Annotated in this window: 100 protein-coding genes and 1 pseudogene (2 of these 101 cut by a window edge); 53 read left to right on the forward strand and 48 right to left on the reverse strand. The window is 68.5% G+C overall.

Annotation, left to right across the window (positions count from 1 at the left end; all coding sequences use genetic code 11):
* The 6 genes from ABN034_RS14705 to ABN034_RS14730 form a co-directional block, all read left to right on the forward strand.
* Nucleotides 1-948, forward strand: partial view of an NAD(P)/FAD-dependent oxidoreductase gene (locus tag ABN034_RS14705; RefSeq protein ID WP_349691564.1) — the 3' portion only. The gene continues 288 nt to the left of window position 1, outside the view; the window shows 948 of its 1236 coding nt (coding positions 289-1236); its start codon lies off the left edge, out of view; it ends in the stop codon at nucleotides 946-948.
* 127 nt (nucleotides 949-1075) lie between these two features.
* Nucleotides 1076-1597: a hypothetical protein gene (locus ABN034_RS14710; protein ID WP_349691565.1), complete on the forward strand. Its 522-nt coding sequence runs from the start codon at nucleotides 1076-1078 to the stop codon at nucleotides 1595-1597.
* 333 nt (nucleotides 1598-1930) lie between these two features.
* Nucleotides 1931-2161: a heavy-metal-associated domain-containing protein gene (locus ABN034_RS14715; protein WP_349691566.1), complete on the forward strand. Its 231-nt coding sequence runs from the start codon at nucleotides 1931-1933 to the stop codon at nucleotides 2159-2161.
* 105 nt (nucleotides 2162-2266) lie between these two features.
* Nucleotides 2267-3715, forward strand: a complete 1449-nt coding sequence (locus ABN034_RS14720; RefSeq protein WP_349691567.1) for an MFS transporter — start codon at nucleotides 2267-2269, stop codon at nucleotides 3713-3715.
* 103 nt (nucleotides 3716-3818) lie between these two features.
* On the forward strand, nucleotides 3819-4031 hold the full coding sequence (locus ABN034_RS14725; RefSeq protein ID WP_349691568.1) for a heavy-metal-associated domain-containing protein: 213 nt from the start codon (nucleotides 3819-3821) through the stop codon (nucleotides 4029-4031).
* A gap of 212 nt (nucleotides 4032-4243) precedes the next feature.
* Nucleotides 4244-7447: a BTAD domain-containing putative transcriptional regulator gene (locus ABN034_RS14730; protein WP_349691569.1), complete on the forward strand. Its 3204-nt coding sequence runs from the start codon at nucleotides 4244-4246 to the stop codon at nucleotides 7445-7447.
* Nucleotides 7448-7681: 234 nt separating this feature from the next.
* Here ABN034_RS14730 and ABN034_RS34420 read toward each other — a convergent pair.
* Nucleotides 7682-7996, reverse strand: a pseudogene (locus tag ABN034_RS34420) (cysteine hydrolase family protein); the annotation flags it as partial.
* On the opposite strand from ABN034_RS34420, the gene ABN034_RS14735 reads away from it, so the two are divergent.
* Nucleotides 7901-8128 carry a hypothetical protein gene (locus ABN034_RS14735; RefSeq protein ID WP_349691570.1) on the forward strand — a complete coding sequence of 76 codons (228 nt, stop codon included), beginning with the start codon at nucleotides 7901-7903 and terminating at the stop codon, nucleotides 8126-8128. The pseudogene ABN034_RS34420 and the gene ABN034_RS14735 overlap by 96 nt on opposite strands.
* A gap of 54 nt (nucleotides 8129-8182) precedes the next feature.
* On the opposite strand, the gene ABN034_RS14740 is transcribed toward ABN034_RS14735, so the two are convergent.
* The 5 genes from ABN034_RS14740 to ABN034_RS14760 form a co-directional block, all read right to left on the reverse strand.
* A complete protein-coding gene (locus tag ABN034_RS14740; protein ID WP_349691571.1) occupies nucleotides 8183-8320 on the reverse strand; it encodes a hypothetical protein in 138 nt (45 codons plus the stop codon).
* A gap of 49 nt (nucleotides 8321-8369) precedes the next feature.
* Nucleotides 8370-10643: a heavy metal translocating P-type ATPase gene (locus tag ABN034_RS14745; RefSeq protein WP_502879052.1), complete on the reverse strand. Its 2274-nt coding sequence runs from the start codon at nucleotides 10641-10643 to the stop codon at nucleotides 8370-8372.
* 344 nt (nucleotides 10644-10987) lie between these two features.
* Nucleotides 10988-11194, reverse strand: coding sequence for a heavy-metal-associated domain-containing protein (locus ABN034_RS14750; RefSeq protein ID WP_349691573.1), 207 nt, complete (start codon nucleotides 11192-11194; stop codon nucleotides 10988-10990).
* Between the two features lie 75 nt (nucleotides 11195-11269).
* The gene (locus tag ABN034_RS14755; RefSeq protein WP_349691574.1) at nucleotides 11270-11563 is read right to left on the reverse strand and encodes a hypothetical protein; all 294 of its coding nucleotides are present in this window, start codon (nucleotides 11561-11563) and stop codon (nucleotides 11270-11272) included.
* A gap of 584 nt (nucleotides 11564-12147) precedes the next feature.
* Entirely contained in the window at nucleotides 12148-12873 is a 726-nt protein-coding gene (locus ABN034_RS14760; protein WP_349691575.1) for a P-loop NTPase family protein, read from the reverse strand.
* A 450-nt stretch (nucleotides 12874-13323) separates the two neighbouring features.
* Between ABN034_RS14760 and ABN034_RS14765 the strand changes: the two genes are divergently transcribed.
* Nucleotides 13324-13698, forward strand: a complete 375-nt coding sequence (locus ABN034_RS14765; RefSeq protein ID WP_349328748.1) for a hypothetical protein — start codon at nucleotides 13324-13326, stop codon at nucleotides 13696-13698.
* A gap of 160 nt (nucleotides 13699-13858) precedes the next feature.
* Here the strand turns inward: ABN034_RS14765 and ABN034_RS14770 are convergent, their stop codons facing one another.
* Together ABN034_RS14770 and ABN034_RS14775 are read right to left on the reverse strand one after the other, a co-directional pair.
* Nucleotides 13859-14638 carry a class I SAM-dependent methyltransferase gene (locus ABN034_RS14770; RefSeq protein ID WP_349691576.1) on the reverse strand — a complete coding sequence of 260 codons (780 nt, stop codon included), beginning with the start codon at nucleotides 14636-14638 and terminating at the stop codon, nucleotides 13859-13861.
* Nucleotides 14639-14754: 116 nt separating this feature from the next.
* Nucleotides 14755-15612 (reverse strand): phosphotransferase enzyme family protein, encoded by an 858-nt coding sequence (locus tag ABN034_RS14775; protein WP_349691577.1) that lies wholly within the window; start codon nucleotides 15610-15612, stop codon nucleotides 14755-14757.
* 243 nt (nucleotides 15613-15855) lie between these two features.
* On the opposite strand from ABN034_RS14775, the gene ABN034_RS14780 reads away from it, so the two are divergent.
* On the forward strand, nucleotides 15856-16833 hold the full coding sequence (locus ABN034_RS14780; RefSeq protein ID WP_349691578.1) for a Gfo/Idh/MocA family protein: 978 nt from the start codon (nucleotides 15856-15858) through the stop codon (nucleotides 16831-16833).
* Nucleotides 16834-16843: 10 nt separating this feature from the next.
* Here ABN034_RS14780 and ABN034_RS14785 read toward each other — a convergent pair whose 3' ends face one another.
* Nucleotides 16844-17734, reverse strand: a complete 891-nt coding sequence (locus ABN034_RS14785) for an ABC transporter substrate-binding protein (protein ID WP_349691579.1) — start codon at nucleotides 17732-17734, stop codon at nucleotides 16844-16846.
* Nucleotides 17731-19332, reverse strand: coding sequence for a glycosyltransferase family 2 protein (locus tag ABN034_RS14790; protein WP_349691580.1), 1602 nt, complete (start codon nucleotides 19330-19332; stop codon nucleotides 17731-17733). The genes ABN034_RS14785 and ABN034_RS14790 overlap by 4 nt, the downstream gene beginning before the upstream one ends.
* Nucleotides 19333-19431: 99 nt before the next feature.
* Here ABN034_RS14790 and ABN034_RS14795 point away from each other — a divergent pair, with 99 nt between their 5' ends.
* Together ABN034_RS14795 and ABN034_RS14800 are read left to right on the forward strand one after the other, a co-directional pair.
* Nucleotides 19432-20481, forward strand: coding sequence for a Gfo/Idh/MocA family protein (locus ABN034_RS14795; RefSeq protein WP_349691581.1), 1050 nt, complete (start codon nucleotides 19432-19434; stop codon nucleotides 20479-20481).
* Nucleotides 20478-21545: a Gfo/Idh/MocA family protein gene (locus ABN034_RS14800; protein WP_349691582.1), complete on the forward strand. Its 1068-nt coding sequence runs from the start codon at nucleotides 20478-20480 to the stop codon at nucleotides 21543-21545. The genes ABN034_RS14795 and ABN034_RS14800 overlap by 4 nt, the downstream gene beginning before the upstream one ends.
* 30 nt (nucleotides 21546-21575) lie before the next feature.
* On the opposite strand, the gene ABN034_RS14805 is transcribed toward ABN034_RS14800, so the two are convergent.
* Both ABN034_RS14805 and ABN034_RS14810 read right to left on the reverse strand, forming a co-directional pair.
* On the reverse strand, nucleotides 21576-22556 hold the full coding sequence (locus ABN034_RS14805) for an NAD(P)-dependent oxidoreductase (protein ID WP_349691583.1): 981 nt from the start codon (nucleotides 22554-22556) through the stop codon (nucleotides 21576-21578).
* Between the two features lie 11 nt (nucleotides 22557-22567).
* Nucleotides 22568-24022 carry an NAD-dependent succinate-semialdehyde dehydrogenase gene (locus ABN034_RS14810; RefSeq protein ID WP_349691584.1) on the reverse strand — a complete coding sequence of 485 codons (1455 nt, stop codon included), beginning with the start codon at nucleotides 24020-24022 and terminating at the stop codon, nucleotides 22568-22570.
* A 159-nt stretch (nucleotides 24023-24181) separates the two neighbouring features.
* Here ABN034_RS14810 and ABN034_RS14815 point away from each other — a divergent pair, with 159 nt between their 5' ends.
* Entirely contained in the window at nucleotides 24182-25195 is a 1014-nt protein-coding gene (locus tag ABN034_RS14815; protein ID WP_349691790.1) for a YeiH family protein, read from the forward strand.
* A gap of 29 nt (nucleotides 25196-25224) precedes the next feature.
* On the opposite strand, the gene dgoD is transcribed toward ABN034_RS14815, so the two are convergent.
* Genes dgoD through ABN034_RS14830 form a run of 3 tightly spaced genes read right to left on the reverse strand, consistent with a single transcriptional unit; the run spans nucleotide 25225 to nucleotide 28071 of the window.
* Nucleotides 25225-26388, reverse strand: coding sequence for a galactonate dehydratase (gene dgoD, locus ABN034_RS14820; RefSeq protein ID WP_349691585.1), 1164 nt, complete (start codon nucleotides 26386-26388; stop codon nucleotides 25225-25227).
* Nucleotides 26388-27344, reverse strand: coding sequence for an SDR family NAD(P)-dependent oxidoreductase (locus tag ABN034_RS14825; protein WP_349691586.1), 957 nt, complete (start codon nucleotides 27342-27344; stop codon nucleotides 26388-26390). Before ABN034_RS14825 ends, dgoD begins: the two co-directional genes overlap by 1 nt.
* 4 nt (nucleotides 27345-27348) lie before the next feature.
* Nucleotides 27349-28071, reverse strand: a complete 723-nt coding sequence (locus tag ABN034_RS14830) for a FadR/GntR family transcriptional regulator (protein WP_349691587.1) — start codon at nucleotides 28069-28071, stop codon at nucleotides 27349-27351.
* Between the two features lie 263 nt (nucleotides 28072-28334).
* Here ABN034_RS14830 and ABN034_RS14835 point away from each other — a divergent pair, with 263 nt between their 5' ends.
* The 4 genes from ABN034_RS14835 to ABN034_RS14850 all read left to right on the forward strand — a co-directional run bounded on the left by ABN034_RS14835 (nucleotide 28335) and on the right by ABN034_RS14850 (nucleotide 32640).
* Entirely contained in the window at nucleotides 28335-29906 is a 1572-nt protein-coding gene (locus tag ABN034_RS14835; RefSeq protein ID WP_349691588.1) for an ABC transporter substrate-binding protein, read from the forward strand.
* Nucleotides 29907-29945: 39 nt separating this feature from the next.
* Nucleotides 29946-30941, forward strand: coding sequence for a carbohydrate ABC transporter permease (locus tag ABN034_RS14840; RefSeq protein ID WP_349691589.1), 996 nt, complete (start codon nucleotides 29946-29948; stop codon nucleotides 30939-30941).
* On the forward strand, nucleotides 30938-31837 hold the full coding sequence (locus ABN034_RS14845; protein WP_349691590.1) for a carbohydrate ABC transporter permease: 900 nt from the start codon (nucleotides 30938-30940) through the stop codon (nucleotides 31835-31837). Before ABN034_RS14840 ends, ABN034_RS14845 begins: the two co-directional genes overlap by 4 nt.
* A gap of 272 nt (nucleotides 31838-32109) precedes the next feature.
* A complete protein-coding gene (locus tag ABN034_RS14850; protein WP_349691591.1) occupies nucleotides 32110-32640 on the forward strand; it encodes a hypothetical protein in 531 nt (176 codons plus the stop codon).
* A gap of 82 nt (nucleotides 32641-32722) precedes the next feature.
* Here the strand turns inward: ABN034_RS14850 and ABN034_RS14855 are convergent, their stop codons facing one another.
* On the reverse strand, nucleotides 32723-33790 hold the full coding sequence (locus tag ABN034_RS14855; RefSeq protein WP_349691592.1) for a LacI family DNA-binding transcriptional regulator: 1068 nt from the start codon (nucleotides 33788-33790) through the stop codon (nucleotides 32723-32725).
* A 214-nt stretch (nucleotides 33791-34004) separates the two neighbouring features.
* Here ABN034_RS14855 and ABN034_RS14860 point away from each other — a divergent pair, with 214 nt between their 5' ends.
* Entirely contained in the window at nucleotides 34005-35171 is a 1167-nt protein-coding gene (locus ABN034_RS14860; protein WP_349691593.1) for a glycoside hydrolase family 53 protein, read from the forward strand.
* 178 nt (nucleotides 35172-35349) lie between these two features.
* Nucleotides 35350-36180 carry a phytanoyl-CoA dioxygenase family protein gene (locus ABN034_RS14865; RefSeq protein WP_349691594.1) on the forward strand — a complete coding sequence of 277 codons (831 nt, stop codon included), beginning with the start codon at nucleotides 35350-35352 and terminating at the stop codon, nucleotides 36178-36180.
* On the opposite strand, the gene ABN034_RS14870 is transcribed toward ABN034_RS14865, so the two are convergent.
* A complete protein-coding gene (locus ABN034_RS14870) occupies nucleotides 36149-37258 on the reverse strand; it encodes an LLM class flavin-dependent oxidoreductase (RefSeq protein WP_349691595.1) in 1110 nt (369 codons plus the stop codon). The two genes, ABN034_RS14865 and ABN034_RS14870, sit on opposite strands and share 32 nt — an antisense overlap.
* Before the next feature lie 5 nt (nucleotides 37259-37263).
* Nucleotides 37264-37422, reverse strand: coding sequence for a hypothetical protein (locus ABN034_RS14875; protein WP_349691596.1), 159 nt, complete (start codon nucleotides 37420-37422; stop codon nucleotides 37264-37266).
* 92 nt (nucleotides 37423-37514) lie between these two features.
* On the opposite strand from ABN034_RS14875, the gene ABN034_RS14880 reads away from it, so the two are divergent.
* Complete coding sequence (locus tag ABN034_RS14880; RefSeq protein ID WP_349691597.1) at nucleotides 37515-38411, forward strand: LysR family transcriptional regulator; 897 nt, start codon at nucleotides 37515-37517, stop codon at nucleotides 38409-38411.
* A gap of 147 nt (nucleotides 38412-38558) precedes the next feature.
* Here the strand turns inward: ABN034_RS14880 and ABN034_RS14885 are convergent, their stop codons facing one another.
* Nucleotides 38559-39401 carry a phosphotransferase family protein gene (locus ABN034_RS14885; protein WP_349691598.1) on the reverse strand — a complete coding sequence of 281 codons (843 nt, stop codon included), beginning with the start codon at nucleotides 39399-39401 and terminating at the stop codon, nucleotides 38559-38561.
* Between the two features lie 94 nt (nucleotides 39402-39495).
* Here ABN034_RS14885 and ABN034_RS14890 point away from each other — a divergent pair, with 94 nt between their 5' ends.
* From ABN034_RS14890 to ABN034_RS14900, 3 genes are all read left to right on the forward strand, one after another.
* A complete protein-coding gene (locus ABN034_RS14890; RefSeq protein ID WP_349691599.1) occupies nucleotides 39496-39636 on the forward strand; it encodes a hypothetical protein in 141 nt (46 codons plus the stop codon).
* A gap of 265 nt (nucleotides 39637-39901) precedes the next feature.
* The gene (locus ABN034_RS14895; RefSeq protein WP_349691600.1) at nucleotides 39902-42442 is read left to right on the forward strand and encodes a wax ester/triacylglycerol synthase domain-containing protein; all 2541 of its coding nucleotides are present in this window, start codon (nucleotides 39902-39904) and stop codon (nucleotides 42440-42442) included.
* A gap of 1 nt (nucleotide 42443) precedes the next feature.
* Nucleotides 42444-43493, forward strand: coding sequence for a DMT family transporter (locus ABN034_RS14900; RefSeq protein ID WP_349691601.1), 1050 nt, complete (start codon nucleotides 42444-42446; stop codon nucleotides 43491-43493).
* A gap of 145 nt (nucleotides 43494-43638) precedes the next feature.
* On the opposite strand, the gene ABN034_RS14905 is transcribed toward ABN034_RS14900, so the two are convergent.
* Together ABN034_RS14905 and ABN034_RS14910 are read right to left on the reverse strand one after the other, a co-directional pair.
* Complete coding sequence (locus tag ABN034_RS14905) at nucleotides 43639-43926, reverse strand: hypothetical protein (protein WP_349691794.1); 288 nt, start codon at nucleotides 43924-43926, stop codon at nucleotides 43639-43641.
* Between the two features lie 56 nt (nucleotides 43927-43982).
* Nucleotides 43983-44186 (reverse strand): hypothetical protein, encoded by a 204-nt coding sequence (locus ABN034_RS14910; protein WP_349691602.1) that lies wholly within the window; start codon nucleotides 44184-44186, stop codon nucleotides 43983-43985.
* Nucleotides 44187-44626: 440 nt separating this feature from the next.
* On the opposite strand from ABN034_RS14910, the gene ABN034_RS14915 reads away from it, so the two are divergent.
* Complete coding sequence (locus ABN034_RS14915) at nucleotides 44627-45448, forward strand: SGNH/GDSL hydrolase family protein (protein WP_349691603.1); 822 nt, start codon at nucleotides 44627-44629, stop codon at nucleotides 45446-45448.
* A gap of 52 nt (nucleotides 45449-45500) precedes the next feature.
* On the forward strand, nucleotides 45501-46022 hold the full coding sequence (locus tag ABN034_RS14920) for a GNAT family N-acetyltransferase (protein ID WP_349691604.1): 522 nt from the start codon (nucleotides 45501-45503) through the stop codon (nucleotides 46020-46022).
* A 1555-nt stretch (nucleotides 46023-47577) separates the two neighbouring features.
* Here ABN034_RS14920 and ABN034_RS14925 read toward each other — a convergent pair.
* Nucleotides 47578-49308 (reverse strand): hypothetical protein, encoded by a 1731-nt coding sequence (locus ABN034_RS14925; protein ID WP_349691605.1) that lies wholly within the window; start codon nucleotides 49306-49308, stop codon nucleotides 47578-47580.
* Nucleotides 49309-49954: 646 nt separating this feature from the next.
* Entirely contained in the window at nucleotides 49955-50512 is a 558-nt protein-coding gene (locus tag ABN034_RS14930; RefSeq protein ID WP_349691606.1) for a hypothetical protein, read from the reverse strand.
* 227 nt (nucleotides 50513-50739) lie between these two features.
* Here ABN034_RS14930 and ABN034_RS14935 point away from each other — a divergent pair, with 227 nt between their 5' ends.
* The 4 genes from ABN034_RS14935 to ABN034_RS14950 all read left to right on the forward strand — a co-directional run bounded on the left by ABN034_RS14935 (nucleotide 50740) and on the right by ABN034_RS14950 (nucleotide 55591).
* Nucleotides 50740-50913, forward strand: a complete 174-nt coding sequence (locus ABN034_RS14935; protein ID WP_349691607.1) for a hypothetical protein — start codon at nucleotides 50740-50742, stop codon at nucleotides 50911-50913.
* A gap of 933 nt (nucleotides 50914-51846) precedes the next feature.
* Entirely contained in the window at nucleotides 51847-52176 is a 330-nt protein-coding gene (locus ABN034_RS14940) for a hypothetical protein (RefSeq protein ID WP_349691608.1), read from the forward strand.
* 171 nt (nucleotides 52177-52347) lie between these two features.
* The gene (locus tag ABN034_RS14945; RefSeq protein ID WP_349691609.1) at nucleotides 52348-54273 is read left to right on the forward strand and encodes a hypothetical protein; all 1926 of its coding nucleotides are present in this window, start codon (nucleotides 52348-52350) and stop codon (nucleotides 54271-54273) included.
* A 211-nt stretch (nucleotides 54274-54484) separates the two neighbouring features.
* On the forward strand, nucleotides 54485-55591 hold the full coding sequence (locus tag ABN034_RS14950) for a LacI family DNA-binding transcriptional regulator (RefSeq protein ID WP_349691610.1): 1107 nt from the start codon (nucleotides 54485-54487) through the stop codon (nucleotides 55589-55591).
* A gap of 43 nt (nucleotides 55592-55634) precedes the next feature.
* On the opposite strand, the gene ABN034_RS14955 is transcribed toward ABN034_RS14950, so the two are convergent.
* Together ABN034_RS14955 and ABN034_RS14960 are read right to left on the reverse strand one after the other, a co-directional pair.
* Complete coding sequence (locus ABN034_RS14955; RefSeq protein WP_349691611.1) at nucleotides 55635-56039, reverse strand: hypothetical protein; 405 nt, start codon at nucleotides 56037-56039, stop codon at nucleotides 55635-55637.
* 9 nt (nucleotides 56040-56048) lie between these two features.
* Nucleotides 56049-56213 carry a hypothetical protein gene (locus ABN034_RS14960; protein ID WP_349691612.1) on the reverse strand — a complete coding sequence of 55 codons (165 nt, stop codon included), beginning with the start codon at nucleotides 56211-56213 and terminating at the stop codon, nucleotides 56049-56051.
* Nucleotides 56214-56262: 49 nt separating this feature from the next.
* Between ABN034_RS14960 and ABN034_RS14965 the strand changes: the two genes are divergently transcribed.
* Both ABN034_RS14965 and ABN034_RS14970 read left to right on the forward strand, forming a co-directional pair.
* Nucleotides 56263-58185 carry an ABC transporter ATP-binding protein gene (locus tag ABN034_RS14965; protein WP_349691613.1) on the forward strand — a complete coding sequence of 641 codons (1923 nt, stop codon included), beginning with the start codon at nucleotides 56263-56265 and terminating at the stop codon, nucleotides 58183-58185.
* Nucleotides 58175-59956, forward strand: coding sequence for an ABC transporter ATP-binding protein (locus ABN034_RS14970; protein ID WP_349691614.1), 1782 nt, complete (start codon nucleotides 58175-58177; stop codon nucleotides 59954-59956). Before ABN034_RS14965 ends, ABN034_RS14970 begins: the two co-directional genes overlap by 11 nt.
* Nucleotides 59957-59990: 34 nt before the next feature.
* Here ABN034_RS14970 and ABN034_RS14975 read toward each other — a convergent pair whose 3' ends face one another.
* Nucleotides 59991-60734: a phytanoyl-CoA dioxygenase family protein gene (locus ABN034_RS14975; RefSeq protein ID WP_349691615.1), complete on the reverse strand. Its 744-nt coding sequence runs from the start codon at nucleotides 60732-60734 to the stop codon at nucleotides 59991-59993.
* A gap of 115 nt (nucleotides 60735-60849) precedes the next feature.
* On the opposite strand from ABN034_RS14975, the gene ABN034_RS14980 reads away from it, so the two are divergent.
* Both ABN034_RS14980 and ABN034_RS14985 read left to right on the forward strand, forming a co-directional pair.
* Nucleotides 60850-62019: an enolase C-terminal domain-like protein gene (locus ABN034_RS14980; protein WP_349691616.1), complete on the forward strand. Its 1170-nt coding sequence runs from the start codon at nucleotides 60850-60852 to the stop codon at nucleotides 62017-62019.
* 124 nt (nucleotides 62020-62143) lie between these two features.
* The gene (locus ABN034_RS14985; protein ID WP_349691617.1) at nucleotides 62144-63244 is read left to right on the forward strand and encodes a CobW family GTP-binding protein; all 1101 of its coding nucleotides are present in this window, start codon (nucleotides 62144-62146) and stop codon (nucleotides 63242-63244) included.
* A gap of 252 nt (nucleotides 63245-63496) precedes the next feature.
* Here ABN034_RS14985 and egtD read toward each other — a convergent pair whose 3' ends face one another.
* The 7 genes from egtD to ABN034_RS15020 form a co-directional block, all read right to left on the reverse strand.
* Nucleotides 63497-64471: an L-histidine N(alpha)-methyltransferase gene (gene egtD, locus ABN034_RS14990; RefSeq protein ID WP_349691618.1), complete on the reverse strand. Its 975-nt coding sequence runs from the start codon at nucleotides 64469-64471 to the stop codon at nucleotides 63497-63499.
* Between the two features lie 92 nt (nucleotides 64472-64563).
* Nucleotides 64564-65295 (reverse strand): ergothioneine biosynthesis protein EgtC, encoded by a 732-nt coding sequence (gene egtC, locus ABN034_RS14995; protein WP_349691619.1) that lies wholly within the window; start codon nucleotides 65293-65295, stop codon nucleotides 64564-64566.
* Between the two features lie 18 nt (nucleotides 65296-65313).
* A complete protein-coding gene (gene egtB, locus ABN034_RS15000; RefSeq protein WP_349691620.1) occupies nucleotides 65314-66681 on the reverse strand; it encodes an ergothioneine biosynthesis protein EgtB in 1368 nt (455 codons plus the stop codon).
* Nucleotides 66678-68006: a glutamate-cysteine ligase family protein gene (locus tag ABN034_RS15005; protein ID WP_349691621.1), complete on the reverse strand. Its 1329-nt coding sequence runs from the start codon at nucleotides 68004-68006 to the stop codon at nucleotides 66678-66680. Before ABN034_RS15005 ends, egtB begins: the two co-directional genes overlap by 4 nt.
* Nucleotides 68007-68355: 349 nt before the next feature.
* The gene (locus ABN034_RS15010) at nucleotides 68356-70956 is read right to left on the reverse strand and encodes an outer membrane protein assembly factor BamB family protein (protein ID WP_349691622.1); all 2601 of its coding nucleotides are present in this window, start codon (nucleotides 70954-70956) and stop codon (nucleotides 68356-68358) included.
* 14 nt (nucleotides 70957-70970) lie between these two features.
* The gene (locus ABN034_RS15015) at nucleotides 70971-72065 is read right to left on the reverse strand and encodes a HupE/UreJ family protein (protein ID WP_349691623.1); all 1095 of its coding nucleotides are present in this window, start codon (nucleotides 72063-72065) and stop codon (nucleotides 70971-70973) included.
* Between the two features lie 146 nt (nucleotides 72066-72211).
* The gene (locus ABN034_RS15020; RefSeq protein ID WP_349691624.1) at nucleotides 72212-72481 is read right to left on the reverse strand and encodes a hypothetical protein; all 270 of its coding nucleotides are present in this window, start codon (nucleotides 72479-72481) and stop codon (nucleotides 72212-72214) included.
* An 814-nt stretch (nucleotides 72482-73295) separates the two neighbouring features.
* Here ABN034_RS15020 and ABN034_RS15025 point away from each other — a divergent pair.
* Both ABN034_RS15025 and ABN034_RS15030 read left to right on the forward strand, forming a co-directional pair.
* Nucleotides 73296-74279 carry an aldo/keto reductase gene (locus tag ABN034_RS15025; RefSeq protein WP_349691625.1) on the forward strand — a complete coding sequence of 328 codons (984 nt, stop codon included), beginning with the start codon at nucleotides 73296-73298 and terminating at the stop codon, nucleotides 74277-74279.
* Between the two features lie 94 nt (nucleotides 74280-74373).
* Entirely contained in the window at nucleotides 74374-74904 is a 531-nt protein-coding gene (locus ABN034_RS15030) for a hypothetical protein (protein ID WP_349691626.1), read from the forward strand.
* 128 nt (nucleotides 74905-75032) lie between these two features.
* On the opposite strand, the gene ABN034_RS15035 is transcribed toward ABN034_RS15030, so the two are convergent.
* Nucleotides 75033-75482, reverse strand: a complete 450-nt coding sequence (locus tag ABN034_RS15035; RefSeq protein ID WP_349328676.1) for an NfeD family protein — start codon at nucleotides 75480-75482, stop codon at nucleotides 75033-75035.
* A 388-nt stretch (nucleotides 75483-75870) separates the two neighbouring features.
* Here ABN034_RS15035 and ABN034_RS15040 point away from each other — a divergent pair, with 388 nt between their 5' ends.
* Entirely contained in the window at nucleotides 75871-77550 is a 1680-nt protein-coding gene (locus ABN034_RS15040) for an ABC transporter substrate-binding protein (protein ID WP_349691627.1), read from the forward strand.
* 132 nt (nucleotides 77551-77682) lie between these two features.
* Here ABN034_RS15040 and ABN034_RS15045 read toward each other — a convergent pair whose 3' ends face one another.
* Genes ABN034_RS15045 through ABN034_RS15065 form a run of 5 tightly spaced genes read right to left on the reverse strand, consistent with a single transcriptional unit; the run spans nucleotide 77683 to nucleotide 83556 of the window.
* Nucleotides 77683-78642 carry an ABC transporter permease gene (locus ABN034_RS15045; protein ID WP_349691628.1) on the reverse strand — a complete coding sequence of 320 codons (960 nt, stop codon included), beginning with the start codon at nucleotides 78640-78642 and terminating at the stop codon, nucleotides 77683-77685.
* Complete coding sequence (locus tag ABN034_RS15050; protein WP_349691629.1) at nucleotides 78642-79571, reverse strand: ABC transporter permease; 930 nt, start codon at nucleotides 79569-79571, stop codon at nucleotides 78642-78644. The genes ABN034_RS15045 and ABN034_RS15050 overlap by 1 nt, the downstream gene beginning before the upstream one ends.
* The gene (locus ABN034_RS15055) at nucleotides 79568-80668 is read right to left on the reverse strand and encodes an ABC transporter ATP-binding protein (RefSeq protein WP_349691630.1); all 1101 of its coding nucleotides are present in this window, start codon (nucleotides 80666-80668) and stop codon (nucleotides 79568-79570) included. Before ABN034_RS15055 ends, ABN034_RS15050 begins: the two co-directional genes overlap by 4 nt.
* Nucleotides 80669-80684: 16 nt before the next feature.
* A complete protein-coding gene (locus tag ABN034_RS15060) occupies nucleotides 80685-81797 on the reverse strand; it encodes an ABC transporter ATP-binding protein (protein WP_349691631.1) in 1113 nt (370 codons plus the stop codon).
* Nucleotides 81790-83556 (reverse strand): ABC transporter substrate-binding protein, encoded by a 1767-nt coding sequence (locus ABN034_RS15065; RefSeq protein WP_349691632.1) that lies wholly within the window; start codon nucleotides 83554-83556, stop codon nucleotides 81790-81792. The genes ABN034_RS15060 and ABN034_RS15065 overlap by 8 nt, the downstream gene beginning before the upstream one ends.
* Nucleotides 83557-83941: 385 nt before the next feature.
* Here ABN034_RS15065 and ABN034_RS15070 point away from each other — a divergent pair, with 385 nt between their 5' ends.
* Complete coding sequence (locus ABN034_RS15070; protein WP_349691633.1) at nucleotides 83942-84421, forward strand: universal stress protein; 480 nt, start codon at nucleotides 83942-83944, stop codon at nucleotides 84419-84421.
* Between the two features lie 58 nt (nucleotides 84422-84479).
* Here ABN034_RS15070 and ABN034_RS15075 read toward each other — a convergent pair whose 3' ends face one another.
* Nucleotides 84480-86243 carry a GAF domain-containing sensor histidine kinase gene (locus ABN034_RS15075; RefSeq protein ID WP_349691634.1) on the reverse strand — a complete coding sequence of 588 codons (1764 nt, stop codon included), beginning with the start codon at nucleotides 86241-86243 and terminating at the stop codon, nucleotides 84480-84482.
* A 444-nt stretch (nucleotides 86244-86687) separates the two neighbouring features.
* Between ABN034_RS15075 and ABN034_RS15080 the strand changes: the two genes are divergently transcribed.
* A complete protein-coding gene (locus ABN034_RS15080; protein WP_349691635.1) occupies nucleotides 86688-87215 on the forward strand; it encodes a DoxX family protein in 528 nt (175 codons plus the stop codon).
* Nucleotides 87216-87256: 41 nt separating this feature from the next.
* On the opposite strand, the gene ABN034_RS15085 is transcribed toward ABN034_RS15080, so the two are convergent.
* Nucleotides 87257-87682, reverse strand: coding sequence for a pyridoxamine 5'-phosphate oxidase family protein (locus ABN034_RS15085; RefSeq protein ID WP_349691636.1), 426 nt, complete (start codon nucleotides 87680-87682; stop codon nucleotides 87257-87259).
* Between the two features lie 422 nt (nucleotides 87683-88104).
* Here ABN034_RS15085 and ABN034_RS15090 point away from each other — a divergent pair, with 422 nt between their 5' ends.
* From ABN034_RS15090 to ABN034_RS15125, 8 genes are all read left to right on the forward strand, one after another.
* Complete coding sequence (locus ABN034_RS15090; protein ID WP_349691637.1) at nucleotides 88105-89148, forward strand: universal stress protein; 1044 nt, start codon at nucleotides 88105-88107, stop codon at nucleotides 89146-89148.
* A gap of 64 nt (nucleotides 89149-89212) precedes the next feature.
* Nucleotides 89213-89878, forward strand: a complete 666-nt coding sequence (locus tag ABN034_RS15095; protein WP_349328661.1) for a response regulator — start codon at nucleotides 89213-89215, stop codon at nucleotides 89876-89878.
* Between the two features lie 162 nt (nucleotides 89879-90040).
* The gene (locus ABN034_RS15100) at nucleotides 90041-90898 is read left to right on the forward strand and encodes a universal stress protein (RefSeq protein ID WP_349691638.1); all 858 of its coding nucleotides are present in this window, start codon (nucleotides 90041-90043) and stop codon (nucleotides 90896-90898) included.
* A gap of 222 nt (nucleotides 90899-91120) precedes the next feature.
* Nucleotides 91121-91630, forward strand: a complete 510-nt coding sequence (locus tag ABN034_RS15105) for a hemerythrin domain-containing protein (protein ID WP_349328659.1) — start codon at nucleotides 91121-91123, stop codon at nucleotides 91628-91630.
* A 126-nt stretch (nucleotides 91631-91756) separates the two neighbouring features.
* Nucleotides 91757-92707 carry a nitroreductase family protein gene (locus ABN034_RS15110; RefSeq protein ID WP_349691639.1) on the forward strand — a complete coding sequence of 317 codons (951 nt, stop codon included), beginning with the start codon at nucleotides 91757-91759 and terminating at the stop codon, nucleotides 92705-92707.
* Entirely contained in the window at nucleotides 92704-93633 is a 930-nt protein-coding gene (locus ABN034_RS15115; protein ID WP_349691640.1) for a universal stress protein, read from the forward strand. Before ABN034_RS15110 ends, ABN034_RS15115 begins: the two co-directional genes overlap by 4 nt.
* Nucleotides 93630-96203, forward strand: a complete 2574-nt coding sequence (locus tag ABN034_RS15120; protein WP_349691641.1) for a Kae1-like domain-containing protein — start codon at nucleotides 93630-93632, stop codon at nucleotides 96201-96203. Before ABN034_RS15115 ends, ABN034_RS15120 begins: the two co-directional genes overlap by 4 nt.
* Nucleotides 96204-96803: 600 nt before the next feature.
* Nucleotides 96804-97070, forward strand: a complete 267-nt coding sequence (locus tag ABN034_RS15125; protein WP_349328655.1) for a DUF1876 domain-containing protein — start codon at nucleotides 96804-96806, stop codon at nucleotides 97068-97070.
* Nucleotides 97071-97111: 41 nt separating this feature from the next.
* Here the strand turns inward: ABN034_RS15125 and ABN034_RS15130 are convergent, their stop codons facing one another.
* Both ABN034_RS15130 and ABN034_RS15135 read right to left on the reverse strand, forming a co-directional pair.
* Nucleotides 97112-97807: a class F sortase gene (locus tag ABN034_RS15130; RefSeq protein WP_349691642.1), complete on the reverse strand. Its 696-nt coding sequence runs from the start codon at nucleotides 97805-97807 to the stop codon at nucleotides 97112-97114.
* On the reverse strand, nucleotides 97791-98486 hold the full coding sequence (locus tag ABN034_RS15135; RefSeq protein WP_349691643.1) for a GVDTG sorting domain-containing protein: 696 nt from the start codon (nucleotides 98484-98486) through the stop codon (nucleotides 97791-97793). Before ABN034_RS15135 ends, ABN034_RS15130 begins: the two co-directional genes overlap by 17 nt.
* A gap of 237 nt (nucleotides 98487-98723) precedes the next feature.
* On the opposite strand from ABN034_RS15135, the gene ABN034_RS15140 reads away from it, so the two are divergent.
* Nucleotides 98724-99446, forward strand: coding sequence for a DUF4389 domain-containing protein (locus ABN034_RS15140; RefSeq protein ID WP_349691644.1), 723 nt, complete (start codon nucleotides 98724-98726; stop codon nucleotides 99444-99446).
* A gap of 82 nt (nucleotides 99447-99528) precedes the next feature.
* On the forward strand, nucleotides 99529-100422 hold the full coding sequence (locus tag ABN034_RS15145) for a class I fructose-bisphosphate aldolase (RefSeq protein ID WP_349691645.1): 894 nt from the start codon (nucleotides 99529-99531) through the stop codon (nucleotides 100420-100422).
* Here the strand turns inward: ABN034_RS15145 and ABN034_RS15150 are convergent.
* On the reverse strand, nucleotides 100356-101387 hold the full coding sequence (locus ABN034_RS15150; RefSeq protein WP_349691646.1) for a universal stress protein: 1032 nt from the start codon (nucleotides 101385-101387) through the stop codon (nucleotides 100356-100358). The genes ABN034_RS15145 and ABN034_RS15150 overlap by 67 nt on opposite strands.
* 197 nt (nucleotides 101388-101584) lie before the next feature.
* On the opposite strand from ABN034_RS15150, the gene ABN034_RS15155 reads away from it, so the two are divergent.
* From ABN034_RS15155 to ABN034_RS15165, 3 genes are all read left to right on the forward strand, one after another.
* On the forward strand, nucleotides 101585-102208 hold the full coding sequence (locus ABN034_RS15155; RefSeq protein ID WP_349691647.1) for an Rv1733c family protein: 624 nt from the start codon (nucleotides 101585-101587) through the stop codon (nucleotides 102206-102208).
* Between the two features lie 163 nt (nucleotides 102209-102371).
* A complete protein-coding gene (locus ABN034_RS15160) occupies nucleotides 102372-104153 on the forward strand; it encodes an AMP-binding protein (protein ID WP_349691648.1) in 1782 nt (593 codons plus the stop codon).
* A 50-nt stretch (nucleotides 104154-104203) separates the two neighbouring features.
* Nucleotides 104204-105205 (forward strand): Acg family FMN-binding oxidoreductase, encoded by a 1002-nt coding sequence (locus ABN034_RS15165; RefSeq protein WP_349691649.1) that lies wholly within the window; start codon nucleotides 104204-104206, stop codon nucleotides 105203-105205.
* A gap of 64 nt (nucleotides 105206-105269) precedes the next feature.
* Here the strand turns inward: ABN034_RS15165 and ABN034_RS15170 are convergent, their stop codons facing one another.
* Together ABN034_RS15170 and ABN034_RS15175 are read right to left on the reverse strand one after the other, a co-directional pair.
* On the reverse strand, nucleotides 105270-106049 hold the full coding sequence (locus tag ABN034_RS15170; protein WP_349691650.1) for an HAD family hydrolase: 780 nt from the start codon (nucleotides 106047-106049) through the stop codon (nucleotides 105270-105272).
* 91 nt (nucleotides 106050-106140) lie between these two features.
* Complete coding sequence (locus ABN034_RS15175; protein WP_349691651.1) at nucleotides 106141-106923, reverse strand: HAD family hydrolase; 783 nt, start codon at nucleotides 106921-106923, stop codon at nucleotides 106141-106143.
* Nucleotides 106924-107351: 428 nt separating this feature from the next.
* Here ABN034_RS15175 and ABN034_RS15180 point away from each other — a divergent pair, with 428 nt between their 5' ends.
* Together ABN034_RS15180 and ABN034_RS15185 are read left to right on the forward strand one after the other, a co-directional pair.
* Entirely contained in the window at nucleotides 107352-108431 is a 1080-nt protein-coding gene (locus ABN034_RS15180; protein ID WP_349691652.1) for an Acg family FMN-binding oxidoreductase, read from the forward strand.
* Nucleotides 108432-108436: 5 nt separating this feature from the next.
* The gene (locus ABN034_RS15185; protein ID WP_349691653.1) at nucleotides 108437-109327 is read left to right on the forward strand and encodes a universal stress protein; all 891 of its coding nucleotides are present in this window, start codon (nucleotides 108437-108439) and stop codon (nucleotides 109325-109327) included.
* A 134-nt stretch (nucleotides 109328-109461) separates the two neighbouring features.
* On the opposite strand, the gene typA is transcribed toward ABN034_RS15185, so the two are convergent.
* Both typA and sppA read right to left on the reverse strand, forming a co-directional pair.
* The gene (gene typA, locus ABN034_RS15190; RefSeq protein ID WP_349691654.1) at nucleotides 109462-111330 is read right to left on the reverse strand and encodes a translational GTPase TypA; all 1869 of its coding nucleotides are present in this window, start codon (nucleotides 111328-111330) and stop codon (nucleotides 109462-109464) included.
* 122 nt (nucleotides 111331-111452) lie between these two features.
* Nucleotides 111453-113114 (reverse strand): signal peptide peptidase SppA, encoded by a 1662-nt coding sequence (gene sppA, locus ABN034_RS15195; protein ID WP_349691655.1) that lies wholly within the window; start codon nucleotides 113112-113114, stop codon nucleotides 111453-111455.
* Between the two features lie 216 nt (nucleotides 113115-113330).
* Between sppA and ABN034_RS15200 the strand changes: the two genes are divergently transcribed.
* Nucleotides 113331-113771: the start of a TerC family protein gene (locus tag ABN034_RS15200; RefSeq protein WP_349691656.1), read on the forward strand. It continues 546 nt past the right edge of the window; the window shows 441 of its 987 coding nt (coding positions 1-441); the start codon lies at nucleotides 113331-113333; the stop codon falls past the right edge of the window.

The raw sequence follows: 113771 nt of genomic DNA on the forward strand, positions 1-113771 counted from the left end.
ACGACCGAGATGTCGTACGACCGGCTCGTGCTCGCGACCGGCAGCAGGCTGGTCCCACCTCCGTCGGTGCCCGGCGCGGACCTCATGCACGACGTCGACACGCGAGATGCCGCTGCCGACCTGGAGCGGCACCTCGACAACAGACACCTCTCGGACGGCCCGGGTCGGTTCAGAGCGGTTGTCGTGGGCTCGGGCTTCGTCGGTCTCGAGGTGGCTACTGAGTTGGTGGATCGCTTGGGTCGCCGCGCGGCTGCGGTGGGCGCGCGGGACGAGCTGCGGGTGTGGCTCGTCGAACGGGCCGAGGTCGTGGCGCCCGAGCTCGGCGAGGGGCCCCGAGACCAGGTCCTGGCGGGACTGGCCGGCGCCGGCGTCGACCTGGTGCTGGGCTCGACAGTCGCGTCGATGAACGCGCAGCAAGTGACACTCGCGGACGGTCGCGAACTGTCGGCAGAAACGGTGGTGTGGACGGGTGGCATGCGGGCGCACGGGCCCATCGAGAGCCTAGCCGGAGACCGCGACGTACTTGGACGCCTTGAGGTGGACGCGCGCATGTTCGTGGTAGGTGTGCCGGACCTGCTCGCCGCGGGAGACGTAGCCTCAGTTGAGGTCGCGCCGGGACGACTGGCGCCCCAGAGCTGTCAGTACGCGCATCAGCACGGGAAGCATGCCGGGCACAACGCGGTGGCGGACCTGCTCGGGCTGCCGCTCCTGGACTTCAACGGGGACCCGTACGTCACGGTTGTCGACCTCGGATCCGCGGGTGCCGTCTACACCGAGGGTTTCGACCGGCAAGTACGCGCCGTCGGGAAGTCGGCGAAGGATGTGAAGCGCATGGTCAACACTCAGCTCATCTATCCTCCGACGAAGGACGCCGACGTCATCCTCACCGCGGCAGACCACCTGAGCGAGTCGCGGCCGGTCAAGCCGGTGCCGGTGGAGGGACCCTGAGGTGGAGGAGCTACCCCAATTGACCGACGGTGCTGTCCCCGGTCCTGAGATCGAGGCGGTGCGGACCACCGTCGCCGCCGAATTCGAACCCGCAGGACGGCCACCGCCTACCCGACTCGTGATCACCGTGGGTGTCCTGGTGGCGGTCTGGTGCGCGGTATTCGCGGCCATAAGCATCTGGTTCGAGCTGACCGACAAGTTCGCTACGGGTCCCCACGCAGCCGATGCCGACGCTCTATCGGTGGTGAACTGGTACGTCGCAGTTGTGAAGCTGGTCGGCGTGGCTGCGGCCGTGCTCGCTCTCCGTCCGCCACCCAAACATGTCGGGCCAAGGGCCGTCGGCATGGTCCTGTGGGCGGCGTTTTCGACGGTGACGATCTACGTTGCGGGCAGCCTGGCCCAAGCGGGGGCCATGCTTGCTGGCGTCGCTGGTGATGGCGACCGCCTCGACGCATCGTCGATTGGTTACGTGATCGCGTTCCTGCTCGCCGCCGTGGGGTTCTTGATTCTCGCTGTGTCGTACTCCCGGCGCATGGGCCTCGGCAGGCGCGAACTCATCCTCGGAGTCTGCGCGGCGCCACTTGTGTTGGGCAGCATCCTCATCGTCCTGCCTTCGCTACTCAGGGCCGCAGGGCTGCTGTCGGCCTGACAGGCTCGGCGATGTGCCACCTGGCGACACCACCTGAAGTAGGGACACGCGATGCCGACGCGAGTCAGCGCAAGGCGTTCGTGGGCTTAGCTACTTCCATAGGGTCGTCCAATGCCGGCCGAGGTTGCCGTCCTCTGTCCGGACGCTGTCCGTGCGCGCCGCCGCTGACAGCGGCCGCCGCGGACATGGCGCCCGCGGCAGCGGTGGGGGAAGCGGTGGGGGAAGCGGAGTCCCTCTCTCGCCCACCGTCCTCCGTCGGTCCGCGGACAGCCGTCGGACAGGGCCGGGGCGCACGCTGGGGCAGAAGCACCCGCACGCGAAGGAGAGGCCGACATGCGGACCATGAGCCTGGTGGTCGGTGGCATGCGCTGCCGACGTTGCGTCCGGGAGGTCACCGCCCGGCTCCGCGACGTCGCCGGTGTCGACACCGTGATCGCCGACACTGCGAGCTCGCGGGTCGAGCTCGCCGGCACAATGACCGAGCGCGACGTCCTCCGGGCGTTCGTCGGTCTCGCGTACCCGGTTCAGCTCCTCCACGGACCCGACGCTGCGGCTGGCGCTTGATCGCGTCACCGCCGACAGGCAGCAGACAGCGACAGGACAGCCGTCCTCGTGAGTCTCCTCCCGACAGCCGACGTCGGCTGGTCCATCACGAGAGAAGGGCACACCATGTCTTCCACATCCTCGCCCGCGAGGACCGCGAGCAGCCGACGCTGGCTGGCTCTCGGCCTGATTGCCGCGGCTCAGTTCATGGTCATCATGGACACCTCGATCATCGGGGTCGCACTGCCCGAGATGCAGGCCGACCTCGGCTTCACCCCTGAGGGCCTCAGTTGGGTCTTCAACGCCTACGTCGTCGCGTTCGGCGGGCTGCTGCTGCTCGGCGGGCGTCTCTCCGACCTCTTCGGCGCCCGCCGGATCTTCAGCATCGGCTGGGGAATCCTGGCCGCGGGCTCGCTGCTGGCCGGCCTGGCCGACGGCGTGGCCCTCGAACTGGCCGGTCGGGCGGTCCAAGGGGTCGGTTCCGCGCTCATCGCGCCGGCCGCGCTGACCCTGCTGTTCACCATCTTCGGGGCCAAGCCCTCGGAGTTGACCAGGGCACTCGCACTGTACGGCGCTGCGGCACCGGCCGGCGGCACCGCCGGGGTGTTCCTCGGTGGGATCCTGACCGAGTACGCGAGTTGGCCCTGGGTCTTCTTCGTCAACCTGCCGCTGGCCGCCTTTGTACTCCTGCTCACGCCCTCGGTGATGCCCGGGGGCATGACCCGACGGGGCTCGCTCGACCTCGCTGGTGCCATCACCGTCACGGCCGGACTGGCGGCGCTCGTCTTCGCCATCGTCCGGGCGCCGCAGGTCGGCTCGACGTCTGCGTCCACCCTGGTCACTGGGGTGACCGGCCTCGCGCTGCTTGCCCTGTTTGTGGTCCTCCAGGCCCGCCGCCAGGAGCCGCTGATGCGGCTGGGCATCTTCAAGGCGCCCAACCTCGCTGCGGCGAACGTCGCGCAGTTCATGCTCGGCGCTGCCTGGATCCCGATGTTCTTCTTCGTCAACCTCTATCTCCAGCAGGTCATCGGGCTCGGTGCCTTCGCCAGCGGCGCGGCGCTGCTGCCACTGACCGTCACGATCATGGTCGGGATGATCGGCGTCGCCCCCCGGTTGATCGCCCGATTCGGTCCGAAGGCCATGACTGTTTCCGGCCTCGCGACCCTGTCGGTCGGCCTGGTGTGGCTCTCGTTCATCCAGCCCCAAGGGAGCTTCGCTGGGGACGTCCTCCCGGCGTCACTCGTGACGGCTGCCGGCATGGCGATGGCGTTCATCCCGTCGCTCGGACTGGCGCTGAGCTCGGCGGCTCCGGAGGAGGGCGGCCTCGCGTCCGGCATCGTCAGCACCAACTACCAGATCGGCTCGGCGCTGGGCCTGGCCCTGATGACCGCCGTCGCGTCAGCTTTCGGCGCCGATCGGGTGGGTGACGCGGTCTCGCAGACCGAGGGCTTCTCGGCCGGCCTGCTGGGCGCCGCGGCGATTGCTGGGCTGGGGGCTCTCCTTGCGATGGCGTGGCTGCGCCCGCAGGCGCCGTCGACCCAGGACGTGCAGGAGACGACCGGAGTAGCTGCTTGACCATGCACGCCCCGATCGACCGATTCCTCGGCGGCCACCCGGTTTGCCGAGCACCAACCGGGCCGGCACGTCACCGCCCGCGACCGCAAAGGAAGGCACCACCATGGGCAGCACTGTCGAGACCTACCCCGTCGCCGGCATGACCTGTGGCCATTGCGCCAGCTCCGTCAGCGCCGGGCTCGAAGCGGTCCCGGGCGTGTGCCAGGTGGACGTCGACCTGCCCTCGGGCAATGTTCGCGTCACCTCGGCCGAGCCCCTCACCACCGACCTGGTCCGCGCGGCCGTCGAAGGGGCAGGTTTCTCGCTGGCCGACTGAGCTCGCGCCCTCAGCGGAGGCCACCCCCTCCGCTGAGGGCGTTTCGGACTGAGATCGATCCGCAATGTCACCGCGGGTCGCTCTTTGCCGGCGAGAGAAGCCACGCCCGGACGGCCGCGCTGACCCGTGGCCGTCCGCCGCGCGCAGCTGGGTGTTTGCTCCAGCGTCGGCGCTGCGACACCATGACGCGACGGGGTGACGAGGAGAGAGCCGTGGACGTCCGCTTCCGGCTGCTGGGTCCGATGGAGATCACGGTCCAGGGGCGCCCGGTGGTGCTGCCCGGTGCGGCCGAGCGCTCGGTCATGGTCCAGCTGCTGCTCTCACCCGGCCGGACGATCCCGGCGACCATGCTCATCGACCGGCTCTGGTCGGAGTCGTCCCTGCCGGTCGACCCGATGAACGCGCTGCAGATCCGGGTTTCGAAACTGCGGCGCAGCCTGAAGGCGATCGGACTGCCGGAGGCGGTCACGCGCGAGGGCGTGGGCTACCGCGCTGACGTCGATCCCCGGTCGGTCGACGCGGTGGACTTCGTGATCCGCGTGCGCGAGGCGAGGGCGCGCGCCGCGGCTGGTCCGGACGGGGCCGACGGCGCAACCCTCGCGGCGTACGACGAGGCTCTGGCCCTGTGGCGCGGCGACCCCCTCAGTGACTTCGTCGCCGAGCACTGGGCGACCGCTGAGGCCGCCAGGTTCGCCGAGGTCAGGCTGGGCGCGGTCACCGAGCGTGCCCAGATCGCGCTGGCGCTTGGTCGCCACCAGGAGGTCGTCGCAGATCTCGAGCCCCTGGTCGCACACGACCCAACCCTCGAGTCGCTCACCGGGCTGCTCATGGTCGCCCTGTACCGCGGCGGACGGCAGGCGGACGCCATCGAGGCATACCGCCGCACCCGCGACGTCCTCGACGAGTCCTTGGGCCTCGAGCCGTCGCTCACGCTACGGTCCCTGCACGAACGGGTCCTGCGGCAGGATGAGGCGCTCGGCGCACAGCCCGACCTGACGCCCGCGCCGGTCGCGGTTTCCAGCACCCGGAGCCGGGTGGAGGCGGGGACCGCCTCGCCGACGAACCTGCCGACGGTGGTGCGTCCGCTGATCGGCCGTGATGCCCAGCTCGACTCCCTGACCGAGCTCGTCCGCGGCTCGCGCCTGCTGTCGCTGATCGGACCCGGCGGTGCGGGCAAGACCTCCCTCGCCCTCGCCGCCGTGGTGCGCACCTCCGGCGCCTTCTCTGACGGGGCCTTCGGGGTCCGCCTCGCCTCGGTCGACACTCCCGACCAGGTGCCACTGGCCGTGGCCGACGCCCTCGGTGTGCCCCTCGACGGGGCAGCGGCGGACCGGGATGTCCGTGAGCGGCTGATCTCGTATCTGATGCGACGCCGGATCCTGCTGCTGGTCGACAATTGCGAGCACGTCATCGACGCCGCGGCCGGCCTCATCGACGACATCCTGGGTCGGTGCCCGGAGGTGACGATCCTGGCGACCAGCCGTGAAGCGCTCGCCGTCCCCGACGAGGTGCAGGTCACCGTAGGCCCCTTGGACACGCCGCCCGCCGGCGTGCCGGCAGGCAGGGTGCTGGAGTACCCGGCCGCCCAGCTCTTCATGGAGCGTGCCCGGTCGGTCCGGCCGGGAACGGTCTTCGGGAACGATGACCTCGTGGCCGTCGGCCGGATCAGCCGTGCGCTCGACGGCATCCCCCTGGCGCTCGAGCTCGCGGGCGTCCGAGTCGCGACGATGTCACCCGCCGAGATCGCTGACCGTCTGGACGAGCGGTTCGCGTTGCTCACGACCGGCGCGCGCACGGCCGAGGCTCGACAGCAGACGCTGCGCGCGACCGTCGACTGGAGCTACGCGTTGCTCACCGAGCGTGAGCAGCGGGTGTTCAATCGGCTCGCCGTCTTCCAGGGCGGGTGGACCCTGACCGCATCCGAGGCGGTCGTCAGTGACGCTGGCCTCCCAGTGGGGGAGGTGCTCGACACCATCGGGCGTCTGGTCGAACGGTCGATGGTCGTGGTCGAACGGGGCGCCACGACCCGCTACCGGATGCTGGAGACCTTGCGGCAGTACGCTGCCGAGCGGCTGCTCTCTGCCGGTGAGCAGGAGGCCGTCGCCCAGCAGCACGCGAGGTACTTCCGCGACTTCGTGCAGGAGGCCGAGCCGCAGCTGCGCGGCCACGGCCAGCGCGACACGTTCAGGCGGCTGCGCGACGAGCAGCCCAACATCACGGCCGCCCTCGCCTGGCTGGCCGGCCCGGGTCGGGACCTCGACTCGGCCCTCGACACAGCTGGGGCCCTCGGCCTCTTCTGGCACCTCGGGCGCCACCTGGAGGGCCGGGAGGTCCTGTCCCGGCTGCTCGCCTCGGGCAACGGAAGCCCTCCCGCGCGGGCGCACGCCCTCCAGGCGGTGTCGCTGGTGGAGCGACCACGCGCCTGTCTCGTCCATCCCAGCCGGCGCTGCGCGGAGGCCGCGCAGGAGAGCCTGACGATCTTCGAGGACCTCGGGGATGCCTCCCGTGCCGCTCTGTCGCGCGTCCTGCTGGCCGTCGAGGGCGTGACCGGTCAGGACCGCGATCGGGCCGAGTCCCTGCTGCAGGAAGCGGTGGAGCAGTTCGAGGAGGACGGTGATTCGTGGGGCGCGGGCGTGATCGGCTTCGTGCGGATGGAGACCGCCCTCAAGACCGGCGACGAGGCAAGGGCGGTCCCGCTCGGGCGCGCGACCGCTGCCGTGTTCCGGCTGCTCGACGATCCGTGGGGCCTGTCGGCGATCCTCTACCACCTCGGCTGGGGCCTGCGGCAGTTCGGACGCTACGACGAGGGCGCGCGTGTGCTCGAGGAGGCAATCGACGTGGCGGCCGGGGCCGGGCTCCAGAACACAGTGCAGTGGGCGTTGGCCGACCTCGCGATCACCCGCCTCCACCTGGGCGATAAGGAGGCCGCACGGGATCTTCTCGAGCGGGCGAGCGCCGCATCCGAACACGTCGGGGACGGAGCCGGAGCGGTTCTCGCGAGCTACGGCTACGGGCTCCTCGCGCAGGTCGGAGGACAGTGGGACCAGGCCCGGGCCCGGTTCATGGAGGCGTACGCCGGCTTCGGCGAGCTCGGCACCCCGGTGTCCCAAGGACTGGCTCTCGCCGGGCTGGCCCGGTGCGACCAGGCTGCGGGGGACGCTGCGGCCGCCGGCGCACGGTACGAGGAGTTGCTCGAGCTCGGCCGGCGGGTGGGGGAACCGGGTCTGACCAGCACCGCATTGGAGGGCCTGTGCCGGCTGGCCGTCGACCGCGGGGACCACACGCTCGCCGCCACCCTGTACGACGAGGCGACCGAGCTGCGCGCGAGCTCGGCCCGGCCGTCGGCGCCGCACGAGCTCCGTGACCTCGAGGGTGTTGTCGGCGGACTCGCGACGGCTCGCGGTCCGCGGAGCTGAGCTCCCGCGGCGGCACGGGTGAACCATCCTGCTGGGACGAGACGGGTCGGGGTCTCCACGGCCGGCTGGTGCAGAAGGGCGCGGGTTTCCACGACCTGGGCGAACTCGCCCTGCAGGTTCGCGGCACTGACCTGTGCCAGCTCGTCGGCCTGGAACTGCCGACCATCGGGACCGAGGCGGTCGAAGGTGCGTCGCGTCGAGTGCGAAGAGGACCCGATGGCCAAGGTTGTCGCCGACTCGGGCTGTCGTCTCGCAGCGGTGGTTCGTGGTGATTCCACACACGACGATGCCAGCCGGCTCGCTTCGGTGCAGCCACGTGTCGAGGTCGGGTGTTCCGTGGAAGGCAGAGTTGACCGACTTGGTCACGACCAGGCTGGGCTTCGGTCGCAGGTAGTCCTTGAACGCGTGGCCGGGCGCGTCCGGGTGGAATCGCGACGATGGAAATCGCGACGTGTGGCGTACGTACACGAGCGGGCGCTGGTGTTCCGCCCAGTACGTGACGAGCGCCTCGATGTTCCCCCGCAGTTCCTCGACCTGCGCGGCGGTAATCGTCGTCGGATTGCTGTAGATGGCCAGGCCGACTGCGATCATCGCGGCCACCTCCGGGTCGGCGGACGTGCCTGCGACTGCATCGGTGATCTCCTCCTCGGCGATGTCGAACCTGCGGCCGCGGCGCGGTGAGCCTCGAGGCAGATCTGTCAGCCCTGCCGGGCCTGGACGGCGATCGAGTCGAGCTCACACTCGGCGCGACAGCTTGGTGCGCCTCATGGCCTTGCTCAGCTGGAGGTGTCCGCCCAGGACGGCGGCGGAGTGGGCCAGCGTGGCGACCATGGAGCCGACCTGCCCGTGGCGGACGACCAGGTCGGTGAGCATCTCTTGAGCGGCGCCTTCGCGGTGGCCGGGGAGAGGGCCTCGATGCGAGTCATCGACCCTCGCCCACGATCTGGTTACCGGCGAGGGGTTTGAAGCCGGTCAGGCGCAGGCTGTTGGCGACCACGAACGCCGAGGAGAACGCCATCGCGGCCCCGGCGAGCATGGGGTTCAGCAGCCCGGCGGCGGCTAGGGGTAGGGCGGCGACGTTGTAGGCGAAGGCCCAGAACAGGTTGCCTTTGATGGTGCCCAGGGTGCGTCTGGCGAGCCGGATGGCGTCGGCTGCGGCGCGCAGGTCGCCACGGACCAGGGTCAGGTCGCTGGCCTCGATGGCAACATCGGTACCGGTCCCCATGGCGAGTCCGAGGTCGGCCTGGGCCAGCGCTGCGGCGTCGTTGACACCGTCGCCAACCATGGCCACGGTCCTGCCCTTGGCCTGGAGCCGCTTGACGACGCCCACCTTGTCGGCCGGCAGCACCTCTGCGATGACGTCGGCGGCGTCGATGCCGACCTCGGCCGCCACCGAGGCAGCCGCCGTGGCATTGTCGCCGGTCAGCAGCACTGGTCGGAGGCCGAGTCCCCGGAGCTGGACGATGGCGTCCGCCGACGTCGCCTTGATCGCGTCGGCGACCACGATGACCCCACGGGCCTTTCCGTCCCAGCCCACGGCCACCGCGGTGCCGCCGCGTGCCTGGGCATCGGTCATGGCGCGTTCGAGCTCGACGGTGAGGTGCTGGGACCATTCCTGGAGCAGGCGCGGTCTACCGACAAGGACAGCGTGGCTGACCGCCCGGCCACCGGATGGCGTGCCGCCGACGATGCCCTGGACGCCGAGGCCTTCGACGTTGGCGAAGTCCTCCAGTGTGGGCAGGGTGCCGACGCGGTTGCGGGCGCCGGTAGCGATGGCCTGGGCGATGGGGTGCTCGGAGGCGTCTTCGAGGGCGCCGGCCAGGGCCAGAACCTGGTCGGGGTCCTCGCCGTTGGCGACGATGACGTCGGTCAGGGTCATCCGGCCGGTGGTGACGGTGCCGGTCTTGTCCAAGACGACGGTGTCGACCTTGCGAGTGGATTCGAGGACCTCGGGGCCTTTGATCAGGATGCCGAGCTGCGCGCCGCGACCGGTGCCCACCATCAGCGCGGTCGGGGTCGCAAGTCCGAGGGCGCAGGGGCAGGCGATGATCAGGACGGCGACAGTGGCGGTGAAGGCCGCAGCGAGGCCGCCGCCGGCGCCGAGCCAGAACCCGAGGGTACCGATGGCGATGGCGATCACGACGGGGACGAAGATCCCCGAGACCCGGTCCGCGAGCCGCTGGACATCGGCCTTGCCGTTCTGGGCGTCTTCGACGAGGCGGGCCATCTGGGAGAGCTGGGTGTCGGCGCCGACCCGGGTGGCGCGGACGACCAGACGGCCGCCGGCGTTGACGGTGGCCCCGACCACTGCGTCGCCGGATCCGACCTCGACGGGCACGGACTCTCCGGTCAGCATCGAGGCGTCGACGGCGGAGGAGCCCTGCTCGATGACGCCGTCGGTGGCGATCTTCTCCCCGGGCCGGACGACGAACCGGTCACCGACGCTGATCTGGTCGGTGGGGATGCGCTCTTCGACGGGTCCCTCCGCCGTGTCGCGTAGGACGGCGACGTCGCGGGCGCCGAGGTGGAGCAGGGCCTGCAGGGCGGCGCCTGCTCGGCGCTTGGACCGGGCCTCGAAGTAGCGACCGGCCAGGATGAACGTGGTGACACCGGCGGCGGCCTCGAGGTAGATGTTGCCGCTGCCGTCGGTCCGTTCGACGGTGAACTCGAAGGGGTGAGTCATCCCGGGGACGCCGGCGGTACCCCAGAACAGCGCGTACAGCGACCAGCCCAGCGCGGCGATGGTGCCGAGCGAGATCAGGGTGTCCATCGTGGTGGTGCCGTGGCGCAGGTTGGCCCAGGCGGCGCGGTGGAAGGGCCAGGCGGCCCAGACCACGACCGGGGCGGCGAGGGTCAGGGAGAACCACTGCCAGTAGGTGAACTGGAACGCCGGCACCATCGCCACAGCGATGACCGGGATGGTCAGCAGAGCCGATGCGATCAGCCGCTGACGCAGGGAGCGGGTCGGGTCGACCGCGTCCCCCTCACCTCCGGCGGACGCCTCCCCCGTGCCCTTCGGCTTTAGCAGGGCGGCCTGGTAGCCAGCCGCCTCGACGGCACCAACGAGATCGTCGGAGGAAACCGAGGGGTCGTAGGTGACCTTTGCCTTCTCGGTGGCGTAGTTGACTGTCGCGGTCACGCCGTCCAGCTTGTTGAGCTTGCGCTCGATCCGGTTGGCGCAGGAGGCGCAGGTCATCCCGCTGATCTCGAGCTCAATGGCGCTGGTGTCAGATGTCGAACTCTGAGGTTCGGTTACGGAACTCACTGTTCCTCCTTCGGTAGGTGACTCTGCAATGACCTGTCGCGAGGTTCTCGCCGGGTGTTGAGCTAGTGGACGTGCTCGCCGTCGTTGCCGGTGTTGGTCTCAGGCGCCGGGGAAGCAGAGTGATCTCCGCGTCGCTTCCCGGCGTCGGGGTCCCGGCCGGGTTGACGGTGTAGCGGGCGGGGAGCCGACGGGTCCGACGGCGTTGCCGATCCCGTAGGTGGCGCCAAAGACTCCGGCGAGCCCGCCGACGAATGCGCCGACAGTGGTCGGGGTGTTCATGCGATCTGGTACCCGGCGTCCTCGACCGCGGCCTTCACGGCTTCGGCAGAGACGGGCTGGTCGCTCGTGACGGCGACGGCGCCGCTGGCCAGGTCGACCTGGACGTCCTCGACGCCCGGGATCTCGGACACTTCTTCGGTGACCGAGGCGACGCAGTGGGCGCAGGTCATGCCGACGACGGTGTAGGTGGTGGTCTCTCTCATAGCTCTGGTCAGCCCTTCTCGGCGTGAGATCCGGGTTTGGAGGTGACGGGGACTTCAATGCGATCCCCGTGGCCTTCAGGCTGCTAACGCGTTCTGTCCGGCCGCTGTCTGCTGCCTTGCCGACCGGACTTTCACCCGCCGAGCTGTCGGCGAAGGTCGACGGCGCCGGCTGGCGCAGGTGGTGGGGTGGGTAGGGGTGGAGTTGATCTGGGTGACGTCGAGGCGGCGTAGTTCGATCTCGAAGCCGTTGCGGGCGGCTGTGCCACGTTTCCCGCCAGAGAGGCGGGTGGTGTAGACCATGCTGTTGTCGGTCAGTGTGGAGGCTGGGACCCCGTGGTGGGCGACGGTCTTGCGGGACTCGGCCAGCACGATCGGGCCGGTGATTCGGTGGTGGGCGGTGACGCGCCGGGCTAGCGGGAGCGGTCATCGAGCCAGGACAGGATCTCGGTGTCGTTGCCCGGTCGGCCGTCAGGTGAGTGAGCCGGTAGTGGGTGACCTCGGACTGCCAGCACTCGTTGGGTTGCTCGGCGGCGAAGGTCAGGAACGCCGACTTGGGTTTCTTCTTCGGTTCGGGTGTGCCAGGCCGCGGTCGTTGAGGTAGCGGCTGAGGGCCGCCGCCGAGATGATGACCTGGTAGTGATGCTCGAGGTGCCAGGCGACGGTGTGCGGGCCGGCATCGAGCCCGGACCCGGCCAGAGTTCCTTGCGTAGCCGCACGATCTGTTCGACGACGTGGTCCGGGATCGCGGTTCGCGGTCGGTGAGGACTTAGGCCGTCGGGACCGAGGCCCGAACGCGGCCTCGCCCTCGACCTTGTAGCGGGTCAGGAGCTTGGAGACCAACCCCTTCGACACCCGACACATGATCAAGGCCCGCCAACCCGGGCAAAAGACCAGGTCAGCGGCCACTTCTGCTAGAGCCAGAGTCGCCCGTTCTCTCTACACCGCTCGGAGCTCTATCTCGTTCCGGGCGTGGACGGTAGCGCTGTCGGCCGGTCGAGCCCCAGAGCATCCAACGCCTGCTCCAGGACCTCGGCGGCCGATGCCATCGCGTCCAGCTCGGTGATCGGCCAGCCTGCCGACCGCATGGCCGTGAGCTCCTGTTCCCTCAATGCGCCCAGCTGATCTCGCGACCACGCCGCGATCCGCTCGGCGATGCTTCCGGTGGTGTGACCCGCGTCGCTGGCGATGCGTGCGTAGCGCTTCGCCCAGGCGTCACCGCGTTGGGCAAGCGCGCGTTCGGTCGCCGTCCGTACGTCACCGACCAGGTCCAGGAGGACGGGATCCATGTCGTCTGCGAGCTCGCGTACGTCCAGGCAGAGTCGCGTGAGCCGACCGTGGTCCCGCATCGCCCACGGAAGGTCGGCCGCCATGCCTGCGCAGTGCCAGTCGAGCACGCCCCAGGCGCTCGTGGCCCGGAAGCCGTCGAAGATCCGCGCATACGTGGGCAGGAATCGCTCGGGTTTCGGAAACTCCCTGCTGCGGAAGGCTTCCGCGACGTCGGCGAAGTCGGCTCGGGTGAAGATCTGGTGCTCGCCGAACAGGTCGACGGTCGCACCTGCTTCCTCAAGTCTGCGTGCGAGCCCTTCGGCGAGGGTCGACTTGCCGATGCCCGCACAGGATCCGGAAAGCATGACCAGGCGCGGCCCCGTCCGGTCGCGGGTGTCGAACTCCGAGTTCATCCGGACACTGTGGCAAGACCAGACTCGATTCGTCACCAGGTTTGCAGCACGGGCGCCTCGTCGACGTAGGCACTGGACTGCAGCCTGCGGTCCAGGCGCTCAACTGGTCGTCGACGCAGTAGTCCTCGACGACATCGGAATCGAGCAGAGCACATGGCAGGCGGAACGTCATCCGGTGTGCCCCAGTTAGTCACGTACAGGTGCGCGTCGTAATAGCGCTCCATCAACTGGTTCGGATCACCGCGGAAGTTGCCCTCCCGATCATGTTCAGATGGTCTCCTCAAGCGTGCTCTCCCAACGGCCGCTGTCGAACCACCGAGTCTGCCCAGCGGCTGACCCGATAGCCCCCATGCCACAGAGGGGTTGATCGGTCGGTTCCTGGCTGGGCCAACCAGGCGAACTGAGCCAACCGGTCCAGCTCACTCCCCACAGCGAGTACTCTCGATCGCGATGGAGGAGAACAAGGCACGCCGCGTCGTCGACGCCCTGCGCGATCGTGGCACAGACGCCGACCTGGCCCGGGTTGGCCTCTACCAGTTCGGGGTCAGCGTCAAGCTCTCCGATGGTCGTGAGGCCACGTGGGACTCCGACGGCACGGCCGCGCTCGAAGCCCAGGTGATGCGCGATGGCGTACTGGTGGGGTACGTCCCGGCTATCGAAGGCTCCGAGACCTACACAGAGCAGCAGATCATCGACGCGATCCTCCGGACCGATTACGACAAGCCGATCGCCTCACAGCGGCCCACCGCGCCCCGGCCCGCCCCGCCCCTGCCCCGAAAAGGCGGGCTCTTCCGCCGGTTCATCGACGGCTTCCGGTACCGCTGAGGGAGAGGCAACTCGCCCTACGACGGTGGACGGTTGAGTGCCCAAGCCTGCAAACGCAGGGCCGCCGCGGAGTCACGAGCGTCACCCGACGTCCACTCACTGTCGGGCTTCGGCAGACCCCGGTCACGCGGCGGAGGGGATCACTCATGCGATCGATCGGTCATCCTGCGTCGATGCGGCGTGCTTTCCAGACCTCTTCGCTTGGCCACTGGTGTGCCCAGTCCAGGTCAACGTAGTCGAAGTCGGTCGGGGCGTTCTGCGCTGGCCGAACCTCTTGCAGGTCTTCGATGACAAAGCCGCACTGGCGTAGCAGCTGGATCATGGGACCGTGCGGCAGGTGAAAGGTAATGGCGCCGTTCGAATGCTCGATCCGGGACAGCCCGAACTGAGGTCGCCGGAGCACTCTGTCGGCTCGTCCCTCGTCGGGCATGCACAGGACGAGCAACTCCGAACTGCGCAGGAAGACCAGCTCACCACCGGGACGGAGAAGGCGAGCGGCCTCGGGAATCCACCTGTAGGGGTCACACCATGCAGCAGCGCCGTGCTCGCTTATGGCTAGGTCGAAGCTTGAGTCCGGATATGGAACCTGCTCAGCATTGCCATGCAGCAGCGGGAAATGGACGTTGAACTCATTCTGCATGGCGCGGGCGGCAGCCAGCTGTCGCTCAGAGTTGTCGATCCCGACGGGTTGCCCACCGGACCGGGCGATCCATGAGGAGACGTACGCCGTGCCGCAGCCGAGCTCGACCACGTCTTTGCCGGCGAGGTCGGAGGGAAGGAGGGGCAGGTCGGTCTGCGGTACCGCCCAGATACCCCAGTGTGGATCGGCGGCCCACTGCTTTCGCGCCCGCGCGGCGAACCCCGCGCTGAGCTCTGAATCCCACACCTCTCGGTTGCGACGCGCGTGCTCCGGCAACTCGTCGGCACCTCGGTCAGCCATACGGTCAACCCCATCGTGGGGACTTGCTGACAGCAACCGGTTTACCTGCTGATCAGCTTTTCGCACGGCCCTGGGACGTCTGCATACCGCCGTGCGGTTGCCGTCGTGAGCGCGAGTTACGTGCAGAACGGATGGAACAACTCGAGGTCGCGCTCGAGTCTGGCGATGCGCTGGAACCCCCAGGTGTCCACGCCTGGCCGATCTGTCTCGCCCAGGACGCGAGCCGCCATGTCGCGCAACGCTCGCGCCAGGAGGGCGTACTCGATGTGATCCAGGTCGAGGTCGCGAGCGCCGTACTCAGCGAGGAACGACTCCGTGTTCGTGCTTTCCGCCGCGATCCACAGGTCGTGTTCCCGAGGACCGAGGACGGCCTGTTCCCAGTCCAGCATGGCCACGACCTCGCCGTCGTCGACGATGAGGTTGGAGCCGCCGAAATCCCGGTGGCAGACAACGCGCTGCACGGCCTTCAGGCTCGCTCGGTCGATCGTTCGTTCCAGTCGGAGGATGCTGTCGGCCACTTCGCTGCGGCGATCCCTGATCCACCGATGATCGAGCCGCTCTCTCAGCTGCCAGACCTCCGGTTCGTCCATCGTGGTTCGCGGCAGGCGGATGCCGTCGACTTCGTGGACACGTCTCAGAGCCCGTGCCGTCTCGCGCCAATCATCACCGTGACACGTCCGCCCCTGGACGAACGGGAAGAGCGCGTACGGCCTCGCACCCAACGTTGCGTAGAGCTCGCCGGTGACGGTTGGAACCGGCGCTGGTACGGGCAGGCCAGCAGCGCCGAGATCGTTCAGTACGTCCAGACGGGCGGGCGGCGCACTGCCTCGCCACATCTTGACGAACCACAAGCCGTCGGCGACCCAGCAGTCGCTCTCGAACCCACCGGGATGCGGGTGGAGTTCAGTGACGAGGAGCCCGTAGTCGCGCGCAAGGTCCGGCGGCTGAGTATGCATCGGCGGCGGGAGGGTCACGACACCATGGTAGGAAGGTGCACCTGTCCGGCCGGAAACCATCTGTCGAGTTCCTGGTGGGTTCGCCCCACCTGTGCTGCACCGATATGCCCCGGTGCGGTGCGTGGTCCTCGCCGCTCTCGGACCACGGGTGCGGCAGGCCGTACGTCGAGAGGCCCTACCTCGGCCTTCGCAACTCCGTTCGGCATCTGAGTCCGCGCGCGGGTTTGCGAGGACGGCGAACCGGCTGGCACGCTGCCCGTCATGGCGACGATTCGATGGGGCATCATCGGCTGCGGCGATGTCACCGAGGTCAAGAGCGGGCCGGCCTTCCAGCGGGCCGACAACTCCTCCCTGGTCGCGGTGATGCGCAGGACCGGCTCACTCGCCGAGGACTACGCCCGGCGGCACGGCGTACCGCGGTGGCATGACGACGCGGACGCGATCATCCACGCCGACGACATCGACGCGGTGTACGTCGCCACCCACCCCAACTCCCATCGCGAGTACGTCCTGCGCTGCGCCGCAGCCGGCAAGCCCGTCTACGTCGAGAAGCCCATGGCCATCGACCACGAGGAATGCGTGGACATGATCGCGGCATGCCGGTCGGCGGGCGTACCGCTGTGGGTGGGCTACTACCGGCGGGAGCTGCCGCGGTTCACCGCGGTCGAGAAACTCCTGGGAGAAGGCGTGATCGGTGAGATCCATGCCGTACGCACCGAACGGTATGCCCGGCCCTCCGGCTCCACCGCAGGTCCGGCGCCGTGGCAGCTGGATCCGACACTGTCCAAGGGCGGGGTGTTCTTCGACAGCGCGTGCCACACGCTGGACTTCCTCGACCTGCTCTTCGGCCCTGTCGTCGAGGTCAGCGGCGAGACCGCCAACCGGCGCCGGGCAAACGACGTGGTGGACACGATCTGCGCGACGTTCCGGTACGAGAGCGGGGTCCTTGGCAGCGGGCTGTGGTGCTACGCCTCCGACGGTGACGAGGACACGACCGTGATCGTCGGTTCGAAGGGTCAGCTGGCCTTCTCGACCTCGAGGCCGGCCCCGGTCCGGCTGACCTGCGACGGCGAGCAGCGGGAGCTACCGATCGGGGACCCTCCGCACGTCCACCAGCCGCTCGTGCAGACGATCGTGGACGAGCTGAACGGTACGGGCCGGTGCCGGAGCACGGGGGAGACCGGCGCGCGCACGGCGTGGGTGATGGACCAGCTGCTCGGCCGCCGGAGTTGCGCCTGAGGATTCCCCGTTAGGCGATTCGGCGGGCCAGGCGGGTGTCCAGCGGCACCCCGGCGTCCGGGTGCAGGATCGCGGCAAGCGCCTCCACCCCGTCGACCAGTCGCGGGCCGGGTCGCGCGAAAGAGGCGTTCGCGTCCACGGCCCACACCGCCAGCCCCGGTGGCAGCCGCCCGCTGGTGACGACGGCCTCCGCCAGCGGTACGGACCCGGCGAGATCGAACCCGCAGGGCGCGCACACGACCACCTCCGGAGCGGACGCCGCGACCTCCTGCCAGGTGATGCGTTCGGACCGCTTCCCTGCCGTCCCGATGACCGGTGTCCCGCCTGCGGTGGTGACCATCTCGGGCACCCAGTGCCCCGGCGCGAACGGCGGATCGGTCCACTCGAGAACCATCGTCGGGACGGGCGGCCGGTCGCGTACGGCTGTCGCTACGGCGTCGAGGCGGGTGCGGAGTCCGGCGAGGAGGCGGACCGCCGCCGCCTCACACCTCACCGCGCGGCCGAGAAGGGTGACCGAGTTGAGCACCTGACCGAGGTCCTGCGGGTCGAGGGTGAGGACGTCGGCGCGGCAGCCGAGGTAGGCCAGGGCGTCGTCGACGACGGAGACGTCGACCGCACACACCGCGCACAGGTCCTGCGTCACCACGAGGTCGGCGTCGAGGTCGCGCAACACTCCCTCGTCGAGGTGGTAGAGGTCCTCGCCGGCCGCCATCCGCGCCGACACCAGGGCGTCGATCTCCGCCGGTGGCAGCCCTTCCGGCAGTGCGCTGGTCGAGACCACCCGGCGGGTCCGGGCCTCCGGCGGGTGGTCGCATTCGAACGTCACACCCACCACGTCGTCGCCGGCGCCGAGGGCGAACAGGATCTCCGTCGCCGACGGCAGCAACGACACGACCCTCATGCCGGACTCTGGGCTCCCCACTCTCTCGACGCTACGCCACGTCGGGCCGGCTTCCGGCTGGTCCTCAGGCTGAGGTTGCCGAGCGCCGTCCAGTACGGCTCGACGGTCCAGACAGGCCCGCTCTCGTCGTCGGCCAGAATGCGCTTCTCCGCGGGCGGGCGGTCCGGCCAGGTGGTCGGCCGGGCCAACCGCCGTTGGGGACCCCATCCGCAGGTCTCGGCGCGGACGAAGCAGTCCCAGACGCCCGCGTCGAGCGGCCGGCCCAGCTTCGCGGTACGCGCGTCGAGCCGCGCTGTGGCCCGCAGCCGGATGCGTTCGACGGCACCATCTCCGTCGGGGACGAGGTGGCTGCGGGTCGGCAGCGGGTAGGCGCCCCTGTCCCCACGGTTCTGTACGTAGACGTCGAGACGGCTGTCCGCGATCACGTCGGTCACGTCGTACGCGTCGTCGGGCAGCATGGTCCGCAGGCGGCACGGCGGGATCCAGAGCAGCCGACCACCAGCCCGCCGGAGGGTCACCGGCCGGCCGTCCGCGTACGCCAGGCGGGCGCTCGCCCGCACGACGAGGTCCGTCCCGTCCCAGTCGAGACCGTCGAGGGCCGCGACGATGGTGAGTCCGCGTTCCGCGGCCGCCAGCCTGGTGATGGCGCCGTACGCACCGGCTCGCAACAACCGCGACCGCACCCGCATCGACACCGGCAGGAACCTGTCGACGCCGACGGCAAAGCGTTCGTCGGCCAGCCGGCGGATCTCGCGATGGTGGACATAGCGGCTCCACCGCAGCGGGAGGTTGGCGAGCGAGGGCCCGGCGACGAGGCGGAGCATCTTGGCGTGGTACCACGACGCGTACATCCGGTCCCGATCGTCGCCCGGCGAGGTGTGCGCGTCGACGATGTCCAGGACCTCGCGCAACGCCTGGTAGTACGCCACCGGGTCGAAGTGGCGCGCGGAGTGGTGGGCACGGCGCGGCAGCTTGACCCAGTGGCAGCACACGTCGTCGGCGAGCACGCTGATCGTCCTCGCCAGGAAGTACGCACGCACGACCATCCGGTGGTCCTCCAACCAGGCCGGACCCTCGGGGAACCGCAGGCCATGCTCGCGCAGGAAGGCCGTTCGGAACAGCTTGTGCGGTGTGAGGAAGCCGAGAAGCCGGTCGGCCAGGATGTCGGCGCGGTCGCGTGAGCGGGTGAACATGCTTGCCGGCACGCCTCTGCCGCCGTGGCCGACGACCTTGCCGATGACGATGTCGGAGCCGCAGCGGACCGCCATGGCGTGCAGTCGTTCGAGGGCATTCGGGGCGAGCCAGTCGTCCTGGTCGAGGAAGTAGACGTACTCCCCGCGGGCGTTGTCGGCGCCGACGTTGCGCGGCCTGCCCGGGCCGCCGCTCCCGCTGAGGTGCAGGACGCGAATGTGGGCGTGCTCGGCAGCGAGACCGTCGAGACGTTGCGACGTTCCGTCGGTCGACCCGTCGTCGACGAACACCACGTCGTACGCATGCGGCGCGAGCGTCTGCCCGAGAACGGACTGCAGGCACGCGTCCAGACAGGTACGCGCGTTGAAGACCGGCACGACAACGGTGACCTTCACATCCCCCGACATGGACGATGAACTACCCCGGGTGGCATCCGGCAACCCACCCTCGACGCTCCGTGTCCCGGCGAGGAAGCCAGGCGGCCGGCGGTACGCCAGACTGAGTGCATGACGAGCACTGACGAGAATGGCACCGCGGTGACGTTCGGAGTCGTGGGCCTCGACCACGGCCACGTGGTCAGCCTGGTCCTCGGACTGCTGGGCGCGGGCGCTGAGTGCGCGGGCTACTGGAGCGAGACCGACACCCCCTGGACCGACGTCGTCGCCCAACAGGCACCGCACCTCCCGCGGGTCTCCGAGTCTGCCGAGCTGCTGGAGAACCCTGACATCGACCTGATCGTCACCGCGGCCGTACCGGCGCGCCGTGCCGAGATCGCCGTCGAAGCGTTGCGGCACGGCAAGGACGTCGTGGCCGACAAGCCGGGAGCGATCACCCTCGACCAGCTGGCGCAGGTCCGCGCCGCCGTCGCCGAGAGCGGTCGGTTCTGGTCGGTGGCCTTCTCCGAACGCACGGCATCGCGGGCCACGCTCCACGCCCGGCGACTGATCGAGGACGGCGCGATCGGGCGGGTCGTCCAGACCCTTGGACTCGGCCCCCACCACCTGCGTCCGCAGACCCGGCCGGCATGGACCTTCGACCCCGCGCTGGCCGGCGGGATCCTCGCCGACCTCGCCTCCCATCAGGTCGACCAGTTCCTGTACCTCACCGGTTCGACGTCGGCGGAGGTCGTCTCGTCGTCGGTCGGCAACTTCGCACATCCCGACCGGCCGGGGTTCGAGGACTTCGGCGAGATGCTCCTGCGCAGTGACCACGCGCAGGGTTACGCCCGCGTCGACTGGTACACGCCGGACGGCCTCGGCGCCTGGGGCGACGTCCGGCTCACGATCCTGGGAACCGAGGGCTACATCGAGATCCGCAAGAACATCGACCTCGGCGGCGCCCGCGAAGGTGGCGACCATCTCTTCCTGGTCGACGGCAAGGGCACGCGTCACCTGGAGAGCTTCGACGTCGAACTGCCCTACTTCCGCGCTGTCGTCGACGATGTCCGGCACCGCCGCACGCCGTTGACCGCGATCCCGCAGGACCTGGTTCTCACGGCGACCGAGCTCGCGCTCACGGCCCAGCGCGACGCCGCCAGGTTGGGGAACCTCCGGTGAAGCGCCGCCTCCGGGTCGCGATCATCGGCGCGGGAGTCGGTGCCGAGCATCTGGTCGGTTACCTGCTGAATCCGCGTGCGTACGACGTCACCACGATCTGCGACCTCGACCGGCAGCGCGGCGAGGGCCTCGCGGGCATGGTGTCGACGGCGCGATCGGCGACGGACGTCGACCAGGTCCTGTCCGATCCCGGGATCGACCTGGTGTCGGTGTGCACCCCGCCCTTCACCCATCTCGACCTTGCCCTGCGCGCGCTCGAGGCGGGCAAGCATGTGGTCGTCGAGAAACCCGTCGCGGCGTCGCCGGCCGAGGTCGACCAGCTCGCGGCCGCGGGGACGGCGGCGGGGCGGGTGGTGGTCCCGGTGTTCCAGTACCGCTTCGCGCGGGGGCCGCGGCTGCTGCGGCGGCTGATCGCCGCTGACCTGGCGGGCCCACCGGTCGCCGCGTCGCTCGAGGTGCACTGGGACCGCGGCGCCGACTACTACGCGGTGCCATGGCGGGGCCGGCGGGAGACCGAGCTCGGTGGAACGGTGATGAGCCACCTGATCCATGCCCATGACCTGCTGACCTACCTCGCGGGCCCGGTCGTCCGCGTCCAGGCCGAGGTCGCGACGCTCGTCCATCAGGTCGAGGTCGAGGACACCGCCGCGGTGACGATGCGCCTCGAAAACGGCGCTCTCGCGTCGTCATCGGCGACGATCGGCGCGGCGGGCAACACCAGTCGCTACCGGTTCGTCTTCGCCGGCCTCACCGCACAGAGCGGTGCGGCACCCTATGCGCCGGGCGAGGACCCCTGGACCTTCACGGCACGCGATCCCGCCCGGCAAGGTGAGCTTGACGCCCTCGTCAAGACAGGTGACCGTCCCCGCCGGAACGGCTTCGCGGGCTTGTTCGAGGCGCTTGCGCCAGCCCTGTCCGGCCATGCGGACCCACCGGTGAGCCTTGTCGACGCGCATGCAGCGATCTCACTTGCCGCGGCGATCTACCACTCCGCGCGGACATCCTCGGGCGTCGATCTGCCGTTGTCGCCGGACCATCCTGCGTACCAGACTCGAGGCGAGTGACACCGGGAAGCCGTGGATCGCCTCGGCCCCTCAGCGGGCGGCCCAGTCCGTGACCCGACGCACGGCGCCGACGGCGTCCGGTGCGCCTTCACCCCGCAGCAGCGCACGCAGGTTCGCGATGAGGGCGTGGGCAATCCGATCCTGGCTCTGCCGGGTGATCCCCGCGACATGGGGTGACAGGACGAGGTTCGGCGCGTCGTCCAGCGGTCCGGGACCTGGTGGCTCGGTGGCGCGGACGTCGAGCGCGGCACCCGCGAGTTGGCGACGGTGAAGCGCCGAGGCGAGCGCTTCCTCGTCGACGGCCTCACCGCGCCCGACGTTGACCAGGAGGCAGGTCGGACGCAGCCGCGCCAGCAGATCCTCACCGACGATCCCGCGGGTGCTGTCATCAGCGGGAAGGTGGACGCTCAGGACGTCGGCGGTCGCGGCGACATCGGCGAGGTCGCAGAGTTCGATGCCGGCCCGCTCCGCCGTAGCGGAGTCGATGAACGGATCGTACGCACGAATGCGCATGTCCAGCCCTCGGGCGAGCCGGGCAACTGCCCGGGCGGTGGCTCCCGCGCCCAGCAGCCCCCAGACGCCGCCGCCGATTTCGCTGCCCGGCGTACGTTCCCACCGTCCGTCCCGGATCGAGGCGTCATGTCGGACGAGGTCACGGGCGAGGCAGAGGGCGAGCGCGAGTGTGTGTTCGGCGACGCTCTGTGCGTTCGCCGAACGGGGCGAGACGACGACGACTCCCCGCGCGTCGGCGGCGTCGAGGTCGATGTTGTCCAGCCCGACACCGGCCCGTAGCAGGACCCGCAGGTGGGGTGCGCTGTCCATCAGGGCGGCGTCGATCCGGGTCCGGTTGCGGATCGCGAGCGCCCGTGCGGCCCTGGACGCGAAGCGGAGCGCGTCTCGGTCGGACCAGGCGTCCGGGCGGCGCAACACCGGATGTTCGGCCGCGAAGGCGTCGAAGGGCTCGCCCCAGACGTCCTCGACGACGGCCAGGGCGTAGTCGGGTGGTGGCATCCTCACCTGCGCTAGATGTTGACCGCGACGTAGCGGGTCTGCTGGAACTCCTCCAGGCCGTGTGGGCCGCCTTCGCGGCCGAGGCCGCTCTGCTTGACGCCGCCCAGGGGTGCGTACGCCACCGAAGGCAAGGGTGTGTTGACGCCGACGATTCCGGCCTCGAGACATTCCGGTATCCGCTCGGCCCGGCCGAGGTCGCGGGTGTAGACGTAGGCCGCGAGGCCCACCTCGGTCGCGTTCGCGCGGGCGAGCAGGTCCTCGTCGCTTTCGAACCCGAAGACCCCTGCCACCGGGCCGAAGACCTCGGAGCGCGCGAGAGCCACGTGGTCGGGTACGTCGACGAGGAGCGCCGGTGGGGCGTAGGTCCCGGACCGGGGGAGCGGGAAGTCGTGCCTGGTCGTGCGCCGCGCACCTGCACTCAGCGCCTCGTCGACGATCCCGTTGACGGCGTTGACGCGGGCCTCGTCGATCAGCGGCCCCAGGGTGGGAGCCGGAGTGCCCAGCGGGTCGCCGACGGTCAGCTCGTCGATCGCGGCGGTGAGCCGGTCGACGAACTCCGCACGGACCCGGTCGTGAACGAAGAACCGGTTGGCCGCGATGCAGGACTGCCCGTTGTTCCTGAACTTCGCCACCATCGCCCCCGCCACCGCCTGGTCGAGGTCGGCGTCGTCGAAGACCACGAACGGCGCGTCCCCACCGAGTTCGAGGGCGGGACGCACGATGCGCTCCGAGGCGAGTCGCATGACCCGGCGCCCGACCTCGGTCGATCCGGTGAAGGAGACCACGCGGACGGCGGGGTGCGCCAGCAGAGCCTCGGTGATCTCCGCCGCCGCACCGTGGACGAGGTTCACCACGCCAGGTGGGAATCCGGCGGCGTCGAGGCAGCGGAACATCTTCGCGACGGCGAGCGGTGCCTTCTCCGACGGGCGCGACACCACTGTGCATCCAGCGGCAAGGGCGGGAGCGACCTTGCGGGCCTGGATGGAGACAGGGAAGTTCCAGGGGGTCAGGCACGCGACGACGCCAGCGGGACGGCGGAATGTGCGCTGCCGACGGTCCGGTGCCTCGGGAGTCAGGACCTCGCCCTGCGGGTCGCGGGCTCGCTCGGCGAAGTAGCGGAAGTACTCCGCGGCGAACCGGATCTCGGCGACCGCCTCGGCCGGCAGCTTGCCGGTCTCGAGGCAGAGCAGCCGCCCGATCGGCTCGGCGTCCGCGTGCAGGAACTCGGCGCACCGGGCGAGGACCTCGGCCCGTTCGCGTCCCGTCGTACGACTCCATGATCCGAACGCATCGGCGGCGGCGTCGCCGGCGGCACGGGCTTCGCGTGCGCCGCCGTAGCCGATCGTGGCCACCACCGATCCGTCGGCGGGGTTGCGCACCTCACGCGGGTCGGGTGAGTCGGTCCACCTGCCCGCGATCAGGGTCTTCTCGGCATCGCGTGCCGGAGTGGTCGCTGCCGTCACCATGGCTCGGACTCCTGACCCCAGAGGTCTGACCTAACTGCGAAGGGAGCGTAGGTGATCGGGTCCGCTCCGGTCAAAGTGCTCAGATCATGGATTGACGCGCGCCAGCCCACGCGACCATAGTGTCCAGAGGACTGACCACTGATCGAGGAAGAGGTTCTCATCGATTCCGGCGAGCGGACGGTCCGCACAGGCCCTGCCCGGGTTGTTCCCGGTCTCGCGGTCACCGCGCTCGCGATCGCCGTCGCCGCGGCGGTGAACCGGTTGCTTCCTGCGGTGAGTGCACTCATCATCGCCTTGGCGCTCGGCGTCCTCCTGGCGAACAGTCCATGGAACCGACCGGCCCTCCACCCCGGCACCCGGCTCGCGTCACGGCGACTCCTGCGCGCGGGTGTCGTCCTGCTCGGACTCCAGCTCTCGATCGTCGACCTCGCGCGGCTCGGCGGCCCTGTGCTGGTCGTCGTGGTGGCGACCGTGGGTGCCACGTTCGCGTTCACCTGGTGGGCGGGCGTCCGCCTGGGAGTCGGTGAAGGCCAGTCACTCCTCGTGGCGGCCGGATTCGCGGTCTGCGGGGCCTCAGCCGTGGCCGCCATGGACCGCGTGGCCGACAACGACGACGAGGATGTCGCCGCGGCCGTCGCCCTCGTCACGATCTTCGGGACGGTGTGCATCGTCGCGCTGCCTCTCCTGCGCGAACCGCTGGGCCTCGCCGCCGTGGCGTACGGCCAGTGGGTGGGCGTGAGTGTCCACGAGGTCGCCCAGGTGGTGGCGGCTGCGGCTCCGGCTGGGCCTGCGGCGGGCACCGCCGCGCTCGTCGTCAAGCTCACCCGGGTCGCGATGTTGGCCCCACTTGTCGCCGGAACCTCGCTCCTGCTCCGCAGGAGGCGGCGTACCCACGGGGCCACGGCTCGGCGGCATGAGCACGTTGTCCCGTTGTTCGTGATCGGCTTCCTGGCGATGGCGGCGCTCCGGAGCACGGGAGTGGTACCGACGGAGGTGTTGAACGCGGCCCGTCCCGCCTCGATGCTGCTGCTCACGGCGGCACTGTTCGGTCTGGGGACAGGCGTCAAGTTCGGCAACCTACGAGCGGCTGCACCGATCTCACTCGCCCTCGGGGCGGTGTCCACCACGTTCGCCGCGGTGGTGGGCCTGGTCGGGATCCTGCTGGTCACCTGAGTCGGACGGCTGCGGCGGAGCTCCGCCGGTCACCACTCGGCGATGCGGCCGTCGGGATGGCGCCAGTCGGGATCAGCGACCCGCCAGTCGTTTTCCCGCGTACGCACGAGATCGGCGTCGAGCTCGATCCCGAGCCCCGGTGCCGCCGGCACTGTCAAGGCACCGTTGACGGGGGTCAGCGCGCTTGCGTCGACGAGATAGTCACCGAGCTCACCGGCCGGCCTCCCGGCCGCGTCGCGGTGGTAGTGGAGTCCGAGGCTCTGCTCGTGCATCGGTACGTTGAGACAGGCGCTCGCCACCTGGAGGGAGGCCGCCAACGAGACGGGCCCGTTGGGGCAGTGCGGTACCACCGGCAGGTCGTACGCCTCCGCCATCCGGCAGATCTTCTCCAGCTCGAAGAGTCCGGTGAGTGACACGTCCGCCTGCAGGATGTCGACACCGCCGATGTCGAGGAGCTTGCGGAAGTCCCACCGGGACAGCAGCCGTTCACCGGTGGCGATCCTGGTGCGGCCCGCCACCCGCGCGAGGTCGGGCAGCAGGTCCTCGTGGCCCGGCGCGAGCGGTTCCTCGACCCAGAGCACCCGGAACTGTTCGAGCTCGAGCAGCAGGGGGCGGGCCATCGCCCGGTGTACCCGACCGTGGAAGTCGAGCGCGATGTCGAGTTGGTCGCCGAACGTGTCCCGCAGCGCCGCCACGCGGGCGACCACGGCATCGACGTCCGCCGTGCTCGCCACATGGTCCAGCTCCTCGGTGGCGTTCAGCTTCACGACCCGAAAGCCCTGCTCCAGCCGCGACCTCGCACCCTCCACGACGTCGCGCGGCCGGTCGCCGCCGATCCATGCGTACACCGGGATGTGGTCGCGGACGCGGCCGCCGAGGAGCTCGTGGACGGGAACGCCGAGCCGGCGTGCCTTGACGTCCCACAGTGCCTGCTCGACGGCCGCGGTCGCGGTCGCGAGCACCGGCCCGCCGCGGAAGAACCCGCCGCGGCGCATGCGGTGCCAGAGTTCCTCGATTCGGTTGGCATCGGCGCCGTCGAGGTTCGCGGCGAGGTCGGCCAGCGCGCCGAGCACGGCGTTCCGGCGTTTGGGGACGATCGCCTCCCCCCATCCGACGCCGCCGTCGTCGGTCGTGAGCCGTACGAAGATCCACCGCGGTGGTACGCAGAACGGCCGGACCTCGGTGACGCGCATCAGGTCTCCGAAGCGGTCGCGCCGGGAGACACGACGTGCCGGGTGGACACGGGTGCCGTCGCCGTGCGGGGATCGGTGGGAAGCACCTTCTCGACCTGTATGTCCCGCCGTCGGCTCAGCCGGCGACCACCGTCGACCGCGAGTACCGCGCCGGTGATGAACGACGCGGCGTCGGAGGCGAGGTAGGCGATCGCGTCGGCTACTTCGTCGACGGTGCCGGAACGCCCGAGCAGGCTGGGAGGCGGAGGGCCGTCCGCCCAGCCCGTGCCACCCAGCTTCGTTCGTGCCGACGGGCTGTCCACCACGCCGGGCGCGACCTCGTTGACCCTGATCTGATGGTCACCGAGTTCGACGGCCAGTGCGTACGTCAGCGCGGTGAGCGCCCCCTTGGACGCGACATAGGCCGCGTGGCCGGGCAGGGGCAACCCTTCCTGGACGCTTCCGACGTTGACGATCGACGCCGTACGACGAGGGTCGTTCGTACGCCCGAGGTCGATGAGGCGCCGCGCCATCGCCCGACAGAGCGCCGACGCGGCCACCACGTTGACAGCCAGGACACGCACCCAGTCAGCGTCCTGGCTGTCGAGCAGACCGCCCGGGGGATACGCCGCGGCGCAGTTGACGAGTGTGTCGACGGCGTCGTACGGCGCCCGGTCGGCGATGTCACGGGCGAGCCGGTCGACTTCGGTGCTGTCAGCGAGGTCGACGATGCGAGGCTCGATCCGCGCGCGGACCGGTTCGGGGAGATCGTCGGAGAGGCGCATCACCTCGGGCGAGACGTCGACGGCCCACACGCGGGCGCCACGCAGAGCGAACAGTCGCGCGGTCGCCCGGCCGATGCCGATGCCCGCGCCGGTGACCACGGCGCGCCGCCCGGCGAGGTCGAGATCCGCGGACGGACGGCCGGCTCCCTCGCCCGGCTGGTCCGGCTGGTCCGGCTGGTCCGGTGGGCCCACGTCGTCAGGACTCGGCGCGGGCCTGGTCGGTGGCCATCCGGGCCAGTGCGGCCCCACGAGCACTGCGGACGTGTGCCCGTGCCGCGCGCCCGGCCGCTGTCGCGTTGCCGGTCGTCAGGGATTCGAGAATCTTCTGATGTTCGCGCCGTGACTTCTCCCGTCGGCCGGGAATGAGCAGCGTGGTCTCCATGCCCGACAGCAGGATGTCGTGGAGGACGTTGCTGGTCTGCTGCAGGAACTGGTTGCCCGCCGAGCGCGCAATGCCGAGATGAAACGCCGCGTCGAGGTTGGCGAGACGTTCGAAGTCCGGTGTCTCCTCGCCGAAAGCCGCGTCCAGCTCGTCGAGGGTGGTCCGCAGGTCGCTGAGCTCTTCGGGCGTGATCCGCTCCGCGGCCCAGCTCGCCGCCGGAACCTCGAGGACCTCCCGCATGGCGAAGAGTTCGTGGAGGTTGACCTCTGCACGGTGGAGCGCGGCCCGCAGATCCTTGCCGGACTGGGGCTCGGCCACGAACACGCCCTGGCCATGCTTGACCACGAGCCGGCCGCGGGCCTGCAGGATCCGGACCGCCTCGCGCAGTGAGGGCCGACTCACTCCGAGCAGTTGGGCCATCTCGCGTTCGGGGGGTAACCGGTCGCCGACCTTGAGTCGCTCGTCGCGCAGCAGCAGTTCGACCTGGGCGACGATGCGTTCAGAAAGGCTGCCTTGTTGTGCAACAGGTTGCCACATCCGCTGGCCCTCCTCGCTTCGAGCACCGTCCCGGGCACTGCCGACGCGTCAACCGCGGCGACCGCCCGATCGCGATGCTATGGCTCAGCCCATCCTACAAATGCGCAGACCACTGTGGACTGACCTTCCATTCCGTTGACCGTGCGAAGTCCAGTCGTCTAACCTCTTACCACTTCTGGACCACCTGTGCCGAAAGCCGAGCCGGTCTGAAGTCCGACTGAGCCCTGGTGAGACCTGATTCCTGGTGTGAGAAGGGAAGCCGGATGGCGAGGGGTTCGTTCACGTCCACCACTGCAGGACTGAGCCGGCGCCGACTGCTGGCGGGAACTGGCGGCATCGTGGCGGGAGCCGCGGTCGGCGCTCTGGCGGGGTGTGGTGACGCTGGAGGCGGCGGCGCCGGCTCTGGCGATGGTGGCGTGCCCGAGGCGGGAATGAAGATTCCGGATTCGAAGGTCGCCTTGCCGAAGGACGACGTGCAGTTCCGGTTGATGGACTCCAACGACACCAAGGCTCCCTTCTGGGAGGAGTTCTTCACCGCCTACCAGGAGAAGCACTCCAACATCGAGTGCACCTACGACGGACTTCCCTGGAACCGGATCGAGGAGGTCGCCCCTCTCGGTATCCGCAACGGCACCGCACACGACGTGCTGCAGCTTCCGCCGACGATTCCGCTGACCCAGGCGGTGGCCGAGGGCTGGGTGTCGCCGGTCGACGACCTGATCCCGGACTTCGACGCCTGGAAGGCGTCCTTTCCCGAAGGCACCTTCGTCGAAGGCGTCCAGGTCTTCGACGACAAGCTCTACTCCGTGCCGCTCGCGAGCGACCGCCGCTACATCTCGGCGCTCCACTACAGCACCGAGCTCATGGGCGACGCTGGGTACGACCCCCAGGCCAAACCGCTCACGTGGGACGACTACAGAGACGCGGCCAAGAAGATCACCAAGAATGGCAGGGGTCGTGCGTACGGACTCGTCCTCGAGATCGGGCAGCCGCCCCGCCTGACCGGCATCGTGCGCTACCTGGCGGTTTCGGCAGGGCTCGCGGCGGTCGGTGACTTCGACCCGAAGACGGGGGAGTACATCTACGACGCCGACGAGATCGCCGGGGCGATCGAGCTCCTGATGGCACTGCAGAGTGACGGCAGCATCTTCCCCGGATCGGCCACGCTGACCGCGCCCGAGTCATGGCCGCGGGTGGTACGGGGCAACGCCGGAACGGTTTTCGCGGGGCCGTGGGTCACCGTGGCGTGGAACACGCAGGAACCCGACTTCGAGTTCGGCGTCGCCGAGGTGCCGATGGACGGCTCGGATCCGAAACCGCAGGGCTACGCCCTCACCGGGACCGACGGCGTGGTCGTCTTCTCGAAGAGCAAGGTCAAGGAGGTCGCGGGCGACGTCCTGTCCTACGTCACGAGCATGGCCGGTCAGACGGCGTGGGGCAAGATCGTCGGTGTGGGAAACCCACCCATTCTCGAAGAGGCGAACAGGGCCATCGAGTCCGGTCTCAGCCGAGAGGCCACGATGTGCCAGAAGCTGGCAGCGGGCATGGTCGCCGCGCCCAACCTGCTGGTCGGCAACCCCGACATCGAGCTCGTCAACCGCGAGCTCAAGCCGCTGTCGCCGGACTTCGGTCAGATCATCCAGTCGGCGCTGGTCGGCAAGACACCCGACGTCAAGAAGGCCTTGCGCGACCTCAAGGACAGGGCAATGCGTACGCGGGACCAGGCGATCGCCGCAGCGGTGAAGAAGGGCGCGAAGGTCTCCACCGACGACTGGGCATTCCCCAACTGGGATCCGTTCAAGGACTACACGTCGGCGGACTACCAGGCGCGCTGACGCGGGGAGGCCAGGCGGCAGCGAAAGCGGAGGTTGACGTTGGCGGCACTCGGCCAGAGCCCGCGGCTCGGTCGGCTCGGGCCCGATCGAAGTGACGGTCCGCACGCTGGAACGCTGCGCGAACGCATCTGGGCGGCGCGCTGGTGCTACCTGTTCATGGCGCCGACCCTGCTGCTTGCCCTGCTCTTCACGTTCTATCCGCTGGTCGCGTCGTGGTACATCTCCTTCCTCGACTGGTCAGGTCTGGACTCGGACCGGGAATGGGTCGGCTTCGCCAACTACGTCGAGGCGGTTCGGGATCCCTACTTCTGGCAGGCGTTCGGCCGGACCTTCGCGTTCGCGGCGGTGACGGTTCCCGGCACGATCATCCTCGCGCTCTTCGCCGCGCTGTTGCTCAACGACCAGTCGCTGCGGATGCGGGCGGTGTTCCGGACGATGTTCTTCCTGCCGGTCGTGACGACGACGGCCATCGTCGGCATCGTCATGTCGCTCGTGCTGAATCCGTTCGACGGTCCGCTCAACGCCGCCCTGTTGACGCTCGGGCTCATCGACGCTCCCGTCGACTTCCTCGGTGACCCGGACCTGTCGTTGTGGGCGGTCGCGGGTGTCTATGTCTGGAAGTGGATGGGGATCTCGATGATCTACTGGTTGGTCGCGTTGCAGACCGTGCCACCGGAGTTGTACGAAGCCGCCCAGGTCGACGGTGCCTCGCGGTCGAAGGTCCATCGGCACATCACCATTCCGCTGATCATGCCGTTCGCGATCATCATCACACTGATCGGATTCGTCGGTGCGTTACAGACCTTCCCGCTGGTGCAGGCGATGACCGGAGGTGGGCCGGCGTTCTCGACCGAGCTCGTCGAGGTCTACATCTTCCGCCTGGCGTTCGCCGCGGAACACCAACCCCGCCTGGGATACGCGTCGGCGGTCGCGGTCTTCTTCGGCCTCACGGTCCTTGCGCTCACGCTCGCCCAGGCATGGGGGCTGCGCCGGGCAGCGGCGACCCAACGCGAGTTGAGGAGTGGGCGCCGGTGACCGCTGTCCCGCAGGTCGCGACCCGTGCGCTCGACGCGCCCGAGCCGGGGCCGACATCACCACGACGGAGACGACGGGGCTACGTCCGCGAGGTCGTCGTCACCCTCGTCCTCCTGCCGGTGTGCCTGGTCTGGATCTATCCGTTCCTGTGGATGGTCAGCGCCTCGCTGAAGACCGACAACGAGATCTTCGGGACCGTCGGCCTGATCCCGGAGGAGATCCAGTGGGACAACTACACGCGGGCGTGGTACGAAGCCAACATCGGGCCGTACTTCTGGAACACGGTCGTCATCACGGTCGCCTCCATCGCCATCGTGACCGTGACGACGGCGATGATCGGCTACGTACTCGGCCGCTACAGCTTTCCTGGCAAGAAGGTCCTGGTCATCGCATTCGTCGCGACGCTGTTCCTGCCGGAGGGCTACACCATCATCCCGGTGTTCGAGCTGATCAACCGGCTCGGACTGTCCGGCTCGATCTGGGGAATCATCCTGGCTGAGTCCGGCGGCGCCCACGTCATCATGGTCTTCCTTTTCGCCGGCTACTTCCGCCAGCTGCCGAAGGAGCTGGAGGAGGCCGCACGGATCGACGGCGCGGGATTCTTCCGGATCTTCTGGCAGGTCATGCTTCCGCTCGCCAAGCCGGCGATCGCCACCGCCATCATCCTGTCGCTGATGCGGGTCTGGAACAGCTTCCTCATCCCGCTTGTCCTCACACTGGCCAGGCCGGAGCTGCGGACCCTCGCCGTCGGCGTCTATTCGTTCCAGGGGGAGAACATGACCGACTGGTCGGGAATGGCGGCGGCGTCGACGATCAGCCTGCTGCCCATCGTCGTCATCTTCCTACTCCTGCAGCGCTACTTCGTCGAAGGAGTCGCCGGCGCCGTGCGCGGTTGACGTAGGAGTGTCGAGAGGATCGAGGGAGCCGCGACATGGCGCCGATGCCGCAAAGCCCACCAAATAACGAAAAATCATCGGTTGTTGGCTGGCAGGAAATGTCGGGACCTCATTAGGGACTGACACGCCTTGACGCTCACCTGCGCTGCGGCGTTGACTTCTAGACGCGCCGTAGGTCCGCGGCGACGTGACACGGTGGCACTGGCATCCGTTGCCTCGCTTGCAGCAGGCCTACGGGTAAAGGGTTTTCCCGTACGTGTGGAGGCGAAGCCATGTTCGTCATCGGTTTGGTTCTTCTCGTCGTTGCTGCCATCGTCGCGGTGGTCGGTGTCGTGACGAATCTCGGTTCCGCGGCAGCGATGACCGGCGATTTCACCATCTTTGGCTTTTCCGTGGGCGCTTACACCGGCTGGCTGTTCCTGTTCGGTGTCGTCGTGGGTGCGGTGGGGCTGATCGGGCTCGGGATCATGGTCCGCAGCCTCGCCAGGCAGCGGACGCGGCGTCGCGAACTCCGGGGCAGGCGTCGCGAGGCGAAGGAGTTCCGGGAGCGGGAGGAGAAGCTCTCCGGTGAGCTCGAGAAAGAACGCGCCGAGCGCGAACGGCTCGAGGCCGCATCCGGCACGGCTGGCGCCGCCGGCGCGGACACGGGCCGTGGCACCGGTGAAGGGGCGGAGAGAGGCGACACCGGGGAAGCGGGCGCAGACAGGCCCGCCGCCGAGGGTCCGCCGAGGCAGCGGACCGCGGGCGAGGAGGCCGGCGGTCTGCGTGAACGGCTCGGCTTCGGACACCGGACGAAGAAGTAGCTCCGGGCCAGCTGCCACCCGGCGAGCATGGTCGCGGTAGGCCCCGACGGCTCCGTCGGCATCGCCGCTCGTCGGCGGCCACTCATGCCGAGGATCGTACGACCAGTTGCGTCGGCAGGACCCGTGACGACGCAGGCTCGTGGCGGATGAGTGCGAGAAGGACCTCGACCATCTCCTTCGCCACCTGTTCCAGCGGCTGCCGGATCGTCGTCAACGGCGGATCCGAAGTGGCCGCGATGCTCGAGTCGTCGAACCCGCCGACCGCCACGTCGTCTGGCACCCGGCGACCCGACCGCCGCAGGGTCGTGAGGGCGCCCGAGGCAAGCAGGTCGGACGCCGCGAACACCGCGTCGATGTCCGGATTGGCACCGATCAGCTCACGCATCGCGCGCTTGCCGGCCTCGTAGCCGAAGTCGGGAGCGCAGACCGTCAACCGTTTCAGCGCCCTGCGCCCGAGGATGTCGCGGTAACCCTGGAGCCGGTCGTAGCCGCCAGCGGTGTCCTGTGGGCCGCCGATGATGGCGATGTGCTGGTGCCCGCGTTCACGGAGGTAGCGGGTCATCTGCCGGCCGCCTTCCCGGTCGTCGGCTGAGACGAAGGGAATCGTCACCTCATGGTCGAGCGGACGGCCACAGGCCACGGCCGGGATCTGACTCCGCTGGAGTGCGCCGAAGACCGGGTCGCCGCCGTGGGTGGAGACCAGCAGGACTCCGTCGACATGGCGGCTGTGGACATAGTGGAGGACGCGGTTCCGCTCCTCCTCGTCGGCCGCGACCATGAGGATGAGGCTGAGGCCCTCCTCGGCGAGTGCCTGGGTGCACGCCGGGAGCAGGACGCTGAAGTTCGGATCGGTGAACAGCCGCTCCTGCGGTTCGGAGAGTACGAAGGCGACCGCGTTCGACCGCTTGGTCACGAGGCTCCGAGCGCTGGCGTTGACCATGTAGCCGGAGTCGCGGACCGCCCGCTGGACCGCGGCGAGCGCGCCCGGACTCACGTAATGCCCGCCGTTGAGTACCCGCGACACGGTGCCCCTGGAGACCCCGGCAAGCTTCGCCACGTCGTCGATCGTCGGCATCCTGCGGTGCGTCGGCGTGGGGCCCGCGGCGCCCAACGCCTCGTTCGGGCCGCGCCGAAGGTCGGGTCCGGTCACGGAGGTCTCCAGTGGGAAGGATGGACGGTCGGTATCCGCGGTCTGTGAGCGATCACAGGGTCGCCGGCCTGCGTCCTTCCTGTCAATTCCCGCGAAGCTCCGCCAGTGGTGGCCACTTTGGCCGCCGGTTGCGTGAAGAGCTGCCTCGCGACTCTGCGGACAGTTAGTGTGACCGCTCACAGATTCCTGGTCCGGATGAGGATGAGGTGTGACCATGCGGGCGTTGTTTTCACGGCGGTTCCTGCTTGCCTCGGCGGTCACCGCCCCTGCTGTCGGTGCACTCGGAGTGCCAGTGGCCCATGCCCATGGAGGAATGGGACGTGCGCTGAGCGTGCGCGGCGCCGACATCGGGTTCACCCTGCAGGAGGAGGCGATCGGCAACCAGCTTCGCGACCCGCGGGGGAAGGTGCGTCCGATCGAGAAGATCCTCGAGGGCCAGGGCGCGACGCACGTCCGGTTGCGGGTGTGGACGAACCCGCCAGCCGGTTACAGCACCCTGGACTCGGCGCTGGAGCTTGGGCGACGCGCCCATCGGGCGGATCTGAAGATCCTGCTCAACCTGCACTACTCCGACTTCTGGGCCGACCCGGGAAAGCAGCCGACCCCCGAGGCTTGGCAGGGACAGGATCTGCCCACGCTTGCTGACACGGTCCGGCGTTACACCGCCCATGCGGTCGCGGCGTTCGCGGCGCAGGGTTCACCGGTCGACATGGTGCAGATCGGCAACGAGGTCACCTCCGGCATGCTCCATCCCATCGGGGAGCTGTATCCGACCGACGGGCGACCGCAGCAGTGGGAGGCGTTCACCACCCTGCTCAAGGCGGGAGCCACCGGCGCGCGGCAGGGTGCGCACCGTGTCCGACAGCCGAAGATCATGCTGCACATCGACCGTGGAGGCGACAACGGCGGCTCGGTGTGGTTCTTCGACCACATGCTCGAGTTCGAGGTGCCCTTCGACCTGATCGGCGAGTCGTACTACCCGATCTGGCACGGATCGCTCGCCGACCTCCAGGCAAACCTGGGCGATCTCGCCCCCCGCTACGACAAGGACATCGTGGTCGTCGAGACCGCCTACCCGTGGACCGCGGACAACGGCGACGACCTACCGAACTTCTACCCATCTGCCGAGCCTCTGCCGGACGAGGACACCTACCCCGCCACGCCGCAAGGGCAGGCCGCGTTCTTCGACGCGCTGCGCGAGATCCTGCTGGGTGTGCCAGGTGGTCACCGCCTTGGCTTCTTCGACTGGGAACCGGGATGGCTCCCGGGAGTGGGCTGGGAACCAGGAGCTGGCACGCCGAACGACAACCTCACCATGTGGGACTTCTCCGGACAGGCGCTGCCGTCCCTGCGGGCGTTCAGGCCCGCTGGCGTTGCCTGAGTGCCGGCACCGGGCGACGGGTGTCCTGCGCCGGCCGTCTCCTTGACGCTGTTTCGGTGTCCGACTACTTTCCGTACAGGCGAACAATGATTCCGCATCTTGGATGAGGATGTCGTCTGTCGAAGGAGCCGGTCGAGGTCCATGCCCCAAGCCGCAACGCCTCAAGGAGAGAACTGACATGGATCCGTCGTGCCTGAAGCACCGGCTTACGGATGAGGAACGGCAGACCTTCGACGAACATGGCCTGTTGCAGATCGAGGACGCGCTGAGCCCGCAGCAGGTCGAACAGCTCACCGCGGCAGCCGACCGCCTGCACGCGGATCATCTCGCGGCCGGCGAGCCCGCGGACAAGGCGATGTTCTACCCGAACTTCATTCCGGAGGACCCGGCGTTCACCGACCTCGTCGACTATGCGCCGATCCTGCCCAAGGTGTGGGGGATTCTCGGCTGGAACATCTCGCTCTACCACGCCCACCTCATCGTGACGCCGCCGTCGGGGCAGGCTCGCACGGACAAGACGTTCGGATGGCACCAGGACTCTGGCCGGGTCAACCGGGACATCGACTCCCATCCACGTCCGCGCCTGTCGATCAAGGTGGCGTACTTCCTTTCCGACACCAGCGCCGAGGGTCGCGGCAACTTCTGGGTGATCCCGGGCAGCCACAAGCACGACGACATGGACATCCCCGATGGGCAGGGCCAGCCCGCGGGCGCGGTTCCCGTTCTGGCCAAGCCAGGGACCGCCGTGTTCTTCGACCGGCGGATGTGGCACGCGGCCAGCCCGAACTGGTCCGACGTCACCCGCAAGGTGCTCTTCTACGGCTACGGCTTCCGGTGGATCCGTACGAAGGACGACATGACCGTCCAGGACCTGTGGCCGACGAGCGGCCCGATCCGCCAGCAGTTGCTTGGTGCCGGTGTCAATGCGAACGGCTACTACTCGCCGACCGACGAGGACGTGCCCCTGCGTGGTTGGCTCAAGGAGCACTGCCCGGAGGACGCCGAGTAGGCGTCGCCGGCGGCGGGACCCGACCCGTCGATGCCTGACGTCGCGTGATCCGTTCGCGTACCGCGGGGAGGAGCCTTGAGTTGATGAGGTGAAGGGACTCCATCGCGCGGGTATGGGAGATCCCGGGGAGACGTACCCAGTGGGCGAAGTGGTCGAAGCCCGTCTCCGCATGAAGGTCGGCCAGCCTGTCGGCCACCTGTTCGGGGGCGCCGACCAGATAGTCCGATGGGTCGAGCGACGTCGTCGACCAGAGGTCGGTCCCGGCGTCCGGCGTGGCGTCGGAGGCGATGCTGCGCTCCATGTAGGCGATTCCCGCTCCGGCCTCTGCCCAGGCCTGCTCGGCATCCTCTGCCACGTGGAGTATCCCGGTGCACACGCGGGCGAGGCGCCGCCGAGCCCCGCGTCGAGTCCCCTCCGGAGTGCTGGTCGGATCGCTCTCGCCCAGCACCTGGTCGAGGACACGACACCGGGCCCGCAGATCGCGGGGAGTCCCGCAGTAGAGGAGAACGCCGTCGCCGAGGCGGACGGCCCGTGCGAGCGCTCGCTGGCTCACTCCGCCGACGAGGATGGGCACAGGGCGCCGCGGGCTCGGCGTGATCGGAACGTCGTCGAGCGACCAACGCCTGCCCCGCATGCGTACGCGCCCGTCGGTGAGGGCCTGCCGGACCACCTCCAGGCCCTCCTCGAGCAGGGACGGTCGAAAGCGACGGTTGACGCCGAACGCGGCGAACTCGTGTTCTGCGTAGCCTTGCCCGACCCCCAGGACCAACCGACCGCCCGAGATCAGATCGACGACGGCGGCATCCTCCGCGACGCGGAGCGGATGATGCAGCGGGAGGACGAGGATGTTGGTTCCGATCTGGATCTTCGTCGTCCGTGCCGCGATGGCGCCGGCCATCACCAGCGGTGACGGAAGGAGTCCGTCCGGGGTGAGGTGATGCTCTGACATCCAGACAGCGTCGAAGCCGAGTCGATCCGCCTCGGCCACTTCTTCCAGGCACTCGGCGAGGTAGGCGGCCGTGGTCTGCCTGTGCGGGAGAGGCTGCCGGAAGTCGTGCAGGATCCCGAACGTCGGCACCGATATCACGCGCTCACGAAGTCCAGCGGTGGGCCGACACGCGTGGCGAACGGTTCGAGCAACCCGTCGAAGTCCACGGCCGGCTGGGCATAGAGGTCCGGGGGTACGCCGATGCAGAAGGGCACGCGGAACTCGTCCGCGACGCGCGAGGGCTCGGTTGTCATGGCGCTGAACGTTCGCAGGCCGCTACTCGGCTGTCGAACATTGTGCATGATGTGGTGGAATCCGATGCACTTCCAGCATCGGAGGGACACGAATGGAGATCGAGAACCTGCGCGGTTTCGTCGCGGTCGTGGAGCACGGGCACCTCGGAATGGCGGCGACCAGCCTCCGGATTCCGCAGTCGACGCTCACTCGCCGGATCCAGCGCCTCGAGGCGGAGCTGGACTGTCAGCTCCTCGACCGTTCCGCCCGTCCGATCGCTCCTTCTGCCGCCGGCCGGATCATCGCCGAGCATGCCCGGACCGTCGTCGGGACCGCCGATCGCGCTACGCGACAGGTGCGGGCGCTCCTCGACGGACAGGGTGGGACGATCCGGATCGGATACGTCCAGTCCGCGACCTTCGGTTGGGTGGCACGCCTGCTGGCTGTGGCACGGCGGCGGAAGGTCGACGTCGAGCTGCAGGCGGCACCCACCATCCGCCAGCTCGAGGCCCTTCACGACCACCGGGTCGACGCCGGTGTGGTGCGCCCGTCCTCCGCTACGGCCAATCCGGTCGGACTACGATCCGCCGTCCTGTCGCGGGACACCCTCCACGCCGTGGTCCCCAGGCGGCACTCGGCAGCGAGGTCGGATGCCGTCGAACCCTCCGACCTTGCCGGTGAACACCTCGTGCTCTATCCGGAGCAGGAAGGGCCCGGGCTTCGGAACCTGTTGGACGGGTGGCTCGCACGAGAGCGTCTCAGCCTTGCCCGCTGGCCGGTCCGCATCTACGACGCCTGGGACGCACCCTCGGCCGCCGCGCTCGCTGGTGCCGGTGCCGGCATCGCGATCCTTCCGGGTCCCTTGCCACCGCTTCCGCGTACCGTCACCGCCGTCCCGCTCCTGGCGGCACCCCGCCTCGAACTCGCCCTCATGTGGCATCCCGTCAACGACTCGATCATCGAACCTTTCGCCACCGCACTCACCAGCGAAGTTGCGACCGGCACCTGACTGGCGACAGCCTCGGACCGAGCCAGGACTGCCTGCGCCACCCGCACGGTGCAGACGGTCCGGCGATCGTCGAGGGGATCGCCGCGGAGCTCGCGTCACGCGCACCGGCAAGGCCGCCACCAAATCGGGCGTCAGGCCACTCGGCGGTTACTCCGCCTCGGACAGCAGGATCCTTGCCTCGCGGAGCACCCAGTCCATCTCGCTCGGCCTGGCGAAGAGCCCATAGCGGAGGTGTTCGACCGCGATCTCGGCCCCGATCGGAAGCCGGACGTCGGACGGCGTCGTGTCGTCAAGCTCCTTACGAAGCAGGGCGACGACCTCCGAGTCGGCCCGCTCCCAGGTCGCGGCGACGGCGTACATCCGGAGCAGGTCTGCGCGCGAGTCGCCCGCCCGCGCCCCTTCCCAGTCGAACACGGCGGCTATCCCACCGTCGCCGACGAGCAGGTTGCCGAGATGGAAGTCGCCATGCACGATGTCGCCGACGCGGAACACCTCGGGATCGGCAGCAGCGGCCACTTCGAGCGCCCGGTCAAGGACCGCGAGCACCTGAGGGTCCTTGGTCGCCGAGCGTAGCTCCTCGCCCCTCTGGACTCGGGCGATCAGTGCCCTGCCCCACTGGTTGTCGGCCGCGGGTGGTGCCGCCCCCTCGTGAGTACGCCAGAGGCGGACCAACTCGCTGGCCGTCGTTGGCGTGAGTCGATCGGGAACGCTCCCGGAGAGGTACTCCTGCACGGTGTAGACGTCGGCATCGACGACTCCCACATCCAGGTAGCGCGGCGCCGGGTAGCCACGCTCTCTCAACAGGGCAACGAGACCCACCGCGCACTGCACCTTGTCCAGAGCCAGTTCGGGCCAGGCAGGAAGCACTTTCAACACCGCACAGGCTCCTGCCGTGGTGTGGATGTGGAAAGCCCCGAAGTATCCACCGGCCAGCTGTTCGACCACCTGCAGGTCGAGGGCGTCTGCGATGTGATTGACCCGCTCGGTCATGGCCGAGGCCTCGGCCAGGACGCGCCGCGCGACGGTGACAGGTATGGCTCCGGCATGCCCGGCCACTATAGGGCCGCCAAAGGCGGATCCCGCGATGTTCCTGGACCACGGACACCTGTTCGAGGCTCTGCTCGGCGTCAGGGGAGTGCGGTTCGTCGTCCTGCACCTGCTGGCGCCGTTGCACACCCAGGTGAGCGCGAACCTCGGAGCTCGGAGTGTACGAATCCGTTGGTGAGGAGAGTGGGAATCCCTTGCCCGTGATGAGAAAACTCTCCTCGAAGGCATCGGTTGGGGGAATCGCGCGCTTTGCCCTTTTGTCAGGGCCGAGGAGGGGTGCGCGGGTAGACTGCAGGCCGGTTGTCGCCGTAGGCGGTTGGTTTCATATGCCGCACATCACGGCAGGAGATCCCCAGGTAGCAGGGCGCCTGCGCGACGTTCCTGGTGCCGCTGCCGCAGGGCAGCCCACGCACGAGGCGTGATCTCGGCTGAGGGGGGCCAACGTGATCGGTGTCGCTCCTGCCCACACCGGCATGGACGTCGGACGGTTCACGCGGCGCCGCGTCATGATCGTGTCGGCGAAGATCGGCGGCGGGCACGATGCCGCCGGCCGGGCGCTTCGTGAAGCGGTGCTCCAGCGCTGGCCGGGCAGCGAGATCCACTGGGTCGACACCCTCGACCGGATGGGGCCGGGCGTCGGCCCGGGCTTCTGCTGGATCTACACCTCCAGCGTCGAGCGCGCACCCTGGCTGTACGACTTCTTCTACGGCGCGAGCTGGCGCCTTCGCTTTCTGGCGCGCGGCTCAAAGCGCTTCACCGGTAGCTGGGCGGGGCGAAGGCTGGCCGGCGAGATCGATGCGTTCGTTCCCGGCATCATCCTCAGCACCTACCCGCTGGGCAGCGCCGGCCTGTCCTGGCTTCGCCAGCATCGCGGGCTCGCGGCGCCCACGGCGGCGTGGGTGAGCGATTTCGCACCACATCCGTTCTGGGTCCACGGCGGGATCGACACGACGTACGTCGTCCACGAGGCGGCGGTCGCGGGTGCTCGCCTCGCCGACGCCTCCGCCCGCGTCGCGGTGTCGGCGCTGCCGGTGGAGAAGGCGTTCCGGCCGGGTGACGCGGCGAGCGCCCGGCAGCATTTCGGGCTGCGCGCGGACGCGTTCGTCATCCTCATCGCCTGTGGCACGTTCGCCTTCGGTATGCGCGACTCGATGCTGCGGACGCTGCTCGCGGCGGACCCACGGGTCCAGGTCGTCGCGGTGTGTGGGCGCAACGACACGGTGTTGGCCCGGCTGCGAAGCCTCGGCTATCCGCACGACCAACTGCTGCCCCTCGGCTGGGTGGACGACATGCCCCGGCTCAACCAGGCGGCCGACGTGGTGGTGACGAACGCCGGAGGCGTGACAGCACTCGAAGCCGTCGCGAGCGGTAGGCCGGTGATCATGGCCGAGCCGATTCCCGCACACGGCATCGCGAACGCGAGCCTGATGACGGTCGCCGGACTCGCCGAACTGTGCATGTCGCAGGAGCAGCTCGCGGCCCGCGTACGTGCGGCTCTCACCGGCTGGAGTGGGCCGCCCGGAGTCGGTCCGGCGGCCGACGCCGGCCGGTCCCACGCCGACCCGCCGACGAACGACATGCCAGCGAACGACCCGCCGACGAACGACATGCCAGCGAACGACATGCCAGCGAACGGTGTACGCGGCACTGCCGTGACCGGTGGGCTGACCGCCGAGTTGATTGATGAGTTGACCGATGAGCCCGCGGCGACGTCCTTCTGCGCGGCACCGTCGCGGCCGTGGCCGATGCGCCCGGCGGACGCATTCTTTGCCCGGGTCGAGGACGGCGGGCCACCCCAGGAGATCGGCGTCGTCGTCGAACTGGACCGCCTCGCCGACGGACGGGCGGTGACGCTCGACCAGATCAGGGCGACGGTCGCGGCGCGGGTCCCGCACCTTCCGCCGCTCCAGTGGCAGCCGATGCGCCGCGGTCATCAGTGGGGTTGGGCGGTACGCAGAGACGTCGACGTCGCCGCACTCATCACCGAGCGGTACGCCCGGTCGGACGAGGACGTCGCGGACGTTCTCGACGAGGTCTTCTCCACGAGGTTGCCCCGCGACCGGCCGGTCTGGCGGATGGTCCTGATCCACCCGCCGACGGGCGGACGGAGCACGCTGGTGATGAAGGTCCATCACAGCCTCGGCGACGGGTTGTCGGCCCTCGGGCTCCTCACCTGGCTGTTCGACACGGAGCCGGGTGCAGGTGCGGGCGCCACACCAGGCGACCGGCACGCAGACCGACCGACCACCAGCGCGGTCGATGCCCTGCGCGGTCTCTGGCACCTCGCGACGCGCGGTCGTGCCCCCCGGCATCCGCTCAACCGGCACCCGTCCCATCGCGCGGTGCTGACTGTCCCACTGCCCGCCGCCGAGCTCCGCAAGGCCGCGCGCCGCCTCGATGTCCGTACGTTCGAACTCGTTCTCGCCCTCGTGGCCGAGACCCTCGACCGCCTTCTGCGTCCGGCGGACCTGCTCGGCAGCGGACCGCTGCGGGCGTTCGTCCCGCTCAGTGGCCGGCCGCGGTCGGACGAACGGATCTTCGGCAACTGGACGACGGCTGTCCCGGTGGAGCTTGCGATGGGTCCGATGCGGCCGGCCGAGCGCCTCGCACGGATCCGGAGCGAACTACGCCTGGGCGTGTCACGCGGCGAAGCCCTCGCCGCCGGACTCGTCATGCGTGCGGTGGGCCTGCTCCCGGGTGCTCTTCACGGATGGTTCGCGCGAACGACGTACTCCGATCGGTATCTCAACCTCGTGGTGTCCTACCTCCCCGGCCCGAGGGGTACGCACCGGATGGCCGGCGCGCGCGTGCACGCCCTCTATCCGGTGGCCCCGCTGACCCGCAGGGTTCCGCTGTCGATCGGGGTGATCACGACCGACGAGACGGCGGGTGTGGGCATCCTCGCCGACCCGGCGCTGGGCCTCGACCGCGCGACCGTGGCCAAGACCTTGGGGCAGGCTTACGCGGAGCTGGTGGAGTCCTGACATGCCGCACACAAGCGTCGCCATCTCTGTGCCTTTGGCGATCTGTGCGGCGGCGTCGTTCGGTGCGGCGGCGGCCCTGCAGCAACGGGCGGCCCGACGGGTCCCCGAAGCCCGCCTGACGAGTACCCGACTCCTGCGGGACCTGCTCCGGCAGGAGGGGTTCGTCCCCAGCATCGGCCTGGCGGCGATGGGTTTCGTCCTGCAGGGCATGGCGTTGGCGTTCGGCCCGCTGACGCTGGTCCAGCCGTTGCTGATCACCGGAACGCTGTTCTTCATCGGGTTCGCCTGCTACCTGAATCGACGCCCGGTGGATGTCGTCCTGGTGCTGGCGGCATCGCTCGCGCTCGCCGGGTTGACGGCGTTCATCCTCGTGGCCCGACCGCAGACCGGTGCGGCCCACTTCGACACCGCCGGCGCCTTGCCGTTCGCGGTGGGCATGGTCGCCGTCGTCGGCGTGTGTCTGGCGTTGGCGACGCGGCTGAGCGGTGACGCGCGGGTCCTTCCCCTCGCCGTCGCGACGGCGGTCTGTTACGGCGTCGCGGCCGGCCTGCTGCGAAGTCTCGCCTCCGAGTTCGACGGCGACCTGTTCGCCCTGGCCGGGAGATGGCAGCTCTACGCCCTTGCTGTTGTCGGTGTGGCGGGGTTCTCACTCAACCAGCAGGCCTACCAGAAGGGCCTCCTCGGCACCCTCGCGGTCGCGACCATCACGGTGGGGGACCCGGCGGTCTCGATCGGGGTCGGTATCGCGTGGTTGGGGGAGTCGATCCGTGGTGGTCCCGCGGCGACCGTCGGCGAGGTGGTCTCGTTGCTCGTCGTCGCCGGCGGAATCCTGTTGATCCACACCCGGTCCCAGTGGCTCACCCAGCGCCTTCGCGGACACGACCTGCCTGACGCGTTGCATGACACGCGGCGACGCTCCGGCGGCTATCTGGAGGCGCCCTGTCCGGACGAGGGTCCAGGCAGGGGCGGCCGGGAACCGCGAGGATCCTGGCCCGTGACGGACCCACGCGAGCCACGCCGGCAGCGCGACGACGGACCCCTAGATCGTTGAATCGGAAATTCGGGCTGGCCGTCGGCTCAGTGATCGTAGGCGATGAGGGATCGCTTGACAGGTGCGTCGATCGTCCAGTCGTGCCGGATCGCGGCGCTGAGGGCGAGGACGGCCTGGCCCCTGCGGCCCGGTGGCTGGTGCCGCTTCAGTCGCTGATTTCCGGGGCGTAGAAACTCGGCAGGGGCTGCGGCCCCGTGTACCTCTGACACTCGCAGGGCTCTTGCACGTTCCCGACCCAACGGCCGCCGTCCCATTTGCTGACCTCTTTGGTCGCTCGGCAGCAGCCGTCCTCGCCGTGGAACGACACGGCGTGTCCACACGCGCAGACAGGCTTGCGCTCGCCAAGTTCGCCGCGGCGTCGCCGATTGGGCAGGAACCGACCAATGGCCACGCCTGCCGCGAAGATGCCGGCGCCAAGGAGCATCTCGAGCATGACCCGAGCGTACGCCAAGGTCCGGGATGATCCGGTCAGACGATCTAGATGGCCATCTAGCGCTTGTTGAGTTTCGACACGATGGCGCGGATCTTTGCCTGGGTACGTGGGTCGCTGGCTGCTGCCTGCAGCCGGTCCTGCGCCTTCGTGACCGCCTGCTGGATTCGCGGGTCCTTTGCGATCTGCTCCACCCTGACCTGCGCGGTATGGAGGTAGCTCTGCGTACGAGGGTGACGCACCAGCCGCTGCGCCTCTGCCATCACCTTCTCGCCCTGGCGACTTCGAACAGCTGCACGATCCGGTCGAGTAGCGATGACGCCACAATGCCTCCTCTGGTTGGTACGACGTCTGGGCAACGCTTGGCGCGGCGGTACGGGTTCCGCGCCCTCCGCGGGGAAGCTGCGGCGGTCGACCTCTCCCTGACACAGTGAGCGGTTGAGCCTCCGTGCGCCCGAGGTTGCGGTAGGTGCGATGGCGTGCGTGGGGCGGTTCTGGCGCTCTGACCGACCCTGGTCACCGGTTTCGCGCGCCGGCGTTGCCCAGCGCGGATAAGTATGACAACTTACTCTGCATTAAGTATGACAATACGCGAAGGGTGTCACGGCGCGAACGGACGGAACGTGCCCATGTATCTGCGAAGAGGACTCACTCGTCCACTCGCGTCTTTGGTGGTCGAGTTGGCAGCTGAGAAGGAGCGAAGGTGACTATCACTGTCTCAAGTCGCACCCTGGCGATCACCATGCTGACGATGCTCGCCGTACTCATCGGCTCGATTGGTGTGGCGGGGGCGCAGGCCCGAGCGGATCACACGACGGCGACGGGAGCAACCGAGCCCGAAGGCGCCCTGCCGGACCACACTGCGGATGTGCGGCGACTCTTCACAGAGCTGACCAAGGAGTGGCCGGCCAACCGGACCATCAATGTCGTTGTTCACGGCCACAGCGTCCCGTCCGGCTATCACCAGACACCGCAGGTCAAGCCCTTCGAGTCCTACCCCTTCATGGTGTACCAGGGCCTGAACGCGCGGTTCCCGACCGCAGTGATGAACACCATCACCACGTCGATCGGTGGCGAAAACTCCGTGCAGGGAGCAGCGCGCTTCCGCCGCGACGTTCTGAGGCACCAGCCGGATCTGCTGCTGATCGACTACGCCATCAACGACACAAACCTCCCTCTCGACGAGGTGGAGAGAGCCTGGCGCGACATGATCACGGTGGCGCGTAGGAACCACGTCCCCATCGTGCTCCTCACCCCGACCGGAACCGTGCCCCATGACCTCAGCAACCCGGACGACCCGCTCAGCATCCGGGCTGAGTTGATTCGGCGCCTGGGCGGGGACTACGACATCCCCGTCGCGGACGTGAGCGCCCGGTGGCAGGAGGCGCTGGACTCGGGGACGCCGAAGGAGTCGCTCCTCAGCCACTACTACCACCCCAACAAGGCGGGGCACGAACTCGCGGCCGCAGAGATTCTGCGCACCATCGACGCGATGCGCGCAGAGGCGGGCCAATCCTCTTCGTGACACCGGCCTTGGGTTTTCGTACACGTGGTTGACCAGAATCGCAAGGAGAGAAGTGTCAGGGATCGAGTTGCGCTACGCGCGTGTGCGTACCCCCAACACCGAGACCGTTGTACGAGATCTTCGCTCAGGGGATTTCAGGGCCTGTGACGACATCGTGCAGAGCCTGCCGTACTTCTTCGGCAGCGACGTGGGCGTGGTTGCCTGTGCGCGGGCAGTCAGGACCCAGCGCGGTTGGGTCGCCGAAGAGTGCGGGCAAGTGAACGCTTTCCTCGTTGTGGACTATCCGCTGCCATCGGCTCCTGAAATCACCTGGATGGCCGTGCGGGCGGGATTCCGTCGGCGCGGTCTCGGCCGAGCGCTGATAGATCGCGTCGTACGGGAGCTACGCGCCGCCGGGGCCCTGGTGCTGTCCGTCCTCACCCTGGCGGCCTCTGTGCCTGAAACCGGGAGCGACACCTACGCCGGAACCCGCGCCTTTTACCTGTCCAACGGGTTCCTTGCTGTCCGCGAGATCCATCCGCCTGGGTGGGACAGCCAGGCCCTCCTCCTGGCTCGCCCGCTCGTACGAAACTGAGTCGTAAAGGCCCGAAGGCTTACGGCGCGTCGAGGGCTTGTATCAGTACTGTCGGTCGCGAATCCGACTCCGATGTGAAGGAGTTTCGTGCCGATGCCGTACACGCCCCGGTCCGGCCCCAGGCCGGTGTCGTGCGGGGGCAAACTCGGTGACCAAAACGGTCGCAAGCGCCTGTTCAAGGGCGCCATCGTGATCTTTCTCGTGGGTTCGGTCCTGTGCGGGCAAGTCCCGGTCGACGCTGGAGTTGATCGGCTTGCGTGCCCTGCAGGGCGTAGGCGGCGTCGGGCTGATGGTGCTGGCGATGGCGATCGAGGGGGGACGTCGTCGGCCCGCGAGAACGGGGCCGCTACCAAGGAAGTCTCGGCGGGCGCGTTCGGGATGGCCAAGCGTCGCTGGTCCGATGCTCGGTGGCTTCTTCGTCGACTACCTCACCTGGCAGTGGGGTCCTCTACGTCAACCTGCCCCTCGGAGTCCTCGCGTTGGTGGTGGTCGGGGCGACGTTGCCAACGCGCATGGAGGTGACGGGCAGGATCGACTTCGCGGGTAGGACGCTATTGGCCGCGGCGGCGGCCGGCCGGGTCCTGGGCACGTCGTGTGGCGGCACGACGTACCCGTGCGGCGCCCAGCATCGGCCTGTTCGCCGGTGCGGTGGCCCTCGGACTGCCCTGGGCGGTCGTGGAGCGGCGAGCAGCCGAGCCGGTCCTGCCACTCTCACTGTTCGGGCTTCGCGTGTTCACTGTCTGCGCGGCGATCGCCGCGCGATCGGCTTCGCGATGTTCGGTACTATCGCATATCTGCCGGCGTTCCTGCAGGTGGTCCACGGCGTGAGACCGACCATGTCCGGTCTGCACATGATCCCGATGGTCCTCGGCATTCTGATCGCCTGGGTGGTGAGCGGGCAGCTCGTGACCCACACCGGGCGGTACAAGGTTTCCGATCGTCGGTACAGCGGTGACCGCGGTCGGTCTCTTCCTGTGCGCACAGCTGGACGAGTTCTCCACGACCATTTCATGAGCATTGCCTTCTGGTGCTGGGCACAGGGCTCGGCCTCGTCATGCAGGTTCTCATCACCGATCATCCAGAACGCTGTCAAGCCGGGCGGACTGGTCGATGTTCGCCGGCACCCCCTCCTGTTCGTGTTGGCTGGACTGCAGCTGATCTGGGGACTCGCCGGTCTGCTCAGAACCACGATGTTCCTGGTGGCGTCGACCGGCTTGGGCATCACCTGGAACTACCGTCTGGAGCTGGATCTTCATCGGAATGGCAGTTCTGACCGGGCTGACCGGTCTGGCAGGTCTCCGCCGTGTGGCTCCGCTCGGTACGCCGGCAACTTCCTGGCGTCGGTTTTGGTGTTTGCGAACTTCCTCACCCCGCGATGCCCATCTGGTCGTTGATCATGATCGGTAGAGGCATCCTCGCGATCTACGCACTTGCGGCACGCGGCAGTGAATTCTGCGCCGGCGACGGTGCCGGCGCTCGCTGGTGCCTGCTGCGACGGCCCCTGCGATGGGGCGAGACATGGGTGTCGGTAATTGTGCGTGGCGTTTTCGCCGACTCATGGTCGAGGCAGCAGTTGTGGGTCCTCGGTGTAGACGTAGCTGAACCGGCCGTCGGGTGCAGCGTCACCGTGCAGGTAGAAGTCCATGACGTCGCCATCGTCCTGCATGTTGTCCGCCCACTTGAACTCGAGCTGCAGCCGTCCGTGGTCGTCTACAGCGTGCCGGAGGAACCGTCGTGGCACTGCGATCTGAATCTCGCTGCCGGAGACGCGGACGTCGACCTTCTCGACCTTCTGCCAGGCCCAGCCGCGACTGGTTCGTTCGAGCCACGTTCGGTGGCGGTCGGCGCCGATGCGGTTGACCGCAACGTCGAAGCCCTTCCATCCGTTGGTTCCGTCGCCATCGACATTGACGAGCAAGGTCATCCAGTTCCGGTTCGCGTCCGTACCGGTGATCGCTTCAGCGGTGCGCGCGTAGAAGTAGACGTATCGGTCGTCGCGGGCAACCTTGAGCTCCGCGAAGTCGTTACGGCCGGTGTCGTTGGTATATGTCGCGCCGCCGAATCCAGGGTGATTACGCTCCACGGTATCTCCGGTGAAGTCGCGGTAGGCGGGCTGCACGTCGTTCCACTGCGAGAACGGACCATCGATGTCGATCGAACGCTCATTGCCTGGTGACGCCTGGGTGCCGAGGCCCTTGTACTGCCGGATGAAGTCGACCAGTTGCAGGTAATAGTTGTCGTTGTAGCCGCCCTTCATCGGTTCGGCGTCGCGGCTGAACTCGACGGTTGCCTGGTCGACGAAGAAGATCGGTCGTTCCGGCGGTCCGTCGAAGCGTTGTGCCACCCACTCGTTCCAGCCGGTGACCATTACCATCCTCGGATCGACCGCGAGGGCGTGCTCCCACTGTTCGGTGAAGTTGTAGCCATGCAGGTAGGCGTTGGGGTCCGGGTCGAGCGCGCCGTCGTGGAAGCTGCGCGACCAGTTGTTGCCATAGCCGTAGAATGGCTGGTCACTGAACGGAAGGTTGTTGTGAATGCCGACGGCGACGTTGACCACGTCCGGCTCGCCGTCGACGTAGAACACCTCCTGCGGTCGGGTGAAGCTGATCCATGGGAAGCCGTACGGCTTCATCGGCTCGATCGGCCACTGGTTGCGCCGGAAGGTAAAGAATTCGCGGACCTCGTCGGACACCTGATCGGGATCACCGATGATCAACGGTTTGCCGTCCAACTCGAACCACAGTTCCGGATAGCGCCGCGGCTCGTACAGGTCCGCGTAGATGTTCTCGATCGTCTCTCCGGAGCGGGCGTTCGTGTAGAAGACGACCTGTGGCACGTCCCAGCCCTGGCGGCGAACGTCGTCGAAGACACCCAACAGCTTGTCGTACACGCCCTTGTAGGTGAATGCGTTCGTCGTGTCGAAGACCAGGAAGTCGACCTGGGCGATGGCCAGCATTTGGGCGTGCTTGCGTAACACCCACGCGTCATCGCTGAAGTAGTAGTCGAACAGTGACTCCCCCCAGTGGTGGAACGCCCCGCGCGGCCCCCACGCCGGGTGGTCGGGGTCGTATACCGCCTCAGGGGTCTCGGCGAGGATCTTTGTGATGTTGTACGGCCCGGTGCGAGTGTGCTGTCCGAGCCAGAGGAAGTAGAAGAGTCCGACGTGCCGATCCTCGCGCGGAGCAGGCACCTCGCCGTGGTGCGACAACTCTCGTCCGAGGTCGTCGGTGCCAGCTAGGTAGCCGAATTCGAAAGGCCCCGGTGTCGTGTCGATGTTCTCGATCACTGGGGCCTCGCTGATACGTCGTTCCGGAGATGTCGACGCCGCGGCGCCAAGACCAGGGCTGGTCATAGCGCTGACGAGTACGCTGACCAGCACCGCTAGACCGAACCGACCGGGCCAGCGGAGCACGCCGCGTCGACTCGGTGACCGGACGGCAGGCGGGAACGTCGATGGTACGGACATGAGAGACCTCCGATAGGTGTTGCCGCACCACGGCGACGGCGGTCAGTGGCTTCACCTGCAGGGCGACGTCGAATGCGCCAGGAAGCTCGCAACCGAAATTGAACGTGGTGATCCTCAGTTCCTCGACACGGGTACGCGGGAGATATCCACGTTGCTGGACGACAGAAAGGGCATGGAGCAGAAACGGCAATAGATCGGTTCGGATCGAGCGCCAACGGCCGTCCTTGATGCTGGGATCCCAGAACTCGCTGCCAGGCATCACTGCGATGAACTGGTTGGTCTGGCCGGTGCGCAAGAATGCCAGCCGCGGCGACACCGGAGAGGAACGTACGGCGCTCCATGAGCCCCCCTTGAAAGGCGCTTCCTCACCCCGATTGACGCGGAGCCTTGATGAGCGGGACCCGGGGGTCAAGGACCTTTCATATCCGTGAACTCCTCAGGGCGAACTAGCCACGACCGTCGAACATCACCCGGTATAGACCTGGCAGCCACGTTCACTGCTCTGCCGTTCTGCGGATGTTGTGCAGGTCCTGCGCGCCGGGTCAGGCGATGTTCTGCCAAGCGGTTTCGAACCACGGCCAGACACTGCTGTTGATGATCCGCTCGGCGGCGGCGCGTGCGGCTTCAACCGTTGCCGGTCGTGCCGCCTGGCATGGCCGACGACATCCGCGACTCCGGCCGCGAGGGCGGGCGTGACCAGGCCGGCGCCGCCGTATACGGCGTCGCGGCTGTCCCAACCGGCGAGTCCGGCGAACTCGGTGGCCAAGGCTTCGTCGTACGCCGGCATCGTGGTGTCGGCGCGACGTGCGGCGGACGCCAGCACGCGCCAACGCTCCTCGAGCTCCCAGCCCAGCCAGATCAGCCAAGGATATGGGTGTACGCCGAGCACACGAGGCCGGAAGATGCCGGGACGTGCAGCGACGGGGAGCTCGAAGGCAAGGGTGCGCCCGATGCGGTAGTAGTGGACGATGAGCTCGGCAGCCGCGAGGTACGCATGAGCCCGCCGGTCGAGCGTGGCCACCACATCGCTGTCGTGCCAGGGCAGCCGATGCCGGGGACTGCTCGGGCGTACTCATGCTCAGCCGGGTCGTAGCGGGCCAGCACGTCTCGACGGGCTGGGGCGTAGCCGTCATAGCCTCAGTCGGCGCCGTGGTCCTCGGGAGGGCGCGACGGCTGTGGCTTCATCCATGGAAACTCCACCGTCGCAGAAACCGATCACGGTGACTAGACACACCCATCAGGGGATCGGCCATGTCAGAGACATGGACTCTCAAGCACGACGGCGTGCTGCCATTCGGAGGCGAGTACGGCGGGTTCGTTCACGTCCGCGCGTACGTGGCAGGCGACGAGGTCGCTCCGATCGTCCTCGTCGGCGAGTTCAGCGACCCCGAGGGCATCCCAACCGCGGCGAGGGCGGTCTTGTGAGGTCGATGGCGAGTCAAGTCAGCCTGTCATCCCGGCCAGGTGTGACTCTGCGGCGGAGCGGGCTCTTGTGCGGCGACCCAGCCAGGTCAGACTCGACGGTGGCGTCTCAGCCGCTGCGGTCGGTATGCACCCATTCTCCGAACGAGATCCGCACGATCTGGTCCCCTCGGCCGATCGCCCAGCCACAGACGGAACATGGCTGCTCGATCGTGGCGATCACGACGTGCTTGTCATCTCTGCGTTGCGTGGTTGCTCTGGCTGTTCGGTCCCATGACCGCCGTTCCCTTCAGTGGCGGCGGTCTAGCCAGATCTTGCTGGCCGTGGGCGACTGAGGCTGAGGCCAAGGCGCATCCACGCCGCCTCCCTTGGTGATCACGCTCAACCTCGAGGGAGGACGCTATCGATGATCATCACAGCAGCGACGAAGGGCCACACGGCAGGACTACCTGTCGGTTCCTGACGGCCTCCTTGCGTGCGAGGGCGTCGTTGCGGGAGAGAGACTGCTCGCGCTCGCTGCCGATTGTCAGCCGCTGAGGCAGCTGACCGGCGTGTTGCCTCGCGTCCGTTGTTGGACGTTGACGCGCCGGCCGTTGACAGTGGCTGAAAGCCCTTCTACGTTCCCTAAACACCAACTACTAAAACGCTTAAGTGAGCTAGTTGTGCGCCGGTGCGGAGCCGTGCTTGAGCCGCCGCCTGCCGCAGCTACCACGGCTAGGAGTTGACGTGGCTTCACCAACAGCAGGCGGACGAGCGCGCACCACGCGACGGACCTTCGTGGCGCGGGCCGGTGCAGCTTCTGCCTTGTTGGCCTTGGGTGGTCTGGCGCGTCCATGGTCCGCCTGGGCGGATGCCGATGCGACGTCTGCGGGTTCACTGTCGAAGCCGCCGCGCAGTGCGGACCTTCGTGAGACGGGCGACCTGCAAAGGCGATGGATGAGCCTTTCCGGCAGCCGCCTGGTGGTCAATCCGTTCGACTTCAACACGAGTCTTCGGCCGGCGGAATACAACAACGGCTCACACCTTCCACTTCATGTGGGCTACTACGCGGCCGCTCATGCGCACCGCCTCCTCGACACGCTGATGTTGTACCGGAAGCCGGAAGGACGCACCGGCGGACTCGACGTGGCCTGGGCGGACGAGTTTGAGAGCCTTAGCGAGGACTGGATCGCCGATCCGGGTCTGGAGGCGACTGTCTCAGACGGTCAGTTGCGCCTCAATCTCAGTTCGGATGCCAGCAACTGGTGGGGCTCAGTTCAGCGCTAGGTCGAGGTTGACCTGGACGAGAGCCCGTATATCGAGGTATCGATCACCGAACTGGCCGACGCTTGGGCGCTGCGTGTCAACGACGGCGGCGCCGACATCACCATCCAAGGCGACACCAACGACCAAGGCCAATTCACCTATGACCTACGTAAGCTCACCGGATGGCAGGGCATGAAACGGTTCCGAGTCCGCCTGGTCGTCGCCGTATGGGAGAAGCCTGCGAAGTTCGACTACGTCCGAATCGTCGGCGTACGCAGTGCCGTTGAGGACGCTCAGTCGTTCGAGACCGCCTGGCTGCCGCATGAGCTTCCCGCCACCGCAGAGTACGAAAGTGGCGCCTCGGTCGAGCTGCACGACTACTTCGCTGAAGAGAACACACTACTTCGGTCACTGTCATTCGATCTCGCAGACCCGACGGATCTGGGTTGGTTGATTGGTGGCCGGTACAAGGGTGATGTGTCCTGGGACGGGAGTGCCCGCGTGCTCACCGTGGCGACCGACGCTTACACCTATGCAGTGGCACTTCCTGACGCGTCGTCTGGGAAGCTCGAGTACTACCCGCGCCTGGTTGACTTTCTCAGCGACACAGGTGCCGTGGATTCCCCAGGCAATGAGGGATACTGGGCGGTAAAGCTGACGGCGGCGTCCGATGGACCGCTTCCCATAGCGCTGGGCTTCGCGACAAGCCAGGAAGGTGCCGACGTGGCGGTACGGCGAGCTACTGCGACAGCTCGCCGCGGTGACTGGACCATCCTGCGCGCTATGCAGGAGCGTTCCTGGACCAGGTACCTCCAGTGCCAGGTGCCTCATCCCGCCGTCTTTGACCTCGTGGCCGCACCTGCGGGCTGCCCACGAGAAGGCTGCCCAGAGGTTACCCCTGATCAGGTCCGAGACACCTACTACAAAGCATGGATCTTCGCCGCAGCCAACGTGCTGCCACCCATGCCAGAGGTCGACTTCCCATACCCCCAGCTCGCAACGGGGAAGCCGTCTATGTGGGCCTTTGGCGCTCCTCAAGCGAGCGCGTCCGCAACCTGGGAGAGCATGCTGCAGATACAGTTCTACGGTTATGCAGACCCTGCAGTGGCGTGGAACGCCTTCCGCGGTTTGATGTCCCTCGTCGACGAAACAGGGGCCCTGGCGGGTGAGGTGCTACCTACTCGCGCCGCGCAGACGGCGATGGTTCTCTACCACCTGAGCGGCGACCAGAACAGGTTGAGGGACATCTACCCCTCACTGAAGCGACACCTTATTTGGAAGAAGGATAACCCCCGCTGGATCCACGGCGACCACGACAACCCACATGAGAAGGACGCCGGTTTCGTCGTTTCCGTTCTCATCGACATGAAGTATGCTCGTGACATCGCTGACATACTGGAAATCGATGAGGACATCGAGTTCTGGGAGAGTCAGCGACGAGAGTACTTCAACGAGTACCTTGCATGGTTCTGGGAGACTCCCGATAGCGAACCGGTCGAGTACTACTACACAGACACCGGGGCGCGGAACCGCGGCGGTACGTTGTGGATCACCAGCGGACTGCATCTGGACCTATGGAACGACAACAGCCAGCGCCAACTCGATGGGCTCAAGCGACGGTTCACCGCCGAGTTCAAACCGCAGGAGCCATTCGGCAACTTCGCCTACCCCAAGTACTCCGACATCAGCTACACCATCTACGGTTTGCTCGACCAAGGCATGCACGATGAGGCTCTTCAGTTGGCCAACGTGGCGGTACGTGACACCACCAGAGCGAACATGTTCGCCGAGGTGTATTTCGAATGGGAGTTCCCCGAACCGCGCGGTGTAAGGCCATCCTTCTTCGGTGCCGGCTTCGCCATGGACATGGTGATGATGAACAACGGCTACCGAATGGACCAAGGCTGGCCGCACCTGGTCCGATTCCACTCCGGTGAAGGTGGCGTGTCGAACCTGCGCCTTCCCGGCCGAACACTGAACCTCCGTGTCGAACCAGAGTCAGGTACGGTGCGGTGCGGCGGCAGCCTCGTACGCGAGATCCCCGATTGTCGGGAAGTTGCAGTCGCAGTCGGCGAAACCGTGCCCCTTCCACTTGACTGTGGCTCCGCAGCGTCTTGAGGGACGATCTCATCGCTTACTCCGACGACCTCACGGATCGGGCGAAAGTGAAGACCACGGCGTCCGGCCAGTGACTTCCCATTCGTCAACCCGGCAATCGAGCCGAGTCTGTCAGCGCGTCGGGTGCCACGCCCGCCAATCTGACCTTGGCCGCCGTCTACGGTGAAAAGGGCTAGACCCTTCAGTGCATCGGGGAAGTGGGTGGGTGGGCATGAACCAGGTCGTCGGACCCGAGGAGTCGGCGCCACAGAAGGCGCACACCGGATCGGCAGTAGTCACCGGCACCCGCGGTCGGCGACCGACCATCGGGGATGTTGCGCGGCGTGCGGGGGTATCGAATGGCGCCGTCTCCCTGGTTTTCGGCGACCGTCCAGGGGTCGGGCGCGCCACCGCGGAACGCATCCGCGCGGCAGCAGCCGAGCTCGGGTGGGTTCCCAACGCTGGTGCCCGGAGCCTGTCCAGTATGCGTTCGTACGCGGTGGGGATCGTCCTCAGTCGGCCAGCCCACCTGCTGGCTGCCGACCCTTTCTTCGCCGGGTTCATCGCCGGAGTGGAGCACGTCCTCGCCCGCCACGACTACGCACTCCTGCTCCGGGTCGTCGAGAGTGCAGAGCAGGAGGATCACGCCTACCGCAGTCTAGTCGGAGGTCGGAGGGTCGACGGATTTATCCTCACCGACACTCGATGGAAGGATCCGCGGATTTCGCTGCTGTCGCAGCTGGGTGTCCCCACTGTCGCCCTGGGTCCGGCCGGCCGCTCCTGCCCTTTCCCCGTCGTAGGCCCCGACGACCGCCGCATGACGACGGAACTCGTCCAACATCTCATCGACCTGGGACACACCCGAATCGCCCACGTATCCGGACCACTGGCCTACATCCACTCCCGCGTCCGGCGCACGGCCTGGCGCGCCGCACTTCGCCAAGCCGGCCTCCAACCGGAGGCGGAATGGGAGGGAGACTTCACTGCCGCTAGTGGTGCGGCCGCCACCGTACGGCTGCTTCGCGCGGACGATCCACCCACCGCCATCTTCTTCGGCAACGACCTGATGGCCATCGGCGGAATGTCAGCCCTCACCGACAACAACCTGGCAGTACCAGGCGACGTCTCGATCACTGGATACAGCGAGATCAACCTCGCCGCCTACTCCTCGCCCGGGCTCACCACCGTCCGACGCGACCTCGAAGTGTGGGGTCAAACCGCCACGCGCGCACTGCTGGAAATCATCGACGGCGGCCAAGTCCCCAACCACACACATGTCGCCAGCGAACTAGTCATCCGCGCATCTACCGGCCCAGCCCCGAAGCTGTCAGGGCTTTGAAGAGTAGGCCACTGGCGCTCTTTCCTATGTCGCGCTTCCCTCGTCAGGTCTGGGTGAAGCCGCCGATCTTGTCCTTGACCGACTCCCACCACGTCCGTTCGTCCGCCGGGAACCGCACCCGCGATCTGGACAGTCGCCTCGAGCCCGCGTGGTACCACTTCCGTGCCCACGGCGAGTGCGGTTTCGCGACGCGAATCGCTCCGACCAGAGCGATCTGCGGTACGACGATGCCGATCAGGCCGGTGCTGATCTTTCCCTTCATGAGGGCAACGAACGAGAACGCGAGGTTGCCGACGATGGTCGTCGTCGCGGCCCAGACGCTCGGGTCGGTCTCGGTTTCGTCGCTCAAGGGGTTGGCGCCGAGGAGCAGCAGGCCACCCACGCATGCGGCGACGAGGACCGCGTCGACAGACGTACGCCCTTCCCGCGCCCAGTAGACGTCCTTCACGTACAGCCACTACGCCAGCTCGTCGAGCGTGAGAGCGGCGCCGCACGCGACGGCGACGGCGAGAACCTGCAGCCACGGCGGCGGTGGCCGGTAGACGAACTCGCCGGCGCCGGCGCCCGGTGACCGGATACGGACGGCTCGGCCGAGGACCAACACTGTCCTGTCATGCCGCAACGCTGAAAGGCTGGCGCGGCGGTTGCCCAGCTGGTGAGGAGGATCGGCGATGCGGCGCCGAATGCAGGACTGGTGGGTTGCGAGACTCGAACGCCGGCGACGCTGGCAGGCGCTGCTCGGTCTGCTGTGGCGGGCTGGACGCGGGCGTACCGTCGCCCTCGGCCTGCTGACGGTCCTGCAGGGCCTGCTGCCCATCGGGGTCATGCTCGCGACTGGCCTGCTCGTCGACGCCGTGCCCGGTGCGGTTCGGGAGGGCCTGAACTCGCCGGCCGGTGCTCGCGTCGTGCTCGCCATCGCACTGGTGGTGGCGGCGTTCGCGGCGGGCTCGGTGGTCGGTGCGCTCGCGGAGTACCGCGCGAAGACGCTGGACGACCGCTACGCCCTGGCCGTCCACGAGACGGTTGCTCGCGCCACCTTGCGCGTACGCGGGATCGCCGGGTTGGAGGACCCGACGGTCGCGGGCGAGATCGCGGCGCTCGAGGAGGTCGAACGCGCGGACGGCCATCTGACCACGGTGCAGAACCTCCGGTTCGTCGTGCAGTACCGCGTCACGGGTGCGGCCGCACTGGCGCTGTTGTTCGGTCTCGCCTGGTGGGTGCCGTTCGTCCTGCTGGTCGGCTGGCGGATCCTCAATGCGGGCTTCGTCTCCTGGGTCGCCCACGGAGGGGAACTCGGCGCGGCGATCGCGAGCACGAGCATGCGCCGGTCGCGCTACCTGCGGAGCCTGGCGATCGAACCCGCACCGGCCAAGGAGATCAGGATCTTCGGCCTCGCCGACTGGCTGGTCGGACGGTATGCCGAGACCTGGCTGGCGGCGATGGGTGACGTGTGGCGCCGCCGCCGGGCCTCGATGCGCGAGATCCTGCCGCCCCTTGCCGCGTTGGTCGTGGCCCAGGCGGCCGCCTACGGCTGGCTCGGTTGGTCGGCGTTCCATGGTGGGGTTTCGGTGGCGCTCGTGGTGGTGTACGCCCAGGCGATCATGAACTCCGACGGCGTCGGCGTGGTCGGCGATCCGCAGTGGGCCATCGGGCGCGCCGCGGTGGCAGCCCGGCAGGTCAAGGATCTCGAGGACCGGCTCTCCGGCGGAGATCTCGAACCAGGCGGGGCGCCCGCGCGTGGCGCCGCTCCGCGCGGTCCGGTGGGAGTGCGGTTCGAGGATGTGCGCTTCACCTACCGCGCCCGGGCGCAACCCGTCCTTGACGGCCTGGATCTGGAGATCCCGGCCGGCCAGTCGCTCGCGATCGTCGGCGAGAACGGCGCCGGCAAGACCACGCTGATCAAACTCCTCTGTGGGTTGTACGACCCCGATGCCGGCCGGATCATGCTGACGGACGCTCAGGCCCGCGCGGACACCTCCGGCGTCGCTCCGAGTGATCCCGCCGGCGTGGGCAGGATCGGCGTGATCTTCCAGGACTTCGTACGCTACGAACTGCCGCTGCGCGCCAACGTCGGTTTCGGCAACCTCGCCTTGACAACAGACCAGCAGGCACTGGACGACGCCCTTTCCGCGGCGGGCGGCGGCGAACTCCCCGACCAGCTGCCGGTCGGCTGGGACACGGTGCTGTCCGGGGGCTACGACAACGGCCAGGATCTGTCGGGCGGGCAGTGGCAGAAGGTCGCCCTCGCCCGTGCCCTGCTCGCGATCCGGGGCGGCGCCGGCCTGCTCGTCCTCGACGAACCCACGGCGGCCCTCGACGTCCGCGCCGAGACCGAGCTCTTCGACCGCTTCCTGGACCTGACGCGCGACGTCACGACCATCCTCGTGTCGCATCGGCTCGCCAGCGTGCGGCATGCCGACCGGATCGTCGTCATCGCCGGCGGCAGGGTGTGCGAGGACGGTACGCATGACGAGCTGCTCGCCTCGGGTGGACGGTACGCACGAATGTTCGCCCTGCAGGCGCAGCGTTTCGCCGCTGCGCCCAACCCCGACGGCCCGCCGCAGGGGGAGGAGGTGGCGAGCGATGCGGGATAGGTGGCGGGGCTTCGTCCTGCTGGTGCGTACGGCCTTCCGGGCCGGCCGGTGGCTGTCGGTCGGTGCCTTGCTGGAGCCGCTCGGTCAGGTCGCCAACGCGTTCCTCGCCCTGTTGATCGGGCTCCTCGTCGACGCGGTGGTCGACAAGGACGCGGCGCAGGCCGTGGTGGCCCTTACCGCGATCGTGGCCTCACAGGCGATGTTCCAGGGGCTGACCTCGGTCGGCAACGAGCTGCGCCTGGTCCTGTCGGAGCGGGTCGGGTTCGCCTTCGACCGGGAGATCGCGAGGCTCACCGCGGCGTTGCCGGGGCTGGACCACCACGAACGCGCGGACTACCAGGACCGGCTCGAGCTGCTGCGCCAGAACCAGGGTGTGCTCGGCGCCTCGATGAACAGCCTCGTCAACGCCGCCAACGCCTTCGTCGTGGGCGTGTCGAGCGTCGTCGTCCTGCTCTACCTCCATCCGTTGCTGCTGGTCCTCGTGCTCTTCGTCCTCCCGGGGTTGCCGCTCGCCGTGTGGAACCAGCGCTTGCAGCGCGCCGCGGAGGAGCGCTCCGCGACCCCCAGCCGCCTCGCCCGACACCTGCGCAGGCTGGCCTACGACCGGAACGCGGGAATGGAGATCCGGGTCTTCGGCCTCCAGGACGAGATCGCTCGGCGGGTGCGGGACACCTGGGTCACGGCCCGTGGACCCGTCCTGCGGGCGGCGCGCCGCTGGGGAGTGGCGGTCAGCCTCCGCGACCTCGTCTTCGCGGTGGGCTTCGGAGCGGCGTTGCTCTTCATGGTGTGGCGGGCGACCCGCGGCGAGGCCAGCCTGGGGGAGGTCGCCGCGACGATCGTGCTCTGCCAGCAGCTACAGGCCTACGTGATGTGGCCGATCAACATGGTGGCGAGGTTCGGCGCGACGCTGCGCGCGGCCGGTCGGCTGCTGTGGCTGCAGGACTTCGCCGCGAGTCACGAGGCGCGACGTGCCGGTGCCGAACCCCCGCCGGAACGCCTGACCGCCGGCATCGTGTTCGAGGACGTGTGGTTCCGGTATCCCGGCACCGAGGCGTGGGTCCTGCGCAACGTCTCCTTGACACTGCCGGCGGGCTCGGTCGTCGCCGTCGTCGGCGAGAACGGCGCCGGCAAGACCACCCTGGTCAAACTCCTCACCCGGATGTACGAACCGACCCGGGGCCGGATCCTCCTCGACGGTGCCGACCTCGCCACCCTCGACGTGCGGAAGTGGCGGGCCCGCCTCTCGGCGGCGTTCCAGGACTTCGCCCGGTTCGAGCTGGTGGCCCGCGAGGCCGTGGGGCTGGGCGACCTGGCGCACCGGGACGACGACGCGGCGGTGACCTCCGCACTGAGCAGAGCCGGCGCCGCCGACGTCGTACCCACCCTGCCCGGCGGTATCGACACGCAGCTCGGGTCGAGCTGGGCCGATGGCGTCGACCTCTCCACCGGACAGTGGCAGAAGCTGGCCCTCGGCCGGGCTCTGATGCGTACCGACCCGTTGGTGGTGTTCTTCGACGAACCGACCGCGAGCTTGGACGCACCGACCGAGCACGCGTTGTTCGAGAGCTACGCCACGACCGCCCGGGCCGGAGCGGCGAACGGGATGATCACGGTCCTGGTGTCCCACCGGTTCTCCACGGTGCGTACGGCCGACCTCATCCTCGTCATCCAGGACGCGTCCGTGAGCGAAGCGGGCAGCCATGACGAGCTGATCAACGCGGGCGGCCTGTACGCCGACCTCTACACGCTGCAGGCGAGCTCGTACCGGTAGACGGCGTGCGGCGGCAGGGATGGGGGTGCCGGTCTCAGCCGATCAGTGGATACGACGGTGCCTCGCCCTCGCCGGTGAACCTGTGCCTCGGCCCGAAGTAGCTCATCGTCACCGCCCTGCGCGGGCGGCCGGAGGTGTTGGCGGCGCTGCCGTGGACGAGCAGGCTGTGGAAGAACAGCCCGGTCCCGCGCCTCATCGGTACCTCGACCAACCCGGCCGGGTCGTGGTGCTCGGTAGGGATCACGAAGTCGTCCTGCGTGGAGACGTGCGGCGCCGGCCCGCCCCGGTGGCTGCCCGGCGCGACCACGAGGCAACCGTTGTCGGCCGCCGCGTCATCGAACGGAACCCAGCACGACCACAGCGACATGGGCTCGATCGGCCAGTACGGCGAATCCTGGTGGACGCCCTTCTGCGACCCCACAGCCGCCGGCTTCATCAAGGCATCTGCCCGGAACAGCCGGAGGGGCGCACCGAGAAGGGTGTTCAGGCGGGTCGTGACCGACGGTCGAGAGATGAGCGTACGGAACAGATCGTCGCCGAACAGCCCACTGATCTTCCGGACGTCACCGCCGGGCTCGGTGTCGCGACCGCTCCTGACGACCGCTGGCTCCCGCTGCAGCGAGACGCCGTCCGGCAAGGGGCGCTCTCCAGCGGCGTAGTCGTGCAGTCTGCTGGCGAACTGTTCGCATTCGTCGTTGTCCAGGAGGTCTTCGACGAGGAAGTACCCGTCGCGTTCGGCCCGGACGGTCAGGTCGCTGTCAGTCGCGGAGATGGCCATGGTCGGACACCCTCTCGGAAATCGCCGGTGTGGACGGCCGGAGGGGGTGGCCGGTCAGCGCCGACAGCCACCCACGCGCTCGGTTCACGACACGCGCACCACCGAGAATGCAAGCATGAAGATCCTTGATGTCAAGGTGGCCGAGGCTCCGATCGGTTCGCAGTTCAGCAACGCGGTGATCGACTTCTCCCGCATGACCGTGTCGGTGGTCGCGGTGGAGACCGATGCCGTCGTCGACGGTGAACGGGTCGTGGGCTACGGCTTCAACTCGAACGGACGTTACGCCCAGACCGGGATCATCACCGAGCGGCTGCTCCCGCGCCTCCGTGCGGCGGCACCTGGCGATCTCGTCGACGCCAAGTCAGGCATCCTCGACCCGGTCGCCGCGGGGGCGGTCATGAGGAGCAACGAGAAGCCCGGCGGACACGGCGACCGGGCGGTGGCGGCCGGGATCATCGACATGGCGCTGTGGGACGCCGCCGCGAAGGCGGACCGTCAGCCGCTGCACCGGGCCCTGCGCCAACGCTTCGCGCTGCCCGGTCCGCCGGCGCAGGACGTGGCGGTCTACGCCGCGGGTGGCTACTACTACCCCGACAGCACGCTGGGCTCGCTGCGGGAGGAGATCCAGAGCTACCTCGACCTCGGCTACCGCACGGTGAAGGTCAAGATCGGCGGGGCCCCGCTGGCCGAGGACCTCGCCCGGATCGAGGGCGTCCTCGCGATCCTGCCCGCCGGCTGCCGCCTCGCCGTCGACGCCAACGGACGGTTCGACCTGGCCACGGCGCTCCGCTACGCGGAGGCGTTGTCGGCGTACGACCTCGCGTGGTACGAGGAGCCCTGCGACCCGCTCGACTATCTCGGCCATGCGGTGGCCGCCGAGGCGTACCCCGGCACGATCGCGACGGGCGAGAACCTCTTCGCCGTCCAGGACGTACGGAATCTCCTTCGCCACGGCGGGCTCCGGTCTGACCGAGATGTCCTCCAGATGGATCCGTCGCTCTCCTACGGCGCGGGGGAGTACGCCGCGATGCTCGACTGCCTCGCCGCGCACGGCTGGAACACTGACCGCTGCTGGCCGCACGGGGGGCACCTGTTCAACCTCGCCGTGGCGAGCGCGTTCGGGCTCGGCGGGTGCGAGTCGTACCCCCGCGTGTTCGAACCCTTCGGCGGGTTCGCGGACGACGCTCCGGTGGAGGCCGGGCGCGTACGCCTGTCTGAGCGTGCTGGCGTCGGCATCGAGGGAAAGGCCGCGCTCCACTCGCTCGTCCGCCGCCTCTTCGACTGAGCCACGCGTACGCAACGTCCGGCACCGTTGATCGGGACTCTTATGTCTTGCGCAGAAGGCGTTCCGGACTGGAGACTGAAGCGGTCGAGGTCGTCCGGTTCTCCATCCCGGGCGGGAGGTGTTCATGGCTTTTCCGCTGCCAGTCACCGTCGTCGTGTCCATGGACGACGTACTCCGGCGCACCGCGGCCTCCGCCGTGCTCTGCGACCTGCCGCGCTCAGTCGTCGTCCAGCACGATCTTCACGGGCTGGCGAGCGACGACGCGCTGCGGCGGGTGGTCTACGACCTGGACGGCGTGGTGGAGAACACCGCTGTCCCGCTCGAGCACGCCTGCCTGAGCTGCGCCCTCCGCGAGGACGTCGTGCCCACGCTCGTCCGGCTCGCGCGGAGCGGACGCTGGGACCGGCTGGTCCTCGCGCTCCCCGTCACGGCGGAGCCGGACCTGGTCCTGAGCGCGCTCCACGGCGCCGTGGTCGACGGACAGTCCGCAGCGTCAGTGGTCAGCCCGGCAGGTGTGCTCGCGACTGTCGACCTCACCTCGCTCGTCGACGATCTGTTCGGCGACGATCTGCTGGTCGAGCGCGGCCTTGCGATGACCACCGACGACCGGCGTGCGGTGGGTGAGGTGATCGCCCACCAGATCGAGTGCGCCGACATCGTGGCCAGTGCCGGCAGCCCGGCCCCGGACAGCCGTGAGGCGACGGTCGTCAGGCACCTCGCCCCGACCTCGGCGGAGCTCGCCGATCTGCACGATCTCGATGTCGCGAAGGCGATGGCGCGGGCGCACGGTGCGCGTGGCCCGCACCGCGGTGACTACCGGCGGGCGGAGCTGTCTGGCGCTGGGGAGAACAACGGCGTATGGACGCTCGATCTCGCGTCGTGGCGACCGGTCCACCCGGCCCGGCTCCACGACCGGATCGTCGACCTGGCCGGCGGTCAGCAGCGCAGCCGGGGCTGGTTCTGGCTGCCCACCCGTCCCCGCGCGGTCTGCGGCTGGGACAGTGCCGGCGGCCAGCTCAGCATCGGCACGGTGGGACGGTGGTCGGCGACCAGCCCGCAGACGCGGATCGTCGTCACCGGTATCGACGACGGGCGCGAGCGGTTGCGGGAGGCGTTCGACGGGGTGCTCATGACCGACTCCGAACTCGCCCGCGGGCTCTCCCACTGGGAGGAACGTGACGACGGGTTCTCGCAATGGCTCGGTGAGATCGACGAGGCCGCCTGACCGACCGGCGCGCATAGATCCGGATCGCGGAGAAACCGAGGGTCTGCTCCGGTTGCCTGAGGCACGATGCCCGGCCATGACCAACGATGCGCCGCCGATTCGTCGCGTTCGTGGGGAATGGTCACGTAAACGTGATCATTACCCACGGCGGCAGCGGCCACGGTCGCGGCGGCCACGGTCGCGGTCGGGGGATGTGGCCGGCCGGCCACAGCAGGGCACCAGTGGGACACCTGGGAGAGGCCCCGCAAGGGCTCACACGGGCACGGCAAGAGACACGGCGAAGTCGTTGCCCGGATCCGTCCACCAGGACTCAACGGCGAACCCAGCGGCCGCCAGCTCCTTCTCGACGCCCTCCTGGCGGAACTTCGCCGAGACCTCCGTTCGCATCTCCTCGCCCGCCTCGAAGACGACTTCGAGGTCGAGGTCGCGGATCCGGACGGTCTGTGCCGAAGTGGAACGCAGCCGCATCTCGATCCACTCGTGCTTGGCGTCCCAGACGGCGACGTGCTCGAACGCGGACGGAACGAAATCGGCTCGTAGCGCGCGGTTGATGACGTAGAGGACATTGCGGTTGAAGTTGGCCGTGACTCCGGCGGCATCGTCGTAGGCGGCGACCAGGCGGTCGGGGTCTTTCACGAGATCGGTGCCGAGCAGGAGTCGGTCGCTGTCGTTGAGACCGGCACGGACCGCGGCGAGGAACGCCCCCCGCTGCGCGGGTTCGAGGTTGCCGATCGTGCCGCCGAGGAACGCGATCATCCGATGACTGCCCTGCGGCAGGTGCTCCAGATGTTGCTCGAAATCGGCGACGACCCCGTGCATCTGCAGGTCGGGGTAGTCGGCGCCAAGGGCCTCCATGGCACCCTGCAAGGCGGTGTCACTGACGTCGACGGGTACGTACCACCGCAGGCGCCCGGTCGTGCGCATCGCGTCCAGGAGCAGCCGGGTCTTGGTCGATGATCCCGAACCGAGCTCGACGAGCATCTCACCCTCGGCAAGCTCGGCGATCTCCGTGGCCCAGTTGGTCAGGATCGCTTCTTCGGCGCGCGTCGGGTAGTACTCGGCGAGTCGGGTGATCTCTTCGAACATCGCACTGCCGCGTGCGTCGTAGAAGTATTTCGGCGGAAGGGCCTTGGGTCGCTTCCGCAAGCCCTGCCGGACATCGCGGGCGAGGTTCTCGGCAAGGTCGTGCGCTGTGAGATAGCGGCTGATGCGATCGGTGGTGCCCATTGCTGTCACACGATCCTCCATCGTCGGGCCAGCTGCCGGACAGGTCCAGATCTGGATGTCTTCTTGGTGGTCCTGGTTGACGTGTGCCCCTTCTAGAGCGGCATGATGCGTAGCCCGTCGTCGTCCGCCTCGACCAGGCTGCTTGGTGGCACGTGATGCCAGTCCGAACGCGTGTCGCACGGTTCGGACGCGAGAAGCACCGATCCGCTGTCTGTACACGTGAAAAGGCTGTCGCCTGACGTCGTCGCCGCCAGGCGCTCGCCGTCACTTGCGAGGAGGTTGAGCCGACCACCACCGCCGTGTGCGCTGATGTCGTGCACGACCTGCGCGAGGCCCGCGCCGAGGCTGGCACCGGCCTCCCAGTGTGCGACCGCGAGACCGAACAGCAGGGCCGAGTCCATCGGCGCGAGAGCGTCGGTCACCCAGCTTGCCGAGTCACGAAACACTTTGTGGGCAAGACGAAAGTCCGCGAGCGCGCCATTGTGGCTGAACAGCCACCGGTCATGCGTGAACGGTGCGGCGCCGGATTCGTCGCTCGGAAAGCCCGGTGTAGCAGAACGCACGGCCGCAACGACGCAGCGGGACTCAATCGTCGGTGCGAGGCTGGCGAACGACTGGTCGCTCCAGATCGGCACCGCACGACGGTAGCGCACGGGCGGTGTCCGGCCCGGAACGTACCAGCCGGCACCGAAGCCGTCGACGTTGACGAGTCCGTGTTCCTGATGGCGGGGTGCGTACGCCTGTGTGGACAGCGAATGCGGTGGCGCGAGGAGAAGGTCGTGCAGAGCCGTGGGGCGTCCGAGGTAACCGAGATGTCGACACATGAGGTGGTCCTCTGTTCGTCAGGCGTCGCGTGCGCAACGGAAGCCGGCGAAGATCTGCCGGCGGATCGGATAGTCCCAGTTGCGGAACGTGGCCCGGCAGGCGGTCGGATCCGTTGCCCAGGATCCGCCGCGCAACACGATGTAGTCCGTACCGAAGAAGACTTCGGAGTATTCGCGGTACGGAAAGACACAGAAGCCCGGGTGCCCGGTGAACTGCGTCGAGGTCCACTCCCACACGTCACCCAGCATCTGCCGGGCACCCACCGGTGACGCGCCGAGTGGGTAGGACCCGACGGGCGCGGGGTGAAAGCGGATCTGACCGAGGTTGGCATGTTCGTTCCCGGCCGGGTCGTCGCCCCACGGGAAGCGCCGTTTCGTCGCGTGCACCGGATCCCACGAGGCGGCCTTCTCCCACTCCGCCTCGGTGGGGAGCCGCTTGCCGGCCCAGCGTGCGTAGGCGTCGGCTTCGTACCAGCAGACGTGCTGCACGGGTTCGTCCATGGGCAGGAGCTCGGTGTGGCCGAAGCGGCGACGCAGCCACGTGTCACCGTCGCGCACCCAGAACGCCGGAGTCCGCTTGCCCGACCGGCACCGCCACTCCCACCCTGTGTCCGTCCACCAACGCGGTTCGTCATAGCCGCCGTCGGCGATGAACGCGAGGTACTCGCGGTTGCAGACCGGCGTGGTGTCGATCCAGAACGCCGGTTGGTCGACGGTGTGCGCAGGGCGTTCGTTGTCGTAGGCCCAGGGGTCGGTCGACGTTCCCATGACGAACTCACCGGCGTCGACGAACACTTCCTCCGGCAACGGGCCGCCGTCGACAGGTGCGGGTTCGGCGTCGGTCGCCGGGAGGACCGGATCGCCCTTCCGCAGCTGATGGGTCGCCAGCATCGTCTCGTCGTGTTGATGCTCGTGCTGGATCACCATGCGGTAGACGAACCCGTCGGAGAGCAGCGTCTGGCCGGGGGAGTCACCGGGAAGGCGGACGGTCTCCAGTGAGTCGAGCACCTTGCGGCGGACCAGGCCGATGTAGTCATGCGCTTCGGCCGGGTCGAGCAACGGTAGCGACGGCCGGGCCGCGCGGGGATGTTCGAACGCGTCGTACAGCGTGTCGATCTCCGGTCGCATCGGATCGACGCCGGCGGCCTCGCGCAAGAGCCACAGCTCTTCGTAGTTGCCGACATGGGCGAGGTCCCACACCAGGGGAGACATCAGCCGGGAGTGCTGCCGGACCAACTCCGCATCGTCGAGGACTCTGGTGGTGAGCCCGAAGCTGCGGGTGCGGACGCGTTCGAGCTCGGTCGCGACGAGTTCCTTGAACGCATCCTCCGACGCGTCGGAGGATGTCGCGGGACGGACCTCGGGCTGGCGGGAGGACGGGCTCATCGGAACTCCTTCGCGGGGGCGAGGGCGAACGGGTGGGCGTCGTCGGCGGGACATCGGCGGCGCGCGACGTAACGGTCGAGATAGGACTCGACGAGGGCGACGAGTGCGGTGTCGGTGCCGTCAGCACGCAGGCTGTCGATCGCGGTCTCGAAGCAGGCAGTGGCGGCGCGGAAAAGCCCAGGATGTGCCAGGCCCCGGTGGGCGGCGTCCCACCACGCGTCGGCGACGGGCTCCGCTGCTGCCATGACCTCGTCACCGGCGCGCGGAGTATTGACCAGGGCGGAGAGGACAGCGACCGGAACGGGCCAGTACGCCGCCGGTTGCGCGTCGATGTAGCGCACCTCGAACCAGCCGCGTGGGCGTACGGGTGGGAAGAGCGTCGTGAGGTGATAGTCGAGGTCGTCGATCGTGGGCGCGGCACGGACGTGTCCGTTGCTGGTGCCGCTGACGCGGCCGTTGCCACTGCCGTTGCCGTTGCCACTGGCGATGCCACTGCCACTGACGCTGCCGTGACCGTTGCTGGCGTGGCCGTTGCCGTTCCTACCGGTCAGCCACTGCCGGAAGGTGTGTCCTGGATTGGTGACCCACTGGTCCGGACCCCCTCGCCGCACCATGACACCCGCGTCAAGGGCGTAGTCAGCCCACGCCGTGACCGGATCCGGACCGACGGGCGGGCGGGTCCGGCCAGGGTCGATGCGTTGCCAGACGACCTGCCGCATCGACCTGCACCCGGCGGACCGGCCGGCATGCCATGAGGAGTTGGCGAACGCCGCGACGAGTGGTGGACCGACCGCATGGAGCAGACGCCAGCGACGAGCGATGTCGGCGGCGTCCGTCCCCGCGTCGAGGTTGACCTGGACGGCCGCTGTGCTGCACATCATCAACCGACCTTCGGGGCCGCGTCGGTCGAAGTAGGCCTCCATCGCGTCGTAGCGGAGGTCAGAGATCTGGCGGACGGGTGGCCGGTACGGATCGATGCCGGTCCAGAGGAGCGTGAGGCCGTCGTCGGCCAGGATGCGCTCGATGTGACTGATGTCGGCCCGCAGACCTTGCCAGCAGGCGGTGACGCCGAAGGCGGGCGGCGAGCTGAGCTCCAGCTGCCCACCGGGTTCATAGGTGACCGTGCTCCCACCCGGGGTGGGGCCGGCCTGGTCGAGGATGTTCCGGAGTCGGTCGAGGGGGATCACGCGGGTGGGGTCGGTGGCGTCGATGACGCACCATTCCAGCTCTGCGCCGACAGTCACCGGAGGGCCGGTCTTGAAACAGATCGCGGCGACATATCCGTGTACGGCGTCACAGGACGCGACCTGCGTCGACCCGTTCATCTGCTGAACCTCCCGACGGGATCCCTGCACAGCTTGCCCCTTGAGCGGTCCGGCTAACGCAGCGTTTGCGGAGTCGTGCCGATTGCGTTGATTGGCGGGTGCGGGCGACGCAGCGTCGACCGCGGCTCTGGGCGTCATCCCGAAACGCTAACCGCCACCTCCGACAACCACTCCGGCACCCACCGGGCGAACCCACTCGGACCGGCGTGCACATGACCACGTTCAGCATGCGTACGTAATCCGACCGTGGTGTTCGACACCGGTGTAGACGGGCAGAAGCATGCTGAACGTGGTCATTCAGGGCACGAGAGGCTTCCTGATCTGCTTACTTCCAGGCTTACTTCCAGGCTTACTTCCTGGCCGCGAAGGCGTAGAGGTTGCCGTCCCAGGCACCGACCAGCAGCGCGTTTCCGGAGATCGCGGGACCCGACGCCACCCAGGTGCCGATCTCGTAGCTCCACTGTTCACTGCCCGTCGCCCGGTCGAGGGCGTAGACGTGTCCGCCGTTGGACCCGACGTACACCGTGTCACCGCTGACCGCGGGAGCCGACAGGACGCCACCGAGGTACGGCTTGCCCGGCAGCAGAACACTCCACACGACCGCACCCGTCTCGACGTCGAGTGCCGTCACCCGGCCGTCCGGGAAGCCGACATAGGCAGTGTCCTCGACAACTGCCGGTGTCGCCGGTGTCGCGTTCTGTGGAATGAACGACGGCCCCGGGCTCCGGTAGGTCCACAGGTCGGCGCCCGTCGTCGCGTCTCGTGCGATGAGGCCGTTGTTCGAGCCGATGAAGAGCCGGTTGCCGGCCACCATCGGTGTTCCGTCCTGCCAGCCGCCGAGGCGGGCCGTGGCGACCCACAACTGCTGCCCGGTGGCGGCGTCGTAGGCGATTACCCGGTCGGCGGTCTGGTTACCGACGTAGACGCGTCCGTCCGCGACCGCCGGGGTCCCGTCGCTCATCGTCGCTCCGGTCATCGGTGACTCCCAGACCGGAGAGCCGGTCTTCGTGTCGAGGGCGGCCAGCAGGCCACGGCTCGCCGCACCGTGTCGCGTCTGGTAGGGCCAGTAGACCTTTCCGTCGGCGACCGCGGGGGAGTAGTAGGAGTACTTCCGCTGGATGGCCGGCGGATCCGCGGCCTCCGCCTCCCGCTTCCACCGGAGCGCACCGGTCTTTGCATCGAACGCGTACAGCGTGGCATTCAGGGTCGGTACGAACACCAACCCGTCGGCGACCGCGGGAGTGCCGTGCACCGAGGCATCGGTGCGCGCGGACCAGACCCGCTTACCCGTCGTCATGTCGACCGCATGAACGGCGTTGGTCTTGACGTCGTTCTCGTCACGCGTGCCGACATAGGCGATTCCCCCGGCGATGACCGGGGAACCGGTGAGGATCGCGCCCGGCGTGCGATAGGTCCAGGCAAGGTCGAGCCCCGGTGCCAGCACCTCGGAGGCGACCCCGCTGTGACTCGGGTCGCCATGGAACTGCGGCCAGTCGGCACCCGCCTGGATCGTAGGCGGTGCCTCGTCGGTCACCGTGTACGTCGTCGTCGTCTTCCACCGTGCGCCGCCGGACGCGACGGCCTCGACGTCCACCCGGTGCTTGCCTGGCGAACGAGCGCTGGACGGGTAGCCGCCGTACCACGTGAAATCGCCGGAGCGCGCGAGGTCGCGCCACTGGCCTCCGCCGTCGAGCCGGTAGCGGACCTGCCGCACCTCGTCGGCGGTGTGGTACGCGTTGACCTGGATCTCCTTCAGCGCCTTCGCCGACACCTCTTTGCCCGGTCCCGGATTAGTGACCGTCAGCGCGCGGTCCACTCCGTACATCCGGAACGGGTTGTCCGAGCCCTTCCCGCGCATGTGGACGTAACGGAACCCACGCGGGCTGTGGTCGATCGTGTAGGAGCTGGAGTTCGTCTGCACGTGACGGGCGCCCCTGACCCAGGTCACGTCTGCCTGGTTGGAGTGCTCGTGGCCGACCAGGACCAGTTCGGTGTCGTAGGACTCGAAGAGCTCCTGGAAGGCGTCGTAGGCGGTCGGCGAGCCGAACGGCACGTTCATCGGCTGGTGCATGAGCACCACGACACGCTTGTCCTCGGCATGGGTCTGGAGGTCCTGCAGCAACCAGGCGTGCTGTTCCTCGAACGGGGCTGCGCCGTTGTTCTCGAGCACCACGAAGTGCCGGTCGCCGTAGCCGAAGGAGTACCACTCCGGGCCGACGTGCCTGCGGTAGTTGTCGATCCGCGCCGGGTAGGTCGGCTCGCCCCCGTTGAAGTACTCGTGGTTGCCGACCGCTGGCCACACCGGTAGAGCCGACGCGGCCGTGGACCGCAGGTAGGACTCGAACTCCGCGTCGGTGGCGTTGTTGGTGAGGTCGCCGCTGATCTGGACGAACGCCAGGTCCTGCGCGGTGTCGTTGATCTGCTGGAGTTGGGTGGCGACGTTGGGGTTGACGTGGGTGTCCGCGACGTTGGCGAAGGTGAAGTCACCTTGGCGCGAGTTCGGGTCGGGACGTAACGCGAAGTCCGCCTCGACACTCGCGCCGTCGGCGAGCTCACCGAGGTTCCGGTAGAACTGCGGTGTCTTGAACTCGTCGGTCGCCACGGCGTAGCCGGCCGGCTTGCTGATGTAGATGATGTCGGTGATCCGCCGGTCGACGTCCACATCGAGCGAGTAGCCGCCCTGGTCGTCGGTCTGGACCGTCCTGGCCCCGTCGGAAACGCTCACGTCCGGGACTCCGGACTCGCCCGCGTCCCTTTGGCCGTTGCCGTTGCTGTCGCGGTAGACGATGCCGGTCACCCCTGCGGCGGTCGGGTCGACCGCTTGCGCGATCACGGGTGTGAGTGGTGGGGCGAGGACCAGCGCAGCCAGAATGCCTGTGCTGGCTCCGAGCACGAGTCGCGCCGACGCGGGCGCGCCGCGCACGCCACCGAGACCGTTTGTCGTTCCCATGTCTGGTGCTCCGATCAGGTGAGGAGACGCTGGAAGAACCAGGTCATGGCGAGCATCGCGGCCGCCGTGGTCGCGACGGTGTGGGCGACGGAAGACCAGGCGAAACGACGGATGAACAGCAGCAGCGGAAACAGAACGCAGATGAGCAGGACCTGTCCGAGCTCGATGCCGAGGTTGAAGCTCGCGAGGGAACCGATGAGTCGTGGCGTCAACCCGTCGGTGAAGTTCAGCGTGCTGGCGAAGCCGAGGCCGTGCAGCAGCCCGAACCCGAACACGATGCCCAGCCGATGGCGCGACTCACCACCGAGAATGTTCTCGGCCGCGACGTAGGCGATGGACAACGCGATCAGCGGTTCGACGACCTGACCCGGGACCTCGACCCAGCCGACCGCGCCGAGCGCGAGGGTGAGGCTGTGGGCGACGGTGAAACTGGTGGCTACCTTGACGACACTGCCCAGGCCGCGCGCGCCGATCAGCAGGACGGCGAGGAAGAGCACATGGTCGAGGCCACCGAGAATGTGCTCGACCCCCATGACGACGAACCGGCCGAGTGCGGTGAGGACGGCAGTACGCCCCGCTTCGAGCTCCCGGTGCCCCTGGTCGAAGACGAACACCCCGCTCGTGCCACCGATCTGGTAGTCGACGACATTGGTGTGATTGTCGACCACGGCGTCCTCGGTGGAGAAGACTCCGTAACGCACGCGATAGCTGCCGTCTGGCTTGCCGGGACACTGATATACTAGGGCACTTTCGATGTACGGCGTCCCTTGGCGATGGACCAGGCCGGCGTTCTCGAACTCGCCCTCGCACTGAACTCCGTCCAGTGAAACTGTCACCCGACCGGAGAGATAGCGCGCCAACTCCTCGCGCCGATCCACTATTCGCTGAGCACGTCCGGCGTCGGTGTCGCCACTCGCCGGAGCACCCAGGCCGGCGGCCGCGGCGAGCACGTCGTACTCCAACGTCGTGACGAACCGCACGTGCTCGCCATCCTGACGGATGACGGAGGTCCCTTCTGACGAACGCACATGAGCGAGTGCGGACGTGGGCGCGCACACGGCACAGGCCATGGCGACGACGACGAGATACCACCGACCCCGGGTGATCACAGCCCTGGAGAATAGGCGAGACAATTAACCAGTTCGAGGGATGGATCAGAAACGGACACATGAACATCTCGTGTCCGGAAATATCCAGACCAGCTTTGCGCGGTGTGTTGACAGCGACAATGCTTGTATACCGGGACGGGCCGTTCTTACTGCGGACGACGTGACCTGCCGGTCGCCGGTCGCGTGCGCGTTCGGGTCCCGGACTCTTTCCGCCTACCAGTTCGCTGGGCGTCCGCCGGCTTCGTCCGCCGAGCCTCCTTCATCCGCCGGTCGACGACGTACGAGCCAGCCGCCACCACGGCGGCCACCGGCCACTCGACGACCCCCATGGCCGCGACTGCCGCGAGCCCGCCGTACCACAGCATCTGGCCGGCCCGCCCGTTCGGCTTGCCGTCCGGCATCCGCGGAAGCTGCATCCGTGGCATCCGTGGCATCTGTGGCATCGAGGGACGTGGCAGTCGGGCGAGCGAGCCTGCGAGGGAGCGTGGTAGCGGAAGGTGCCAGAAGTCCAGATGCGGCATCGTCGGATGGGGAACCGGCACGTCGACCGTTGTGGAAGGCTGTCTGCCCGTTGTCTTCGGGGACAACCGCTGTGCTCGTTTCGCGGCGCCGCGCCGCCCACTGGCCTTTTTGGCCGTGGTCTTCGCCGTTCTACCGGTCGTGGCCCGTTTGGCGGGCTGTCGCTTCGCGGTCGTGCGCTTCGCGGTGGTGCGCTTGGCACCTACCCGCTTCGCTCCCACACGCTGACCTCCGGCGCGCTTCGCTGTGGTCCGCTTCGCGGGTGTACGCCGTGCCGTGCGTCCGTCCGCGCTCTTCTTGGTCGGACGCTTCGCCGAGCGCTTGGCCGTACGCGTGGTTGTATCTGCCATGACCGCCCCCTTCGCGTCACGAGTCTCAACGGTCGGGTCGCGATGCTGTAGAGCCGAAGGTCCTCGAAGCCGAGATGGCGAGTTGTGTTCGACCCGGATTCTCCTGCCGTTCACCTGAAGGCTCCTTGCTCGCCGCCCACACTCCTTAGCGTCAGGCGTTGTCGTCGAGCACTGTGTCGACGGCCGAAGAAGCCGAGGGAGGCCACGCAGTGGAAACCGTCTTGTACGCACTGGCCGGCGCGGCGTTGGCCGCTCTGGTGGACGTTCTGGTCAAGGAGCTCTACACGGCGTGCCGGAGGCGTCTCGCGGCAGCCTGACCCGTGCCGCGGGCCGGTATCGCCGGGTCCTTTAGGCTCCGACCATGGACGAACGCATTCTCGGGCGTACCGGTCGCAAGGTCGGCGTCGTCGGCATGGGCGCGTGGCAGCTCGGTGGTGGCTGGGGCGACGTCAGCACCGCCGACGCGCAGGCGACGCTGGCGGCGGCGGTTGACGCGGGCATCACCTTCGTCGACACGGCCGATGTCTATGGCGATGGGCGAAGCGAGCGACTGATCGGTCAGTTTCTCGCGGAACGTCCTGATGCTGGCGTCACGGTGGCGACGAAGATGGGCCGCCGCGTCGCCCAGGATCCGGCGCACTACACGTTGGCGAACTTCCGGGACTGGACGGACCGGTCCCGGGAGAACCTCCGCATGGACACGCTGGACCTCGTCCAGCTGCACTGCCCGCCCACGCCGGTGTTCTCCACCCAGCAGGTCTACGACGACCTCGACACCCTGGTCGCCGAACGCCGGATCGCGGCGTACGGCGTCAGCGTGGAGACGTGTGCGGAAGCACTCGCCGCGATCGCGCGGCCGGGAGTCGCGAGCGTCCAGATCATCCTCAACGCCTTCCGCCTCAAACCGCTCGACGCGGTGCTGCCGGCGGCGCGGGAAGCGGGCGTCGGCATCATCGCCCGGGTACCACTCGCCAGCGGACTGCTGTCGGGGAGGTATGACACAACGACCCGGTTCGGCGCCGATGATCACCGTACCTACAACCGGCAGGGCGCGGCGTTCGATGTCGGCGAGACGTTCTCCGGCGTCGACTTCGAGGTGGGGCTCGCCGCCGTGGCGCGGCTGCTGCCGCTGGTGCCGCCCGAGACCACGATGGCGGAGTTCGCACTCCGCTGGATTCTCGACCAGCCCGGTGTGAGCGTCGTCATCCCCGGGGCTCGCAACCCTGCCCAGGTCGGGTCGAATGCGCGGGCGGCCGGACTCGCCCCCCTGCCAACGGCGACGCACGAGGCGGTCCGTGCTGTCTACGACGACCTGATCCGCCCACAGGTGCACGACCGGTGGTAGCCGCGACGTCCTGACCCATCTCACCCGCTGCGGAGGGCGACTTCGGCGTCGATGGCCTCGACGCTGGCGCTGTCTCGTGGAGGGAGAGCGTGGCATGGGCTACGAGGTGCGTCGTACGGCCGGCGGTACGAACGACACGCGGAGTGTCGGACGACGGCTGGTCGCCGGAGTTGCCGCGGTGACCTTGTTGGGGTCGGGGATGATGGCATGCGAACGCCCCGAGCCGACCGAGCGTTTGAGTCCCGCGAGTCCGGCGAGTGCCATGGTGACGCCGACGGCCAGGCCGAGCGGAACGCAGGCCGTCTGCGCGAATGCCGAGGCGGTCTGGAAGTCTCTGAACTCCCTGCTGAGTCGGGACTTCACCGGGATCAATGGCGCTGAGGCGGCGGTCAAACGCCTCCAGGCCGACCTTCGCCGCCTGCGCGCGTCGGCTTCCGGGGAGGTCAGGCAGCAGGCCGCCGCCCTGTCCGCCAGCGTTGCCGACCTCGGGAGCGCGGTGCGGCGCGTGCGGGATGGGGAGAGCCCGACCGAGATCTGGCCGCAGGTCAGGTCCGCCGTGGACGAGGTGGAGACGAACGCGGCGAACCTGAGGGAAAGCCTGAACTCGATCTGCCCACAACGTTGACGCGGGCCGCTCCTGCCGCCTGGACCTCACCGCATCGTTGGCCGGTCGCCCGGACAGGTTTGTCGCCGACGGGGTGGGGGGCCCACGGCTGGAGCGTCCTGCGTCGAGCAGGGTCAGAGGCAAAATGGTCACTGGTCGAGAACGGTCTCTTCGTTCGGGTGGACGAGGGCGGTGGCCCCCTCGATCGCAAAGATCTCGACGGTGGTCCCCTCCGGGATGACGAGGGACGAGTCGTACGGACGGGCGGTCCACTCCTCACCGCCGATTCGCACCCGTCCGGCGTGCCGGGTGATCTCGTGCAGAACCAGGGCCTCCTTGCCGACCAGTGCGGCCGCCCCGGAGCGGATGAGGGGAGCCTTGCGGAGTGCGTGCTGTCCGAGCGGGCGTACGAATACGACAAGCAGCAGCGCACTCACCGTGAATGCGACCAATTGGAACGGTGCCGAGGCGCCGAACGCCGCCACCATCATGGTCGTGAGGGCGGCGCCAGCGCCCATGGCGGGATAGAGGGTGAGGCTGCGAAGCTCGGCGACTCCGAGCAGCAGCGCGATGACCAACCAGACGATCCACGCATCCATAGCTCACCTGCTCTGCGGGCGTGCCCCACTCACGACCGTAGTCAAGAACTGGCCTCGGGGAGCAGGAACGGGCCTGCGCAGATGGGGGGAATCGACCGGAACCGGGGCAGGCCGGATCAGCTCCGATGCGATGCCGGTCGGACCTTCTCGGTCGACGCCCGACGATGACCGCGGATTCGCTTCGTACGGCTTCGGATGCGACGACCGGCACTGGTCATGCGTGGTATGGAACGAGCCTGGTCCAACTGGTACCGTCCGGGTGCATCGGTGACAGGCGTGACCTCCAAGACAATCGGGGACCTTTCCCCTTCGGCGTGGTCGTGTCCATCCCGGACAGCTGAGGACGATTCCTCACCTTCGGTGAGGTTTCCTGCGAAGGAGTGAGTCCATGGGCGAGTCAGGGCCAGAGAGTGCGGCGATGAGCTGGTCGGGATTCACGTCACGGCGCAACTTTCTCAAGGCCGTCGGTGCCGCGGGCGCGTTGCTCGGCGGCGGCGCGGTGCTCAGCGCCTGCAACAGCGATGGGCCCGGCGGGTCATCGAGCGACGTGACCCTGAACGTCAGTGCGGACGGGCCCTACGGCCCGATGCCGACGAAGAAGGAGCAGAAGGCCTCGATCGGCAGTCGTGCGTACGCCGAATCACTGCAGGCGTGGCTCAAGAAGAACCCTGGCGTGCAGTTCAAGAAGGTGAGCGTCAACGTCTGGGACCAGGAAGCCATCACCACTGCCCTGACCGGTGGGACGGCGCCGGCGGCTTTCGTCAGCAACGTGATCGGGAGCTGGGACGCGGCGGGTATCCGGTCTGCCTTCCTGCAGGGCCTTGCCGCCGACGTCACCGAGCACGTCGACGAGAGCAAGCTGTTGCCGCGGCTCGCCGACTACGCCCGGCCGATCTGGGAGAAGATCTGGACCGTCAACGGCAGCTACTACGCAGCCCCTTCGTCGTACAACGTCGGCGTCGGCATCCACTATCGCAAGGACCTGGTCAACGAGCTGGGTCTGAAGATGCCCGAGCCGGGATGGACCTGGGCCGACGTCCGCGAGCTGGCCAAGGGCATGACCGAGGGCAAGCGTAAGGGCATCGCGCTGCAGAGCTGGGGGCTGCAGGGTGGTGTCTCCGCGGAGGGGCTTGGCCTGCTGTCGGAGATTCCCGCGCCAGAGACGCCCTGGAACTGGACCTGGGACTATTCGTCGAACGTCGACCACTGGGCGCGGATCATCGGCGAAATGCGCGACATGCGGTTCGAGGACGAGTCGGTGATGGCCGACGTCACCTTCGGCGACGGCGAGATCTGGAACGCTTTCGTCCGTGGTGACGCCTGCATGCACATGAACACCGTCGTCTTCTACACGGCCGAACCGACCGCCGACACGACCCACATGGCGTTGGCGAAGAAGCTCGACAAGCCACTGGAGGACGTCGTCGGCTGGGCACCGCCACCGACGGGCCGCAACGGGTACCGCCCGGACCTGTCCCAGGGCCAGATCGACGCGGTGTCGTTCAGCCCAGACCTCGACGACGACGAGCTGTCGGCCATCTTCGACCTGCACGTGTACATGATCGGCGAAGGCTTCGTCAAGCAGAAGAACATGCTGTACGAAGAGACCAATGATCTCAAGCAGGTCTACAACTTCGACAAGATCACGCCGGTGTTGAAGGACACACTCGACGGGATGCCAGGCTCGCCGGAGGAGGCGTGGGGCACGGAGTTCATGGAGGCGGTCCGGGCGGCCGGCGACCACGAGCTGATGCCGAACACGGCGTGGTACATCCCCGTCGAGGAACAGGTCGGGCCGACGTCGGAAGCCGTCGACGACGCCTTCTCGAAGTGGTGGTACGAACGAGGCGACGTCGACATCGCTGCCGACCTGTTGCGTACGGAGAACGTCCGCAACACCCAGGCCAAGAGCTTCACCTCGAGTATCGCGGACGAGGAGTTCACGGCCGGTGCGCGCAAGTACTACGAGGCACACGATGCGTTCTGGCAGCAGAACGCGCCGGAGTTCTACGACGGCGTCTTCCGCGCCTGGTACGAGCAGAAGATCCGTCCCGCCCTCGACGCCTGACCAAATCCTGGTGGTCATGATCGTGGTCATGAAGGTCTTGCGGTGGTAGAGCCCCCTTATCCTTCATGATCACGATCAGGATCACGGGATGGTCGGGGCACGCGTGAGCGCGGAGCACAACAGGTGTCGAGGTCAGTGCAGGCGTACCCGCGGGTCGAGGACGGCGTAGGCGAGGTCGACCAGAACGTTGGCGACGACCACAGCCACCGCCGCGAACATCACGATCCCGATGATGACCGGTCGATCCTGTTGGGTGATCGCGTCGATGGCGGTCTTGCCGAGGCCGTCGATGCTGAACACCGTCTCGGTGACGATGACGCCGCCGACAAGCTGGCCGAGATCGATCCCGAACTGCGTGACGACCGGCGTGAGCGCGCTGCGCAGCCCGTGTCGGTAGATGACCCGACGCTCGCGAAGTCCCTTGGACCGCGCGGTTCTGATGTAGTCCTCGTCCATGACGTCGAGCATCGAGCCGCGGGTGAGCCGGGTGTAGGTGGCGGCGAGGACAAGCGCGAGTGTGAGCCAGGGCAGGACCAGATGCCGCATCCATTCCAGCGGGTTCTCGGTGAACGGAAAGTAGCCGCCTGGCGGAAAGATCGTGAGACCCGCGAGTGTCAGCTCGTAGTAGCAGACGAAGAGCAACAGGAGCCCGAGCAGGAACGTCGGCATCGAGTAGAAGAAGAGCGCCGACCCGGTGATCGCCCGGTCGACCCAGGATCGCGCGCGCACGGCCGCCAGGACACCGCCGACCACGCCGAGCAGGATCCAGATGACGGCCGCACCGAGCGCCAGGGACAGGGTGGCAGGTAGGGCCTGCGCGATGATCGTGGTGACCGGGACCTGGTGGTAGTAGTCGAAGCCGAGGTCGCCGTGCAGGGCGTTCCAGCAGAAGTCGAGGTACTGCCGCCACACGGGCTGGTCGAGGCCGAGACGCCGCTCGATCAGGGCGATGGTCTCAGGAGTCGCCTGCCGACCAGCCAGTGTCCGCGCGACGTTGTTGGGCGCGACGTAGAAGAGGGCGAAGACCATCATGGTGATGAGCACCAGGACGAGTACGCCGTGGGAGATTCGCCGCACCAGGAACCGCGTCATCAGCGGTCCGTCCCCCCGAAGGCGTCACGGACACCGTCGCCCAGCAGGTTGAACGCCAAAGTGGTGAGGACGAGCGCGGCACCTGGGAAGACGACGTACCACCACGCCACCTGGTAGTAGTTCACGGCGTCGCTGAGCATGCCGCCCCAGGTCGGGGTCGGGGGTGGTACGCCGAGACCGAGGAACGACAGCGTGGCCTCGACCACGATGACGGTCGGGACGAGCAGGGTGGTGTAGACGATGATCGGCGCGAGGACGTTCGGCAGGACGTCGACGAAGATGATCCGCCAGTCGCTCGCCCCCAGCGAACGCGCCGCCTCGACGAACTCCCGCTCGCGGACGGACAGCACCTGGCCCCTCACGATGCGCGCGACCGCGGCCCAGCTGAACGCGCTGATCGCCAGGACAGCGACGGCGAGGCTCGGCCCGGTGAGCGACACCAGGGAGATCGCGAAGAGCAGGAACGGGAACGACAGCACCACGTCGACCAGCCGGGCGAGCACGGTGTCGACGATCCCGCCGAAGTAGCCGGCGGCCAGCCCGACCACGACGCCGGTCGCCACGGTGAGCAGGGTGGCGACCACACCGACGAGCAGCGAGATGCGGGCGCCGTACGCGATCCGGACCACGAGGTCACGCCCGAGGTCGTCGGTTCCCAGCCAGAACTCGCGGCTCGGCGGCGTGGGCAGTCCGTCGGGCGTGAGCCCGGTCGTCCGGTACTGCGTGTCGACGCCGTGCCCGGTGAGCAGGGCGAACACGGGGGCTCCGGCCGCGACCGCCACGATGAGCACGATGACCACGGCGGACCCGATCGCCACCCGGTCCCGGCGCAGCCGCTCCCACGCGAGCCGCCACGGGTTGCGGGCCTGGATCGTGCCCGCGGGCTCGTTCGCGTCGAGCTCGAAGTCGAGCTGACCCGGGACGGTCACGGTCGACCTCCACCGTTCGGGCCGCCACGCCATTCGGTGTGCTCGGCCGCGAGTCGGGGTCGCTCGGCCGCGAGCCGCTCTCCAGGTTCGACCGGATAGTGACAGGCGGTGAGGTGGCTGGGCGGGTCCTCGCCCCGACTGATGAGCGGCGGCTCCTCGGTCACGCACCGGTCCCGCGCCTTGGGGCAACGCGGGTGGAACCTGCAGCCGATCGGCGGGTTGATCGGCGAGGGCACGTCGCCCCGTAGGATCACCCGCTCCCGCCGATCGGACAGGTCAGGGTCCGGCACCGGCACCGCCGACAGCAAGGCCGCGGTGTACGGATGCCGGGGTCGCGCGTGCAAGCCGTCGGTGTCGGCGATCTCGACGATCCTGCCCAGATACATCACCGCGATCCGGTCGCTGACATGGCGTACGACGGCGAGATCGTGGGCGATGAAGACGTACGTGAGGGCGAGTTCGGCCTGCAGGTCGGCGAGTAGGTTGATGATCTGCGCCTGGATCGAGACGTCGAGCGCCGAGACGGGTTCGTCGCAGATGAGCAGCTTCGGTCGCAGTGCGAGGGCGCGGGCCACCCCGATCCGCTGCCGCTGCCCACCGGAGAAGTCCGCCGGGAACCTGTTGTAGTGCTCGGGATTCAGCCCCACGAGCCCCATCAGCTCCCTGACCCGGCGCCGGCGTTCGGCCCCTCGCGCCACCCGGTGGATCGCGAACGGGTCGCCGATGATGGAGCCGACCCGGCGCCTCGGGTTGAGCGAGCCGTAGGGATCCTGGAAGACCAGTTGCATCTCCCGGCGCAGCCGGCGGACCTCTCGACGCGGCAACGTGGTGATCTCGTCGCCGTCGAAGACGACGCGTCCCGACGTGACGTCGTACAACCGGGACATGCAGCGGGCGAGCGTGGACTTGCCGCACCCGGTCTCTCCGACCAGGCCGAGGGTCTCGCCGGGTCTGACCGACAGACTCACGCCGTCGACCGCCCGCACATGGTCGGTGCTCCGGCGCAGGAGCCGCTCCGAACGCAAGGGAAACCACTTCACCACGTTCTCCACCCGCAGCAGGGCGTCGGCATCGCTCGCTTGCTCCGGGGTGTCCATGAGCGGGGGTTGGCCGTCAGGTGCCATGGCCGCTGCCCCCCAGGTCTGAGCGCGCGGCAATCCTGGCGGCCTCGTCGACAGGCAGCCAGCACGCGGACCGGTGGGCGTCGTCGCCGTAGACCGGGCGCAGCGGAGGGACGTCCGTACGACACCGGTCGAAGACGTACGGGCAACGGGGATGGAACGGGCACCCTCCAGGGACCTCGATCAGGCTCGGCGGGGTGCCTGGGATGGGCCGCAGCCGCCGGCGCTCGGCCTGGTCGGAGGGGAGGGAGTTCAACAGCCCTTCGGTGTAGGGGTGGTGGAACCGGTAGAAAAGTTCCCTGCGACCCGCGCGCTCCATGACCGCACCGGCGTACATCACGACGATCTCGTCGGCGACCTCCGCCACGACACCGAGGTCGTGGGTGATGAGGAGCACGGCCATGCCGGACTCGCGCCGTAGCCCACCGATCACTTCCAGCACCTGTGCCTGCACGGTGACGTCCAGGGCGGTGGTGGGTTCGTCGGCGATGAGCAGGACGGGACCGAGTGCCATCGCCATCGCGATCATGACCCGCTGCCGCATGCCGCCGGAGAACTGGTGCGGGAAGTCGTCCACCCGTCGTTCGGGCTGGGGGATGCCGACGCGGGCGAGCAGACGGATCGCGCGCTGGCGTGCGGCTGCCCGCGACACCGACCGGTCGTGCGCGCGGACCATCTCCGCGATCTGCCAGCCGACCCGGTAGTACGGATGCAGGCTGGACTGCGAGTCCTGGAAGACCATGCCGATCTCGGCTCCCCGGACATCCCGCAGCTCGTCCTCGCCCATCGCCAGAAGGTCCCTGCCGGCCCCCTGATCGCCGTCGCCCGCTGTCAACCGATCCTCGCGCGTCGCCATGTCTCTTCCCGCGAACAGTGCCCGCCCACTGACCTCGGCGCCACGAGTGAGGCCGACGAGTGCCTGGGTCGCGACGCTCTTCCCCGAGCCCGACTCGCCCACGATCGCGAGCGTCTGTCCGGCGGCGACGTCGAAGGAGATCCCGCGCACGGCGTGGAGCACCCCGTCGGAGGTACGGAACGACACCCGCAGGTCCGTCACCTCCAGGAGCAGACCGACACCCTCGCGGCGCGAAGCGGGGTCAGCCACCTCGCCTGCCCGGCTCCAGCCAGACGTTCGTCGGGTCGAAGTTCTGCAGGGCCGGGATGTAGACCGCGTTGCGCACCTGGGACGCGTGATAGTTCGGCTGCAGTGGATTGGTGATCGGATAGACCGGAGCCTCCTTCATCACCTGACGATCCGCCTGCGCCCACAGAGTCGCGGCCTCCTCAGGTGTCGTGGCGGTGGCCGCCAGCTGGACCAACCGGTTGGTCGCCTTGCTGGTGTAGAAGCCGAAGTTGCTGCCCGTCGGCGGGTACGACGTGGCGCCGGCGAACAGCGGCCCGAAGAACGACAGTGCGGCGTTGCCGTACCAGTCCGGTCCCCAGCTGGCGAGCGCGATGTCCCACACGCCGCGCCGTGCGACCGTCGGCACCTGAACGTACTTCGTGTAGAAGTCGGCATTGGGCACGGCAACGCCGACGAGGCGGATCCCGACCTCCTGAAGATTCTGCTGGAGGGTCGCGAAGACCTTGCGGCCTCCCTCGGACTCGTTGCGGTACAGCATCTTCAGGGTGATCCCCGGTGGGACCTTGGCCTTCTCGAACAGCTTTCTGGTGTTGCCCGGGTTGTACGGATAGAGGTTGAAGTTCGTACTCCCCAGGATGGTCGACGGTAGGACGTGCGTGAGTGGCCTGTTGACCTTCGGTCCGCCGAGGGCCTGGATGAGGTTGCCCCGATGGATGGCGTACGCGATCGCCTGGCGAACCACGGGCTTGGTGAGGGCCTTGCCGTTGTTGGGGGAGAGGGTGTTGAAGACGAGGTACGGATTTGTCGAGCCGGTGGGTCCCAGGTGCAGGTTGGGGTCCTGCCTCGCGATGAGTCCCGGCAGGGCTGACGGCGGCGGGTAGTTGTCCCACTCCATGTCCGCGCCGGCGCTGGCGGTCTGCAGTTGTTGCTGGGTGGACTCCTGACTCACGGTCTGGTCGACCACTATCTGGTCGACATAGGCCTTGCGGACGGGGTCGGAGGCTGGATCCCACGCCGGATTGCGTTCGAACTCGATCCGCTTGGTCGGGGTGTAGGACGTGATCTGGTACGGCCCGTTGGAGATGGTGTTCTGGGCCAACTGCCGGCTGGCCGGTGCATACCGCAGGAATTCGACCGGAGCTGGCGAGAAGGCGGGAAGTGTGAGCATGTCGACGAAATAGGTCGCTGGATGGGTGAGCGTGAAGACAATGGTGCGCTCGGTCTTTGCTGTGACGCCGGATATGTCATTCTTGTTGATGTAGTCGGAAATGGCTTTGGCATTCTGCGGTACCCGGGCAAATCCATCGCAGAATGCCGCGTAACCGACGATCAGGTCCCTGAAGTTCGGTATTCCTCCGAACGGCTGAATCGGGTTGCAGGTGCGCTTCAGTCCGCGTACGGCATCGGCGGCGGTCACCTGCCGCTGCGGGTCGGTGTTCCACTTGGCGCCGTCGCGGATGGTGATGGTGTAGGTCTTCCCGTCGCCGCTGATGCCGCCGTTCGCCTTGCTCGGCAGGGTTGTGGCAAGGTCCGGAACCGCCGACGTGGACCGGCCTTCCTTCGCCGGATAGGTGAAGAACTGTCGGCTCCACATCCGTAGACCGAGATAGCCGATCGAGTAGTAGCTGACGTTGGGGTCCATGTAGTCGACATCCCCCGACCCCAGCATGTTCAGGGTGCCGCCCCGCTCGGGTTGGCCGGGTCTGTTGCCGTTGACCGACGGTGTTGTCCCTCGGGTGCACGCGGCGAGCAGAAACAGAACGCAGAGTCCCGCCAGCACTCTTCGGCACCAGTGAAATCCCTGATCGCCCCGGCCTGTTGGATCTGAGAGTCTTTCCGACGACAGCATGGGCCAGGTCACCTCCGTCAACGCATTACGCGCACACCCGCGATCCTGGTTATACCCACGCCATCGCCCGGCGCTCAAACCGCTGAAGAGGAAATTCGGACCTGCGATCCTGTCGGCCGGAATTCGCCGTTCTGCCCCGGCATTCTTGGCACATTCTGGTCGGAGTCCGCCCTTGCCGGCGGACCGGACGAACTCCGTGGGACGGACGACCATCGGCTTCGGCGTGCAGGTACTTCGTCACTCGCGGTGGAGCGGGGCGTGCGGGAGATTAGAGACGTATCACCAACGATGGTCCCTCGTGGGAGGACCTGACGACATGTCTGAGGCGACCATGACTCGCGAGTCATCCAGGGGCACTGAAGCGCGACGCGCGACGATCGTCGTCGGGATCGACGGATCGGAGTCCTCAGATGCCGCGGTCCAGTGGGCGGCCGATGAGGCGCGCCGGCGCGGCGCCCAGCTGATCCTGCTGCACGTACGACAGCCTGAAGGCTCGGTGATGACCGTCGACTCCCGCCGCTACGGCGCGCTGGCGTTGAGGGACACGGTGGGCCTGCTCTGGCAGCAGGTGACGGCCCTGAAGGAACAGAAGATCGACGTGGTCGGCCGGGTGGATGACGGAAGCCCCGACCAGGTGTTGATCGAGGTGTCACGGGGGGCGGACCTGCTCGTGCTCGGGGCGGAGGGGACCGGCCGCCACCGAGGTCTGCTGCTCGGCGACGTGGCACAGGAATGTGCACGGAGCGCGAACTGCCCGGTCGTGCTCATCCCGCCGCCCCGCCGGCGACCGGCGTAGGTCGGGCCGGGCTACTCACGGCTCCAGTCGTATCCGCGGACAAGCCCGTTGGCCGTGTTCACGGTTCCAGCGGAACCTGCCACACGAGGACGGTGCCTCCCTGCGGGCGAGGCTCGATGGTGAGATAGCCACCGAGTCGGGTCGCACGCTCTGTCATGTTCGTGAGGCCGCTCCGGCGCGGCGGGTCGGCGGGCACGCCGACACCGTTGTCGGTCACATGCAGTTGGAAGACCCGGTGCAGGACGTCCGCTCGGATCAGCACGTCAGCGTGGCTGGCGTGCGCATGCCGAACGACGTTGGTGAGCGCCTCGCGCAGGGTCGCCAGCACTTCCGGGCGCATCGGGTCGGGAACCGCAGAGTCGAGCGGGCCCTCGAGGGCAACCCGCGGCTCGAAGCCCAGCGACGTCGCGGCGTCCTGGGCGATCTCCAGCACCTGCCCGCGGAGACTGCGGCGGTCACCGGCCCGTTCCTGGAGCGAGAAGATGGTCCGCCGGATCTCCTGGATGGTCGTGTCGAGGTCACGCACGTAGCCGCTCACCCGGTCGGCCAGGTCGACGCGTACGACCTGGCGGGAGATGCCCTGCAGGCCGAGCCCGACGGCGAAGAGTCGCTGGATCACGTGGTCGTGCAGGTCGCGGGCGATCCGGTCGCGGTCTTCGAAGACGGCGAGCCTGCCCCGGTCCTCCTGCGCGCGGGCGAACTCGAGTGCAAGGGCGGCGTGGCCGGCGAACGTCGTGACCATGTGCATGTCGGACGGGTCGAACGCGCCCTGGATGTCGGGCCGGGTCACGATCAGGACGCCCAGCATGTGCGGCCCTGAGGCGAGTGGGACGAGCAGCATGGAGCCGCCCTTGAGCTGGGATGCCCGGCCGCCGTCATGGTCCCAGCCGAAGGCGGCGGCATCTCCGTCGAAGACGTAGGGCCGGCTGGTGCGCATGACGTCGCCGATCGGGGTCCCTACCGTCTGCACCCGTTCTTTGCGGAGGCGCTCCGCCTGTGGTCCGGCAACGGCTTCCAGGACGAGGTCGCCGCCCTGCTCGTCGACGAGCGCGAGCATGGCCAACTCCGCGCCCGCGACCGCCCGGGCACGCTCGACGATCAGGTCGAGCGTCTCGCCGGGTGAGGCGCCGCTCAACAGCTGGGCGGTGATCTCGGTCGAGGCGAGAAGCCAGCTCTCGCGGCGCCGGGACACGTCGTAGAGCCGCGCGTTCTCGATCGCGATCCCGGCCGCGGCGGCGAGAGCGATGACGACTTCCTCATCCTCGTCGGTGAAGTCGCCGCCACCCTGCTTCTCTGTCAGGTAGAGGTTGCCGAACGCCTCGCCGCGGACGAGGACTGGTACGCCGAGAAACGAGCGCATCGGCGGATGGTTCGCGGGGAACCCCGACGAATGGGGATGGTGGGTGAGGTCGTGCAGCCGCAAGGGATGCGGCTCGTTGATCAGCAGGCCGAGTATTCCCTTGCCGGTCGGCAGATGGCCGATCTCCTCGCGCTTCTGCTCGCTGATTCCCGTGGTGGTGAACTCGATGAGCGTCCGGTCCGGGCCGATGACCCCGATTGCTCCGTACTGGGCGCCGACCAGATCGCAGGAGGACCGCACGATGCGGTGGAGCACCTCAGGCAAGGCGAGGTTGCTCGACACCGAGACCACGGCGTCGAGCAGCCGGTGCACGCGCCGTTCATTCTCGACCAACTGGTCAGCCCGATCGACCAGCTCGCGCAACAACGTCTCGAGGCGGAGCCGGCTCAGGTCGGGCAGCACCAGGTCGTGCAGGGTCCGGGCCTCCCTGGGGTCAGGACCCGGCGAGGAGTCGGAGTCCATGGGAGCCTCCTACGACTTAAATCAACCATCAGGCTAGACCACGCCGCAGGATCGCGGTGCGTAAACCTACGCCCAATTGGGGCACCCCAGGTTTCCATTGCACAGAAAGGTTCCCGCTGCTGTCCCATGAACGTATTCGCGCAGTTCAGGACACCATCGTGCTAATTCTGGTATCGGTACCAGGTGCGGCAATGGCGAAGATGAAAAGCGTCTCGCCCGCCCTTGTCTGGCCTGACGACTTCGCCGAACACGCCATTTAGGAACAAATACCTCCCTGTTGATCTCGTCGGGTCCGGCACGGATGCCAAGTTCGTCCTGGGGCGCCGGTCCTTGTCCTCATGGACCATCGGCAGATCCCGTGTGACCTCTGGCAGCGGTGCCGGTGACGTCGAGGTCCCCAGAGTGGTCTGGTACGAAAAGGAGTCTCTCGCAAGGAGAGGGCACATGTCGCTTCGCGACCGGCCGGCGGAAATGCCGACGACGCCGCACATACCGGCGCAGCGTTCGGCGACCCGCGTCTTCGTTCCGGCGTCGCGTCGTGCGTCGATCGGATGGCTGACCAGGCCCGGCGGCGCGGCGGCTCATGGTCTCGCCGGTCTTCGGCTGGCGACAGGTGGGGCATTCGCCTGGGCCGGGTTCCAGGCGGCCAACGCATTCGCCGATGACAGCCGGCTGGTCACGGTGGCGTGGGGCCTGCTTGCCGTGGTCGCGGTCGGGCTGGTCCTGACGCTGGGCATCGCCATTGCCCTCGGCATCGGGCTACGGATCTCGGCGGCTGTCGGGACGTTCCTCGTCGTGACCTTCACGATGTACGCCTGGGCGACCGGCTGGGACAGCCCGTTCGGCGGCTTCCCCTTCGTGTACCCGCTGGCGCTGGTCGTGCTGGCCAGCACAGGTGCCGGCGAGATCTGGGGTGTCGGCAGACTGTGGACCGCGCAGCCATTCGTCCGCGGTCGGCGCTGGCTGGTCTGAGTCCGTACCCGCAAGCCCAACGCCCCTGGGCGATCGGCGGCTTATCGCACCAGCCGCGCGGGCATGGTCACGATCCGGCGGCCCTGGATGATCTCCATCCGGATCCGGATCAGGTGGTTCCGTTCATCAGGCGACCAGCTGCGCAGGGGCAGACCCGACACCCGTGCGAGTTCCGCCTCGTCGGTCACCATTTCAGCGTGACCGATCACCGTGACACTCCATCCACGCTCGTTGTCCTGGTCGATGTCGTCGACCTCGAACGCGACGATGGCGTTGCGGGCGGCGGCATCGAGCTTGGAGCCCGGAGCGGTCCGAATGAGCACGGCGTCGCCGTCGATGATGAAGTTCACCGGCTGGACGGCAGGCATCGCCTGGTCGGTGAAGACGATCCGGCCGATGGGTACGTCACCCAGCAGCCGGAGACTCTCTGCGGGCTCGAGGACCTCGAGCCCTGCGCTTTCGAACATTCGGCTCCTTCGTCACCGCCAGAAATGTCGGGCGATCTCGCTCTCCACGGTGCGCCCCGATGTCCTGGCAACGCAGGGACCAAGGTCACCAGGCGGGAGAAAAAGGTCCAACTACCGCGTCCCGCGCCTGGCGGAGCCAGGTGAGTCGGTGACCGGGTGCCGAGCGACGCTCCCGCCGCCCGCCAGGTCTGGCGACCAACGCTCGCCGCGCTGGTCCCGCGCGTGGTACCGCGCAATGGCCTCGGCCGGCGGGACTTTGGTCTCTATTGGTGGGAACTCTCTCACGAAAGCCTTTCGGCTGGGCCGTTGTGTCGGTCGGCGACCGAGTGAGCGGGGTGGTCGGCGAGGAACGAGCCCGCTCGAGGAGCGAACGAGGAGCCGACGGCACCAGGACTACGTGTCGGTCGGAGGAGGTGCAGTCGATGGGCAGTCGCGGGCTTCCGCCTCCGGGAGCGATCGTCGTCGGTGCCCACGACGGTTCGTCTGCACGAGGAGCGGTGATCTGGGCGGCACGCGCGGCCCGGGACCGCAGGTGTCCTCTCGTCGTCTGCCACGCCTACCAGCCCGGGAGGGCTCACACCGGGCGGGAGCTGGAGTGCGCGGAACGCAACCGCGCCTGGCGTACGGCGCAGGACTGGGTCCGGACCGCCCAAGCTGAGGTGCCTGGTGTCGCGGCGACGGCGTGGGTGGCCTCCGGAGCACCAGCACTGGTCCTTGCCGACGCCGTCGCCGAACCCGAGCTCATCGTGGTCGGATTCCGTGCGCATGGGCGGCTGGCCGGCGATCTGCTGGCGAGCCTGTGGGCACGCGCCGACGCGATGCCGATCTGCCCGGTCGTGGCTGTTCCGTCCCGGACCGGGGGGTTCCGCCGTTGTGTGGGGAATGGCCGCCGCCGTGACCAGGGGCGAAGGGAAGGCCGAGTCGTCGTTGCCACTGTGACCGGCGAGACGGCCACCGACGTGAGGCGGTTCGCCACGTCCGAGGCTGCCCGGTCGGGCGCGGACGTGTGGGAGGGCACCGTTCCCCCACCGGTGATGGACGAGCGAAACAGACGTCGGCCGGGGGTGGGCACGGCTACGACGGCGGGGGCCGGTCTCGACGTCGGTGAACCGTTGACGGCACTCGCCCGGGATGCCGAGCTGCTCGTCGTGGGCATGCCGATCAGCTCGCCGCCGCTGCGCCAGCCGAAGATCGCGCGCGGTGGTGGAGAACAGGTGGAATCTCCGCCGATCGCGAGTCTTGGTGCGGCATTGGGGTACGGTGCGATGCGACGGCTCACTGCGCCGATCGCCGTCGTACCCGCCGCCCCAAGACCGGCGACGATGGTGCCCGCGGGAGCGCCGGGCGCCGTCCGCAGGACCGGCGTCCGACCCGCCGACCCGGCGGCCGAAGGCGCTCCACGGCTGCCGCAGGCACGTCGTCCCGGTGACGACCTGCCGGCCATCAGCCCGGTGGCGCCATGGTGACGACGCGGTCGGCGGGACGGTCGCAGCGGAGGTACGACGTGGACACGGAGAAAAGAGGTACCGGATGACCATCAAGGTCTTCCTCTTGGACGACCATGAGGTGGTTCGGGTCGGGCTGCGCCAACTCCTGGAAGAGGAGCACGACATCGAGGTGGTCGGCGAGGCGTCGACCGCGTCACAGGCGCGCGCCCGGGTCCCGGCTCTGCGTCCCGACGTCGCCGTGCTCGACGTGCGCCTGCCAGATGGTGACGGCGTGACGGTGTGCCGGGACATCCGGTCGTCCATGGACCCGCCGCCGGCATGTCTCATGCTCACGTCGTTCTCTGACGACGAGGCGCTCTTCGACGCGATCATGGCGGGGGCCGCGGGCTATCTGCTGAAGCAGGTGAGCAGCAACGACCTGGTGGGTGCCGTACGCCGGTTGGCCACGGGTGAGTCGATGGTCGATCCGGCACTGACCGCCGCCGTGCTCGAGCGGCTGCGCAGGGGGCCGGAACAGGAGGACCCACGTTATGCCGCGCTCACCGATCAGGAGCGCCGCATCCTCGACCTGATCGCGGCCGGCATGACCAACCGACAGATCGCCCAGTCGATGTTCCTGGCCGAGAAGACGGTGAAGAACTACGTGTCGGGGATGCTGCGCAAGCTTGGCATGGAACGCCGTACCGAGGCGGCCGTGTTCGCTGTGGAACGCAGCCGGAAGGACCGCGCGCTCGGCCCGCCTGAGTAGGCACGGCCACTGCTCCGCATCGGCGCGTCGGGCCCTCCCGTCGGCGCGCCGGGTCGTCCGGCCCTCGCCCGGGCATCCTTCGCCCCTGCCGTCCCCTCGCCTGTCGTTCGTAGCGTTCACAGGCATTCGGACTGAAGCGCTGTCCGGACGGGGGGAGTCACCATGGGGGGCCAGCAACGGCCGGTGACGGTGGGCGTCGACGGAGGGCCGGCAACGGCGGCCGCGATTCGCTGGGGAGTCGCTGAGGCACGGACACGGCGGGCGCCGCTGCGCCTCGTTCACGTCTATGGCCGGCCCGCGGCGATGGACGGGTGGGACGTCCCCGTGGCCTACGGCCCCTACGCGCTGGCGGCAGCGGCGGGCGAGGTCCTGGCCGACGCGCTCGCGCGGACCGCCGGACGCGCCGAAGACCTGTCCGTCAGCGGCGCGACGATCGAGGGTGAGCGCGTCCCCACACTGCTCATGGAGTCCGCACGCGCCGATCTCATGGTGGTGGGTACCCGCGGCCTCGGCCGGCTGACGGGTGCCGTCCTGGGCTCGGTCAGTTCGGCGGTCGCCGCCGCGGCGTGCTGTCCGGTGATTGTCGTCCGCGGCAGGGCGGGCTATCCAGAAGGCCACGTGGTGGTGGGGATCGACGGTGGCGAGGAGTCCGACCGCGTGCTCGAGTACGCGTTCGACCATGCGAGCCGGTACGGGCTGCCGCTGCGGGCGGTGTGGTGTCGTCGGCCGCCGCCCGGCCGGTTGCGCGAGCCGGTCCCCGCCGGCGACTGCCGTGACCGGGCCACGACGTCGATGCTCGATGCCGTGGCCAGCTGGCAGGACAAGTATCCCGACGTTCCGGTCGAGCGGGTCATCCGCCCGTCCCATGCCGTGGACGGTCTCCTCGAGGAAGGGCTGCAGGCGAGCCTGATCGTCGTGGGCGCCCGAGGCGGTCTTGGTCATCCCGGATTCCTGCTCGGCTCGGTGAGCCAGGGTGTGCTGCATCACGCCACCTCCCCGGTCGCCGTTGTACGTCCCTGACGGCTCTCTCGGGCCCAGCCAGCTCCGGCCGCGGTCGCGGAGCGTAGCCCGGGACGGGACCGGGGGGTATCTGGCGAACCCGGCAATCCGGCCCTGACACGGGACCATCGGCGCCTCGGGGAGGACCATCGCCCGGCGTACCAGGACCATCGACCACGGCAAGCCTGTGCGGTGACGGCGGATGCTGAGAGTGATCGAAGGCCGGTCCCGAAGGAGGAACCCATGGTGCAGCTGATGGAGCTACGCCGCAAGCATGCGGAGTTCGCGGCCTCTTTGGACGCCTTGCGCCATACTGCCGACCAGATGGAGAGCGGGTCCGTCCTGGAGCTCTGGGATCGACTTACGTGTGCCGTCGGATTTCTCACCCATGAGCTGTTGCCCTTCACTGCGGTCGAGGACGAGATCCTGTATCCCGCCTTGGAGGTTGCGGCCGAGGCATCGACACCGGTCGACGTCCTCCGGGCCGAGCATGTCAGCTTGGCGCGGATGACGGCGGAGCTGGACGAGGCACGACGCGCGTTGCCCCTCGGTGACAACGACGGCACGTGGACCAACCTGCGGCGCATCCTCTATGGCCTCTATGCCGTCGCTCGCCTGCACTTCATGGTCGAGGACGAGATTGTGCTGCCCCTGTTGGAGGCTGACCTCGACGGACGCGATGCGGAGGAGCTCGAAGCGGCGATCCGGGCGGTGGCACACAACGCGACGTTGTCGCCGGCGTACGAAGCCTGATCACCACTGGCGGAAGGTACGTCTTGGAGGGTTCTGTCGCAGTGGCTTGAGGAGGGCCTTTCGCCCCGGTGGCAAGAGCCTCGGGACTCTGGGGGCTCGACGTGTCCGCCGAGGACGCTTCTAGACATGCCTCGGCGCCATGTCCTGACCGCGCAGGAAGAACAGCTGGCGACTGACGCCGCCTCCCGAACACCCCCGATCCAGTCGCCCCAGCCGTGGCGGTTCGCCTTCGCCGATGACCGCCTCGAGGTATGGGGGCAGGAGGGTCCCGCGAAAGGCGACGATCCCAGCGGCCGCGTCCGGTCGATCTCGTGCGGAGCCGCGACATACGACGCGACGCTCGCGATCCGGGCAGCCGGGCACGAGGCGTGGGTCCAGGTCCAGCCGTCCCCGGCCGTCGCCGATCTTGCCGCTGTCGTCCACATCGGTGTCCGGCGTCCGCCCGCGCCGGAGGACCTCACGTTGTACGACGCGATCCGGGAACGTCCGATCGATCCCGGGCCGTACCGCGACTGGCGACTGCCGTTCTCGCTGATCACTCGGCTCGAGGACGCGGCAGAGGCCGAAGGTGGCTACTTCCGCGTGCTCACCTCGACCGAGCTCGAGCGGGTCCGCCAGCTGGTCGCGAAGGGCGGTGTTGACGTATCTGCCGGTGGTGACGTATCTGTCGGTGGTGAGGTACAGGCTGCGGGAGCAGCGTCGGCCGGCGAAACCGCGCGCTCCGGGCGTGACCACCTCATTCCCGCCCAGCCGGGAACCCGGCTCGCCGATCTGGGCGCCGAACAGCAGCTCACGCTGGCCGTCCTCACCACTCCCGGCAATTCGCGCACGGACTGGGTACGCGCCGGCATGGCGCTCGAGCACGTACTCCTCACCGCACTGTTGTACGGAGTCGTCGGAGTCTTCCTCGATTCCGCCGCCGAACCACTGTGCGAGCGGGCACGGGTACACGGCACGCCGATGGGCGTCGACCATCCGCAGATCGTCCTGCGGCTCGGCTACCCACGTCATGACATCGCCCGGGCGCCTCGACGGACGACCGCACAGGCCGCGGCGACAGGGAGGCCTGGTCGATGATCGGAGAACGGGCCCGGACGCCGATCGTGGTGGGCGTTCCGGGCGGAGCGTCGCGCCCGACCACGCTGGACGCCCCGGTGCGTTGGGCGGCGAGGGAGGCGCTCATCCGCAGCGTTCCGTTGTGGTTGGTCCATGCGTTCCTGCCGTCGTACGGGAGTCCGTTGTCGACCGGAGGAACGGGCTGGACCGGCACCTCGGGCTCGATCCGGGCTGACGGCGACGAGTTGGGGGCGGCGGCGCATCGCGCGGTGCGTTGCCTGGAGCAGGTGGCGTCCCAGCTGGCGGCTGAGTACCCGGAGCTGTCCGTGGCCATGTTCGCGCGGTGCGGCGCGACGGTGGCGGTGCTGAGCGACATCGCCGGCGACGCGGCGCTCCTCGTCGTGGGTCGACACTCCCACGGCCGAGTCGCCCAGGCTGTCCTCGGCTCGGTGGCGGCCGGGTGTTTCCGGGAGCCGTCGAGCCCGGTGGTCGCCGTTCCGGCGCGCGAGGGCGGGCACGCGGCGCCGGGAGCACCGATCGTCGTCGGGGTGGATGCGGAAGGGCCCGCTTCGGAGACCCTCGGCTTCGTGTTCGCCGAAGCTCTGGTGCGTGGTGCTCCGTTGCGGTTCCTGCACTGTCACGGTCCGGGCGCGGCAACAGGAGAGCGCTGGCGGGCGATGGTCGACGCCCTCACGCCCTATCGTGCGGCATTCCCGTCTGTGGCGATGACTGCCGAGATCGTCGACGGGGAGCCGGCCGAGATCCTCGTCAAGGAGTCGGTGACGGCGAGCCTCCTGGTGCTGGGACCAGGTGATGGCTGGACGGCCGGCTGGCGCCTCGGACGGTTGGGACAGGTGGGGCACGAGGTGCTCGGCCAGTCGGCTGGACCGGTCGTCCTCGTCCGCGAGGCCGCCCACAACCCGGCAGGGGCGGTGCCGTCTCGATGAGCGGTTTCACGGTGCATCCATCTCCGCGCCACCGAGGGGCTCCGGCAGACGAGGCGCGTACGGCGGGCGAGGCGGGCGGGACCTGCGAGGAGGCATCCAGGGCGGCATCCAACGGCGGCGAACCTCGCCGGCATGCCCGGCTGGAGGTCGGCGGGATCGTGCACGGCGTGGGATTTCACCCGTTCACCTGCCGGCTGGCTCGAGAGCTTGGTCTCGACGGGACTGTCCGTACGGTCGGGGACCAGGTGCTGATCGACGCGGCCGGACCGGCGGGTGCACTGTCCGACCTGCACCGGCGACTGGTGACCGACGCGCCCGCGCCGGCGCGGGTGTCGACCATCGGGGTCGCGGAGCTGAACGGTGACGGACCGCAGCCCGGCACAGGTTTTCGGAGTGTGGTGAGTCCGGTGCTGTCGGCCGGAGCGGACACCGGCCGTGACGAGTCTCTGCGTCTCGCCGCGTCCCGGCAGACCGGTGTCCCACGCGTCCCCGCTCCTCGCCGACAGAGCGGAGCACCACCGGCGGGGGCACCGGAGCGGCCGGTCTGTGCCGACTGCGTACGCGAGATGCTCGATCCGCGCGACCGGAGGTACCGCTACCCCTTCGTCTCCTGCGCCAGGTGCGGACCCGCGTCGCTGCCCGGGTCCGCCCACACCCAGGGTCAGATGTGTCGTGACTGCCAGGCCGACCACGACGAGGCCACGGGCAGACGCTTCCAGGCCAGCTTCGTCGCCTGCCCCGCGTGCGGACCGCTGCCGACCTGGCGCGAGGGCGCCGAGGGTGCGGACCAACGCCGGGGCCACGAAGCCGTCGCGACTGCGGTCGAGCGGATCGAAGCCGGCGGTGTGGTGGCGGTGAAGGGGCCGGGGGGCTACCAGCTGGTATGCGCGGCGACAGTGCCCCGGGCGGTGGCGCGCCTGCGTGCGGGCAAGGGGAGCTGGACGAGACCGCTGGCGGTGCTAGCTGGCGACCTGGCGAGTGCGAGATCCCTTGCCTGGTTGAGCTCTGCCGAGGAACGGCTGCTGGTCTCCAGTGGTCGCCCCACCGTGCTGGTGAGGGCGCGGCCTGGAAACGTCCCGCTCGCCGCCGGGACCAACCCCGGGACGGACCGGCTTGGGCTGATGCTTCCGTTCTCGCCGTTGCAGCACCTGCTGGTGCATGACGTCGACCGCCCGCTGGTGATCACGAGCGGCAACCGGACGGACGAGCCGCGTGCGATCGACGATGCCGACGCGCTCGCCCGGCTGGCGGCGTTCGTGGACGGGTTCCTCCTACACGATCTGCCGGTCCTGGTGCCGCACGAGGAGAGCGTCGGCGCGGTCGTGGGTGGCCGACCGGTCGTCGTTCGTCGTGGTCGCGGCCAGGTCCCCGGCCGGTTCAGGCTGCGTCACGGTGTCGGACAACCTGTCCTCGCCGTCGGCTCCCAGCGCGAGCACACCTTCGCCGTCGCGATCGATGACGAGGTGATGATCGGCGGCCGGCAGGGCGACCTGTCCCACGCTTCGACGATGCAGGTCTTCGAGGACGCGCTCGCGCAGATCGGGCTCCCCGGCGGACCCGGGCGAGCTCTACCCGAACCGGGTGACGTGACCGGGACTGGGACTGGGACTGGGACTGGGACGATCGTCGCGCACGACCTCCACCCCGGTTACCTGTCCAGCCAGTACGCGGCTCGGTGGCCCGACGGCCGACGGGTCACGGTCCAGCACCATCACGCGCATGTCGCCTCGTGTGCGGCCGAGCACGAGCTGGACGGTCCGTTCATCGGCGTGGCGTACGACGGCCTCGGGCTGGGTGACGACGGCACGTTCTGGGGCGGCGAGGTGCTGATCGCCGATCTCTCCGGTTACCGGCGGGTGGGGAGGTTCGGCGCCGCACCGTTGCCAGGAGGGGAGGCAGCGGTACGGCGTCCGGCTCGTCTTGCGCTCGGTTACCTCCTCGCCGGCGAGCAGTTGGGTGGTGCCCAGGTCGCGCCCGAGCTCGTCCACACCTTCACGAAACGGCTGTCGGTCCGAGAGCTCGACACGGTACGCAGGATGCTGCACGCCGGCGGCTCCAGCCCTGTAGGGTCCAGCGCTGCCCAACTCATCGCCGCGGTGGCCAGTCTGCTCGGACTGCGCGACGACGCGACGTATCACGATGAACCCTCAGTGGCCGTCGAGGCTGCGGCGCGGGGGCTGTCTGCGCGCGGCGGAGCGCCCGAACTCCCGTGGCGGATCGTGTCAGCGGCGGGGCTTCGGGTGTACGACCCGGTACCGACCCTCGCCGCCGTTCTTGCCGGAGTCGCCGACGGTGCGCCCACGAGCATGATGGCCGCCGGACTGCACGCGACGTTCGCCACCGTGACGGCGGCATTGTGCGTCGACGCTCGACGGGAGTCCGGCCTGGACACGGTATGCGTTTCGGGGGAGTGCCTCACCAACGGCCTTCTCGCGTCGTCGGTGGTCGGCGCGCTTCGGGCTGAGGGCTTCGACGTCTTCCTCAACGAACGGATCCCCACGAACGACGGAGGAATCAGCTTCGGGCAGGCAGCGGTCGCGGCTGCCCGACTGGCAAAAGGCCCACCATGACGGGCCTGTCGCCCCTGAAGGGCGGCAGCGCATCCGTGGTCGGCTGGCACGTGAACGAGGAGGGATGACAGATGGCGACGATGCGACGTCCGGGCAGGCGCAACCTGTCTGGCCTCCCGAATGTCCTTCTCGGGGGTCGATGCCCGGAAGTTCCGCACTACGACGTATCTGCAGCCCTTCACGAGATGTCGGTTCCCGTCCAGGAGGAGCGAGCGGAGCCGCGTGCCGACCCCGTGCAGGGAACAACCTGAACGGACGGCACTTCCCAGCTGGGCACTGACCAGCAGGGTTCGCGACGGGAGCTGAAGCGGGGGAACGGGGCATGGCACCGGGTGACGGGGACAGATGCCCGGTGGCATGAGGAGGGCACTGGTGATGGGGGGACATGGCACCGGGTGACGGGGACAGATATCCGGTGGCATGGGACATGGGCACCGTGCCAGGGAGCGCGCCGGTCACTGGGGGGCGACCAGCGCCAGCGGGTGCGGCTTCGACACCGGAGCCGCACCCGCTTCCCTTTCCGGGATCGGCGTACCGTCGATCCGGCCCATCCCGCTCCCGTCACGTGACGGTCGACCAGGAAGGGACGAGGCGATCACCATGACGGCCACAAAGACCTGGACTGTCGAGATCTCCATCGACGAACACGAGAACCGCACCCGTGCGGTGGCGCGGCTGGTGACGAACGGGACCGCACGCACCGGGAAGGGCACCGCCCGACTCAACCCGAGCGACCGGAACGTGCCCATGATCGGTGACGAACTGGCAGCCGCGAGGGCACTGTCGGAGCTGTCGCACCAACTACTCCACGCCGCCGCCGACGACATCGAGAGTGTCACGGCCGAACCGGCCCACCTGCACTACTGAGCAGGTGGGCCTTGCACGCACCGTGACACCTCGACGCGCTGCTACGACGTCACGTCGGTCTGGGTGGCGAAAACGACGATATTGTTCGGGTACGCGGTTTCTTCTGACCAGGTGCCACCGCAGGTGACCAATCGGAGCTGGGCCCGGTCGGCCGGACCGTAGACGAGTCCGGACGGGAACTCGTCCTTGGGGTAGGACTGAGTGCCGTCGACTGTGAACTCGACGACCTTGCCGTCCTTGCGGGTGATCTCAACTGTGTCGCCAGGCCCCAACAGTCCGAGGTTGTAGAACGCGGCCGGACCCATCTTGGCCGTGTCGACGTGACCGACGAGGACCGCGTTACCGATCTCGCCCGGGCTCGCTCCTCGTTGGTACCACCCGGCGAAGTTGGCCTTGCTCCTGGGCGGGACCTGCACGGAGCCGTCGTCGTTCAATCCGAGGGTCATGATTCTCGTCTCGAGGCCGATCGACGGGATGGTGACCTCTATGGGCACCGATCGGGCCAGTCCAGTAGCGGGCTTTGCCTTCGCTCGGTTGACGTCGGCGACAGCGGATGCGGTGGGCGCGGCTGCGGATACGGGCTGGGGTGGCTGGCGGACGGGCGCGTTGAACGCCGCCAGCAGCAGACCGGTGCCGGCCATGGCGAGGGCGATGATGACGGCGACGCCGGCAGCCGGCCATGGGAACCCATGACCGGCGCCGGCCTTGTGCGCCGCCTTGCTAGGCGATGCTGCCATCTGTCCTACGCCGCCGCATCATCACGATGCCGCCAATGCCTGCCGCTGCGAGCGCGCCCGCTCCACTCACGGCGAGGCTGGTGTTGGTGTCGCTCGTGCCACCGTCGCCACCGTCGACCCCGCCGTTGGGAACGACGTAGAGGTGACCGTATGCACAGGAGCCCTTGAGCTTGTACTTGCCCGGGTCAGCGGAGGAGGGAATCTCCCCGCTTCCCCAGTAGACGAAGTGCTTGCGCTTCACGCCGTCCTTCTGCCCGTCGACCTCGTCGCCACCGACGCCGTCCTTCAGGCCCTTAGCCTCAGCCTTCTTCTTGTCCCACTTCTTCTCACCGTTGGGGACGGCGTTGCGGGGCTCAGACGTCGCATCGCCGTTCGGCGGCGCGGCATACTCTTCCACCATCTCGGGTCGGAGAGGGCCCTTCCACGGCCACAGCTTGACCTTGCCGGCGGCCTCCGACCACGCCCAGGCCTTGGGCTGCGGCTTGCTGCAGATCTGCAGGACCTTGACCTCGTGACCCGGCTTCGCCCATTGCGGGAAGGTCTTGATGATGCCCTTCTCGGGGTGATCGCCTCCGCCGCCGTCGGCCGTTGCGGCGGCGGCACCCGGAGCAGTGCTCAGCAGACATGCACCGGCCAGTGCGGCGCCAGCGACCATCCTGCCGAGGAACTTCTTGGACATAGGCTCTGTCGCTCCTTTTTCTTTCAGCTTCTTCTCAGCTCCAGCTGACGTTTCAACGCTGCCCGATGCACTTGTGTCCGCAAACGAAAGTCCGAGTCAGGCAGACAGTTGCACATCGCGACGATTACCCCGGTAGCTTGATGCAGCACCAGGGATGTCTCCATGTGGGATGAGAAGTAATGTCGAATCCGGCCGGTCGCAATAGTGAGGTGACTCGTGACTGGAAGGAACGATGAGATGCAGAATTATCCCGTGCACCTCGCGGGCCGGCGTGACGTGGATCTGAGCCGCTGGCTGTGGATCGTGAAGTGGTTGCTCGCGCTGCCGCACTACATCGTGCTGCTCGTCCTGTGGTTCGTGTTCTTGGTCCTGACCATCGTTGCGTGGTTCGCAATTCTTGTGACTGGCCGCTATCCGTGGCAGATCTTTCATTTCAACGAAGGTGTTCTCCGGTGGAGTTGGCGGGTCACCTTCTACGCCTTTGTGCTGGGCACGGACCGTTATCCGCCTTTCCGGGTGGGCAGTGACCCGAACTATCCGGCCGACCTGTCGGTCGACTATCCTGAGCGCCTTTCCCGTGGGCTCGTCCTGGTGAAGTGGTGGCTGCTCGCGATACCGCACTACCTGGTGGTCGGTGTCTTCACCAACGGTGTGAGCTCGGGCTGGTCCGGCAGCGGAATGTACGCAGAGGACGGTCAGGTGTGGTCCGCCCCCTGGCAGCCGGCGCACATCGGCCTGACCGGACTGCTGGCGCTGTTCGCCGGCGTCGTCCTGTTGTTCCGGGCGCGGTATCCGGACGGTCTCTTCGACTTCCAGATGGGCATGCAGCGCTGGATCTACCGCGTCAGCGGCTACGCACTCCTGATGCGGGACGAGTACCCACCGTTCCGAATCGACCTCGGCGGCGCGGATCCAGGCCAAGGGGCCGAACGGCCCGGACACACGACCGGGAACCACTGACCTTCGCCCCTGGCGGGAAGTCCTGTCTGACAACGAACCTGGGGACACCCGCACCACGAGTCCGCACCCGGAGGCCCACGCGATGCCAACCCGTCCACCACTGCGCCAGCTCGGTCTGAGCACCGGCAAGAAGGCGCGTCTGCACCGGATCCTTTTCCGGCACGGTCTCGGCAACGGGACGGCCATCTTTCTGCCCTACGACCAGGGTCTGGAACACGGCCCACGCGACTTCTTCGTCAATCCGGCAGCGGGTGATCCCGCCTACATCACGAAGCTGGCGGTGAAGGGCGGGTTCAACGGAATCGCTCTTCAGATCGGTCTCGCCGAGAAGTTCTACTGGGACTACGCGGGCGAGGTGCCGCTGATCCTGAAACTCAACGGCAAGACCGAGATTCCGTCCGACGCCGAGGCCCTCTCACCGTTGCACGCGAGCGTGGCGGACGCCGTCCGGCTCGGCGCGGACGCGGTGGGATACACGATGTACGTCGGCACTCCCGCACAGGAACAGGACTTCGCGCAGTACCACCAGGTCCGTGAGGACGCCCACCACTACGGGCTTCCGCTGATCGTGTGGGCATATCCGCGCGGGTCGGCGATCGACTCCAAGGGTGGCAAGGACTCCTTCTACGCGGTCGACTACGCCGCGCGAACGGCGAGCGAGTTGGGCGCTGACATCGTGAAGGTGAACTTCCCGAGACCCGAACTGCACACGGCCGTCCGTCAGGAGTACGCCCGCGACTTCTCCACCCAGGAGGCGATCGACGCTGTTGTCCGGTCGGCGAACCGCACCTATGTCCTCGTCTCCGGCGGCGAGAAGTCCGGCGACGAAGCGATGCTGGAGAAGGCCCGTCACGCCATGGAGGCCGGCGCGGTCGGCCTGATTTTCGGCCGGAACATCTGGCAGCGCTCCTACGACGACTCGCTCGCGTTCGTGGACCGGCTCAAGGAGATCCTCGCGAAGTACCCGGCCCTCTGAGCCAGCGGGTCGGTTCGGCGGAAGCCTTCCTGAGTCACGCCATCCTGTCCCAGGGCACCTGGAGCGACTGCGCATGGAGCCGGCACGACCGCGACAGGTACGGCCGCGTCGCACAGGACGGCTCGGGCCACCGCGCCGCCCTGCCGGTCGCCGAAATGGCTCGCGGGCCGGCCGGTGAGGCTCGACCTCGGACGGGGTGGGCGGGTGGAGGTGCCCAGCACCAGCAGGCGCGCATGCTCGGCGTGGGCGACCAACGCGGGCGCGGGATGGGTGTGCTCGACGACGACCGTCACGTCCACGTCGGCGAACCTGGCGCGCCATGGCGCGAGGATCTCGCCGAGGACATCGCCGAGTGCACTGCGCACCTCGCGGCTCGCGGAAGCACCCAGGTCCCACGCACACAGGACGACGAGTGGCGCGGAGGCCTGCCGGGCCGCCGCGAACGCGAAGTCCAGCGGCCCGATGTCGTGAGGCGGGATGTCGACGCCGACGAGCACATGCCGTCCCTGGTCCTGGCCCGGAACCCACTCGGGCGGGACGACGACCAGCGGGATCGCGCTCTCTGCCACGAGCGTCGTCGACGTCGAGCCGAGGACACGTGACGCGAGCCGCCCGCGGCCACGCCGCCCCACGACACAGAGCGGCGATCGGTTGGAGGCGTCGATCAGGACCTCGCTCGCTGGCCCTTCGTACAGCGCCGTTCCCACGACCCGACCAGCATTCCGCCCTCCTGCGAGATGCGCCCGGGCCGCCGTGAAGACTTCCCTGCCTTCGTCGTACATCTGGCTCATGTTCGCCTGCGGGCTGAGGTGGTGGCGGACTCCGGTGCGCTGGTACGCATGCACCATCCGCACCCGGACGCCGCGTCGGGCGGCTTCGTCGACGGCCCAGTCGAGGGCCCGGAGGCCGTTGTCCGAACCGTCCACCCCGACCACGATCGCCGGTTTGCTGTCCGGACGCGGCATGTGGGTGTTCCTCTCACCAAGGTCAGTCGCCGTCGGTCCCAGCCTCGCAACCCGCCTCCGGCCATATGAGCGGGTTGCGAGTCCGTGGGTCCCTCGGCGGCCCCAGAGCAGACCTTGGGCCCATTCGAGCCCCGGGCGGTCGGGAAATGCTGGATTCGGGGGCGTGTGCCGACAGGCGCGCGACGGGGGAGGTCGTCATGGTCCGACGCCGGGTTCGTCGACGGAGCGGCCGGTGGGCGGTGGCCTTCGCCCGGCGGCTCGCATGGACGCGCAACCCGATGTACCGCACGTCGGACCGGGTAGAGGGGTTACTCCTGTTGGCCGTGCTCGTCGCCGCGCTCGTGGCGATCCCGCTCGCGATCGGCGTCGGACGGACGGCGTACGACGACGGCCTGCGGCAGTCGGCGCAGCTGACCGCGGCGGGGCACTGGATTCGCGCGACGCTGGTGGAGACCGTCCCGGAGACGGCGGTGTCCCAACCGGACGCGCCGACCACGCTCACCACCTTGGCGCGCGCGCGGTGGAAGGCACCCGACGGGTCACTCCGGGAGGCGAAGGTGCCGGCGAAGGCGGGTACGGCGGCCGGGACGAAGGTGCCCGTCTGGGTGAACGAGTCCGGCCAGGCCGTCCGGCCCCCTCCCCGTACGGACCAGGTGTCGGACAAGGCCGTCGCGACCGGACTGACCAGCTGGATGGCGATGGAGCTGGGCGTGGTGGTGAGCTTCCTGCTGCTGCGCTGGCTGCTCGACCGGCGCAGGCTCGCCTCCTGGGAGGCCGAATGGCAGCGGGTCGCTCCGCGCTGGACCAGGAAGCTCCGATGAGAAGCTGCCAGGGGCTCTTCCCGGCCCGTGGGGACCTTCGTCTCTACCGACACCCGCTCCCAGCACGGACCCTGGCGTTGGCGTCCGCCACAGTGCCACGCAGGCAGGCTGCGCCGACATTCCACACACGCCTGCCACGCAGGCAGGGCGCCGGAGGTGACGGATGGCCTTGAGAGCGGTCCCGCGACAGGGCATACCGAGACCGCGGGCGCCGAAGGCCGCAAGCGCGCGCCTGCAACCCAACCTGGGCGACTATGTACGAGTTCGGCGCGACTTCTCCTGGGATGCCGCCCGTACCTGGCTGACAGGTCTCCCCGAGGGCCGCGGACTCAACATCGCCTACGAGGCGGTGGATCGGCACGCCACCGGGCAACGCGCCCGGCAGGCGGCGCTGCGCTGCCGGGACGCGCATGGCCAGCTGACCGAGCTGACCTACGAGGAGCTGCGGACGTCGACCAACCGGTTCGCCGGTCTGCTGGAAACTCTCGGGGTCGAAGCGGGGCATCGGGTCTTCTCGTTGCTGGGAAAGGTTCCGGAGACCTATCTCACCGCGCTCGGCGCCCTCAAGGTCGGTGGAGTCTACGGTTCGTTGCCCGTTGACTCCGACTCCGACGCGATCCGTGCACGGATGGAGCTCGCCGGTGTCCGGGTGCTCGTGACGACGGCAGAGCTGTACAAGCGCAGGATCGCGCCGATGCGTGACAGTCTGCCGGAGCTGACCCACGTACTGGTCGTGGGCGAGTCTGAGGGTGTCGAGACGATCGACCTGCACGCGGCACTCGCGGACATGGACGAGTCGTTCGTGATTCCCCCCACTGACGAGAGCGATCCGGCCCTGGTCTGTTTCACCGGCGGGACGACCGGTCCCCCGAAGGCGACGCTCTTCCCGCACGAGGCCGTCGTCGCCCAGCATGCGACGGCTGCGTACGCCCTGGACCTGCACGCGGGTGACGTGGTGTGGTGCGCCGCCGACTGCGTCGAGGCGGCCAGCGTGTCCTACGGCATCGTCGCCCCGCTGACCCACGGCGCGACGGCAGTGACCGACGCCACCGCGTTCGACATCCGCGGGACGTACGAACTGTTGCAGCAGGCGCGGGTGAGTGTCTGGTACACCACACCTGGGGCGCTGCGTGCGATGCGGCACGAGGGCAGCGACCTCGCACGGTCCTACGACCTGTCGGCGCTACGTTTCATCGCCAGCGTGGGCGAACCGCTGGATCCGGAGTTGGTGTTGTGGGGACAGGACGCGTTCGGCCGTCCCGTGCACGACACCTGGTGCCAGACGGAGACCGGCACGATCACCATCAGCAACTTCGCCAGCATGGACATCCGGCCGGGGTCGATGGGCAGGCCGATGCCCGGTGTCAAGGTCGCCTTGCTGGGCCGCGGAAGTGACGGCCGCCCGGAGCTGGTCGACGGTGAGCTACGCGAGATCAACGACCCGTACGAGGTGGGGGAGATCGCCGTACGTCCGGGTTGCCCGTCGCTGTTCCGCGGCTATCTCGGCGACAACGAACCGGAGGGCATCGACTCCTGCCTCACAGCGGGATGGCACCTCACCGGTGACCTGGCCCGCCGGGACAACGACGGCTACTTCTGGTACGCCGGCCGGGTGGCTGACGCCATTGCCACCGGCGGGGACGGCGGGCCGCCGATCGGTGCGTACGACATCGAACGCATCCTGCTCGAACATCCGGCAGTCGCCGAGGCCGCCGTGGTCGCGAAGCCCGATCCAGCCGGCGGCGAGGCCGTCAAGGCCTACGTCACGCTCCACCCGGACCGCTCGCCAGATGACGACATGCGCAGTGAGGTGCTGGAGTTCGCGGCGAAACGACTGAGCACGCTGGCACCGGCGGACGTGGAGTTCGTGCCACGTCTGCCGCGGAACCGGAACGGCAGTCTGCTCCGGCAGGACCTGAGGACGCCCGTGGCGGACTCACCCTGAGGGACCTTCGGCACTGGCGGGTTGCGGCGAGCCGCGAACATGGTGAACGCATGTTCGTCAGCCTCGACCTCCGCAAGCATGCGGAGGACCTGGTGGACAAGGCGCGGATGGCTCCGTCTCTCCACAACGCCCAACCCTGGACGTTCCGGGTCAGGTCGAACGCGGTGGAGATCTATGCGGACCGCTCGCGCGCCATTCCGGTCCTCGACCCCGACGACCGCCAGCTCCTGGTCGGCGTCGGTGCCGCGGTCTTCGCGATCCGGCTCGGCATCAGCGTGCTCGGCGCAGAGCCAAGCCTCGCCTTGCTCCCCGGCGCCGAACACGGTGATCTCGCCGCGCTGGTGACGGTCGGACCGGAGCACCGGCCGACCGAAGCGGAGACGCTACTCGCCGAGCAGGTGTCGTCCCGCCGGACGATCCGGGAACGCATGACTCCTCAGGTTCCGGCACCGGTACGCGAGGGCCTCACCGCGGCCGCCAGGCTCGAGGCGGCGACACTCAGCTGGGTCGGTGACCCTGAGGCGCGGCGACATCTTGCCCATCTGGTCGCCCTCGCCGATCGCCGCGAGCAGGCCGACCCCCGGATCCGTGCCGAACTCGACCGCTGGGTGGGCGGCGAGGCGCCGAGGTACGGCTCGGGCATACCGGCGGAAGCACCCGGACCGGACGCTTCGGCCGGAGGCGACATGACGGCCGCTGGCCAGGACGTCCGCGGCGGATGGGACCACGGCGGTCGACCGCACCCCACGCCCGCGATCGACCCGACAGAGCCGGAACCGACGGTGGCGGTCCTCACCACCGGCGGCGACCGGCCGGCGGACTGGTTGCGGGCGGGTCAGGCGTTGCTGCGCGTACTCCTGACCGCGACCGCGGACGGCCTCGGGGCGTCGTACTTCAACCAACCGCTCGAGCTGCCCGACCTCCGCTCACGTGTCAGGGACGAGCTCGGCCTGCCGGGGTTCCCGCAGCTCATTCTTCGGTTCGGTCGTCCGGTCGGAGGTTGGCCGGTTCCGACTCCCCGCCGACCGGTGTGCGACGTCCTGCGCCCGTGACCTGTGTGCGTGACCTGCGCCCCGTGACCGGTGTGCGTGACCTGTGTGCGACCGCCCAGCGCCGTCACGGGTCAAGGACCACTACGTCACGTCTCCTGCCGACGACCGCGAGCTCGGCGAGATCACGTACGACGATCTGCGCACCGCGCGCCCGGAGGGTGGCCGCCCAGTCGCGACGCGGGGGATCGGGGTCGCGGGCGACGGCGATGACCAAGCCGTACTCTGCGCGCCGCGCCGCTTCCACACCGGCGAGGGAGTCCGCGACCACGGCCAGTTGGCGTGGCGGGAGGTCGAGCCGGCGGGCCGTTTCGAGCAGCAGCACAGCCTCCGGCCGGGCGGTCGGGTCGAGACCGACGGTGATGCTGGCGTCGACCCGGAGATCGAACAGCTTCTGCACCTTGGCGGCCGCGAGGACGCGGGCGCAGTGTGGGCTGGGAGAGAAGGCGGCGGTGGGGGCGCCTCGGCCACGCACCTCACGGACGAGTGTGACCGCGCTCCGGAACGCGGCGACGCCGTACCGGTCGATCTCCTGCAGGAAATACCGTGTCGCGCGCGCGGCGATTGCCCGCGCGGTCCCGTCGGGCAGGGTGATGCCGCGTGAGGCCAGGAAGGCGCGGACCCCGTCCATGTGGGGCTGGCCATGGAGGTGGTGGAGATAGTCGGTACGGATGTCGAACGGCCGCAGCTGTGCGCCCGCCTCACGGTTCCGCCGGCGCAGGAACTCGTCGAAGCTTCGCTTCCAGGCCGCCGCATGGACCCGCGCCGAGTCGATGACCACGCCGTCGGTGTCGAAAACCACCGCACTGATCCGGTCGAGCGGAATGGCAGGCTGCTCAGCTGTCATCGGCTGCTCCTTACCCGAGGGCGACCCGGCACGCCGAGTCAATGACGGGAAAGTCGCAGGTGGCGGGAGCTCCGGGCCGCCGGCGACGGAACTACCGGTGGGCGAGCACCTGGTGCTGACGCCGACCGGAGACGGTGAGTTCGTCGAGATCGTTCACCACGACGTGAGCACCCAGCCGGTAGAGCTCGCTGCGTTCGTCCCTCCGGTCGACCCCGATGATCGGTTCGAAGCAGCCGTTCCAAGCCGCCTCGACCATGAGCGGAGTCGTGGTGACCACCGCGCTGCGTCGCGGCGAGACACCGAGACGATGCGTCGCTTCGAGCAGCGTCGCCGGGTCGGGAGCGGCCGGCAGACCGGCAAGAGCGGCGTCGATCCCGTCCACACGGATGTCGAACAACCCGGTGGCGTGAGCGCAGGCGAGAACCTGTGCGCAGTTGCGGCTGGAGGAGATGGCCGCCGTGCGTACCCCGCGATCCTTGAAGTCGCGCAGCAGTGCGACCGCGGAGGCGTACGTACGCACGCCCCACTCACGGAGTTCCTCGAGGAACCTGGCGTTCTTGCGGGCGGCCAGTGACTGCACGGTGTCGGCATTGCGATCGGTCGAGGTCTCGCGCAGGGCGATGCCGCGGGCGGTCAGGAAGTTGCGGACCGCTTCGGTGCCGGTACGGCCGTCGGCGTAACGCCAATAGTCCGCTGACATCTCGAAACCGGGTATCTCCAGGCCCGACCGCTGGTTGTAACGGTGCAAGAAACCGTCGAAGACCTTCTGCCACGCAGCACCGTGCAGACGTGCGGTATCCACCACCACGTCGTCGGCGTCGACCAGTACGGCGTCGATGCGGTCCAGGTGAAGGGTCGGAGAGTTGTTACTCATAGGTGCAGACCTCAGCGCCGCGCGGTCAGGGCAGCGGTCATCGCCCGGGACTCGTTTCGCACCTTCTTAGCGTGGTGGGGTCCTGGGACGGGACCGCAGAGGCTTCGGTCATGGCGGGGTGGGACCTTCGCCTGCTGAACGAGGAAGTCACGCCGAACGACGCTGAGAGGCGTCCACCATCGCCGATGACACGGGCGACGGGAAGGCACGGAGCGGGTGACCCCGTCCGGACGGAAGTGAACGGATTCGGCCGGATCGGGCAAAACGTCGCAACGGCGGCTCCGACGCCGTGTCCGTTCGGGGGTCAGGTCGGTCCTCACCGTCGTACCCTGCAGAAGTAGGCCGGCCACCCTGGTAGTCGTGCTTGGCCGTCCCGGAGTTTCGTGCTCGGTGGTCTCGGTGGTCTCGGTCCCGGTGGAGGTGTCATCGTGCTCGTCCAGGAACTCGAGCCGCTCGAGCGCGAGATCCTCGTCACGGCGGCGATCCTCGCGCCGTCCATGCACAACACCCAGCCATGGCGGTTCCGCTTCCGGCACCGCACCGTCGAAGTGCACCGCGACCCCGACCGGGAACTGCGTGCCGAGGACCCCGAGGGCCGGATGACGATGATCGGCGTGGGTGCCGCCGTCTTCAACATCCGGGTCGCGGCCGCATCGCTCGGACACAAGACCACGATCCGGCTGGCACCTGATCCCGAGCGCGACACCCTCGCGGCCGAGGTGACGATCGAGCCACCGACCAGCGATCTGACCGACCCCGCCGAACTGTTCGCCTACCTCTCCCGGCGCCACACCAACAGATGGCCGTTCGCCGACCGGCCCATCCCTGCGGAGACTCGCCAGCAGCTGTCCGACGCCGCCGAACGCGAGGGCGCCAGGCTCGAATGGGTCGAGGACGACCACCGGGTCCGCTGGCTGCTCGAGCTCGCCAGAGACGCCGAGATTGCCGAAGCCGACGACCCGCGCCGGTTGGCGGAGCGGCAGCGGTGGGTGGGCGGGGATCGGGACCGGGACGGCGTGCCCTCGAGTGCCCTTGGGCCACGGCCGGCGGAACCGTCAGCGGTGCGCGACCTGGCGGTCGAGCCGCACGATCAGCTGCGCGGGTCCGCCCACTTCGAGGCACGTCCGGCCCTCGCCGTCCTGTGGACTGAGCGGGACGACCCGCAGACCTGGGTGTGCGCGGGACAGGCGTTGCAACGTGTCCTGGTGGTGGGGACGACCCACGGGCTTGCCGCCTCGCTGGTGAACCAGCCGATCGAACACGCCGAACTTCGCTGGCTCGTCCGGGATCCCTCCTCCGGCTGGATCGAACCTCAGGTGGTGATCCGGTTCGGCTACGGTCCCGAGGTCGCACCGACGCCGAGGCGACCAGTCGAGGAGTTCATCCTCGACGACGAGCAGCGGCCGTCCGGCGAGGTGGCAGGCAGCAGCGCGACCAGAGACGATGGACCTGGCGACGACGGATGCGCCGGGGATGACCTTCCGTCCGTCCCCAGGCAAGGACGGTGAGGACCATGCCGGCAAACGACGCGACCTCCGCACTCCCGTTCGTCGTGGGGATCGACGAGTCCACGGGATCGGTCGACGCCGCACGGTGGGCCGCCGCCGAGGCGCAACGGCGGAACCTCCCGTTGCGGCTCGTCCACGCGTTCGCGTGGCCGCTCATGCACGTGCCCGCTGGCATGTGGCGCATGGGACCGGAGGGTGGACTGCGTGCGCACGCGGAACAACTGCTCGCCGACGCCGCCGAGGCCGCACAGGTCACCGCCCCGGGTGTGGAGATCACGACCGCGGTCCGTACCGACTTCGCCCTGCCGATGCTGGAGGACGAGAGCAGGAACGCGACCTGGGTCGTCGTCGGCACCAGAGAAGCCGGCGCCGTCGCCAGGGCGATCGTCGGCTCGACCACCATCCAGCTCGTCGGCCGGTCACACTGCCCGGTCGTGGTCGTCCGTGGCGATCTCTCCCCACGTGAGGAGGACCTCGTCGTGGTGGGTGTCGACGGTTCCCAGCTAGGAGCTGCCGCGATCGGGCTCGGCGTCGAGGAGGCCGCCCGCAGAGGCGGTCGGCTGCTCGCCGTCCACGTTGTACGTCATGGTCTTTCGGCACGGTCCGGAGCGCCCGACACGTCCGCCGGACTCCGGCTGCTCAACGGCGTGCTCGCCGGATGGCGGGAGAAGCACCCGGACCTTCCCATCGAGGAGCGGGTTCTGTCCGGTCATGCCGCCGGGTCCCTCGTCGACCTGTCGCAGCGAGCCGTGCTCGTGGTCGTCGGCGCCCGTGGGCGGGGAGGTTTCACCGGCATGCTGCTCGGCTCCGTCAGCCAGACGCTCCTGCAACACGCGCACAGCCCGGTCATGGTCGTGTCGGCGCGCTATGAGGGCCTTCCGTCGACCGAGCCCTGACCGGCTCGCCGAGCCGCAGATGACCACGCTGCCCATGCTTGTGGCGTCCGGACAGGTGTCGGTACCTGTTCCGGTTACCACAAGCATGGGCAGCGTGGTCATTCATGTGCGCGGCAGAGCCGCAGGTCGGTGCGTCAGGCCTTCCGGGCACGGGCGCGGAGCTTCTCCCGGTCGGTCTGCGCCAGCACCGACTTGCGCAGCCGGATCGCTGCTGGCGTGACCTCGACGCATTCGTCCTCGCGGCAGAACTCCAGCCCCTGTTCGAGGGCCATCTCCTTCGGCGGAACCAGGCGCTCGAGCTCCTCGGCCGTCGACGACCGGACGTTGGTGAGCTTCTTCTCCCTGCAGGCGTTGACGTCCATGTCCTCCGGCCGGGAGTTCTCGCCGACGATCATGCCTTCGTACACCTCGGTGCCGGGCTTCACGAACAGCGTCCCGCGCTCCTGCATGTTGAAGCAGGCATACGCCGTGACGCTCCCGCGCCGGTCCGCGACGAGCGAACCGCGGGGCCGGGTCCTCAGGTCTCCCGCCCACGGTTCGTACCCCTCGAACACGTGGTGGATGAGCCCGGTGCCGCGAGTCTCGGTGAGGAACTCGGTACGGAAGCCGATGAGCCCACGTGCCGGCACGAGGTAGTCGAGGCGTACCCATCCGGTCCCGTGGTTGACCATCTGTTCCAGCCGACCGCGACGCAGGCCGAGCATCTGGGTGACGACGCCGACGTAGTCCTCGGGTACGTCGATGGTGACGCGTTCGACCGGCTCGTGGACCTTGCCGTCGACCACCTGGGTGACGACCTGGGGCTTGCCGACCGTGAGCTCGAAGCCTTCGCGACGCATCAGCTCGACGAGGACGGCCAGCTGCAGTTCGCCACGGCCCTGGACCTCCCAGGTGTCGGGACGTTCGGTGTTCTTGACCCTGATCGACACGTTGCCGACGATCTCCGCGTCGAGGCGGTTCTTGACAAGTCGGGCAGTCAACTTGCCGCCGCTCTTGCCCGACAGCGGACTCGTGTTGATGCCGACCGTGACCGAGATCGACGGCTCGTCGACGCGGATCACCGGCAACGGACGCGGGTCGTGGAGATCGGCGAGTGTCTCACCGATGGTGATGTCAGGAATGCCGGCAATCGCGGCGATGTCACCTGGTCCGGCCTTGTCCGCGGGTACGCGGTCGAGGGCCTGCGTCATCAACAGATCGGTGATCTTGACCCGTTCGACGGTGCCGTTTGCCCGGCACCAGGCCACCGTGGCGCCCCGGGTCAGCTCGCCCTGATGGACGCGGCAGAGCGCCAGCCTGCCGAGATACGGCGACGCGTCGAGGTTCGTGACGTGTGCCTGCAGTGGTGCGCCCTCGTCGTAGGAAGGAGCCGGCACGGTCGCGAGGATCGTCTCGAACAGCGGTCGCAGGTCCGGGCTCGCGGGAATTGTGCCGTCCTCGGGCTGCTCGAGCGTGGCCCGGCCAGCCCGCGCCGAGGCGTAGACGATGGGGAAGTCCAGCGCGGAGGTGTCGGTCGACGGGTCGTCGAGCAGGTCGAGGAACAGTTCGTAGGTCTGGTCGACGATCTCGGCGATCCGCGCGTCGGGGCGGTCGACCTTGTTGACCACGAGGACGACGGGGAGCTTCTTGCGGAGCGCCTTGCGAAGGACGAATCTCGTCTGGGGAAGCGGTCCCTCGGAGGCGTCGACGAGCAGGAGTACGCCGTCGACCATCTCCAGGGCCCGCTCGACCTCGCCGCCGAAGTCCGCGTGGCCGGGGGTGTCGACGATGTTGAGCGTCACCGGACCGTCGTCGGGGGTCTCCCACCGGACCGCGGTGTTCTTGGCGAGAATCGTGATGCCCTTCTCGCGCTCGAGGTCCATCGAGTCCATGACCCGTTCGTTGACGTCCTGGTTCTCCCGAAAAACCCCGGACTGCCACAGCATCGCGTCGACCAGCGTGGTCTTGCCGTGGTCGACGTGAGCGATGATCGCGACATTGCGGAGATCGTTGCGGGTGGCCATGCCTGTCATCCTTCCCGACCCCTTGTGGCCACCGCCGAGCGGGGCGCTCTCTCTCCACCCCAGGTCGGGACGGTCATCGTCGGGGACGGGTGCGGGGGCACTGAAGGGGGCAGGGGTTCGTCTCAGCGGAGCCGCCAGAGCACCGGCGTGGTGAGGACACCGATCCTCGGTACACCGAACGCGGCCGTCAAGAGATCGACCGGCCCACGCAGCGCGCCGGGACCAACCAACGTCGTCGCCGCCGCGGCCAGGTCCTCGCTCGACTCCGGGCTCCGCATGCGTTCGAGAATGCCGAGCCGGGGAGCGATGCGGACATCGGCCTCGTCCCGGCTGATGCCGACGTGTGCACAGGCGATCTCGAGCGCGCGCTCGAAACCGCCCAGCTCATCGACGAGACCGCGGGCCTGCGCGTCGGCGCCGCTCCAGACCCGCCCGCGGGCGGCACCCTCGACATGCTCGCGGGAGAGCCCGCGGTCGGAGGCGACCTTCGCGGTGAAGTCGTCGTAGACCTGGTCGAGCCAGCTCTCGAGGCGCTGCCACTCGTCGTCGGAGAACTGCCGGTACGCCGAGAACATCCAGGCGTTCCGCCCTTCCGCGACCCCGTCGCGGGCGATGCCGAGCCGGTCGAGCAGATCCCGGACGACGGCCTTGCCGCCGAGGACGCCGATGGAGCCGGTCAGGGTGCTGGGCTGGGCGACGATCGTGTCCGACGCCATCGCGATGAAGTAGCCGCCGGACGCGGCCGCGCTCCCCATCGACACGATCACCGGCTTGCCGGCGTCGCGGACCCTGCGTACCTCCCGCCGGATGGCGTCGGAGGCGACGTAGGAACCACCAGGGCTGTCCACGCGCAGCACCACGGCACGGACATCGGAGTCGCTCGCGGCGGCCCGAAGCGCGGCGCCCATCGTGTCCGAGCCGATCGAGGTTCCGCCAAGGCCGCGCCGGGTCGACCGCCCGAGATGGATGTCGCCGGTGCCATGGACGACGGTGACGGCCGGACCCTTGGACAGTCGGCTCAGCGCGTGCCGGGGCTCCAGCTGACGGGCGCGGCGGTAGCGGTGGACGAACCTCAGGCGTACCCCACCCAACCGGCGGCGCAGCTGCGCGTACACCTCGTCCCGGTAGCCCAACTCGTCCACCAGTCCGGCGTCCTTGGCTTGCGATGCCGACAGCGGAGCGCGGTCGACGAGCTCGCGGACCTGGCCGCTCTCCAGTCCTCGCCCGTCGGCGATACCGGCGACGATCTGCTCCATGGCGGAGGCGGCCAACCGGCCGGCGGCCTCGCGGTGGGCGTCGGTCATCTCGCTGGCGAGGAAGGTGTCGGCGGCGTTCTTGTATTCGTAGCGCTGGGACATCTGTGGCAGAACGCCCAGTTTCGCCAAGGCGTCCTTGACGAAGACCGCTTCGGCGATCAACCCGGTGAGGCCGACGTCACCGGACGGCTGGACCCAGATGTCGTCGAAGGCCGTCGCGAGATAGTAGGGGACGGTTCCCGGTCCGAACTCGCCGAAGGACTCCGCCCATGCCACGGTGGGCTTGCCGGTCGCCGCGAACGCTCGGACCGCCGACCGCAGCTCCTGCACCTGCGCGAGCGCCACGGGGTGGCCGCCGACATGCGCGACGAGGCCGGCCACGTCAGGGTCCCGGGTGGCGAGGCGGAGACCGTCGACCAGATCCCGCAGCAACGGCCGGCGTCGGGCCAGCGCGGCGGAGATCGGATCCTGGGGCGGAGCCTCCAGGAGCGGCTGGGTGAGGTCGAGTTCGAGCAGCGTGGCCACCATGGGCCCACTTTACGGTGGCCCCGGACACCCGGTTGGGGCCGTGGGCTGGACGTAGGACAGAATGTCCGGGCAGCAGGAGGGGAGTATTCCTTCGCGGCGGCATCGTCATCACGGTTTCCCGGGCAGGTTGTCCGGCACCCGGTGCCGGCGGCCTCAGCGCCTCAGGCGGAAGAGACCTCCGAGGGAGCGACATTTTTCTTCTTCGGAGGTTGACGCGTGAGCATTCATCCCTGGGTCTGGATCGCCACAGTCGGTGTTCTCGGCGTGATCCTTGCCGTCGACGTGTTCGTGATCGGCCGGCGACCTCATGAGCCGTCGATGCGCGAGTGCACGATGTGGATCTCGATGTACGTGGCGCTCGCCATGCTCTTCGGCTTGGGCGTGTTCGTTGTTTCCGGCGGCCAGTATGCCGCAGAGTTCTTCGCCGGTTGGATCACCGAGTACAGCCTGTCGGTGGACAATCTCTTCGTCTTCCTGGTGATCCTGACGAGGTTCGGGGTCCCTCGCGCGTACCAACAGACGGCACTGCTGATCGGCATCATCCTGGCCCTCGTGATGCGAGGGTTTTTCATCGCCGTGGGTGCCGCGGCCATCAGCGCGTTCTCGTGGGTCTTCTACCTCTTCGGCGCGTTCCTGGTCTATACGGCGGTCCAGTTC

The sequence above is a fragment of the Actinopolymorpha sp. B11F2 genome (assembly GCF_040195635.1).
In the GTDB taxonomy this organism is placed as follows: domain Bacteria; phylum Actinomycetota; class Actinomycetes; order Propionibacteriales; family Actinopolymorphaceae; genus Thermasporomyces.

What these genes read in the sequence shown, in the direction of transcription:
- ABN034_RS15130 (WP_349691642.1), bottom strand. Translation starts at nt 97,807, where the DNA reads ATGGCAGCATCGCCTAGCAAGGCGGCGCACAAGGCCGGCGCCGGTCAT.
- ABN034_RS14725 (WP_349691568.1), top strand. Translation starts at nt 3,819, where the DNA reads ATGGGCAGCACTGTCGAGACCTACCCCGTCGCCGGCATGACCTGTGGC.
- ABN034_RS14795 (WP_349691581.1), top strand. Translation starts at nt 19,432, where the DNA reads ATGACGAGCACTGACGAGAATGGCACCGCGGTGACGTTCGGAGTCGTG.
- ABN034_RS14975 (WP_349691615.1), bottom strand. Translation starts at nt 60,734, where the DNA reads ATGGCCATCTCCGCGACTGACAGCGACCTGACCGTCCGGGCCGAACGC.
- ABN034_RS15005 (WP_349691621.1), bottom strand. Translation starts at nt 68,006, where the DNA reads ATGAACGGGTCGACGCAGGTCGCGTCCTGTGACGCCGTACACGGATAT.
- ABN034_RS15085 (WP_349691636.1), bottom strand. Translation starts at nt 87,682, where the DNA reads ATGTTCGAAAGCGCAGGGCTCGAGGTCCTCGAGCCCGCAGAGAGTCTC.
- ABN034_RS15070 (WP_349691633.1), top strand. Translation starts at nt 83,942, where the DNA reads ATGTCTGAGGCGACCATGACTCGCGAGTCATCCAGGGGCACTGAAGCG.
- ABN034_RS15010 (WP_349691622.1), bottom strand. Translation starts at nt 70,956, where the DNA reads ATGGGAACGACAAACGGTCTCGGTGGCGTGCGCGGCGCGCCCGCGTCG.
- ABN034_RS14865 (WP_349691594.1), top strand. Translation starts at nt 35,350, where the DNA reads ATGGATCCGTCGTGCCTGAAGCACCGGCTTACGGATGAGGAACGGCAG.
- ABN034_RS15125 (WP_349328655.1), top strand. Translation starts at nt 96,804, where the DNA reads ATGACGGCCACAAAGACCTGGACTGTCGAGATCTCCATCGACGAACAC.
- ABN034_RS14905 (WP_349691794.1), bottom strand. Translation starts at nt 43,926, where the DNA reads ATGCTCGAGATGCTCCTTGGCGCCGGCATCTTCGCGGCAGGCGTGGCC.
- ABN034_RS15160 (WP_349691648.1), top strand. Translation starts at nt 102,372, where the DNA reads ATGGCCTTGAGAGCGGTCCCGCGACAGGGCATACCGAGACCGCGGGCG.
- ABN034_RS14970 (WP_349691614.1), top strand. Translation starts at nt 58,175, where the DNA reads ATGCGGGATAGGTGGCGGGGCTTCGTCCTGCTGGTGCGTACGGCCTTC.
- ABN034_RS15095 (WP_349328661.1), top strand. Translation starts at nt 89,213, where the DNA reads ATGACCATCAAGGTCTTCCTCTTGGACGACCATGAGGTGGTTCGGGTC.
- ABN034_RS14750 (WP_349691573.1), bottom strand. Translation starts at nt 11,194, where the DNA reads ATGAGAGAGACCACCACCTACACCGTCGTCGGCATGACCTGCGCCCAC.
- ABN034_RS15165 (WP_349691649.1), top strand. Translation starts at nt 104,204, where the DNA reads ATGTTCGTCAGCCTCGACCTCCGCAAGCATGCGGAGGACCTGGTGGAC.
- ABN034_RS15140 (WP_349691644.1), top strand. Translation starts at nt 98,724, where the DNA reads ATGCAGAATTATCCCGTGCACCTCGCGGGCCGGCGTGACGTGGATCTG.
- ABN034_RS14945 (WP_349691609.1), top strand. Translation starts at nt 52,348, where the DNA reads ATGAAACGGTTCCGAGTCCGCCTGGTCGTCGCCGTATGGGAGAAGCCT.
- ABN034_RS15155 (WP_349691647.1), top strand. Translation starts at nt 101,585, where the DNA reads ATGGTCCGACGCCGGGTTCGTCGACGGAGCGGCCGGTGGGCGGTGGCC.
- ABN034_RS14965 (WP_349691613.1), top strand. Translation starts at nt 56,263, where the DNA reads ATGCGGCGCCGAATGCAGGACTGGTGGGTTGCGAGACTCGAACGCCGG.
- egtC (WP_349691619.1), bottom strand. Translation starts at nt 65,295, where the DNA reads ATGTGTCGACATCTCGGTTACCTCGGACGCCCCACGGCTCTGCACGAC.
- ABN034_RS14980 (WP_349691616.1), top strand. Translation starts at nt 60,850, where the DNA reads ATGAAGATCCTTGATGTCAAGGTGGCCGAGGCTCCGATCGGTTCGCAG.
- dgoD (WP_349691585.1), bottom strand. Translation starts at nt 26,388, where the DNA reads ATGCGCGTCACCGAGGTCCGGCCGTTCTGCGTACCACCGCGGTGGATC.
- ABN034_RS14805 (WP_349691583.1), bottom strand. Translation starts at nt 22,556, where the DNA reads ATGCCACCACCCGACTACGCCCTGGCCGTCGTCGAGGACGTCTGGGGC.
- ABN034_RS15170 (WP_349691650.1), bottom strand. Translation starts at nt 106,049, where the DNA reads ATGACAGCTGAGCAGCCTGCCATTCCGCTCGACCGGATCAGTGCGGTG.
- ABN034_RS14740 (WP_349691571.1), bottom strand. Translation starts at nt 8,320, where the DNA reads ATGCTCACCGACCTGGTCGTCCGCCACGGGCAGGTCGGCTCCATGGTC.
- ABN034_RS14885 (WP_349691598.1), bottom strand. Translation starts at nt 39,401, where the DNA reads ATGACCGAGCGGGTCAATCACATCGCAGACGCCCTCGACCTGCAGGTG.
- ABN034_RS15035 (WP_349328676.1), bottom strand. Translation starts at nt 75,482, where the DNA reads ATGGATGCGTGGATCGTCTGGTTGGTCATCGCGCTGCTGCTCGGAGTC.
- ABN034_RS14715 (WP_349691566.1), top strand. Translation starts at nt 1,931, where the DNA reads ATGCGGACCATGAGCCTGGTGGTCGGTGGCATGCGCTGCCGACGTTGC.
- ABN034_RS15145 (WP_349691645.1), top strand. Translation starts at nt 99,529, where the DNA reads ATGCCAACCCGTCCACCACTGCGCCAGCTCGGTCTGAGCACCGGCAAG.
- ABN034_RS15150 (WP_349691646.1), bottom strand. Translation starts at nt 101,387, where the DNA reads ATGCCGCGTCCGGACAGCAAACCGGCGATCGTGGTCGGGGTGGACGGT.
- ABN034_RS15110 (WP_349691639.1), top strand. Translation starts at nt 91,757, where the DNA reads ATGCCTCGGCGCCATGTCCTGACCGCGCAGGAAGAACAGCTGGCGACT.
- ABN034_RS14900 (WP_349691601.1), top strand. Translation starts at nt 42,444, where the DNA reads ATGCCGCACACAAGCGTCGCCATCTCTGTGCCTTTGGCGATCTGTGCG.
- ABN034_RS14810 (WP_349691584.1), bottom strand. Translation starts at nt 24,022, where the DNA reads ATGGTGACGGCAGCGACCACTCCGGCACGCGATGCCGAGAAGACCCTG.
- ABN034_RS14880 (WP_349691597.1), top strand. Translation starts at nt 37,515, where the DNA reads ATGGAGATCGAGAACCTGCGCGGTTTCGTCGCGGTCGTGGAGCACGGG.
- ABN034_RS14770 (WP_349691576.1), bottom strand. Translation starts at nt 14,638, where the DNA reads ATGGCTGACCGAGGTGCCGACGAGTTGCCGGAGCACGCGCGTCGCAAC.
- ABN034_RS15025 (WP_349691625.1), top strand. Translation starts at nt 73,296, where the DNA reads ATGGACGAACGCATTCTCGGGCGTACCGGTCGCAAGGTCGGCGTCGTC.
- ABN034_RS14780 (WP_349691578.1), top strand. Translation starts at nt 15,856, where the DNA reads ATGGCGACGATTCGATGGGGCATCATCGGCTGCGGCGATGTCACCGAG.
- ABN034_RS15075 (WP_349691634.1), bottom strand. Translation starts at nt 86,243, where the DNA reads ATGGACTCCGACTCCTCGCCGGGTCCTGACCCCAGGGAGGCCCGGACC.
- ABN034_RS15135 (WP_349691643.1), bottom strand. Translation starts at nt 98,486, where the DNA reads ATGTCCAAGAAGTTCCTCGGCAGGATGGTCGCTGGCGCCGCACTGGCC.
- ABN034_RS14935 (WP_349691607.1), top strand. Translation starts at nt 50,740, where the DNA reads ATGTCAGAGACATGGACTCTCAAGCACGACGGCGTGCTGCCATTCGGA.
- ABN034_RS15055 (WP_349691630.1), bottom strand. Translation starts at nt 80,668, where the DNA reads ATGGACACCCCGGAGCAAGCGAGCGATGCCGACGCCCTGCTGCGGGTG.
- egtD (WP_349691618.1), bottom strand. Translation starts at nt 64,471, where the DNA reads ATGGGCACCACCGATCGCATCAGCCGCTATCTCACAGCGCACGACCTT.
- ABN034_RS14790 (WP_349691580.1), bottom strand. Translation starts at nt 19,332, where the DNA reads ATGTCGGGGGATGTGAAGGTCACCGTTGTCGTGCCGGTCTTCAACGCG.
- ABN034_RS14720 (WP_349691567.1), top strand. Translation starts at nt 2,267, where the DNA reads ATGTCTTCCACATCCTCGCCCGCGAGGACCGCGAGCAGCCGACGCTGG.
- egtB (WP_349691620.1), bottom strand. Translation starts at nt 66,681, where the DNA reads ATGAGCCCGTCCTCCCGCCAGCCCGAGGTCCGTCCCGCGACATCCTCC.
- ABN034_RS14890 (WP_349691599.1), top strand. Translation starts at nt 39,496, where the DNA reads ATGTTCCTGGACCACGGACACCTGTTCGAGGCTCTGCTCGGCGTCAGG.
- ABN034_RS14875 (WP_349691596.1), bottom strand. Translation starts at nt 37,422, where the DNA reads ATGACAACCGAGCCCTCGCGCGTCGCGGACGAGTTCCGCGTGCCCTTC.
- ABN034_RS15080 (WP_349691635.1), top strand. Translation starts at nt 86,688, where the DNA reads ATGTCGCTTCGCGACCGGCCGGCGGAAATGCCGACGACGCCGCACATA.
- ABN034_RS14765 (WP_349328748.1), top strand. Translation starts at nt 13,324, where the DNA reads ATGGAGGAGAACAAGGCACGCCGCGTCGTCGACGCCCTGCGCGATCGT.
- ABN034_RS14860 (WP_349691593.1), top strand. Translation starts at nt 34,005, where the DNA reads ATGCGGGCGTTGTTTTCACGGCGGTTCCTGCTTGCCTCGGCGGTCACC.
- ABN034_RS15120 (WP_349691641.1), top strand. Translation starts at nt 93,630, where the DNA reads ATGAGCGGTTTCACGGTGCATCCATCTCCGCGCCACCGAGGGGCTCCG.
- ABN034_RS15030 (WP_349691626.1), top strand. Translation starts at nt 74,374, where the DNA reads ATGGGCTACGAGGTGCGTCGTACGGCCGGCGGTACGAACGACACGCGG.
- ABN034_RS14940 (WP_349691608.1), top strand. Translation starts at nt 51,847, where the DNA reads ATGAGCCTTTCCGGCAGCCGCCTGGTGGTCAATCCGTTCGACTTCAAC.
- ABN034_RS15100 (WP_349691638.1), top strand. Translation starts at nt 90,041, where the DNA reads ATGGGGGGCCAGCAACGGCCGGTGACGGTGGGCGTCGACGGAGGGCCG.
- ABN034_RS14835 (WP_349691588.1), top strand. Translation starts at nt 28,335, where the DNA reads ATGGCGAGGGGTTCGTTCACGTCCACCACTGCAGGACTGAGCCGGCGC.
- ABN034_RS15090 (WP_349691637.1), top strand. Translation starts at nt 88,105, where the DNA reads ATGGGCAGTCGCGGGCTTCCGCCTCCGGGAGCGATCGTCGTCGGTGCC.
- ABN034_RS14985 (WP_349691617.1), top strand. Translation starts at nt 62,144, where the DNA reads ATGGCTTTTCCGCTGCCAGTCACCGTCGTCGTGTCCATGGACGACGTA.
- ABN034_RS15175 (WP_349691651.1), bottom strand. Translation starts at nt 106,923, where the DNA reads ATGAGTAACAACTCTCCGACCCTTCACCTGGACCGCATCGACGCCGTA.
- ABN034_RS15115 (WP_349691640.1), top strand. Translation starts at nt 92,704, where the DNA reads ATGATCGGAGAACGGGCCCGGACGCCGATCGTGGTGGGCGTTCCGGGC.
- ABN034_RS15040 (WP_349691627.1), top strand. Translation starts at nt 75,871, where the DNA reads ATGGGCGAGTCAGGGCCAGAGAGTGCGGCGATGAGCTGGTCGGGATTC.
- ABN034_RS14760 (WP_349691575.1), bottom strand. Translation starts at nt 12,873, where the DNA reads ATGAACTCGGAGTTCGACACCCGCGACCGGACGGGGCCGCGCCTGGTC.
- ABN034_RS15185 (WP_349691653.1), top strand. Translation starts at nt 108,437, where the DNA reads ATGCCGGCAAACGACGCGACCTCCGCACTCCCGTTCGTCGTGGGGATC.
- ABN034_RS14785 (WP_349691579.1), bottom strand. Translation starts at nt 17,734, where the DNA reads ATGAGGGTCGTGTCGTTGCTGCCGTCGGCGACGGAGATCCTGTTCGCC.
- ABN034_RS15105 (WP_349328659.1), top strand. Translation starts at nt 91,121, where the DNA reads ATGGTGCAGCTGATGGAGCTACGCCGCAAGCATGCGGAGTTCGCGGCC.
- ABN034_RS14830 (WP_349691587.1), bottom strand. Translation starts at nt 28,071, where the DNA reads ATGTGGCAACCTGTTGCACAACAAGGCAGCCTTTCTGAACGCATCGTC.
- typA (WP_349691654.1), bottom strand. Translation starts at nt 111,330, where the DNA reads ATGGCCACCCGCAACGATCTCCGCAATGTCGCGATCATCGCTCACGTC.
- ABN034_RS15020 (WP_349691624.1), bottom strand. Translation starts at nt 72,481, where the DNA reads ATGCAGCTTCCGCGGATGCCGGACGGCAAGCCGAACGGGCGGGCCGGC.
- sppA (WP_349691655.1), bottom strand. Translation starts at nt 113,114, where the DNA reads ATGGTGGCCACGCTGCTCGAACTCGACCTCACCCAGCCGCTCCTGGAG.
- ABN034_RS14950 (WP_349691610.1), top strand. Translation starts at nt 54,485, where the DNA reads ATGAACCAGGTCGTCGGACCCGAGGAGTCGGCGCCACAGAAGGCGCAC.
- ABN034_RS14850 (WP_349691591.1), top strand. Translation starts at nt 32,110, where the DNA reads ATGTTCGTCATCGGTTTGGTTCTTCTCGTCGTTGCTGCCATCGTCGCG.
- ABN034_RS14910 (WP_349691602.1), bottom strand. Translation starts at nt 44,186, where the DNA reads ATGGCAGAGGCGCAGCGGCTGGTGCGTCACCCTCGTACGCAGAGCTAC.
- ABN034_RS14745 (WP_502879052.1), bottom strand. Translation starts at nt 10,643, where the DNA reads ATGACCTGCGCCTCCTGCGCCAACCGGATCGAGCGCAAGCTCAACAAG.
- ABN034_RS15045 (WP_349691628.1), bottom strand. Translation starts at nt 78,642, where the DNA reads ATGACGCGGTTCCTGGTGCGGCGAATCTCCCACGGCGTACTCGTCCTG.